This window comes from Streptomyces sp. NPDC050211 (genome assembly GCF_040656035.1).
Taxonomy (GTDB): domain Bacteria; phylum Actinomycetota; class Actinomycetes; order Streptomycetales; family Streptomycetaceae; genus Streptomyces.
This window is the reverse complement of record NZ_JBFALC010000012.1, coordinates 56,606-169,013: the sequence shown is the minus strand read 5'-3', so window position 1 is coordinate 169,013 and position 112,408 is coordinate 56,606. Positions and strand designations below refer to the sequence as shown.

The following is a 112,408-nucleotide window of genomic DNA, read 5'->3' as shown; positions in this document are numbered from 1 at the left end:
GCTCTTGAGCTTGCTCGTGCAGATGTCCGACAGCTGGTAGATGTCGTCGGCGATGACCGTTTCCTTGATGTTCTTCCTCGTCAGGGCGACGACAGGGACGAGCTGAGCGGGGATGTCCTTGGTCGTCGGGCTGTCGACCTTGTCACGGGTGAGGGCGTCGAACTGGATGTCCTTGCCCTGGACCTTGGCGACAGCCATCTCCGCCGCGGCCTCGGCCTCCTGCGGGTACGACTTGTAGACGCTCATGTACTGCTCGCCGCTGATGATCCGCTGCACGGCGGCCAGCTCGGCGTCCTGGCCGGTGATCGGCGGCATGTCGGTGACGCCCGCGGCCTTCAGGGCGTCGATGATGCCGCCGGCCATGCCGTCGTTGGCGGAGTAGACACCGGCGATGTTGTTCACGCCGATCGCCTCGATGGCCTGCGCCATATTGGCCTCGGCGTTCTTCGGGTCCCAGTCCTTGGTGTCGAAGGACTTCTTGATGTCCACCTTGCCGGTCAGCTCGTCGAGCGCGCCCGCCTTGAACTGCTTGGCGTTCGGGTCGGTGGGCGAGCCGTTCATCATGACGATCTTCTTCGAGGCGTCCTCGCCGTTGCCCAGCGCCTCGACGAGGGTGCGGCCCTGGACCTCGCCGACCAGCGAGTTGTCGAAGGAGATGTACGCGTCGATCGGGCCCTCGGCCAGCCGGTCGTAGGCGATGACCGGGATACCGGCATCCTTGGCCTTCTTCACACCGTCCGCGATGGCGTGCGAGTCGACCGCGTCCAGCAGGATCACATCGACCCCGTCGTCGATCATCTGCTGCAGCTGGGTCGCCTGCTTCTCGGCGCTCGCGTCGGCGTTGTCGTAGTCGACCTTGCCCTGCTTCCGGGTGAGGGACTCGACCTTCTTCTTGATGATCGGGTAGTCGAAGTTCTCGTAGCGGGAGTTCGCCCGCTCGGGCAGCAGCAGCCCCACGGTGATGTCGTTGCCCTTGGTCGGGCTCGCGTCACTGGCCTCGCCTGATGCGTTGAGCACGCCACAGGAGGCGAGCGACAGGGTCATCGTGGACGCGGCCACAGCTATGGCGGTACGACGCATGAAGGGGCTCACTTCTGGTGTCTTCCGGACGTGGGCGCAGCATTGCGACCCAGGTGACTGAAAAGCCAACGCGTCCGCGCCCGCCTGCGTCAAGCGGAACTACTTAACGAGATGACAACATCACCCTCCGCTTCACCTGTGAAGAGCTGGAAGATTCGCCTCCAAACCCCCGTTACGGACCCTCCATTTGATGCGCCCCCCAGCAGAGGTTGAGATCCGTACAACCAACTTCATTCCTCGCGAGTCGTGATCACGGCAGCTTTTTTCCGTCGTTCTGATCCCGACTAGAGGACCGAATGAACTCAGCCAGACGCGCGACGACCGCGACCGCCGTCGCGCTCGCCACCGCAGGCGGCCTGCTCTCCACCATCGCCACCACCCCCGCCTCCGCGGCCGTCAGCTGCACCTCCCCCGTCTTCAAACGGCAGTTCTTCGCGAACACCACCTTTTCGGGCACCCCGAAGAAGACGGACTGCGACACCACGATCGACCAGAAGTGGTCCGGCGCTCCCGCCACTAGCCTGCCGAGCAACAACTTCGGCGTCCGCTGGACGGTGACGAGGGACTTCGGCTCCGGCGGGCCGTTCGCGCTCAACGCCTCCGCCCTGGACGGCATCCGCGTCTACGTCGACGGCGTCCGCAAGATCGACCTGTGGAAGAACACCTCCACCACCGTCTCCAAGACCGTCAACCTCACCATCCCGTCCGGCAAGCACAGCATCCGCGTCGACTACGTCAACTGGACCGGCAGCGCGAGCGTCAAGTTCGCCTACACACCCCGCACATCCGCGACCGTCGACAAGGTCAAGCCGCTCACCCCGACGGGGACTTCGGTCTCGTACGACCAGGCCACGGGCAAGGCCAAGCTCACCTGGGCGAAGAACAAGGAGATGGACCTCGCGGGCTACCGCGTCTACCGTCGCCTGAAGGGGAGTTCGTACCCCGGCACGCCGCTCGCGACGACCACTTCGACGTCGTACACGAACACCCCGCCCCCGACCGGTGACACCTACTACTACGAGGTCCGCGCGGTCGACAAGGCGGGCAACGTCTCGACGGGCACCGCCGACAAGCCGGTCACCACCGTCGACAGCACGGCCCCCGGCGCACCGAAGAATCTCGTGGCGAAGTCGACCAAGGCGGCCAACTCCCTTTCCTGGCAGGCTGTTTCGGGCGCCACCTCGTACGAGGTGTACCGCGCGTCGAACGCCGATGGCCCATTCACCCGCATCGCGGTGACCGGTTCGGCGGCGTACGAGGACAAGGACGCGACGGCCGACGTGCCCTTCGCCTACAAGGTGCGGGCGCTGGACGAGGCCGGCAACATCTCGGTGTTCTCCGCTGTCGTGTGGGCGACCCGGGACACGGTGGCGCCGGCGGTGCCGCAGGGGGTCGACGTCGTCGCGGAGGACGAGGACGGAGTGACGCTCACCTGGCAGAGCATCGGCAGCGACGCCGCCGCCTACCGCGTCTACCGTTCCACGTCGTCCCAGTCCTACGGCACCCTCGTCGGCACGACGCAGACGGTCACCTACCGGGACACCACCGGCGTGGCGGGGGAAACTTACATCTACGTTGTGACGGCCGTGGACGCGGCCGGCAACGAGTCCCACGCCGGGGCCCGCGTCCCCGGCACCAGGACGGTCGGTCCGAGCAGCGCGCCCGGGGCTCCGGCCCTCAGCATCCTTGCGGACGCCGGCAGCGACCGGATCAGCCTGGTCTGGAACCAGAGCGGCGCGGTTCCCGTGTCCGGCTACACGGTGTACCGCTCCCGCACGACGCCGGTGGACACGACCAACGCCTCGAACATGTACGCCTCGACCACCGCCAGGTCGTACGAGATGACGGCGACCGCCGACGACCGGACCTACTACTACGCGGTGGTCGCCACCTCCACATACGGCATCCGCTCGGCCCCCTCGAACTCCGTGCTGCCTCCCGCGGGCGGGGGCGAGGTCGAGCACGGGCCGCCCGGAGCCACAGAGGTGTACGAGGTGGTGCCCGGCGACGGGCAGGTCCGGCTGACCTGGGTCATCGTGGTGTCCGCCGATGGCCAGTCCCCGGTCACCGGCTACCGCGTGTACCGCTCGACCAGCCCCGGCGTCACCAAGGAGAACGCCGAGGCGACCTACAACACCGCCGACTACCGCCACACCGACACCGGCCTGACCAACGGCACGACGTACTACTACGCCGTCGCCACGCTCAACCAGGCCGGCCTGGAGTCCGCACTGTCCCCCGAGGTCTCGGCCACTCCCGGAACCTGAACTCCCCGAAGGACCCGATGAACCACGCCAGACGCACGACGGCGGTCACCGCGATCGCCGTCGTGCTCACCACCGCGGGCGGCCTCCTCGCCGCGACCGCGGCCCCGGCCACCGCGGCCGTGAGCTGCACCTCCCCCGTCTTCAAGCGGCAGTTCTTCGCGAACACCACCTTCTCGGGCACCCCGAAGAAGACGGACTGCGACAGCGCCATCGACCAGACGTGGTCCGGCGCCCCGACCACCGGCCTGCCGAGCAACTACTTCGGCGTCCGCTGGACCGTCACGCGTGACTTCGGCTCCGGCGGCCCGTTCGCCCTCAAGGCCTCCGGCCTGGACGGCATCCGTGTCTACGTCGACGGCGTCCGCAAGATCGACCTGTGGAAGAACACCTCCACGACCGTCTCCAAGACCGTCAACGTCACGATCCCGTCCGGCAAGCACTCGATCCGCGTCGACTACGTCAACTGGACCGGCAGCGCGAGTGTCAAGTTCAGCTACCTCCCGAGGACTTCGGCGACCATCGACAAGGTCAAGCCGCTGACCCCGACGGGGACTTCGGTCTCGTACGACAACACCACGCGTAAGGCCAAGCTGACCTGGTCCAGGAACAAGGAGATGGACCTCGCCGGATACCGCGTCTACCGACGTCTCAAGGGGAGCAGCAGCTGGACGAGGCTGACCGCGACCACGGCGACGACGTACACCGATGCGCCGCCCGCGACCGGACAGACCTTCTACTACGAGGTCCGCGCGTACGACAAGACGGGCAACGAGTCGGCCGGTACGGCGGACCAGGGCGTCACGACCGTCGACAAGACGCCGCCCGCCGCGCCGTTCGTCGAGCAGGACGTCTGCTCGACGAACGACAAGCTGGCGGGGCCGCAGCTCATCACGACGGCCGAGAACAAGGCCGACATCGCCTGGTACCAGGCGCAGCGCAAGAACGCGGCCACCGGTGAGTGGATCACCGTGCACGAGGGCACGAAGGGTTTCTTCTGCGACGCCGGTCAGCCCGCCGACGGCAGCGAGGTCACGTACCGCGGTCGGGCCCGGGACGCGGCCGGTAACTGGTCCGCGTACTCCGCCGCCACGACGATCACCCTCTGGGACACGGTCCCGCCGACGGCCCCCGCGGACCTCCGTGTCGCGTACGAGGCGGGCGTACCGCATCTGGTGTGGACGCCCGACGCCGACGCGGCGAAGTACGAGGTGCTCCAGTACAACCCCGCGACCGGCGCCTATCTGAGCGCCATCGACACCGTCACCACCACGGCGACCGACGTGGTGCCGCGGCAGAAGCTGGCCCTGGCGGACGAGTACCGGTACGCGGTCCGCGCGCTGGACGCCAAGGGCAACGCCTCCGGGCCGGCCGAGGTCACCCTGAAGATGGCGGACCGGCCCGAGGCGATCGCCCCGTACCGCCTCTACACCAGGCAGGTCTGGCAGAAGGGCGTGAACACGGCGTGGCGCAGCGCCGACCCCTGGGCCGCCGACGAGCAGCACCTCCCGACGTACGAGATCGTCCGTACGGACCCGGCGACCGGGCAGAGCACGACCGTGACGCAGTGCTCGCCGCAGATCACCGGCGAGGGTCCGCTGGAGGCGCCGTACAGCTACACGTACAGCTCGACGGACGCGTACGACCCCTCCTACGCGACGGCCGCACAGGTCATCCACTCGCACTGCCTGGACGGCACCGGCGCCTCCGAAACCACGTACGAGTACCGGATCGTCGTGGTCGACCGATTCGGGCACCGCTCCCAGCCGAGCGCGCCGCTCACTGCCACCACCGACGACACCCAGCGCCCCGCCGCGGTGACCGATCTGACGGCCGAGATCATCCCGCTCGGCGTCCGGCTCACCTGGAACCCGCCGGCCGACGACGACGTCATCGGCTACCACGTCTGGCAGGGCACCACCGACCCGGAGACCGGGGCGACGGTCTGGAAGGAGAACTGCTGGACCGGCGACTCCCTGGCCGACACCGAGATCCTCTGCCCGACGCTGCCCGACGGCAAGGAACACGTCTACCGCGTGGCCGCCACAGACCGCGTGTACATGGACCCGGAGCCCGAGACCTTCCACTACGCCGAGGTCGCCGTCACGCTGCCGGACACCCTGCCGCCGGGCTGGACGGGAACGACCATCACCGAGGACCAGTACCCGGAGCTGTACGTCCGCTGCGGCGTCACCATCTACGACATGCCGTGCGGCGACTACACGGACTACCGCTGGGAACGCTGGGACCCGGCCACCGGCTCCTGGACCACGCTCGCCACGGGCAAGGTCGACGCCCCGCAGTTCTACCTGGACGAGACGGTGAACGAGGACCGGCTCGGTCTCTACTACTACCGCGCCGTTTACATCGACGCCACGGGCCACGAAGAGGTAGTGGAGCAGGAGGCATACGGCATCTGGGACTCCTGGCTCTGAACCGGCAGCGTTCGCGGCGGCTGGTGGGACGACATCATGCCTACGTCGTCGCCGTGGACAGGGACGGCAACTCCCGCTGCACCAGCGACTCAGCCTCCTCCCCCAGCAGGCGAAGCCCCAGCGGCCGAGTACGACTTACTTGGTACAGCCGCGCCAACTCCAGGAGCACGAGTCAGGACTGAGGTCACGTACAACCAACGTCGTTCCTCGCGGGTCGTGATCAGGACAGTTCCCTCCCCGCTGTCCTGATCACGACCCGAGGACCGAATGAACCCAGTCAGACGCACGACTTCCGCGGCCGCGACCGCCGTCGTGCTCGCCACCGCGGGCGGCCTGCTCACCGCCACCGCAGCCCCCGCCACCGCCGCGACGACCTGCGCCTCCCCCGTCTACAAGCGGCAGTTCTACGCGAACACCACCTTCTCGGGCACCCCGAAGAAAACCGACTGCGACAGCGTGATCGACCAGAACTGGGGCACCGGCGCCCCCGCCACTGGACTACCGAGCAACAACTTCGGCGTCCGCTGGACCGTCACCCGTGACTTCGGCTCCGGAGGGCCCTTCGCCCTCAACGCCTCCGCCCTGGACGGCATCCGCGTGTACGTCGACGGTGTCCGCAAGATCGACCTGTGGAGGAACACCTCCACGACCGTCTCCAAGACCGTCAACGTCACGATCCCGTCCGGCAAGCACAGCGTCCGCGTCGACTACGTCAACTGGACCGGCGCCGCGAGCGTCAAGTTCGCCTACACACCCCGCACATCCGCGACCGTCGACAAGGTCAAGCCCCTCACCCCGACGGGGACTTCCGTCTCGTACGACCAGACCACCGGCCAGGCCAAGCTCACCTGGTCCAAGAACAAGGAGATGGACCTCGCGGGGTACAAGGTCTACCGCCGCCTCAAGGGCGCGTCCTTCGGCAGCACTCCGCTCAAGACGACCACTTCCACCACGTACACCGACGCGACCCTCCCGGTGACCGGCGACACCTACTACTACGAGGTCCGCGCCCACGACAGGGCGGGCAACGAGTCGGTCGGTACGGCGGACATAGCTGTCGTCACCGCCGACCGCACCGTCCCCGCCGTGCCCACCGATGTGGAGGCCACGTCCGTGACGGACGGGCTGCGGCTCACGTGGAGCGCGGTCACCGGAGCGCTGTCGTACCGGGTGTACCGGGCGCCGAGCGGGAGCACCTCGTACGTCAGGGTCGGTGATGCCAACACGGCCTCGTATCTGGACACTTCGGCGGTCGAGGGCAGCTCCTACAGCTATCGGGTGACCGCTCTGGACGCGGCGGGCAACGAGTCCGTCCGCTCCGCCGCCGTCGAGGCGACCCGCTATGACCGGACCCCGCCGCCCGCGGTGACCGGGCTGAAGGCCACGCCGACCGGGTACGGATTCACGCTGAGCTGGGACCCGAACCCGGCGCCCGACCTCGGGCGGTACCTCGTCTACCGGGGTGAACTCGTGGGCGACGAGGAGGAGAAGGTCTGCTCCGTGCACGAGGTGGAGTGGCTGTTCGCCGACACCACGTCCTACGAGTACGCGACCCTGCCGGACGGCGAGGAGGCCTGCTTCTTCGTGGACGCGTACGACGACAACTGGCTCTCCAGCTGGAAGTGGACCGGCGAGGCCAACATCGTGGTGGAGACGGAACTCGACGTCACTCCCAGCGTGGCGACGCCGGAGGGCTCCCCGCTGGAGCTGGAGGCGGTGGCACCGGAGGGCGACGGGGGCAACTCCCTGACCTGGACCGGGCTCGGCGAATCCGCCCCCGAGGCGGCCAGAGGCTACCGCGTGTACCGCTGGAACCCGGCCACGTCGGCGTACGAGAAGCTCGCCGACCTCACCAGTGGCGACAGGTCCTTCATCGACACGGGCGCGAAGCGCGGCACCACGTCCTTCTACTGGGTGACCGCCGTCGCCGCCGACGGCACGGAGTCCGTACCCGCGGGCGACTACGCGATCACCACACCGGGCGCCTGAGCCACACGGTGACAGGACAGCGAAGGGGCCCGGAGGACGAACCTCCGGGCCCCTGATGCGTGAGTCTGCCCAGTCCCAGTCCTACTCCTGGTCCCAGTCCTAGTCCTTGGCCTTCTTCGGGCGCCACACCACCAGCGCGCTCGTCTGCTGTACCTCCTGGTACGGCACCAGATCGCGGCGGTACGACGCGTGCACCGCCGCCTCGCGCTGCTGCATCGCCGCCGCAGCGCCGTCCAGGGCCGCCTGGAGTTCCGCGACGCGGGACTGCAGGGCGGCGACCTGGTTCTCCAGTTCGATGATGCGCTTGATGCCGGCGAGGTTGATGCCCTCGTCCTGCGACAACTGCTGCACGGTGCGGAGCAGTTCGATGTCGCGGGCCGAGTAGCGGCGGCCCCGGCCGGCGGTGCGGTCCGGGGAGACCAGGCCCAGGCGGTCGTACTGACGCAGCGTCTGCGGGTGCAGGCCGGACAGCTGGGCCGCCACCGAGATGACGTAGACCGGGGTCTCCTCGGTCAGTTCATACGGGTTGCGTCGACGGCCGTCCATCTCCATCAAGCTCCCTTCGCGGCCTGGAACAGCTCCGCCCGCGGATCCTCACCCGCGGTCGCCTCGCGGTACGCCTCTAGCGCGTCACGAGCCTTCCCCGTCAGGTCCTTCGGAACACTCACCTCCACGGTGACCAACAGGTCACCGCGGGTGCCGTCCTTGCGGACCGCGCCCTTGCCCCGCGCCCGCATGGTGCGGCCGTTGGGCGTGCCGGGCGGCAGCTTCAGGGTGACGGGAGGGCCGCCCAGCGTCGGGACCCGGACCTCTCCGCCCAGCGCCGCCTCGGTGAACGTCACCGGGACGGTGACGGTGAGGTTGTCGTCCTTGCGGCCGAACACCGGGTGGGCGTCGACATGGACGACCACGTACAAGTCGCCTGCCGGGCCGCCCCGTTCACCGGGGGCGCCCTTGCCGCGCAGGCGGATGCGCTGGCCGTCCGACACCCCGGCGGGGATACGGACCTGCATGGTGCGCGACGACTTGGCGCGGCCGCTGCCCTTGCAGACCTCGCAGGGGTTCTCCGCGATCAGGCCGCGGCCCTTGCAGTCCGGGCAGGGGTCGGTGAGCGAGAAGCCGCCGCCCGAACCCCGGGCCACCTGGCCGGTGCCCACGCAGGTCGGGCAGACCCGCGGGTTGCCGTTCGCGTCGCCGGTGCCCGAGCAGGCCTTGCAGGGTGACTGCGAGGACATCCGCAGCGGGACCGTCGCGCCCTCGATCGCCTCGGTGAAGCTGAGGGTGACCTCGGACTCGATGTCCTGGCCGCGTCGCGGCTGGGTGCGCGTGGTGGCGCCGCCCCGGTTGAACAGGCCCCCGAAGACATCACCGATGCCGCCGCCGAAGCTTCCGGAACCCCCGCCCTGGGGGGCGCCTCCGAAGAGGTCGCCCAGGTCGAAGTTGAAGTTGCCGCCACCCGCGCCCGGCCCCGGGCGGAATCCGCCGTTGCCGAAGAGGGTGCGCGCCTCGTCGTATTCCTTGCGCTTCTTGGGGTCGCCGAGGATGTCGTTCGCCTCGGAGATCTCCTTGAAGCGCTCCTCGGCCTTGGCGTTGCCCTTGTTGGCGTCCGGGTGGTACTCGCGGGCGAGCTTCCGGTACGCCTTCTTGATCTCGGCCTCGGTGGCGTCCTTGGGGACGCCGAGGACCTTGTAGTAGTCCTTCTCGATGAAGTCCTTGGTGCTCATCCTCGACGTCCCTCCTCTCTCGTCGTCAGTTCAACGTCAGCCCTCGTCCGGGCCACCGTTCTCCTTGTCGTCGCCGGCCTCGGCCTCTTCGGCCTTGACTGTCTGGGCGCCCGGCTGCGGTTCGGCGACCGCCACCCGCGCGGGGCGGATGGTGCGCTCGCCGATGCGATACCCCGGCTGGAGGATCGCGACGCAGGTCGTCTCGGTGACGTCCGGCGCGTAGGAGTGCATCAGCGCCTCGTGGATCGTCGGGTCGAAGGGCTCGCCCTCCTTGCCGAACTGCTGCAGTCCCATCTTCGCCGCGACGGTCTCCAGCGACTCCCCGACGGACTTGAATCCGCCGACGAACTCGCCGTGGTCGCGGGCGCGGCCGATGTCGTCGAGCACGGGCAGGAGCTCGGTCAGGAGGTTCGCGATGGCGATCTCCTTGACCGCGATCCGGTCGCGCTCGACCCGGCGGCGGTAGTTCGCGAACTCTGCCTGGAGCCGCTGGAGGTCCGCCGTGCGCTCACCGAGCGCCGTACGCGCCTGGTCCAGCTGGGCCAGCAGGCCCGCTTCTGCGTTCACGTCCCCGGCCGGGGCCGCTCCCTCTTCGGGAGCGGCCTGCGGCTCGGCGTCGTCGGGGGTCGCGCCGGAGGGGACGTCGGGCTTCTCTTCGAAGCCCGGGGTCTCCTCGGTCACGCCGCACCGTCCTTGCGCTCGTCGTCCACGATCTCGGCGTCCACGACGTCGTCGTCCGCCTTGGCGCCGCCGGCGGTGGCACCCTCGGGACCGCCCGCGGCCTGCCCGGCCTGGGCGTCGGCGTACATGGCCTGGCCGAGCTTCTGCGAGACGGCCGCGACCTTCTCGGTGGCCGTGCGGATGACGGCGGTGTCCTCGCCCTTGAGGGCTTCCTTCAGCTCCTCGACGGAGGCCTCGACCTCGGTCTTGATCTCGCCGGGGACCTTGTCCTCGTTGTCCTTGAGGAACTTCTCCGTCTGGTAGACGAGCTGCTCGCCCTGGTTGCGGGACTCGGCGGCCTCGCGGCGGGCGTGGTCCTCCTCCGCGTACTTCTCGGCCTCCTGGCGCATGCGGTCGACCTCGTCCTTCGGCAGCGAGGAGCCGCCGGTGACGGTCATCTTCTGCTCCTTGCCGGTGCCGAGGTCCTTGGCCGTGACGTGCATGATGCCGTTGGCGTCGATGTCGAAGGCGACCTCGATCTGCGGGACACCGCGCGGGGCCGGGGGCAGGCCCGTGAGCTCGAACATCCCGAGCTTCTTGTTGTACGCCGCGATCTCGCGCTCGCCCTGGTAGACCTGGATCTGCACCGACGGCTGGTTGTCCTCGGCCGTGGTGAAGATCTCGGAGCGCTTCGTCGGGATCGTGGTGTTGCGCTCGATCAGCTTGGTCATGATGCCGCCCTTGGTCTCGATACCGAGGGACAGCGGGGTCACGTCGAGGAGCAGGACGTCCTTGACCTCACCCTTGAGGACACCGGCCTGCAGGGCGGCGCCGATGGCGACGACCTCGTCCGGGTTGACGCCCTTGTTGGCGTCCTTGCCGCCGGTCAGCTCGCGCACCAGCTCGGCGACGGCGGGCATACGGGTGGAGCCACCGACGAGGACGACGTGGTCGATCTCGTTGATGGAGACGCCGGCGTCCTTCATCACGTTGAAGAACGGGGTCTTGCAGCGCTCCAGCAGGTCGGCCGTCAGCTGCTGGAACTGAGCCCGGGTGAGCTTCTCGTCCAGGTGCAGCGGGCCCTCGGCGGAGGCGGTGATGTACGGCAGGTTGATCGAGGTCTCGGTGGAGGAGGACAGCTCGATCTTGGCCTTCTCGGCGGCCTCGCGGAGGCGCTGGAGGGCCATCTTGTCCTTGCCCAGGTCCACGCCGTGACCGGCCGAGAACTGCTTGACCAGGTAGTCGACGATGCGCTGGTCCCAGTCGTCACCACCGAGGTGGTTGTCACCGTTGGTGGCCTTCACCTCGACGACGCCGTCGCCGATCTCCAGCAGGGACACGTCGAAGGTGCCGCCGCCGAGGTCGAAGACGAGGATCGTCTGGTCGTCCTTGTCGAGGCCGTACGCGAGAGCGGCGGCCGTCGGCTCGTTGACGATACGAAGGACGTTGAGACCGGCGATCTCACCGGCTTCCTTGGTCGCCTGACGCTCGGAGTCGTTGAAGTACGCGGGGACGGTGATGACGGCGTCCGTCACCTTCTCGCCCAGGTAGGACTCGGCGTCGCGCTTCAGCTTCTGCAGGATGAACGCGGAGATCTGCTGCGGGTTGAAGGGCTTGTTGTCGAGCTCGATCTTCCAGTCCGTGCCCATGTGCCGCTTCACCGAGCGGATGGTCCGGTCTACGTTGGTGACCGCCTGGCGCTTGGCGACCTCGCCGACGAGCACCTCGCCGTTCTTGGCGAAGGCGACGACGGACGGCGTGGTCCTGGCGCCCTCGGCGTTGGTGATGACGGTGGGCTCACCGCCCTCCAGAACGCTGACGACGGAGTTAGTCGTGCCCAGGTCGATGCCGACCGCACGTGCCATGGTTGATTCCTCCAGCTGACTTGAGTGGAACAGGCTCAAGTGTGCACGACGCCTTCCCCGCGGTCAACAGACCTGAGTCTGTGAGGCTCAACTCTTATCCGTTCCTTACACGCAACTGGCCCGTGACCTGCGGAGACGCAGACCGGCGCGGCCCGTACACCGGCACCCCGAGCAGCCCCACCACGACCACCACGGCACCGCCGGCCACCCACACCACCGCGGATTCCCCCACCCACCCCACATGCACCAGCACCCCGACGGCGACCGCCGCGAACGCGCACAGGGCCAGGATGACCACCGCCCCCTGCGGGGTGAGCCCGAGCCGGCGCAGCCGGTGCGCGAGATGGTCGGGCCCGCGCCGCAGCAGGGGGCGCCCGGCGAAGCGGCGGGACAGCATCACGAGCACGACATCGGCGGCGGCGACGGCGGCGAGGGCGAACAGCACGCCCGCGTCGGACAACGGATCGCCGCCGGCCCGCGTGAACACGGCCGTCGAGGCGAGCAGGAACCCGGTGAACAGCGACCCGCACGAACCGAGCGCCACGCGCGCGGGCGGCCAGTTGTGCATGAGGAACCCGGTCAGCGCGGCGGCCAGCACGCTCAGCAACACCGCGAGACCGTCCATGACTTCGGCGGCGGCGATGGCCCCGGCCCCGAAGGCGGTCACCACCCCGACGGTCCCCGCCAGCGCGTCCGCGTGATCGAGCGCCCGGAACCCGACGGCCACGAAGACGATCCAGCCGACGGCGAGCACGCCGACGAGGAGCCCCGTCTCGCGGTACGGCACCACGCAGGCCGCCGCGATCGCCGTACCGCCGACCAGGAACCGCAGCTTCACCCGCCGGAAGTCGGCGATCAGCCCGAGCCCGGCGACGACGGCGGCGGCCACGACCAGCCCGCCGACCCCGTCCCCCAGGGGCGCGTACCGCGTCCAGTTCCCCGCGCCGGCCACGGCACAGGTCGCGGCCACGACGGCCACCCCGCCGACCACGGGCACGGGCCGCTGCCACCGCCGGTCGAGCAGCCCGATCCGCTGGGCGGGCAGCCGGAACAGGGCGGCGAGGACGGCGGCGAGGAGAAAGGCGGCGGAGGCGGCGAGGATCCCGTAGATCACCCTCTTAAATTAGTCATGAATTGCCCTAATTATCATGAATAACACGGTCGACTCCTGAGGCAACCCTCAGCGACACAGATCACCGCACGCCCGGCTACAGTGCGGCGGAAGATAGGGGTAGTCTCGGAAACTGATTAAGTTACCGCTTAGTAATCTCTTGAGACCTCTCGACGAAGCCCCTCTCGCAGGCCCGAGGAGCCCCGAAATGCAACTCGCCGCGATCATCGTGTCGCTGGTTCTGATCGTGGTCGGCGTGGCCCTGTTTGCCCGCGCTGTCCTGCAGATCCTCAACTTCATGCGGCTCGGCCAGAGCGTGCCCGCGGGCACCCGCACCGACGAGCCCGTGCAGCGCGTCGTCACCGTGGTCAAGGAGTTCCTCGGCCATACCCGGATGAACCGCTGGGGCGTCGTCGGCGTCGCGCACTGGTTCGTGGCCATCGGCTTCTACACGCTGCTGCTGACGATCGTGAACGCCGTCGGGCAGCTCTTCCAGGCCGACTGGGTGCTGCCGATCATCGGGAACTGGGCGCCGTACAACGTCTTCGTCGAGTTCATCGGCACCATGACGATCGTCGGCATCCTGGCGCTGATCGTCATCCGGCAGCTCAGCAAGCCGAACAAGCCGGGCCGCAAGTCCCGCTTCGCGGGCTCCAACACCGGCCAGGCGTACTTCGTCGAGACGGTCATCCTGATCGTCGGCATCTGCATCTTCATGCTGCACGCCCTGGAGGGCGCCCAGCACCACGTCGAGGGCTACGAGGCGTCGTTCTTCATCTCGTACCCGGTGGTGTCGTGGCTGGAGGGCATGGACCTCTCCACGCTGCAGAACCTCACGTACTTCTTCGCCGGCCTGAAGGTCTCGACCTCCTTCACCTGGATGATCGTGGTCGCCTTGAAGACCGACATGGGCGTGGCCTGGCACCGCTTCCTGGCCTTCCCGAACATCTACTTCAAGCGCGACGCCAAGGGCGACACCGCGCTGGGCGAGCTGCTGCCGATGACGTCGGGCGGCAAGCCGATCGACTTCACCGACCCCGGCGAGGACGACGTCTTCGGTGTCTCCCAGGTCGAGCAGTTCTCCTGGAAGGGCCTGCTGGACTTCTCCACCTGCACCGAGTGCGGCCGCTGCCAGTCGCAGTGCCCGGCCTGGAACACGGGCAAGCCGCTCTCCCCCAAGCTGCTGATCATGTCGCTGCGGGACCACGCGCACGCCAAGGCGCCGTACCTGCTGGCCGGCGGCGGTAAGACGATGGAGGGCGAGGAGAAGGCGTCCGAGGAGCAGCTGAAGGACGTCCCGGCGGCGGCGCTGGCGGAGGCCGAGCGTCCGCTCATCGGCACGGTCGAGGAGAACGGCGTCATCGACCCGGACGTGCTGTGGTCCTGCACCACCTGCGGCGCCTGTGTCGAGCAGTGCCCCGTTGACATCGAGCACATCGACCACATCGTCGACATGCGCCGCTACCAGGTGATGATCGAGTCCGCGTTCCCGTCCGAGGCGGGCACGATGCTCAAGAACCTGGAGAAGAAGGGCAACCCCTGGGGCCTGGCGAAGAAGCAGCGCCTGGAGTGGCTCAAGGAGGTCGACTTCGAGGTCCCGGTCGTCGGCAAGGACATCGAGGACCTGTCCGAGGTCGAGTACCTGTACTGGGTCGGCTGCGCGGGCGCCCTCGAGGACCGCGCCAAGAAGACCACCAAGGCCTTCGCCGAGCTGCTGCACATCGCGGGCGTCAAGTTCGCGATCATGGGCGGCGACGAGAAGTGCACCGGTGACTCCGCCCGCCGCCTGGGCAACGAGCCGCTCTTCCAGGAGCTCGGCATGGAGAACGTCATGGCGCTGAACATGGCGTTCGGCGAGGAGATGGACGACGACGGCAAGGTGACGGAGGAGTCCCGCAAGCCCAAGTCGGCCAAGAAGATCGTCGCCACCTGCCCGCACTGCCTCAACACGATTGGCAACGAGTACCCGCAGATCGGCGGCGACTACGAGGTCATCCACCACACCCAGCTGCTCCAGCACCTGGTGGACGCGGGCAAGCTGATCCCGGTGACCCCGGTCGAGGGCATCATCACCTACCACGACCCCTGCTACCTGGGCCGCCACAACAAGATCTACACGCCCCCGCGCGAGATCATCGCCAGCGTCCCCGGCATCCGCAACGAGGAAATGCACCGCCACAAGGAGCGCGGCTTCTGCTGCGGCGCCGGCGGTGCGCGGATGTGGATGGAGGAGCGTATCGGCAAGCGCATCAACAACGAGCGCGTCGACGAGGCGCTCTCGGTGAACCCGGACATCGTGTCGACGGCGTGCCCGTTCTGCCTCGTCATGCTCACGGACTCCATGAACGGCAAGAAGAACGACGGCAAGGCGAAGGAGTCCATCCAGGTCGTCGACGTAGCCCAGCTCCTGCTGGACTCCGTGAAGACCCCGGTGGACCCGGAGGACTCGGCCGAGGCGGAGAGTACGCCGGAGCGGGAGCCGGTGAAATAACAGCGGTCGTACGACGCAACTGGCGCCCCCTGCCCGGGATCGGGTGGGGGCGTCGCCGTTGGGCCCGGAAACCAGGTGAGCGGGGGCAGGGCCCTTGCGTAGCTTGCTCCCCATGGGTGGGGAGAAGATCGCGAGCGGACGGCTCGTGGACGCGGTGCGGGCCAAGGACGCCGACGCCGTACGGGAGTTGCTGGCAGCGGGCGCGGACCCCGACACCGTGGGCCCGGACGGGCTGCCCGTCCTGTGCGCCGCGGTGGCCGCGTACGACGCCCCGTCGCCGAGGCGCTGGTCGAGGCCGGAGCCGACCCCGACCGGGCGCTCCCGGACGGGACGACCCCGCTGGAGCGGGCCGTCGCAGGCGGCTCACAGGCCGTCTTCTCGGCCGTCCTCGGCACCGAGCCACGACTGCGCCTCCCCGAGAACGCCCGGGAGCGGCTGCTGGCCCTGGCCCGGCGCGAGTGCGCCGAGAGGTGCCCAGGTGCCTGATCGCTGAGCACTCCGCGCTCACCGCGGAGGCCAGGGAAGCGTTGCGCGCCCTGACCCTCGACCCTGACGCCCAGGTGCGCCTGAGCGCCTGCGAGGCGCTCGGCAGAGTGGGCGAGCACACGGCCGACTCCTGAGGCTCATCCTTCACACTGGGGGAAGCAACCGATCCGAAAGGGCCGCGGGATGATCATCTTTGGCACCAAGGGCTACGTCTACCAACTCGCGATACTCACCCTCCTGTGCGGCCACTGCGGCAACCCCGCCGCGCACACGCTGCGCAAGCGCGTCACGAAGTTCACGCTGTTCTTCGTGCCGCTGTTCCCGTTCTCGACGAAGTACGCGACGCAGTGCACGTTCTGCGGTGCGGAGCAGAAGATCACCAACGAGCAGGCGGAACAGCTGCAGGCGCAGGCGGTGAGCGGCGGTCAGCAGTACGGGCAGCCGCAGCAGCAGCCGTATCAGTCCTGAACACGTCACGCCTCTTAACTCCCGGCCCGAACACGCGCATCATTACTGAGTCGTTGTCAAAGAGGCCGGCGAGGTGAGCGGTGCGCGTGCGAAGACGCACGATGTGTGTGGCGGCAGTGACCGTCGCCTGGATTCTCCCTCTCGCCGCCTGCGGGCCGACCCAGCACACCGGCACCGCGGAGCCCACCCCCGTGAAGGTCGCGAAGGATGATGTCCCCGCCCAACTGCCCGTCCCCCGCGGCAAGGGCAGCGACGTCCCCGACGACTTCAACGGCGACGGCCACGGCGATCTCGTCCTCGACGACCTGGTGAAGAAACAGAGCCACGCGGACGACGCGGGTATCGGCGTCGTCTACGGCTCGGCACGCGGACTCGTCCCGGGCGCCCGGCAGTTGCTGAGCCCGGCGCGCAACGCGGCCCGCGTCAAGGGCCAGCTCCCCGCCCTCTTCGACGCGGAGGCGGCCTGCGATCTCGACGGGGACGGCTTCACCGATCTGGTGATCTCCACCGACCCGCCCTACGACGGCCAGGGCCGCCCCCCGGTCCCGCTCCAGCTCCTCTTCGGCTCCCCCGAGGGCCTCACCGGCAAGGCCGTCATCCTCACCGTCCCCGACCGGGCCCGCGCCGGCAACGACTGGCCGGACCAGCCGGTGTGCGGCGACTTCGACGGCGACGGGGCGAAGGACCTGGTCGTCCACGCCTCCGACCGCCAACTCAGCTTTCTGCCGGGCCCGTTCACCCGCAAGGGTGCCCCGAGCGCCGCCACCACCCCCATCCCCGCGCCCGGCAACCTCCCCACCGGCCCCGCCGCCGACGTCGACCGCGACGGCTACGACGACCTGATCGTCCGTACGGCGGAATCCACCGCCACCTCGGCCCTCGTCCTCGGCGGCCCGACCGGCCCCACCGGCACCGGACCCGCCCTCCCGGACGGCATCGACGTGGCCCTCGGCGACTTCGGCAAGGGCGACCGGCTCGATGCCGCGGTCGGCGCGATGGGCGCGACCGCCCTCCGCTACGACCTCCCCACCCCCACCCGCGCCACCCTCCCCACCCCCGGCTCCACGCTGACGGCCGCCGACTTCGACGGCGACGGCAGGGACGACCTCGTGTCCAGCGGCTCGCGGCTACGGCTGTTCCGGGGTCGTACGGCCGGACTGTCCACGGCACCGACCGTGACCGTCGAGCCCGTCGCCCGCGGCACCACCCGCGTCCTGGCCGCCGCGGACTTCGACGGCGACGGGCGCGCGGACCTGGCCGTACGGACGTATCAGGGCGAGACGAAGGACACGGTCGCGGTCTATCCGGGACGGCGAGACGGGCTGGTCGCGCCCCGCCCGACCGTCACGTTCTCCACGTCGGCCTTTCTGAGCCCCTGAGTCGCCCTTTGTGGGCCCCTGACGTCACAGCAACCCCGAAAGTTCACGCGATTCCCGCGCAACCCACACGCCTCGCCGAGTGTCACACCATCGCGAGCCTCTGCCCGCTCCCGACCGATGGAGAGACCTCTTGCGCAAGCGCACCGCCGGCCTGCTGACCGTCGCGCTCCTCGCCTCCGCCGTACCGCCGCTGCTGCTGGCCCCACCTGCCGCCGCGGCGGCCGCGAAGTACGCGGACGACTTCAACGGCGACGGCTACCGCGACCTGGCCCTCGGTGACCCCACCGCGACCGTGGGCGGCAAGAAGGAGGCCGGCGCGGTGGTGGTCGTATGGGGCTCGGCGACGGGGCTCGACACCGCCAAGCGCACCGTCGTCACGCAGAACACGCCGAACGTCGCGGGTACGGCGGAGACGGGTGACTCCTTCGGCGCCGACATCACCACAGTCGACCTCGACAAGGACGGATACGGCGACGTCATCGCCACCGCGCCCGCCGAGGCGGACGGCTCCTACCACGGCACGTTCACCGTCCTGTGGGGCTCCAGGTCCGGCCTGACGCGCGGCAGTTCGCATCACAACCCCGCCTGCAAGACCTGCGGCTTCGCCAAGGATCTCGCCGTCGGGGACTTCAACGGCGACGGCCGGCAGGACGTCGTCGCGGTCGACGACGAACACATCTGGTATCTGCGCGGCCCATTCACCAAGTCCGGCGGGCGCGGCGCCGCCACGAACCTCGACCCGGTCGACGGCGAGGACATCAACCCCGAACTCGTGGTCTCCGGCAAGGTCACCAAGGACGGCACCGCCGACTTCGCGGTCATCGGCTACGACGCGGACACCTGGACCAACCGTGTCTGGTTCTACCGGGGCGGCGCGGGCGGCCCCGCCAAACCCACCAAGAAGACCGGCCTGCCCTCGTCGTCCGACGTCTACGGCATCAGCGCCCAGATCGCCGACTTCGACAAGAACGGCTACGGCGACCTCGCGGTCGGCATCCCCCGCGGCGGCAGGGGCGGCGTGGTGCACGTCCTGCGCGGCACATCCACCGGGCCGAGCTCCACGGTCAAGACCCTCAGCCAGAACACGGCCGGCGTCCCCGACGTGTCGGAGTCCGGCGACGGCTTCGGCGGCGACGTGTCGGCCTGGGACACGAACGGCGACGGCTACCCGGACCTCGCCGTGGGCAGCTCGATGGAGATGCTCGGCGGAAGCTACTTCCGCGAGGGCGCCGTCACGGTTCTGCGCGGCGGCACCTCGGGCCTCACCGGCAAGAACGCCCGCCAGTACAGCCACGCCACCACCGGAGTCGAGGGCGAACCCACCGAGGACGCCTGGCTCGGCACCTCGGTCCTGCTGCGCGACTACAACCGCGACAACCGCGCCGAACTGGTCGCCACCGCCCCCGAGATGGGCCGCCTGCACCTCCTGCGCGGCACCGCGTCGGGTCCGACGGGCGCGGGCTCGACGCTGCTCACGGCCGCCCAACTCGGCCTGGGCTCCCGCCCTTACTTCGGGGCGAGGCTGGCGGACTGACGCCGCGCACTCGCCGAATCACCGAATCACCGAATCACCGACTCACCGACTCACCGACTCACCGGACACGGAGACACAACCGACGTGAAGCACCCCCTGCGCACCACAACAGCCCTGGCTGCGCTCGCCGTCACCGGCATCGTCCCCCTGGCTCTCACCACCCCCGCCTCCGCCGCCCCCTCCGGCCTCCAGGGCGACTTCAACGGCGACGGCTACCGTGACGTCGCGATCGCCGCCCCGGCCGCCACGGTCAGCGGCAAGTCGTGGGCCGGCCAGGTCGCCGTCGTGTACGGCACGGCGAGCGGGTTGGACCCGGCCAAGCGGACGGTGATCAGCCAGAACACGGCCGGTATTCCGGGCGGCGCGGAGACCGACGACATGTTCGGCGACGCGCTCGCCGCCGCCGACCTCAACCGCGACGGCTACAGCGACCTGATCGTCGGCGCGCAGTACGAGAAGACGGGCGACCGCGACGAGCACGCGGGCACGGTCGTCGTGGTCTGGGGCTCGGCATCCGGCCTCAAGGGCGCCACGACGGTGAAGAACCCGCAGCCGTTGCCCGGCAGTTACTTCGGCCTGAGCATCGCCGCCGCCGACTTCACCGGCGACGGAAAGCCGGACCTCGCGATCTCCGCGCAGAGCGACTCGGGTACCTCCCCGTTCCGGATCCGGCTGGTCCGCGGCCCGTTCACCAAGTCCGGATCGACGGGCGCGGTCTCGTCGTACGCTCCGGGCGTCGACCGGCCCCAGCTGATCGCGGGCCGGGTCAGCGGCGACACGAAGGCCGACCTCGTGGTCACCGGCCTCAAGCCCACCGGGGACCAGCCCCTCGCGACCGCCGTGTACTACCGGGGCACCGCGAGCGGCCTCAGCAAGGCGGCAAGCCTGCGCCCGGGCTGGGCGGCGGCGATCGGCGACCTGAACAAGGACGGCTACGGCGACATCGTCCTCGGCAACCCGGCCGAGCCCGACACCGAGCCGTCCGCCTCCAAGGGCGGCAAGATCCACGTGATCTACGGCACGGGCTCGGGCCCGAGCGCGACGCGCCGTGTCACGTACACCCAGAACACCGCGGGCGTCCCGGACTCCTCCGCGTACGGCGACAGGTTCGGCCAGGCGCTGGCGATCGGCGACTTCGACAAGAACGGCTACGGCGACCTCGCAGTCGGCGCACGTGGCGACTCCGAAGCGGGCTCGATCACGCTGCTCAAGGGCTCGCCGTCCGGCCTGACCACGACGGGGGCGGTCCGGCTGACGCAGGACAGCGCCGGAATCCCCGGCACGAACGAGTGGGGCGACGGCTTCGGCTCCACGCTGCTGGCCTCCGACGTGAACCGCGACGGCCGCGCCGACCTCACCGCCATCGGCGTCGGCGAGAACAGCCCCGCGGGAGCGGCCTGGTTCCTCCCCCAGGCCGCAGCCACGGGCTCCTTCTCCTTCTCCCCGACGAAGCTCGGCCTGTCGACGTCCCAGGGCGGGGCGTTCGGCGAGGACCTGGCGGGTTAGCCGCTCCACGCCGAGCCGCGGGGCGCACGACGTCCGACGCGGTGAGCTCCGGGACGACCCCTCACCGCCGCTTCCCATCAGTTCTCAGGAGACCCCCATGATCAGACACCACCGCAGACTCGCCCTCGCGACGGTCACCGCCGCCGCGCTGACTGGCGGGCTGCTCACCTTCTCGGCCTCCACGGCGAGCGCCGCCACCTCGCCCCGCGCCTACAAGGCGGACTTCAACCGCGACGGCTACGGCGACGTCGCCTTCGCCGCCCCCTACGCGAAGGTCGCCGGCAAGGGCATGGCCGGCTATGTCGCCGTCGTCTACGGCAGCGCCTCCGGCCTCAACACCGCCAAGCGCAGCATCGTCAACCAGAACACCACCGGCGTCCCCGGCACCGCCGAGGCCGAGGACACCTTCGGCCAGGCGCTCGCCGTGGCCGACCTCAACAGTGACGGTTACACGGACCTCGCGGTGGGCGCCCCCGGCGAGAACAACGGCGCCGGTTCGATCACCGTGCTGTGGGGCTCGGCGAGCGGCCTGAAGAACGGTACGTCCGTGAAGGACCCGACGCCCACCAGGGCCGACGGCTGGGGCACCGTACTGGCCGCCGGTGACTTCAACGGCGACAAGAAGGCCGACCTGGCCTCCGGCACCAGCGCCTCGTACGCGTACATCGTCAAGGGCGGCTTCACCAAGTCCGGCACCACCGGCGGCACGCAGAAGGTCACCACGCCTGAGAGGGCGGTGTTCGGCATCGACGCGATCGACGCGGGCGACACCAACGGCGACAAGAAGGCGGACCTGGTGCTCACCTACCGCACCGCGCTCGACTCGCACGAGTCGGGCAGCTGGTCCAAGGGCGCCGCCTACCTCGGCGCCTCCACCGGCGTCGTCGTCACCCAGCCGCGCCCGCTGAACGGCGGGACCTCGCTGGCCCTCGGCGACATCGACGGGGACGGCTACGACGAGATCGCCATCGGCAACGTCTTCGAGCAGGAGAACGACCACACCGGCACCCTCGGCGGCCAGGTCGTCGTCATCCGCGGCAGCCAGGGCGGCCCGATCAACGGCGACGCCCCCATGGCCCAACTCACCCAGTCCTCCACGGGCGTTCCCGGCACTGACAAGGCAGGCGACGCCTTCGGCGGCTCCCTCTCCATCGGCGACGTCAACGGCGACGGCTTCGGCGAACTCGCCATCGGCGTCACCTTCAAGGACATCGGCGCGGCCGAGGACACGGGCCTCGTCGTCCTGATGAACGGCTCGGCCTCCGGCGTCTCCCGCACCGGCGCCCGCACGTTCTCCCAGAACACCCCCGGCGTCCCCGGCACCGCGGAGTCCACGGACTACTTCAGCTCGGACGTCCTGCTGACCGACGTCACCAAGGACGGCCGCGCCGACCTGACGATCACGGCGGGCTTCGAGGACGAGGGCGTCGGCGCGGTGACCGCGCTGCGGGGCTCCGCGAGCGGCATCACCACCACCGGCGCGAAGTCCTTCGGCCCGGGCACGTTCGGGCTCTCGCGCACGTACGGGGCGTTCGGCGCCGCTCTCACCGGCTGACACGGCTGGTCCAGGAGCACGTCCGAGCCCGTCCCTAGGGCGACACCCTGACCGACCACCGAGAACAGCACCATCTTCCCCTTAGGGGATGTCACAGCTCGGCCGCAAAGCCGGGCCCGAAACCCCGGGCCCGGCACGGGACTCTCAGGAACCAGGTACGTTCGAAGACGTGGCTGGATTCAGGATCGGACGCGGCCGAAGCAACGGCGCTCCTCACGCGCGACCGCAACAACCTCCGTACGGACAGGCCCCGCAGGGTCCGCCGTACGGCAATCCCACGGCGCCGCAGCAGCCGTACGCCCCGCAACAGCAGTGGCCGCAGGGCAACGGCGGCCAGGGCGGTGGCTACGGCGGCCAGGGCCATGGCGGTCACGGCGGCGGCCGGGGCGGCGCGGGGGGCTACGACGAGCCGGAGTACTTCGGCGACGGCGGCGGGTACGCACCCCACCCCGGGCCGGACCCGTACGCGGCCAACAACCCCGGTCACACCCAGGCGTTCTCGGTCGGCGAGGAGCCGTACAACCAGGGCGGGACGTACCACGCGGGCTCGACCGCGCCGGCCGCCCCCATCGGCCCGCGGCTGCACTGGAAGGCGCTGCTGAGGGGCATAGTCGTCGCCCCCAACCAGACCTTCCTCCAGATGCGCGACTACACGATGTGGGGCCCCGCCCTCATCGTGACCTTCCTCTACGGCCTGCTGGCGGTCTTCGGCTTCGACGGCGCCCGCGAGGAAGCGATCAACGCGACCCTCTCGAACGCGGTCCCGATCGTCCTGACCACCGCGGTGGCGATGGTCCTGTCCGCCTTCGTCCTGGGCGTGGTCACCCACACCCTGGCCCGCCAGCTCGGCGGCGACGGCGCCTGGCAGCCCACGGTCGGCCTCTCCATGCTGATCATGTCCATCACCGACGCCCCCCGCCTCGTCGTCGCCATGTTCCTCGGCGGAGACGCCCCCTTCGTCCAGCTCCTCGGCTGGGCCACCTGGGTAGCGGCCGGCGCCCTCCTCACCGTCATGGTCAGGCGCTCCCACGACCTCCCGTGGCCCAAGGCCCTCGGCGCGTCCGCGATCCAGCTGATCGCGATCCTGTCGATCGTGAAGCTGGGTACGTTTTAGCTGTCCAAGCGGTACGGAGAAGGGCTCCCGGCGGTGCACGCCGGGAGCCTTTCTCGTGGTCGACACATGCGCGTCAGTGATGCTGGCCCTGCCGGCCGAGGGTCTCCACCGGGGTCGCGCCGGGGCGGGTCCACTGCGGGACGGGGCGGCCGGTCGGACCCCAGGTGGCCTTCCCGTCCGCGTCCGTGCGCCAGTACCAGCAGATCGGGGCGCCATGCCCACCGACCGGTGCGCCGGCCTCAGGGGCCTTGGGCCAGCCCTCGGGGTTGTCCTCCCACCCTTCGCGGCGGCCGTAGGGCGTCATGTCGAGCAGGCCGAGGGAGCCGTTGACCGGCTCGTTGCCGCGGCCCGTCGTGGAGTAGGTGAGGAACACGCGGTCACCGTCGCGCAGGAAGCAGGTGATGTACCCCATGTCTCCGCCGACCGGCTCGTCCAGGCCCCGCACCGAGTACCAGGGCTGGGTGTAGCCCATGAACTCGACGTAGGAGGCCACCTCGTCCCAGCGGCCCGTGGTCACGATGGCGAACGAGACGCCGCGGGCGTTGAGGTAGACGGCGTCCTTCATGTGCCAGGCCGTGGTGGTGCAGCCCTCGCACTGCCCCTGGTGCGGTGCGCCGTCGTACCACATGTGCTTGTAGACCACGAGCTCGTCGCGGCCCTCGAACAGGTCCAGGAACGGAACCGGCCCGTCGGGCCCGACGACCTCGACCCTCCCGTCGAACTCCACCATCGGCAGCCGGCGACGGGCCGCCGCGATCGCGTCCCCCTCGCGCGTGTGGGCCTTCTCCCGGACCAGCAGCTCGTCACGGGCGGCCTGCCAGGTGGCCAGGTCGACGACGGGCGGGCGGCCGGGCAGCGCGGTGGCCGGTTCGTCCGGAGTGCTCGTCATGGTGTCCTCCGAGGTGTCTCGTACGACGGTCACCAGAACAGACTCGCGCCCCGGCCGGAACTCATCGCACCCGGCGACTTCCTCGGTTACTGGACGTCCACGAAGTCACCGGCCGCGCTGACCGCCGGAGTCGTCGCGGTACCCGCGAAGCTGTAACGGAAATAGCCGTCGGTGGAGGCGGTGACGGTCGTCTTGAGGTTGCCCGTCGAGTTGGACTTGATCGTCTTCACCGTGGTGTAGGTGGTGCTGCCCTTCTTCCGGAACTGCAGCTTCACCGGCTGGTTCGTGTAGCCGTGGTACAGGTTGTCCTCCCAGTTGGCCCGGGAGAGCTTGCCGGTGACCGTGATCGTCTTGCCCTTCTTCACCGGCTCCGGCGAGGCGTTGACCGTCAGCTTCGAGTTGCGCTGCACCTTGAACGTGGTGGCCGCGTCCCGGTGGATGTAGTTGTAGTCGTTCGCGGAGACCAGCGTGCTGAGGTCCCAGGTGGCCGCCGCCGCGTTGTTGACGAAGCCGGTCGCCGCCTGCGGGTCGAACGTCAGGATGCCCGAGCAGGTCGACGTGGTGGCGCTCACCTCGACGCACGTGATGTCACCGTCGTCGTACCAGATCTGCGCGTAGTTCGGACGCGGACCGGCGCCGTGGATGTACGTCGTCTCCTTGATGCCCGAGTCGTCCGACGCGGTCACCGAGACCTTGGCGGACACGACGTTGGTGGTGCCGACCACGACCGGCTTGCCGCCGTTGACGACGACCTTGTCGATCGTGATGTTGCCCGAGCCGCCGTCCGCCGCCTGCGCAGCGGTGGCACCGGTAGCACCGGCGACCAGCGCGACGCTGGTGCCGAGCAGGGCAAGGCGCGTGAGTGCGCGCATGAATGTCCCCCCACGGGATTCTTGCTTGATCAGATGGATCGGATCGATCGGATCGGAATGGATCGGATCGATCAGAGGGAGCGTAAGGCGTTGGCCAACGCTTCACCACACTTTTACCGTACGTACGTCCAGTCCACGCAGGTCAGAGCGCTTCCGTGTTCGCCTTGACCGCTTCCCCCGACCGGTGCACGGGCGGCAGCACACTCCACGGGAAGTTGATCCACTCGTCGGTGCGCTTCCACACGTACTCGCACTTCACGAGGGAGTGGGACTTCTCATAGATCACGGCGGACCGCACCTCGGCGACATGGTCGACGCAGAAGTCGCGGACGAGCCGGAGGGTCTTGCCGGTGTCGGCGACGTCGTCGGCGATCAGGACCTTCTTGTCGGTGAAGTCGATCGCGTTGGGAACGGGGGCGAGCATGACGGGCATGTCGAGGGTGGTGCCCACTCCCGTATAGAACTCGACGTTCACCAGGTGGAGGTTCTTGCAGTCGAGGGCGTAGGCGAGGCCGCCGGCCACGAAGACGCCGCCGCGGGCGATGCTGAGGACGAGGTCGGGCTGGTACCCGTCGTCGGCGATGGCCTGCGCGAGTTCGCGTACGGCGGTGCCGAAGGTCTCGTAGGTCAGGTTCTCGCGTATGCCGCTCATGCCGCCATCACACCTGTGTGCGGTGGAAGTTGAGGTAGGACCGCGAGGCGGTGGGCCCGCGCTGCCCCTGGTACCTCGACCCGTACCGCTCGCTGCCGTACGGGAACTCGGCGGGCGAACTGAGCCGGAACAGGCACAGCTGGCCGATCTTCATGCCGGGCCAGAGCTTGATGGGGAGCGTGGCGAGGTTGGACAGCTCCAGCGTCACGTGTCCGGAGAAGCCGGGGTCGATGAAGCCGGCGGTGGAGTGGGTGACCAGGCCGAGCCGCCCGAGGGAACTCTTGCCCTCCAGCCGGGAGGCAAGATCATCGGGGAGGGTGATGACCTCGTACGTCGAGGCGAGGACGAACTCGCCGGGGTGGAGGATGAACGGCTCGTCACCCTCCGGCTCCACCAGCCGCGTCAGATCGGCCTGCTCGACGGACGGGTCGATGTGGGGGTACCGGTGGTTCTCGAACACCCGGAAGTACCGGTCCAGCCGCACATCGACGCTGGACGGCTGCACCATGGTCTGGTCGTAGGGATCGATCCGTACCCGTCCGGCGTCGATCTCGGCCCGGATGTCCTTGTCTGAGAGAAGCACGTCCCGAGGATACGCAAGGCACGCGGAGCCACCACCATCGGACGACTCCGCGCGCGCTGCCGTACTGCTTACCGCGAGTTACCGCTTCTCAAGAGTCACCGGCACGACGCTGCGGAGCCGGGCGCACCGCGGACATCGGACGAGCCGTCCGGGTCCGAGGCGGTCGGCCTGCTGCATCGGGAACGATCCGGTGCTGAACACGTGCCCATCGGCACAACGGACGACGGTGCGCTCCATCAAGTCCTAGAGTCCCTTCCCCAAGAGCCGCGTCCGACTGCTGCCCGCCGGACGACGAGAGGCCACATTACGGGATGAAAGGGACGGCCATCCAGGGGGCACTCCGACCCACCCGGACCCTGTTCCACCCCTCCACCGTACGCCCCAACTCCCGCCCCACGCAGCCCCATCGCCCCCCTCAAAAAACCCTCGGGCCCCACGGCTTCAGCACCGGGGGCCCGACATGAGGTAAAGTGACCACGCGTTCCGACACCGGCCCCGACCGGCGTCTTACGCGGGTGTAGTTTAATGGTAGAACATCAGCTTCCCAAGCTGAGAGCGCGAGTTCGATTCTCGTCACCCGCTCCAGAATTTGCCCCCAGGTCAGCGGCCTGGGGGTCGTTTGTTGTCCAGTCCAATTTGCGGGCGGCGTGCCCTCCGCGTGCCATAAGTCCAGGTGAATGCCCCTCCCGAAGGGCCTTAGAATGCCTGGTCTGGAACGCCGCTGCGGCGTCGGGGACCGAAAGAGCAAAGGGTGTGCGACGCAGCGGAACCGAGCGCGCCTGGGGGTTGAAGATCTGTCCTGACACAGATCTCGGCCCTGGCACTGTCTCTCCCATCCTCGACCGGCTCACCGAACACGGCTGGATCACCGCTCGCGTCGAAAGCAGCACCCCATCCGGGACGCCCCGCGCGCCGCTACTGAGATCCCTCCCGGCTACTCGGCCATGGCCTGATCCGCATCGCGGGTCGGGCTCCTGCCGTGTTGGGAGCCACCTGGGAGCCGAGTTCGGAATCCGGCTCCCGGGCGCCGACCTGGGCCCGCACCACCCTCTTGCACCTTCGCCCTCGATCCCGTCAGGAACCGACCAGAGACGACACTTTCGACCACTCTCGTGGATACCTGGAGAAAGGGCGACCGGCCGGTCCCCTCGCGCCAGTACGCTCGTCATACGGCCCGCCCGTGACCCCGGCCCTCTCCGTGCTGTCCAGTTCCGCGCAACAGAGGCCCTGCGCAAGGCGAAAGCCACCCCAGTGACGGAGGAGATGGGGCGCATGGGCCCGCATCCCGAACTGTTCGACGAGTTGCGTGTGGTCACGGTCGGCGGCGAGTTGGACGTGACGACCGCGCCGGCCTTCGCTCGTGATCTGGAGGACGCCCGGTACGGCAGCGGGCGGCTGTTCCTCATAGTCGACCTGCTCGGCGTGACGTTCATGGACGGCAGCGTCCTGGACCCGCTGTGCGCGGCGTGGGAGGACTGTCATGAGCGGCTCGGATGGGTGCGGGTCGTGCACGACCGGCCAGGCGCAAGTCTCGTGTTCCGGGCCAGCGGTCTGCAGGAGCGTTTCCCGCGGTACGCGAGCCCCCAGGATGCCTGGAACGGCATACCCGCCGACCGCGCGGCGGCAGACCGGGCCACGTAATGTACGGCGCAAGTCGGACGGCGTCTCACCCCGAAGTGCCCCGGCCGCCAGGGAGCGGAGAACGGTGATCAGCGACGGCATGGCCGAGTTCCTGCGGTCGCTGCACCGGGGCGAGGCCGACGACCCGGCGCAGGCGTGTGCGCGGGCGTTGGGCGCCGAGGGGGTCACGCTGTCGCTGCTGGTCGGTGCCAAGCGGTCGGCCGAGCCGCTGTGGTGCCATCCCGAGCTGAGCGCGCGGTTCGAGGAACTCCAGTTCACGCTGGGCGAGGGGCCGGGGCCGGACGCGGTCCGGTTCGGCTCACCCGTCGTCGAGCCGGACCTGGACCGGGTGCGCCCCGAGCGGTGGCCCGCGCTACTGCAGGCCGCGCGCGAGCTGGGCGTGCACGGTGTGTGCTGCTTCCCGCTGGGCATCGGAGCCATCCGGATCGGCGTACTGACCCTGCTGTGCGACGGCGAGCGGCGGCTGAGCCAGCAGCAGTACACGGACGCCACCGCACTGACAGCCGTGCTGACCAGCGCTCTCCTGAACGGCGACCGACGCGACGGAGACGCGGACATTCCCGGGCTCGGCTCGGCCCTGGAACCTCCCTCGGTGCTGCGCCGCGCGGTCGTGCACCAGGCCACGGGAATGATCAGCGTCCAGCTGGACGTGTCCATGGAGGAGGCCCTGCTGCGCCTGCGCGCCCACGCGTACAGCAGCGAGCGCCCCCTCGGCGAGATCGCGGCGGACGTCGTCGCCCGCAGACTGCGCTTCGACGACGACTTCAACAATGATGTAAGCGGGCCGTATTCGCCCGACGATGGGAAGGGATGATCAGCATGGCCCGCGAACGACGTCTGGCCGAGATCTTCGTGGAGGTCGCAGACTCCCTCGTCGAGGACTTCGACGTCATCGACCTGCTCCAGCGGCTGTCCACGCGCTGCGTAGAACTGCTCGACGTTTCGGCGGCCGGGATCCTGCTCGCGGACGCTCAGGGCGAACTGCAGATCATCGCCGCCTCCGACGAGCACACCCGCCTGCTGGAACTCTTCGCGCTCCAGCACGACCAAGGCCCGTGCGTCGAGTGCTACCGCACCGGCACCGTCCGCACCAACATCGACCTGACACGGCCGGAACCGACCGTGGGCTGGCCCCACTTCGCCGCCCGCGCTCGCGAAACGGGGTATGTGAGCACGCACGCCATCCCGCTGCGCCTGCGCAGCCGGGTCGTCGGCGCGCTCAACCTCTTCCAGACCACCGCGCAGCGCCTCGGCGACGACGACATCGCGCTCGCCCAGGCACTCGCCGACGTGGCCACCATCGCGATCCTCCAGCAGCGCACCCTGGAACAGTCGCACGTCGAGAACAGCCAGATGGAGTCCGCGCTGACCAGTCGCGTCCTGATCGAGCAGGTCAAGGGCGTCCTGGCGGAGCGCTGGAACACCTCCGTCGACGACGCCTTCGCCGCGTTCCGGTCGTACGCCCGCGCCCATCACCTGCGCCTGTCGGAGCTCGCCACGCGGATCATCTCGGGCGCCTTCGACACCGCCGCCATCCCGCCACCGGCACCGGACCGGACCGGCGACGACCGCGGCTGACCGCCGTCACACCCCCGGCGCCGCCCGGCCGGTCCCGGTGTCGATGAGGATCTGTTCGGCGTGCGTGACGTTGTCGGAGCGGACGGCCTTGGCCATCGCGGCGCGTGCCGCCTCGGGCGTCGCGTGCGGTGGGACCACGAGGAGGGAGAAGTGGTCCTGATCACCCCGGGTGACGAGAACGGTGTCGTCGCCGACCGGGAAGGAGTCGATATGGACGACGCGGTCGTCGACGAGCAGTCGCGTTGGCAGCGCGTCCCAGGCTCCGCCGTCCAGGCCGACGCGCGTGACCGGCCCGAGGTACTCGGTCAGTGCGGAGATCAGGGCGGGAAGCTCGGCTGCGATTTCACGTGATCGCGGCCACCACGCCCCGTCGAGAACGCCCCGGCGGTCGTGCGTGGTCTCCAGCCGTACGACAGCCGTCCCGGGCTTCACCACCTGGTGGACGGCGTCCGGCAAGAGCCTGGTCACACGCGGGGAGCCGGAGTCGGACATGACACTCGCCTGTCCGCGAGAGATACGGAGTGACTTCCTCGTTTCACGGTACTCTGCGGCCCACAGCAGCCGGAAAGCTCGCTGGTCACATGCGGAGCCCGCGGGTCACGCCGGACTACAGTGAAAGATCGAGTCCGCAGATCCGTGCCCAAGGGGAACAACGAGGTCGTCATGCAGCCCAAGGAAACACCCTCGGACGGACACGCCGACGTACGCATCGTCGCCGCCTCACCCGAGGACGCCCGCCGGGTCGCGGAGGTTCTCCGCCGCTGCTTCGCCGCCACAGAACAGCGCAGCTACCCCGTGGACACCGAGGGAGGGACGCTCCTCCGGCTCACCGTGGACACCACGCGCGCGGCAGAACCGGCGCGGTCCTGGCTGGAGTCCAGCCGCTCCTCGGGCAAGGACGACCGCCGGAAGTGAGGCGATCTCCGGGAGCGGTCCGTTCGGCCTCTTCGGGGAGTAGCGTGAAGTAATCGGGAGCACTTCGCGCACCGGCCCCGATAACCGGTGTCGTTCCTGGTGAGCAACGACACCGGACAACTGCCCACGCGCAGAGGTCCGGGGACGGGTTCGCATGATGTCCGCGATCACCGACCATCCGGCGCTGCGCGCCGTGCCCTTCAGGGCGCCGACCGCACGCCTCGCCCTCAAACCTGTGAGCCCCTCCCCGGAACGGGTTGAGCTGGACGGAGCCTGGTGGCCCCGCTCACGGGACCTGACGGATGAACTCCCCGCGCTGGCCGACGTACTGGACCCGCTGTGGGGACGGATCACCCGGATCGCCGTCAACCCCCGCTACTGGTCGATCATCCCGCCCAGGATCTTCGTCAACGGCCATACGCTGAAGGTCGGTTGGTTCGCGACGGAGCTGGACCCGCACAAGATTCTGCTGCTGTCCCACACGGCGGGCCGCTGGGACCTCCTGGTGATTCCCCCGGAGACCAGTGCCCCCTCGGCCGCCAGGCTGATGGCCGCTGCGAGCGCGAGCACCGGCCCGCAGTTGACCGCGACCGCCCTCATGACGGCGGAGCAGGCCGACGGCACCTCCTGGTCGTGCGACGCGGGCACCGGACGGCCCGGCCGACTGGCGGCGGCGATGTGACCATCCGCGTCACCGCCCCGGCCGTAACGAGGCCGCCCGGATCGCATGGCCGTCGCGTTGACACGGACCGCCGCCGGACATGGGCTGGCCGCACGGCGCAGGGCCATGCCACCCCGGAACACACGGCGAAGCAATCCGCCCACCCGCCTCGCCCAGATCCCGCAGGAACCCACGTACCGGACAACAGCGAGGCCGGCCCTGACCGTTTCACAGACCGTCAGGCACAGACGATGAAGGGCAGGATCACGGAAGCCTTCCGGCGGAACGGAAGCGGCCCCCGATGATGTACGACCAGACGCGCGCCCAGCAGCCCGCGGACCGCACCCCGGGCGCGAAGCCGCTGCTCCCGTCGAACGAACAGGACAAGATCGTCCAGCGCCTACGACGAAGCCACCGCACTGCTCGTGAACGCCCTCGCGGAACGGCGGCGTCCTCTTCGCGCCGGCCGCCAGGACCGGGACCCCGACGCACAGTCCGACGAACTCCGGCAAGCGCTGAGGCAGTACCGAGATCACCCAGCGACTGCTCCAGCTCTAGGCCGCCGCAGGTCCGCGCTGCGACGGAGCACGGAGTAGTGTGGACGGTACCGAGGGCAATTCGCACACCGGCTTCCACGCCGGGTCGTTCTCGGCGAAAGATGAAACCCGGACCGCCGCTGAGGCTGCCCGGAGACGGGTCCGCATCATGTCGGCGACCTTGCACCCCACCCTGCACCCCGAGCCCGTCGCAGCCCCGGCCGCGCGTCTCGCATTGAAGACCGACGGCACCTCGCGCGGACTCCTGGACGGTGCCTGGTGGCCCCGCTCCCGGGATCTGCTGAGCGAACTGCCCGCGCTGACCGACGTGTTGGACCCCTTGGGGGGCCGCATCACCCGCATCGCCGTCAATCCGATGTACTGGCCGGTCATCCCACGCCAGGTTCCCGTGGGCGGCCACATCGTCAAGGTCGGCTGGTTCACCCCGGAAATCGACCCGCACAAGCTGCTGCTGCTCTCCTACCGCACCGGACGCTGGGACCTGCTGATCATCCCGCCCGAGACCGGGGCGGAGTCGGCGGCCCGGCTGATGGCCGCCGCGTCCGACCACGACGGCCCGCCCCTCACTGCGAGCGCGCTCATCGCCGCGGACAAGGCCCGGCACGGCGTCGCCGCGACCGACGGGCCACTGGACCCGGACGAGGCATGGGAGTACGAGGGCGGCGCCTCCGCGGTGTCCACGGTCGTCCCGGAGCAGCCCGGTGCGCCCGGTCGGGCCAGTCACCTGATCGTCGGTAAGTGAGGCGGCCGCCATGAACACCTTCCTTACAGCCGCCGCCTTCATCGTCCTCATCGCAGTGGCGGCATACGTGATCCACCGGCTCAACCTCCAACACGCCGACAGGATCGCCGTGCACCGGTACACCGCCGCCCTGCCCGGCCGCCGCGGACGCGTCACGCCGCAGCCCCCGGTGGAACCGGACCGATCCGAGTCACCGACCGCCGGCGAACGACGTGACCACCGCGACGGAGGCCGCGGCCGCTTCCCGCCGCGCCGCCGCCGCAGCCGTACCACTCACCACAGGTGACCAGCCGCTTTCCGTCACCGGGCCATCGACTGTGCGGGGAGCGGCCGGGGGCCCATGAACCGAGGCGTCATGACTCTTCCGCAGCTGAACATCTACCGGCACGACCGGGGCAGGCGAGCACTGATCACCCTGGCCGGCGAGATCGACCCGGCTACCGCGCCCCAGGTGCGCGCTGTTCTGGAGCGATGCCTGAGTGACGGCATCACCACCATTGACGTCGATCTGACCACCGTCGGCCTCTGCGACAGCAGCGGCCGGCGCGTCTTCCTCGACGCGTCGCGGCACGCCGCCGAGACCCACGCGTGCCTGCGGCTGCACCACCCGTCCCCGCAGACCGCACGGCTCCTCGCGGACACCGGCTCCGATCTTCTGCTCCTGTGACGGCTCCGGGAGAGATGTGGTGCACAACGGGCCGGAGAGCCATCTGTTCCGACCGTGTGTGACATGCCGCGTCTGGCGTAGTGGGCTGTTCGGCGTGGCAGGTCGCGTCACTCTGTGCGGGTTGATCGCGGTCGTGCCAGGAGCCCGTGTGTACAGATCACGTGAGCGGGTCGAGCGCATCCGCCGTGCCCGTAAGACGGACCGCGCATGTCGGTGCGGGCACTGGACTCGCTGTACGAGGTGAGCATGGACACGGCGGCCGAAGCTTCGACGACGCCGGCGCAGGGGTGCGGCTATGGCAGAAGGTGAGCGGCAGCCTGACAAGGGCATGCTGGACCGGTCGGAAGGGTTCGGTGAGCGGCTGCTGGGGATGCTGTTGGACCGGGCACACGAGATGCCGCCGCAGCTGATCGCACCGCTGATCGCGGAAGAGGTGGCCAGGGTCGGTGGCCGCGACGTCTCGATCCTGCTGCAGGACTACGGCCAGCAGGTGCTGGTGCCGCTGCCGGGTCGGCGACTGATGGTCGGCGAGCCTGAGCCGATCGATGACTCTCCCGCCGGCACGGCCTTCCTGCACGCGACCCCTGCCGAGGTGCCGCAGTCCGACGGCGTCCGGATGTACCTACCGTTGCTGGACGGCAGCGACCAGGTGGGCGTGATGGCCCTCACCCTCGACACCCTCGATGACAACGACCGGCGGCTGCTGCGCAGACTCGCCGGCCTGGTCGCCGACATACTGGTCACCAAGCACAGCTACACCGACCAGTTCTTCCTTGCCCGGCGCCGCGAACCGATGAGCGTGGCCGCGGAGATCCAGTGGTCCCTGCTGCCGCCGCTGGCGATGTCCGTCCCGCAGGTCGCGGTGGCCGGAATCCTGGAGCCTGCCTACAGCGTCGCAGGCGACAGCGTCGACTACGCCCTCAACGAGGACATCCTGCACGTGGCCATGGTCGATGCGATGGGCCATGGCCTGGACGCCGCCACGATGGCGACCGTCGCCGTCGGGGCCTACCGGCACGCCAGACGTGCCGACATCGGCCTGTCCGAGATCTACACGTTCATGGACCGGGCCATCGCCGAGCAGTTCGGGCCCGACCACTTCGTCACCGCGCAGATGATGCGTCTGAACATCGCAACGGGCCACCTGCAGTGGGTCAACGCAGGCCACCCCGCACCGCTGCTGATCCGCAACCACCAAGTCGTCCGGCAACTGACAGGCCCGACCACCTTGCCAGTCGGCTTCGGCGGTGAAGAGCCCCAGATCAGCCGGCAGATGCTCCAACCCGGCGACCGAGTGCTGTGCTTCACCGACGGCCTGATCGAGGAGCACGAAGCCGGCGAAGAACAATTCGGCGAAGAACAACTCATCCACTGGGTCAACCGCATCGAACACACAGAGAAGGGGGTACGAGCGGTGGTGCGCTCACTCTCCCACGCCCTGAAGCAGCAACGGGGCGGCCGCACCACCGACGACGCGACCCTCTTCCTGATCGAATGGCGAGGGGGCGCCGCCGACCACCTCGTGCTCCTGGAGTGAGCCGAGAACCGCACCACCGAAGACCGGGCCGACGCCACAGGGTCCCGCTGCCTGGCCGGCCTCGGTGCGCACTCGCCCTGGCTGTCCGCCGGTGCGCCCCTGCCCACGGCCACACACGGAATGCTTTCTGTCCGACTGCCGTTGCGATGCCTCGGACATGCGCGAGCCACCGCGCTCTTTGCACCGTCCAGATCCTGGGATTGGGGAGCTTCGGACCGTCCACCACACAGCGCGAGGACTACGCTGCTGTGCAGACGTCCCAGACCCTGGCGGCATGCTGTTGCTGAACACAGATGGCTGCCGGGTGCGGACTCTTCGTCTGTCACCCGGCGCATCCCTGGAGGGAACCGGGTGGGTCCTCTGTCCTGTTGCGCAGGCTGTCGGACCGGCCGCTGCTCTGCCTCCGCCGAAAGTACGCCCCTGCCGGGAGCGCGCCCAGGGGGCCGGAACTCCGGCTCACCGTGCCGCTGCCGGATGGTCTTCCGAACCGAGGCGTCATGCCCCTGCCCCAGCTCACCGTCTACCGCCATGACCGACGGAAACGGGCGCTGATCACCCTGTCCGGTGAGATCGACTTCGAATCCGCGCCGTTGGTGCGCGTGTCCTTGGAGCGGTGCCTGCGAGACGGTATCCGCACGATCGACGTCGACCTCACCGCTGTCAGCTTCTGCGACTGCAGCGGACTCAACGCATTCCTCCGCGCTGCGCAGCAGACCACCGTGGTCGGCGGGACCCTGCGACTGCACCATCCGCCAACGACGCTGGCTCGGATTCTCGACCTCGCCGACTGCGGGTTCCTGCTCCTCGGACCTCCGTTCGACCACCTGCCACCTCCTCTCGGCGACACCCCGACCACGCCCCGTCCAGCTCCACCGCACCGGTCTGCCCCGCTTGCTCCTGTTCTCTCGGGCGATGCGCGATGACGGCGGAACCCGGGTGGGGACAGCCACAGAAGCCGACGGATGGCAGGTGGACAGACTGATGGGATGCGCCTTCGGATTCCCGATACGCGTCGACGGCTCCTGGTGGCTCGGCTTCGAAGGAGCATTGCCGCGCAGTATCGAGCAACTCACGCTGTCCGGCAGCGTCTTCGCATTCGGTGACATCATGATCCGGCCGCACCCGCAGGAACGTGGCCTGGCCCGTCGTGTGCTGGAGCGGCTGCTGACCGACCACCAGGCATCACTCGGCCCCACGTTGGTGGGAGAGCTTCGCAGGCCAGCCGGCCCCACCACGTTCCGCGCACTGGCATTTCCCGTCGGGGAGCGGACCACGGCGAGGATGGACGGCCTCGTCACGATGCCTGGAGGCGGTGGCCCGGGTGGGGTCTGACAGGCGGTCGACCCGTATTCAGATGCTGGTGGCCGAGCAGGCGGTCCGACGAGGTGCCCGGGTGAGTGTGGTGGACGTGTGCACCGCGGCCGTGGCCGCGCTGCCGGTCGGCGGGGCCGGGCTGTCGGCGATGTCCCGGACCACGGCGAGCCATCCGTTGTGCAGCACCGACGACATCAGCGAGCAACTGGAAGAGCTCCAGCTCACGCTGGGCGAAGGGCCCTGCGTGGACGCCTTCACCCATGGCTCGGCCGTCCTGACGCCCGATCTGCTGACCGGTGCCTTGCAGGACCGCTGGGTCGTGTTCGCGGATGCGGCCCTGGAAGCCGGGGCACGCGCCGTGTTCGCGCTGCCCCTGCAGATGGGGGCGATCAGCCCGGGAGTCCTGGACCTGTACGCCGACGTGCCGACCGTGCTGGACGCCGAGGAGCTGGCCGACGCGCTGGCCTTCGCCGATCTCGCGACGCTGCTCCTACTCGATGCGCGGATCGACGAGACGGGCGCACCGGCAGATCGGGGCTTCGAGGACCTGGGCGGATACCGGGCGGAGATCGACCAGGCCACCGGCATCCTCACCGTCCAGCTCGAAGTCGGCATCGACGAGGCCTTCGTACGGCTGCGCGCCTACGCCTTCATGCGGGGACGCCGGCTCGCCGACGTGGCCGCCGACGTAGTGGCCCATCGGCTCCGCTTCTTATCGGACTCGGAACCCGGACGGACCGACGAGGAGACCTGATGTACCGGTGCCATCCGACGAACGTGCCGCGCTTCCCGCCCCTTCCCGGCGGGCATAGTCTCCATCGAGGGTGACACGATGAATCAGCAGCTCCTGGCCAAGACTTTTGTCGAGCTGGCGGACAACCTGGTTGCCGACTTCGACCTGATCGACTTCCTGCGCCTGCTCACCGACCGCTGCGTAGGGCTGCTCGACGCGAGTGCCGCAGGTGTGCTGCTTGCGGACCGCGACGGCGAGCTACGCGTGATGGCCGCCTCCGACGAACAGGTACGGCTGCTGGAGCTCTTCCAGCTGCAGAACGACGAGGGCCCCTGCCTGGAGTGCTTCCACACCGGCACACCCGTGGCGGTCACCGACCTCACCCGGAAGGTCGACCGCTGGCCGCGCTTCGTCACGGCGGCCCACCGCAGCGGCTTCGGCGCCGTCCAGGCACTGCCCATGCGCCTGCGGGACGAGACCGTGGGCGCCCTGAACCTCTTCCGCACCGCTCCCGGCCCCTTCGACCCACTCGCCCCGCACATCGCCCAGGCCTTGGCCGACGTCGCCACCATCAGCCTGCTGCAACAACGCACCGCCCAGCGCAGTACCGTCCTCAACGAACAGCTGCAGACGGCGCTGAACAGCCGGGTGCTGATCGAACAGGCCAAGGGAAAGCTCGCCGAACGTCAGGGCGTCGACATGGAACAGGCATTCAGCGCGCTGCGCGGATACGCCCGCGCCCACAACCGCCGCCTGTCCGACCTGGCCCGCGCCTTCATCGACGACTCCGAACCCCTCCCCGGCCTGGGGTCCTGACCCACTCCGCGCCACAGTCGACACGCTACCGACCGCGATCCCTGCGCCGGGGTTCGCGTTCCGGACGGCCGCCGCCGCCCCTGCGGCGGCGGCCGTCCGTGGCGCGAGGATGGGAAGCCCCCTCCACCGTGTCCTCGCGCGTTGTCCTCCGCGGCGGCGGGACTGGTGGGAACACCCCGTCTGGAAAATGCCGGGAGGACGGAGGCTGGAGCCGCGCTCTTCGGCGATGCGGCTCCGGCCGGGCCTCGTTCTTCCGACTCGGGGGCTGGGAGCCTGGGTGGGGAAACTCGGGAAACTTGGTACCTGACACGGTCGCAGTCCCGTATTCCAGTCCCGTATTCCCTGCGTGGAGCCTAGAGCAGATACAGGCGAAGCGAAACAGGGCCGTTCGCAGGCGCCGCCCCTGTACCCGGGACGTCGTCAAGCGGTCCTCGTCGGAACGCGGGGATCGGCCATCACCTGGTCGTGCAGGCGTGCACAGGTGCGGGTGATCAGACGGGAGACGTGCATCTGAGAGACACCGAGCTGCAGACCGATGCGGGCCTGCGTCATCTCGCAGAAGAACCTCATGTACAGGATCTGGCGTTCGCGTTCGGGCAGGGCCCGCAGCAGGGGTCGTAGCGTCTCACGGTTGACGACCCGGTCGAATCCGGGCTCCATGCCACCGAGAGTGTCGGCCAGCGGGTAACTGTCCGCGGAGCCGCCGGGCAGGGCGTCCAGTGACAGGGCGGTGAAGCTCTCCAGCGCCCCCTGGCCCAGCAATACGTCCGCCTCGGTCAGTCCGGCGTGTGCGGCGATCTCGTGGACGGCGGGTATCGATCCGCCCAGCGAAGTGCTCAGCTCATGGTCGGCGGAGCGGACCTGACCACGCAGCTCCTGTACGCGCCGTGGCACGTGCACGACCCAGAGTTCGTCACGGAAGTGACGCTTCACCTCGCCGAGGATCGTCGGTATGGCAAAACTCGGGAAGGCGGTGCCGAGACTCGGGTCGAAGCGGGACACCGCCTTGACCAGGCCCAGTTGGGCGACCTGCTTGAGGTCTTCGAAGGTCTCACCGCGATGACGGTAGCGCCGGGCCAGCCGTACGGCCATCGGCATCCAGGCGCACACCACCTCCTGGCGCAGCGCGGACCTCTCCGGACCGTCCGGCAGAGCGGCGATACGGCGGAAGGCTGCGTCGGTGTCCGGTGCGTCGTCGTAGCGGTGCGCGCTTCGTGGGCTCTGCGTGCGTTCGGCAGCCATGGGCATGTGTCTCCCTGATCGGTGGCGTCACTCACCGTGGGAGCCGGCAGACCGCAGCACACAGGGGAGCAGCGAGAGCCGCTCCCACGGGGGTGCCTCCGGTCTGAAGCACCGCGGACGGTTTCCCGGACAGCCCGCTTTCAAACCGTTCAGCTGTCTGCGCACCAGTGGCCCCGTGCCCCCAACGGGCCCCGGCGCGGTGCTGATCCGGGGCTATGCTGCTGTACAGACGTCCCGGACCCCGGCGCCGCACCACCCATCGGCCACGACGGCACTCCCGTACATCTCCTGGTCTTCCATCTCCCGGTCTTCTGAACCGAGGCGCCCCATGAGCAGCCCGCGGCACCCGCACGAACCCGAAGGCTCAGAGCGTCCTGTCCTGGACACGGTGCGGCTGCGCCGACTGAACCGCTGGCAGGCCGAGGGTCTGCGGGAGGACCTGGCGGATCTGTACGTGGAGTCGTCCCTCACCCCGCCCGGCGAGGAGTTCCGCGGCCGGCAGGAGTTCCTGCGCCGGCTGGAGCGCGACGTACAACTGCCGGGATTCGACATGCTGGTCGCCGAGGCAGAGGGCTTGACCGGCTGTGTCTCAGGGATCCCCGTGCCACGCGACGGCTCCTGGTGGGAGGGGTTCGACGGACCGATGCCGCAGAACCTGGAACAACTGACCGCGTCCGGGCACGTCTTCGCGATCCTCGAAACCCTCGTCCATCCGCACCAGCACGCCCACGGGCTCGCCCGCCGGCTCCAGGAGAGTCTGCTCGCCGACCATCACTCCTCACTCGGCGTCACCTTGGTGGATCAGTCCGCCCGTACTACCAGTGCCGCCTTCAAGGACCGGGGCTGGCAGGAAGCAGGGCAGATCCACCGCACGCCCGGTCAGGCGGCCCTGCGGGTACTGGTTCTTCCTCTTGGCGAGCGCACGGAGGACCATCCCGACGGCCTCGCCCACAACGACCGCACCCAACGGCCCGAATAGCCCGCACCGGCCGGACACGGCGCGAACGAGGCGTGGAGGAGCGGGGGGATCTGTCTCCGGAGCAGGAGGCGAGGCGGATCGCGGCGGTACGTCGGTACGACATCCGCGTCCATGTGGGGCCGCGTCCTGCGTCACTCGGTGCCGGACGGTCGAGCAAAGGCCGGGCCGGCCCGCTGCTGCGCAGGTGAGCGAGTCACGGATCCACCGCACTGGCTTCTCCGTCGAGGATGCGAGCCGCACCAGCCGCAGTAGCATGGATTGTGGGTTGGCTCACGCTCACGTGCAGCCGCCCGGAAGGGCGACTCCGGCGTGGTTGCGCCGGAGTCGTTGTCACAGCCGCACAGCCGGTTCCGGGCACGCCGGGTCCGTCCGAGGGACGCGGCCCGCATCGAACGGTGTCCCGCCCAGGAGGGACAGGGCCGCCGACTCTCCGACGCCTGGTCTTCGTGCCCCTCGACGACGCACTCCTGGGGCCCGGGCTACGTAAAGATCTCCTACACCAGGAACCTGGTGAGGAAGGCTCCATCGATCGGCACGGACGACAGCTCGCACGCCGCTGAGCGACGGCACGGTCGGAGGGAGGTGTCCGAGTCGTGGCGTTCTTCCCCCTGTTCGTCCTCGTTGCCGTCGTTCTCGTGGCCGATGTGACAGTGGCCGCCGTGCGGGTATCCCGGCGCGCCCGGCGGCGCCCTGTCCGCTGACGGCGACGGGCGGCAGCAGACGGACACGGCCTTGCCGCGTACCGTTCAACTCGTACGACTGCAAACCTCGCCGACGCGGCGGCCGCGGGCGCCAGGCTCTGCGTCGTCGTGGGTGGGGCCGGCGGTCTCTGGCTCACCCAGTGGGCGGTGAGCGCTCGCTGGGAGCGGGTACACGTGCGGAGGCTGCGGTACAAGCTCCCCCAGCTCGATGGGCCCCACCACGAGGACTTCGAGTTTGCGGTACGGGACTTGACGCGCCGTGACGGGAGGCGCTGGGTGATTCAGTCCAAGCACCGGCAGGACGGGGCCTCGGGATCGCCGGTCGGTACCCCGGATCGGACGCTTCACCTCGGAGTGTGCGCCGCTCGCGAAGTCCCAGAAATTGCATCTGGTCGACCGCGGAACGCGCTTCGAAGCCTCTTCAGAGCCGTGGTGGCGGAGTGGCCTCGTGTCCCGTCGGACTCCTCGCGCAGGGGAGCCGTGGGATCGGGGCGACGGGCGAGTTGCCGTAGCTTGGTGCGGCTGTTGTGCTCGACGAGGATCGGCACGTAGTTCGCGATACGAGCGTTACTGAGCGGCTGGTAGCAGTCCTGCACCACCTCCCGCACGACCGCGGCCGGCAACAGGTCGGCGTAGGAGGCCGTCAGGTGGTCTGTGAGCTTCTGAAGGGTGTCGGGCAACGCAGCCTCGACCGTGTTCGCGCCCATGGCGCGCTCCTCACTGTCACAGACGGCCGACCGCGGCAGCCGATCAGTATCCGGGTGCTCGGCGTCGGGCCGTCCACTTCCCACACTTGCACGGATCGCGTCCCTGGAACGGTCCGGCGGGTCTGTTCATCTACTCGCCATCTCGGAGCGGTCGACCTGCGGGCGGGGCGGCAGAGAGGTGCGCGACTGCTGGGCACGGTCCGTACGGCGGGTTAGGGGAGTAGGCTGGTGTTACCGAGGGTATTTCGCGCACCGGCCTCCATGCTTGTGTCGTTTTCGGCGATTGGATACGCCGGGCCGGTTCCGACCGGTCCGGAGCAGGGTTCGCATCATGACTGCGACCGTTTCGTACGCGCCGGCACTCGAAGACCGGTCCTCCTCTCCATCTCTCCGCATGTCGCCGGCTCTCTCCGGTTCGGCACCGGCGCCGCTGGATGGCGCCTGGTGGGCCCGCGCCTGTGATCTGGGGGCGGAACCTCCCTCATTGACTGCGACTCCCGTCTCAGCCGCCTGGCTGATGTCGGCCGCGGGCGCCCCACTGCGAACGTCGACCACGGGCCGGTTGATGGAGGAGGCTGCGCGTCTGCGCACCGTGGCGGCGACCGACCGGGCCGTGGAGGCCGTCTGGGACGCCGAAAGCGGCCATGAGGCGCGCGGTCCGACCTCACGTCCACGGATCCCGGCAGTCACTGCTCCGGTATTCGGTATTCCGACAGTCGCTCTGCCGACGCCGAATCCGGCAAAGGGGGTGTGAGGGTCATGGACATCTTCGTAACCGCGCTGGTGCTCCTGGCGATCGTCGCTGTGGGTGTGCTCCTGATCCACCTGCTCAACAACCAGCACGACGAGCGCATCGCCGCTTTCCACTACGGCCGCTCCCCATCGGCTGTCCGGGGGTTGGCACCATCGGCCCCGTGGAAGCTCCGCGGTCGCGCCGGAACGAGTGGCGCAGGCGATCGCCGCGACCACCGCGACGGGGGACGCGGACGGCTCCGGCCACGGCGCCGGACCCGGATGGCGGGGAAGTGAGTCGCCATGCTCCCCGCCACGCACCCCGTCAGGCTTCTGGCAGACACCAGCACTGAGCCGGTGCTTCCCGGCACCGCGGTCCTGCGGCTGGAGACGACAGCCAAGCGCACGGGAACGTTCGACGGCGTGTGATGGCCGCGGACACGCGACCTCAAGAGCCAGTGGTCGGGTCTCCTCACCGCCCTGACGGCTCGCCTGCGCCCCATCGCCCGCGTGGGCCTCGACGCGAGCGACGGGGGGGTCCCCCCTGGCCGTCTGTTCGTCGACGGGCAGAGTTGAAACCGCGTCGACTCCATCGTCCGTGGCCTGGCGAGTGGCGGAGCCAGGCCGGTGTTTGAGTTCCACCAGGCGGGCTACTCAGCAGGGGCGTCCGGCGGCCGTCCTGGACAAAGGCACCGGAGAGTTGAGTTCACAGCTCCCGGTGCCGTCCGCTGGACACGTACGCCGTCATCTCCCGTTCGCCAGCTGGAGGCGCCGCAGTGCTCGGCGCAGCTCCCGCTGTATCGGTTGCGGGAGCGTCTGGTCCTTCGTCGTGGCGACCAGGGCCGCAGCCACGTCACGGAGCTTGATGTTGCAGTGCTGCGACACGTCCACCAGCAGGTCCCAGGCCCGGTCGCTGGAACACGGTGCCAGGACCATGACCATGCCGCGCGCCTGGTCGATCACCGCACGGCTCGCCAGCGCCCGCTCCAACTGCTCGTTCGTGGCGCGTAGTTCGACGACCTCGGCCAGCAACGCCGCATCCTTCGCCGGAGGAACGGTCCTCAGCAGTCGCCGTTCTTCACGGGGCGTGGTCACCTGGTGCATGGTGCGTACCTCACAGGGCAGTCATCCTGTCCATTGGTGGTCAGCGGCGTGCCAGTTGCCGTTCGCCGGCCGCACCGGGCTTGTAGGCCAGTCCGTAGTGCTTGAAGATCGCTTCCTCCTGCTCGGCGGGCAGCACGTCGTCGGTGCCGATCGAAGGGGCCTGCTTCACCAGTGCTTTGACATAGCCGACCTTGAGATAACCCGGCCCGGCGATCGCATCCTCGAGGGGGACGAAGACCAGACGGTGCCGGGTGGGCAGTCCGGTCCGTACCGTGGCCATGGCCGGCTCATCGGTGGTGGTGTCCACATAGACCGCCTCAAGAACACCGATCTTGTGCGACTCGGCATCGACGACATCGCGGTTGCGCCATTCTCGGACATCGGCTGCGTGAATCATGCCCCTCCCCTTCCAGGCGGCGCGCCCGCCGGTGGTGCGTCGCACTCCCGGTCTTGCGCGTAAAGCCGCCGCAGCGCGTGCCGCAGCGCCCGCTGCATCAGCCGCGAGAGCGGCTCACCCTCCCAGGCGGCGACCAGGGCCGCAGCCACCTCCGGAAGTCTGGCGTTGCACTGCCGCGAGATATCCACCAGCAGGTTCCTGGCCGGCCCACGGCGGCAGGGGGCCAGGACCATCACCATGCCGCAGGCCTGATCGATGACCGCAAGGCCGGCCAACGCCCGCCGCAGCTGATCGTTCTCGGCACGCAGTGCCACGACATCCTGAACCGCCGGGTCCTCTACCGAGGTCTCGGCCGTCAGATCCCACCAATCCCCCGGGAGCATGGTTGTGCGATGCATGGCACGTACCTCTCTACGATTTCGACGCGTCCGGTGTGGCTGCGGCCGTCCCGGAACCTCTGGATGCCAGGCCAGTTCATCGGTCACCCGCGGCGTTCGCGGTCCCGACGGTCCTCGCGCCTCCAGCGCGCCCGGTGCTGACGGCTGTAGCGCCGGTCCCAGCGGTCCTGACGCTCCCGGCGGTTCTCGTAGTCCCGGTACTCCCTGCGATCGGAGCCGTCACCACGGATCCAGCCTCCACCGCGATCGCGGCCGTGGCGGGTGACGCCGAAGACCAGCACGGCTGCGGCCACCCACCAGAGAGGGCTGAGGAAACCGAGGCCGAACAAGACCAAGATCAGGACGAGAAGGAGAACGAACACGATGGGCCTCCCCGGAGCGGAACAAGGCATCACTGCCGGGGGCCGGGGCCTGTTCCAACAGACTAGCCCTGCGCAGGGATTACGGACAGCGCCGCGTACAACGGTCTTGCACCTGGAGCAGATGGCCACTTGACATCTGTCCAGGGAGTGCGGCCAGGCCTAGCGTGCTAGGTACGCCCGAGCCCCCGGCAGCGTCGATCACCTTTCGCGCTCCTTCGGGGGCGCACCCTGCGCATCAGTACCGGAACCTGCCGCGCCCCCAACGGGCCCATCCGGCACTCGCCGTCGCTACGCGATCCTGCGCAGCCTCGATGCGCCTCATGCGGGCACCGTTCATCTGCTGCCCGCCGCGTCGCACGCATCCCACCGCAGGCGGTACGCATGTACGTGCTGATCGTTCCGGCTTCTGTCCCCTTCGTCCTGCTCGCCACCGTGATGGGTCTGTCCTGGTGGGAGGACCACATCCTGCCGACGCCGCCGGCCGAGCCGGCCGAAGCACCCGCTGAGGCTCCGTTTGTCCCAGCGTCCCCTGCCCAGCTCCCGGAACTCCCCTATGTCGACGCTGCGTTGACACAGGCAGTCGCCAGGCGTTGACTGACAGCACGGCGTAGGGCTATGCGCTCCGGATCACTCGGGCGACGCATTCCACCTTCCCGCTTCGCCCGGACCCCGCGGAACCAGGAGATTCCCGCGATCTGGAGGCCCGGCGATGTTATGGATTCTTCTCCTTCTGCTGATCCTGGTGGTGTTCGGGTTCGGCTTCACCATGCAGACCCTTTGGTGGGTCGCCGCCGTACTGCTGGTCGTATGGATCGTCGGCTTCGCCATGCTCGGGCGCGGCGGTGGCGGACGCCGGTACAGCCGCAGTCACCGGTAGTCCATACCAGGCGCCCCCGCCCGCGGAAATGCGGCCTGTACGGCAAGCGCGCGGGAGCCCATCCAGCGAATGAGCGGAGGACAACGATGAGCGTCAGGCAGACGATCAAGCACAAGACACAGGAACTCAAGGGCCGGATCACCGAACGCATCGGCCGCACCACCCGCAACAGGCGCCTGCAGCGCGAAGGCAGGACCGGCCGGGTCTCCGGAAACCTGAAGCAGGCCGGCGACAAGGCCAAGGACGCCTTCAGGCGCTGACCATGAACACCCCGGGTGATGCCCACCTCCCGTGGACACCACCCGGCAGGCCAACGCGGAATCAGCCCACAGGAGGTGACGGGCACGGCAATGAAGCAGAGCAACCCACGAACCGAGAACCAGAGATGGAAGCCATGCTCACCATCGTGATCAGCGCCGTGATCGTCATCGCGGCGGTCGCGGCCTGAAGCACCGCTTCGGACCCGAGTACGACCGTGCCGTCGCCGACCACGACGGCGACACCAAGGCCGCAGAACGGGAACTCAGTGAAGCGCGTCAAGCAGCACGGCTCCCTCACGGAACAACGACTGTCACCCGAGGCCCGCGCGCAGTACCCAGCTCAATGGGGCCACATTCAGGAGCAGTTCATCGACCACCGCAGAAGGCCGTCACCGAGGCAGACGCGCTCCTCGCCCGCTTGGCGGGGGACCGCGGCTTCCCCGGTGAACAGTTCGAAGAGCGGTTCACCGCCCTCTCCGTCCACCACGCCGCCCAGGTCCCCGGCTATCGCAGCATGCGCACAGCCGCCCGCGGCCAGAGCGGCACCGAGGAAATACGGGAGGCCATGGTCGAAGCCCGAGGCCTGCGCACCGAGTCGGTCTGCCTGCCCGGACCCTTCTCTTAGCCCCGCACTTCCGCTGGGGAAACCGACCGCCCCCGGGCCTGGCGTTCGCCGGGTAACGTCCGTGCGCTTCGCGTTCCGGTGATCTGCCGCTCGTGTGGGGAGGCTGATTGCCGCCCAGCCTGTGGGGGCTTCGTCCAATCCTCCGCAGGCTGGGCCGACGCACGCTCAACAGCTACTGCACAACTCGTGCCCGGGCCAACGCGCATCGGCCGTTTCTCGTCCGGTGCGAACAGCTCCATCCGCGCGGGAGGGTGCTTCCACGGGACCGCAAAACGCTCCCGGATCTCCATCAAGCTCGCGTCCGCCCCACCGTGAGCGGGACACATCCGGCCATCACGCACTGGTCGGCGAGTTGTCGCCCGGCTGGGTCCTTGCTGTCCGCCATCACACCGATGGTCACGGCGCCGACGACTGCCGGGCTCCAGAACTATCAAGGGATATTGGTGGAGAATCGCAGAGAAGAAGAGGAACGGGCGCCCAAGCGCAAGGTCCTCGACCTGACTCTTGTGCAGGTAGTGGCGAGCGCACTCGCGACTGTGGTGGGCGCGGTGCTGGCATCCCTGCTGGGGGTGACCGGGACGATCATCGGGGCCGCCGTGATCAGTGCCAGCGCGACCACCGGCGCAGCGGTCTTCTCTCATGCTTTCCGACGGACGGGCGAGGGGATTCGCAGCCGGGTGCCGTCCGTAGGAGTGCCGAGGACGCCGGGCGAGGAGCGGGCGGAACACCGCGCGGACGCCCGGGCGGCGTTCGGTTTACAGGCGGACGCTGCGGCTGTTCACACGAGGCCGCCCGGCGAGCCCGGTGGCCCGGGTGGTGAATACGGCGGGACGACGTCGGCCTCCGCGCCCTCCGAGGGCGAGTCGGTCACCACCTACCGGGGTGGCTCCCTCCGGAGGTCCATCGGCTGGAAGAAGTACGCCCTGGCGACGGGCCTGGTGTTCGCCCTGGCGATGCTCACGGTGACCGCGGTGGAGCTGATCATGGGCAAGCCGGTAGCGGCCGTGGTCAAGAACGAGCCGGGCAGGGGAACTTCGGTGGGCGGTGGCACGGCCGGTACCCCCGATCCCGCCGACAGGCGGACACCCACCCCGGGTGCGTCCAGTGGTTCGGCGCCGCAGACGGGCAGCTCTGCCTCGCCGGACGCGAGTACGGCGCCGGACACCAGTCCTGCTCCCAGCTCCAGCTCCAGTCCCAGCGCCTCGGCGTCGTCCGAGTCGTCCGCGCCGTCCGCGCCGTCCGCGCCCTCCAGCAACGGTGCCGTGAGCAGTTCCGACGCCACCGCTGACTGAGCAGAGACGAGCGGGTCCTGGCTTCGATGGATGGCCTGGTCGGCGAGCAGAGCGCGGAAGGCCCGGTCGGAGATGGGCCAGCCTGGTCAGCCGTTCCACGAAGAACGACCACGGCCGAGAGGAGAGGCATCCAGCGGCGAACCCGCTCCGCCGTCCGACGTGTACGAGCCGCGTCGGCCGACGAGTTGGTGTGCCGGCGTATCACCGTCGCCGCCCGCAGGTCAGCAGAGGTCTCTGCCGGAGCCGGTCGATCATGACCGCTGTGACCCATCCGGCACCACCCCATCACGATCCTCTGACCGCCACGCCCTTCGACCGGTCGTACAGGCAGCGCGCTTCCTGTGCAGTGAGCCGATCAGGCCATGGCTGACTCGCCCCCTGAGGGCGATCACGGCCCAGGCCAAATGACCAGCTGCCCCGCAGCAGCTCACCTGCGTCGTTTCAGTGCGTGTGCCGCGCGCGGGAGTTCTTCGTGCAGCAGTCGGCCGACCAGCGCCCCACCGAAGACTACGACTCCCACGCCGACCAGCCAGGACTGGATGACCAGAACGGTTCCGACGGGGCCGTAGGTGACGGCATTGGATGCGATCAACGGCGAGAAGACGAGCCTGGAGAAGACCCTCAGGCCAAGCAGCCCGATCACGGTGGCCACGGCGCCGGGCAGCAGGGCTCGCCAGCGGATCCGCCCGCCGAGCAGCAGGCGCTGGGACCACCAGAGCAACAGCACGGCGCTCAGCGACGCGACGGCCACACCTGCCAGGGGTTCACGCCGCAGCGTGGTGGTGGCGGAGACGAAGAGGTACCCGGTGAGGATCCCGAGCCACACCACATGCCGCCACCTCGCCCACCAGCGGGCCGGCGGCAGGTCCCAGACCTTCTCGTAGCCGGTCTGCACCGCCGCCCCGAAGGTCAGACCGAACACGGCGAGCGCTGCGATACCGAACGCGGTCGTGGTCCGCAGTGCCTGGCCAGGCCGGATGAACAACTGCTCGACCTGCCGCCTGGAGGCTCTCGACACGCCGAGCCCTTCCCCCAACCACTGGGCGAACCCCCGCCCGTGCTCGGGATCGGCAGAGGAGACAATGATCAGCAGCGGCACCAGCGTGAGCAACCCCAGCGCCGCGAAGCCCAGCGAACGCGACCACAGCTCGAGATCCCTGCTCCGCCGCCATCCGCGCCCGGCTGGTGAACGGGTGATCGCGCGGCGCAGCCGTCCGAGTCGAGATGGACGGTCCGCGGCACCGGAAGGCTTCATCGGCATGCCTGTCGACTACCACGCTCGGCACCGTCACCGCGCGAGGGCGCGACACAGAGGTTCCTCGATAACCTGGAAGGACAAGGGCCTATCGGCCCCTCAACGGGGCGGCGACTTCCCGCAGGGGCGGCCCGGTGGCCCGCACCGGCCCGGATCAACGGCTCAGGAGGCAGGCCATGATCCATTCAGCCGACATCCGCGAGTGGCGTAACCGCAGCGTCGTCGACCCGAAGGGCCACAAGATCGGCGTACTCGAAGCGATCTACGTGGACACCACCACCGACGAACCGGCCGTGGCCACGATCCGCACCGGACTCCCCACCCGCCACCACCTGGCCTTCGTACCCCTCGACGAGGCGACCCTCGGACCGGACTACGTCAAGGTCTCCTACGCCAAGGCGCTGGTGAAGAAGGCACCCTCGGTCGGCATGGACGACATCCTGCCCGCCGAGGCAGAGGAAGCGATCTTCCAGCACTACGACATGACCTACCAGACGGGCGCAGGCGGCGAGCGGCAACTCGCGCGCCGCTGACCGTCCGGTGCTCAGCTACCCAAGGGAGGTGTTCGCATCATGGCTCTCTTGCTGCTTCTCGTTCTGGTCGCCGTCGTGCTGGGAATCATCGGAGTCGTAGCGGAAGGGCTGAGCTACCTGCTGATTGTCGGCATCGTGGTTCTCGTGGCCGCGCTGGCCCTCACCGCCGCGCGCCGGTCCCAGCACTCCCGTCACCGCCCCATCCGATAACACCGGCAGCTCGCCCATCATCGCGTGAGCGGATGGCGGAGCAGCACCCGTCATGAGCAGGATCAAGAACCATGCCGGACGGGGGAACAACGGGGAATCACGGTGAAAGCAAGCGAAGTCGACGAGACCGCGTTCCGTCCGTTCGCCCAGGTCAGCGGCCAAGTCGGCGGCGATTGATTGCTGCCCATCAGTGATCCTTCCCGGCAGAGGTACTACCTCATGCCAGAGGACAGTCCCGGAGAACCTGGCCAGACACGATCGCTGTCAGAAGGTACGGCTCTCGTCACCCGCTCCAGATTGAAACCCCAGGTCAGCGACCTGGGGTTTGTTCGTTGCCAGGGCCTTGGGGTGCAGAAGTCGCTCAGGGTAGAGGGCGACTTGTGAGAGCCCCGCCGCATGGCCGTGTCGGCCACCAACCGGGTCACCCACCCACTTCCGCGTCCGCGTCGAGTGGGGCTCAGCTGTTCTTCCCCGGCTTCGGTGCGGTGCTGCCTGCCGGGCCGGCGCGGAGCATGGCCTTGTAGAGGGCGTCGTGCTCGGGCGAGGCGGGCAGAGGGCCGCGGGCAGGGGTCTCGAGGGACTGGATCATCAGGGCGACGACGCGTCGCCAGGCGTCGGGAGCGGCATCGCCGCAGGCGTTGACGACGCCTGCGTTGGCCATGTGGATCAGCACCAGGTCCGAGGGGTCGAAGTCCTCGCGCAGGCGGCCTGTGGCCTTGGCGCGGTCGATGAGCCTCACCATGGCCTCGTACGCCTCGTTGCGACGCTGCTCCAGGGCCTTGGCGGTGGGGAAGGTCGTGGTCAGGACGTCGGCGAAGCCGTAGTCGGCGGCCTGCATCGCGCAGGCGGTCTCGATGTATCCGGTGAAACCGTGCCAGGGGTCGGGGTCGTCGAGGGCGACGGCGACCGCGTCGGCGTAGGCGTCCATGCGGTCGAGGAAGACGGCGGCGACCAGGTCCTCCTTCACGGGGAAGTGGCGCAGGACGGTGGCGATCCCCACTCCTGCCTCGCGGGCCACGGAGGCCATGGAGGCGTTCAGGCCGTCACGCCCGAACACCGTGCGCCCGGCGGCGATGATCCTCCCCCGGTTGCGCTCGGCGTCACTGCGCAGAGGCGGGGTGGCGGAGTCGTCGGTGGGCCGGGCGCCAGGGTTCATGCCGGCGAGTCTAGCAATCGGATTGCCCTATCCATTTTCGGTGGTACGATTGCCACGCGAACCGGATAGGGTTATCCGATTCAGAAACGGATAGCCCTATCCAAATTGGGGAACCCCCTGAGGCGCCCGGTGCTCGCACCGGCGGCAAGGAGCTCTCACCATCGCCCGACACACCGATATCCCCCAACGAGGTTTTACGAAAGGATCGCTGTGACCAGCATCGCCATCGTCGGAGTCGGCCCCCAGATGGGCCTGGCCATCGCCCGCACCTTCGGCTCCCAGGGCTTCGACGTCGCCCTGATCTCCCGTAACCGTGAGAAGCTCGACGGCCTCGTCGACACGCTCACCGCCGAGGGCATCACCGCCGCCGCGTTCCCCGCGGACGTGCTCGACCGCGACGCGCTCACCCAGGCGCTCAAGGACGCCGCCGCACGGTTCGGCGGGATCGATGTCCTGGAGTACTCCCCGGTGGGGACGTTCGGCGTCACCACGCTGACCGCTCCGGCCGAGACCGAACCGTCTCATGTGGAGTTCGAGATGAACTTCCAGCTCTACGGAGCCATCGCCGCCACCAGGGCGGTGCTGCCGGCGATGCGGGAGGCCGGCGCGGGCACCCTGCTCTACACCACCGGCGCCGGCTCGATCTGGCCCGACCCGCGGGTCGCCAACGTCAACGCCGCCGCCGCGGCGTTGCGCAACTGGGCGATGAACCTGCACAAGGAGCTGGACGGCACCGGCATCCAGGCCGCCCATGTCGGCATCGACTCGTCGATCGGCGTCTCCGTCATCCCCGGCGTCGAGGCGGCCAGGCCCGAGCAGATCACGCCCCTCTACTGGCAGCTGCACACCACCGAGCGCGACGAGGCCGAGCTCGTCTTCCGCCTCGACGCCGAGGGCTTCCCCCGCCCCTGACACGGCGCCGGCTCTGCTGACTCGGCCCCCTCGTCGAACCCCGGTCGCGTCGCGTCGTCCCAGCGCCGCGACGCGGTCCTGAAGAAAGCCTCCGTGTGCTCCTGCAATGACGTCCTCCGCCCGGCGACCCTGATCGGACGGCGTTCCCATAGCGTGCCCGTAAGACCGGTCAACCACGGTCAACAGCGGTAGGATCCGCACCTTCAACCGCCAGTCCGGGAGACATATGGCCAGGTCAGAAGCGCTCCGGCTACGCAAGCGCCGTCCCTTCCCAAGCTGAGAGCGCGAGTTCGATTCTCGTCACCCGCTCTTCTTCCAGCCCCAGGTCAGCGACCTGGGGCTGCGTAGTGCGCTCACGGCCTTGACGCGCGCGAGGCGCTCCGTCTGTTGTTCCTCGGCAAGTGAACGGCGTTTTCGTGCGCCGTGGAGGTGACGCGCGGTCAGCGGCTGGTGAAGACCACGTCGTGCCAGGACTTGTGCCGGGTACCGGTGATCTCCGTCATGACGTGCTTGACGTTGGTGTACTCGTCGAAGGAGTAGGCCGACATGTCCTTGCCGAAGCCGGACGCCTTGTAGCCGCCGTGCGGCATCTCGCTGATGATCGGGATGTGGTCGTTGATCCAGACGCAGCCCGCCTGGATCTCGCGGCCCGCGCGGCCCGCGCGGAAGACGTTGGTGGTCCAGGCCGAGGCGGCCAGTCCGTACGGGGTGTCGTTGGCGAGGTGGATGGCCTCGTCGTCGGTGTCGAAGGGGAGGCAGACCAGGACCGGGCCGAAGATCTCCTGCTGGACGATGGCGGAGTCCTGCGCGGCGTCGGTGATGAGGGTGGGCTCGTAGTGGGCGGTCCGGCCGAGCGGGCCGTCGGGGATCCTCCCTCCGCGCACGACCGTGGCGCCGCCCTCGCGAGCAGCCTCGACCATGGCCGCGACCCGGTCGCGCTGGCGGAGGGAGATCAGGGAACCCATGTCCGTGTCCGGGTCGTCGACCGGGCCCAGGCGTACGCCGTCCATGAGGGCGGCGACGCGCTCGACGAACGCCTCGTACAGGGGACGTTGGACGTAGGCACGGGTAGCGGCGGTGCAGTCCTGGCCGGAGTTGATGAGGGCTCCGGCGACGGCTCCGCGGGCGGCGGCCTCCAGGTCGGCGTCATCGAAGACGAGGAAGGGGGCCTTGCCGCCGAGTTCGAGGTGGACGCGCTTGACCAACCCCGCTGCCTGGGCGGCGACTTGGCGGCCGACGGCTGTGGAGCCGGTGAAGGAGACCATGGCGACGTCGGGGTGGGTGATCAGGGCTTGGCCCGCGACGGGGCCACTGCCGGTGACGATGTTGAGGACGCCGTCCGGGATTCCGGCCTCCTGGGCTGCCTCGGCGAACAACACCGAGGTGAGCGGCGTGAGTTCGGACGGCTTCAGCACGATCGTGTTGCCGGCCGCCATGGCGGGCAGCGCCTTCCACGCCGCCATCTGGAGCGGGTAGTTCCAGGGGGCGATGGAGCCGATGACGCCGATGGGTTCGCGGCGGATCGTGGAGGTGTGGTCGGCTGAGTACTCCGCCGAGGCGCGGCCCTCCAGGTTGCGGGCCGCTCCGGCGAAGAAGCGGACGTTGTCGATGGTGCCTGGGACGTCGAAGCCTCGGGTGAGTCTGATCGGCTTGCCCGCGTTGCGGCTTTCGGCCTGCGCCAACTCCTCGCTACGGGCCTGGAGTTGGTCCGCCCAGCGCAGCATGGCCTCGGAGCGTTCGGCGGGTGTCTTGCGCGACCACTCGGCGAAGGCGGCGCGCGCGGCGGCCACCGCCTCGTGCACGTCGTCCGGGCCGGCCAGGGTGTCGGTGTCCAGGACCTCGCCGGTGGCGGGGTTGGTCACCTCGTACTGCTCGCCGGACGTGCCGGAGCGGCGCTTGCCCGCGATGAACTGCTGTCCGGTGGTCTCCATCGGTCACGTCTCCAAGTCGGTCTCGGGGTGGGCTGCCTGCTCGCCCCACAGGTCGCCGAGCGTGTAGCCGTACGGGAAGGGGTCGGTTTCGTCGAGGACGTACTGGCTGAACGCGGTGATCCAGCCTCGTCCGCTGATCGTCGGGAGAACGGCGTCGTAGGGGCCGATCCGGGTCTCGGACAGGAGCCTGCCGGTGAAGGTGGTGCCGAGGATCGACTCGTGGATGAACGGGGTGTTCAGGGGCAGTTCGCCGCGCGCGTGCACGGCGGCCATACGGCCGCTGGTGCCGGTGCCGCACGGGGAGCGGTCCAGGGTGCCGGTCCAGGTCGTCGGGTCGGACAGGTCCACCTCGCCGTTCGGGAGGACGACCGTGTTGCGGGCGGAGGCGCCGGGTGTCGGGGAGGGGCCGAGGATCATCGCCAGAGAGATCTTGTTGATGCCGGGGTTGAGCGGGTGGCTGACCGGGATCTGCTGTTGTGCGGCGGTCCGCAGTACGGCCCCTGCACGGGCGAGTTGCTTGGCGGCACCGGCCTCCAGGCTGACACCGAGGTCCGCGGCGCGTGCCTGGACGTAGAACTGGCCGCCGAAGACGATGTCGACCGGTACTCGACCGTATTCGGGAAGGTCCAGGACATGGTCGAGGGCTACGGCGAATGCGGGCACGTTGGCGAAGGTGACCCGGGTGGCCTTGCCCCCGGACACCTCGGCGCGGACGCGGACGAGGCCGACGGCGGTGTCCACGGTGAGTTCGGTGACCGGCTCGGTGACCGGCACCGCGCCCGTCTCCACGAGAGCCGTGACGGCACAGATCAGGTTGGAGCCGGACATGGGACGGAAGCCGCCCTGTTCCAGCACGACCAGTCCGAAGTCGGCGGTCGGGTCGGCCGGCGGGAGTACGAGGGCGCCGCACAGGGCAGGGTAGCCGCGCGGTTCGCGCAGCAGGAGGCGGCGCAGCTCGTCGAGGTGCTTCTCGCAGTACTGCAGACGTTCGGCCATGGTGGCGCCCCGGACGTGCAGATGGCTGCCGATCAGTACGCGTCCCGGCTCGCCCTCGGCGTGGACGTCGATCGCATGGATAAGGCGGTGCTGGGTGGTCATCACGCGGCCACCGGGTCGTCGGCGGTCTCGACGCCGGCCGCCGTGAGCAGGGCGCGGAACTCCTCGCGGTGCTCGGGAGCCAGTGGCAGGACGGGGCGGCGGGTGGAGCCGGCGCTGACGCCGACGAGGTCGAGGCCGGTCTTGATGCCGCAGGCGTAGTTGTGGGACTCCAGGAACTGGCAGATCGGGAAGATCTTCGCCCACAGCTCGCGCCCGGCGTGCAGGTTGCCGCGGACGGCGAGGGCGTCGTACAGGTCGGCGCACAGCCGGGGGATCACGCTCGCCGTGCCCCACACTCCGGCCTTCGCCCCGCTCGCGAGGGCGGCGAAGGTGAGGGTGTCCCAGCCGTTGAGGGTGGTGATGTCCTGCGCGTGCTGCTGCTGGACGGCGGAGAGCCAGGTGAAGTCGCCGCCGGTGTCCTTGTAGGAGGTCACCGCGGTCTCGCGGGCCAGCTGGGCCAGTTGCTCGGGGGTGAGGTGCACTCCGGATGCGGAGGGGATGTTGTAGTACATGATCGGGATGTCGATCGCCTCCGAGACCGCGCCGAAGTAGGCGAGGAGTTCCTCGTAGGACGGGGCGTCGTAGAACGGCGGCACGATCATGACGGCCGTCGCGCCGGCCTTCTGGGCGTGGACGCTCAGCTCCACGGTCTCGGCCGTGCTCAGCGCGCCGGTTCCGGCGATGACCGGGACTCGTCCTGCGGCCGCTTCGACGTACAGCTCGGTGACCTGCTTGCGTTCGCCGAGGGTCAGCGTCGTGAACTCGCCGGTGCTGCCGCCGGGGACGAGGCCGTGGATACCGCCGCCGATGATGTGGTCGGCCTGGCGCTGGACGCCCGCCGCGTCTACAGCGGAGCCGTCCGCGGTCAGGGGGGTGACGACGGCGGCGAGGATGCCGGTGAACTGCGGGGCGCTCATGTGCGGTCTCCTGGAGTGAGAGGGGCAGGGGAGGGTGAGGATCACCGGCGGCTGAAGCGGCGCGGGGAGACCGCCTCGGCGACGGCGGGGAGGCGCTGCCGGGTGATGGCCTCGGTGATGGTCTCGGCAGTGGCGGGGGCCAGGGTGAGGCCGAGCATGCCGTGGCCCGAGGCGACGTAGACGTTGGGCAGCGACCCGAGTCGCCCGATGACCGGCAGGCCGTCCGGAGTCATGGGCCGCAGACCCGCCCACGGGGCGGCCTCTCCCGGCGGGTTGCCCCAGTCGGTGAAGGCGTCGGCCGCGGCCTTCTTGATGGCGGCGATGCGTCGGGGGTTGATGTTCTCCTCCAGGCCGCCGAACTCCATCGTCCCGGCCAGCCGCAGGAAGCCGCCGAGCGGAGTCACCGCGACGCGGGCATCCTCCAGGGTGAGGGACGTGCGCAGTTGCAAGGGCGCTGGGGTGTAGTCGACGCTGTAGCCCTTGCCGGGGCGGATGGGCAGCGGAACGCCCAGTTGGCGGGTCATAGGGCCCGTCCAGACACCGGCCGCCAGGAGCAGGGTGTCGCCGGTGAACTCGCCCTTGTCGGTCAGTACGCCGGTGACGGTGTCGCCCTGGCGCAGGAAGTGGCGTACCGGAGTGTGCTCGTGGATCTCCACGCCCAGTTCCTGGCAGCGCTTGAGCAGGCCGGCGGTGAGGGAGTCGGGCTCGACCTGCCGGTCGTCCGGGAAGTAGAGGCCGTGGCGGGTACGGCTGTTGAGTGCCGGTTCGCGAGCCTGGACGGCGTCGCCGTGCAGGTGCTCGGGGACCATGCCGAAGCGATCGAAGACGTCGAGGGAGGCGCACTGCTCCTCGTACCGCTCACGGGTCTCGAAGGCGAGCAGGACGCCGGCCTTGTGCATCTCGAAGTCGATGCCGTCCCGGGTCCAGTCGTCGAGGAGGTCCATGGTGCCCTCGGCCAGGCGCAGTTGGGTCTGAAGGCCGTGGCGGAAGTCCCGGGCGGTGCAGTGCCGGGCCATGCTCAGCATGAACTTCACGAAGGACGGGGCCAGCGAGGGCTTGACGTACAGGGGGCTGTCCGGCTTCAGCATCCATTTCAGCGACTGCAGGATGACGCCGGGGGCGGGCACCGGGCCGCTCTCGGCCAGCGCGATCTTGGCCGCGTTGCCGTGCGTGGCGGCGGAGCCCGCACGCCGGGCGTCCAGGACCACCACCTCGCAGCCGCTCTTGGCCAGCCGGTAGGCACTGGCCAGGCCGACGGCCCCGGCACCCACAACGATGATCCGCATGGAGTCGTGTACCTCCGACAGAGAAGTGCATGCAGATTGTCAAACAATCTGCGGTGATGGAGGCGACGCTAGGCTCGACGCCCGGCGCAGTCAATAAGTCGCGGTGAAGTTGTTGCCGTGAAGTCGGCGTAGTGACGGCGCGGAAGCACGAAGGGCCCCCGCTTGCGCGAGGACCCCTGAACTGCGTAAACGGTCACTACAAAGCGTAGACCTGCCCTGTCTGGGCGCCCTCGACGCAGCGGGCGTACGCCTGGGCGACGTCGGCGAGATCGACCGAGGGCGTGCCCGGGAAGAAGTCCCCGTAGGCGTCGAGGCTCTCGGTGAACACCGTGGGGCTGACCGCGTTGACGCGCTGCGGCGCGATCTCGATGGCGGCGGCACGCACGAACGCCTCCACCGCCCCGTTGGCCATGGAGGCCGCACTGCCGGTGCGGATCGGCTCGCGGGCCAGCACACCCGTGATCAGGGTGAAGGAACCCCGCTCGGCAATGCGCGGAACCCCTTGCCTCACCAGGTCGATCTGGCTGAGCACCTTGCCCCGGAAGGCGGCCAGGTAGTCCTCGGGCGTCAGCTCGGTGACCGGCTTGTACGGCACGTGACCGGCGGCGCTGACCACCGCGTCCACCCGGCCCGCCCGGTCGTACAGCTCGGCGACCTGCGCCGGGTCGGTGATGTCGTAGCGCAGGTCGCCGCCGCCGCGTCCCACGGTGAGGACCTCGTGCCCACGGACGGCCAGTGCCTTGTGGACGCTCGAGCCGAGCGTGCCGGTGGCGCCGATGAGGAGAATCTTCATGACAACGACGCTAGGTCCGGTCCATGGAGCGAGGGAAATGCCTTCCGCGGAGCACTTATGCTCCAGGGTTATGAATGTGGAGATCCGGCACCTGCGGGCGCTCGCCGCGATCGGCGACGAGGACACCATCACCGGCGCCGCGGCCGTGCTCCGCATCAGCCAACCCGCCCTCTCGCGCACCCTGGAGCAGCTGGAGAGCCGGGTCGGCGTGCGCCTCGTGGAGCGTACGACCCGCGCGCTCTCCCTCACCGATGCGGGACAGCGGCTGCATGAGCGGGCCCACCAGATCCTGCATCAGCTGGACGACGCACTGACAGAAGCCGCGACGGGGATACGACCGCTGCGGATCGGTTTCGCCTGGGCGGCCCTCGGCGACCGTACCGTGCCACTGCTGCGCACCTGGCGGGAGAAGCATCCCGACACTCCCGTACAGGTACACCGCGGCGACGACCCGGAAGCCGCTCTGCGCCGAGGGGACGTCGACGCCGCGCTCCTGCGCACCGAGCCCGCCCCGGAAGCCGGACTGGAGGTCCGGTCGCTGTACCGGGAACGGCGCCTGGTCGCCGTCCCCGAGGACGATCCGCTCGCCGGTCGCTCGGCCGTACGCCTCGCCGACCTCGCCGACCGGCCGGTTGCGCTCTGCGCCACCGCCGCAACCACGGCCGGCCTCTGGCCCGAGGGGGCGCGGCCGCACACGTTCGAGGTGGCCAACGTCGACGAATGGCTCACGGCGATCGCCACGGGTGACGCGGTGGGCGTCACGGCCCAGGCCACCGAGCACAGCCATCCGCACCCCGGCGTCCGCTACCTGCCCCTGTCTGACGCGCCTCCCGTGACGGTCCGGATGGCCTGGCCGCGTACGCCCACGCATCCGGCCACCCTCGCTTTTCTCGACCATGTGCGGGACACGACCGGCGCCGCAGGGCTGGGCGCGTAGCCGTCGCCGGCGCCTCACATCCGCCCAGCTCAAGCCCCTGATGCAGGCAGCACGTAACCCGCGGCGAGCGGCGTGCGCGACGGAGCGGCACCGCTCGAAGTATCACGATTGCGGCCATTGACAGCGCGTGGCCGTCTCTCTAACCTCCCCCTAACTTGCTGGTTGTCAGACAATTTGCATCTGGTGGCTGCGGTCTTCTTTCTGCGGGCCCTGAGCTCCCCCGTACCTCCCCCTCTCCGCCTCCGCCGCGTGTGCCCTCCCGCCCGTTCTCTAGCCCCGGAGTACGCCATGGCCCTCACCAAGCAGAGCCGATACACCTTCTACGTGCTGGGACTGCTCCTGCTGTCCCTCATAGCCGGATACGTCGGCGGACGATCCGGCTCGGACAGCGGCTCGTCGCAGACCGTCGCCTCGTCCGGCTCCTCCAACGAGGCCACCTGGATCGAGAAGATCAAGAAGGCGGGCGTGCTGCGGATCGGCTGTGCCGACGCGCCGCCGACCATCGTCGTGAAGTCGGACGGCACATGCACCGGCCCCGACCTCATTCCGCTGCAGAACCTCGCCGACGGCATCGGCGTGAAGGTCAAGACGGTGGCGACGACCTGGCAGAACATCGTCGCGGGCCTGCAGGCGAACAAGTACGACGTCGCCGCCGACCTCGACCAGACCGTCGAGCGCAGCCTGGCGATCCGCTTCACCAACCCCTCGTGGTCCTACCCCGGCGTGTTCCTGGTCGAGCGGGACAGCAACTTCACGACCAGCAAGCAGATCCTCGACTCCGGCAAGGCGATCGCCACCTCGCAGGGCACCGCCGCGGACACGGCGCTCCAGCGGGCCAAGGCCAAGGAACTGCGCGTGGACACCTTCCAGAACGCGCTGAGCGGCGTGAAGGCGGGACGCGCCGCGGCGGTCTTCACCGACCTCGCCACCGCCGTCGACATGGCGAACAAGGACAAGTCCGTGGGCATCGTCGTCCCCGACCCGGCGCTCCTGGTGAACCACGTGGCCTACGGCGTTCCCGCCGACATCGACTCCCGGTCCATGGAGATCCTCAACGTGGCGATCGACAACTCCGTCGCCAGCGGTGAGATCGACCGTTCCTTCGCCGACGCCGGCTACCGCGACGTGGACAACCTGGGCGACCTCCAGATCAAGCCCTGACCGCCGCCTCCCGTCTCCCGAAGGCAGACCGCGATGAACCTCGCCTACTCCCCGGACCTGGGAGTCATCGGTCCCTCACTGCCCGTCCTGCTGGACGGCCTGTGGCTGACCCTCGAAATCTCGGCCATCGTGATCCTGGCCAGCACCGTCCTCGGCTTCCCGCTCGCCGTGGCACGGATGTCGAAGATCGAGGTCATCCGCTGGCCCGCACAGTTCTACATCGAGGTGTTCCGCTGCACCCCGCTGCTGATCCAGCTGTTGTGGGTGTTCTACGCCCTGCCGGCACTCCTCGACACGACCTTCCCGGCGAAGCTCTCGATCATCCTCGCGCTCACCGCACATCTGACGGCCTTCATGGCCGAGACCTATCGCGCCGGAATGCAGTCCGTGCCCACCGAGCAGATCGAAGCGGCCCAGATGCTTCGGTTGAGCCGGTTCCACATCCTGCGGTACATCGTCGTGCCGCAGGCGTTCCGCCAGCAGATCCCCTCGATCCTGTCGCTCAACGTGAGCCTGTTCAAGGACACGTCCCTGGTGTCCGCGCTGGGCATGGCAGACCTGACGTTCCAGGGCAACATCCTGTCCACCCAGACCTACCGCCCCATGGAGATCTTCACCATGGTCGCGATCCACTACTTCGTCGTCGCCTTCCCCGCGACGCTGTTCACCAGCTACGTAGAACAGCGCCTGCTCGTCGCCGGCTCGCGCGGCGCCCCGCCGCCCTCGTCCGGGCTGCGCAGCACGCTCGGCCGGATGCGGCCCGGTTACCGGCCGCCCGCCGTGACGAACACCCCCTCCACTCCGACCGCCAAGATGTCCCAGCCGGAAGGTGCCTGATGACGACGCAGGAAACCAACCCCGCAGACCCGAGCACGGGCACCACCTCCATGAGCGGGACCACCACCGACGCACGGCCGGAAGAGACGGCGTTCCTGCACACGCACGGCGTCAGCAAGTCCTTCCACGGACGCCCCGTCCTCAAAGAGGCCGACTTCCGGATCGACAGCGGCGAGATCGCCGTGCTCATCGGCAAGAGCGGCTCCGGCAAGAGCACCCTGCTGCGGGTCATTGCCGGGCTGGAGGAGCCGGACGCCGGAGACATCCACCTCGCCGGCCAGACCGTAGTGCGGGACGGCGAGTACCAGGAAGCCTGGAAGGACCTGCGGGGTCAGGTCGGAATGATCTTCCAGAGCTACACCCTCTGGCCCCACATGAACGTCCTGGACAACCTCACCGTCGCGCCCCGGCTCGTCCTGGGCGAGAGCAAGGCACAGCTGCTGGACCGCGCCGAGCGGGCTCTCACCGACGTCGGCATGGCCCACCACCTGCGCAGCCGCTGCGTCCAGCTGTCCGGAGGCGAGCGTCAACGTGTGGCCATCGCACGCGCCCTGATGATGCGCCCGCGCCTGCTGCTGTGCGACGAGATCACCTCCGCACTCGATCCGCCGGTCGCCGCCGAGGTTCTGGGCGTACTGACCAAGCTGAAGCAGGAGGAGGGCATCGCCTGCGCCATCGTCACCCACGACATGGCGTTCGCCTCCAAGGCCGCCGACCGCCTCTGCTACTTCGAGGACGGCCTGATCAAGGAGGACGCCCCGCCCAGCGAAGCCTTCACCAATCCCCGTACCCCGGGCCTCAGGGCCTTCATCGACGCCATCCGCTTCTGATCCCGTCCTGCGATGCCGTCACGGGACGACGGCATCGCCGGTACGCGTACCCGCCCCCATAGAATGTGGTCTGACAATCTGCGGAGGGAATTCATGAGCGAGTACGCCGCCCAGGCTGCCGGCCCGAGGCAGGTCACCACCCAGACGCGCCGGGACGCTGTCGTGGACGAACTGCGTCGGGCCATCATGGCCGGCGAGCTGAAGGCCGGCCAGCCTCTACGCGAGGTTCACATCGCCCAGCAGATGGGCGTCAGCCGCCCGACCCTGCGCGAAGCCGTCTACCAGCTGATCCACGAAGGGCTCCTCGATCAGCAGCCGTACCGCGGCGTCGTCGTCACAGCGATCGACGAGAAGTTCATCACCGACACCGCGGCGGTCCGCGTCGCCCTGGAGACCCTCGCGGCGAAGGCCGTGGCCGACGACCCCGACGGCTCCCGGCGCACCATGCTCGAAACCGCCTGGCAGGAGTACCGCGCCGCACACCGCGGCCAGGACACCACCCGCCTCCACCAGGCCCACGTCGCGCTGCACCGCACCATCTGGGACGCCTCCGACAACGCCATGCTGAAGCGGATCTGGCCCACCGTCGAAGCACAGATCAACCTCGCCATCACACTCGACGAGAGCACCCGCTCCGATCCCGACCGGGCCCTGCACGTCCACGAACGGCTGATCGACGCCATTCTCGGCGGCGACCCCGCCACCGTCGAGGCCGAGGTGGAACGCCACACCCGGGCGAGCGCCGACGAGCTGATCGAGATGCTCGCCGAACGGCAGCGCGGCGGAGACGGCACCGAATCCTGAGGGACCTGTCCGCCCACAGTCGCGACCAGCCACGCGGGAGAACAACACCACCGATCAACGACCGGATCCGACTCCACGGACTGGTGTCACAGGATCGCGTACGCAACGCCGTCCGCACACCCTGCACCGGCCCGCGCCCGGTTCCTCTCCACGCGGGCCTGACAGTCCGACCGCGCGACTACACCGAAGCCCTGCCCCATCCTTGCCCGTGGGGACGGACAACCACGGTCAACAGCGGTGCGATCCGACCTACACGACCGCCCCAAGGACCAGGTATCTGCGCTGGTCAGAGCCATGCAGCCCGCCCAAGCGGCGTTGCTTCCCAAGCTGAGAGCGCGAGTTCGATTCTCGTCACCCGCTCCATGAGGAAGGCCCAGGTCATAGACCCGGGCCTTTTGCTGTCTTCGGTGGTCAGCTGTCGCGTGCCAGATTCGTGCCAGAACGTTGATCGTCTGGATCAGCGCCGACTTCGTCTACCAAGGCCGGCACTTCCCGGCGAGCCTTGCATACGGTCGAGTCGAGACCGGCAGCATCGTCCTGCTGTCGCTCGTTGACGGCGACGCGGAACCCCGCGTCGGATTTGGCTCCAGGCCGGGAGCCCGCCGACCGGGTCCGCTCCGCCGCCGGCGGCCCGCGTCGACGAGTGCCGTGTCTGGACGCGGGCATCCGCCCGCCGGGTCGCTGCCGGGGTCCGCGAGGACGGAGTCACGACGGCAAGCCCGCCCGTCACGGTCCGCTGCCGTGAGGCCGAACATCCTTGACCGCGGCAATCTCTGACGCCCCATCCGAAGCCGACGCTGAATATGATCACGTTAACGCGGCTCCGCAACCCTTTCCCCACAGGCCACGCACAGAGTAGGTCCCCTTCGCTGCCCCCTGCGCTTCTTCACTCTCACACCAAGGAGAGCCATGGGAAGAGCGAGAACCCGCGTACGTGTCGTGGGTTGTCTCGCCGCGGTGGGCCTCGTCGCCGGCGCCTTCGCCGGTGTCGCCCACGCACATGACGGTGTCTCCGCCGACGACGGCGGTATCGACAACGCCGGGGCCACACACGATCACCACAGCCACCAGCACGGTGGTGACGAGGGCCATCTCCCCGCCGGAAGTGACAACGTCCGGCTCGTCAGCAAACTCGGCCTGAAGAACGTCGAGCCCGAGAAGATCGCCGACGTCGGTGTCTTCGAGGGGTACGCCTACCTTGCCGCCTGGGGCGGCGCGACCTGCAAGTACAACGGCGTGCACGTGGTGGACATCCGCAAGCCCGCAGCGCCTGAGGAGGTTGCCTTCATCCAGGCGAAGGAGGGCAGCGCACCGGGCGAGGGCATCCAGACCCTGCACATCGACACCCCGTACGTCAACGGGGACGTGCTGGTCAGCAACAACGAGAAGTGCAAGGAGGCCGCCGGCTTCGGCGGCATGAACATCTACGACGTCAGCGACCCTGCCCACCCGACCCCGCTCGCCGAGGGCGTCGGCGACCACACGGTCATGGGCCAGGGCAAGAAGGACGCCAACGACATCCACAGCGTCTACGCATGGGACGCGGGCAGCAAGGCGTACGCCGTCATCGTCGACAACGAAGAGGGCCCGGACGTCGACATCGTCGACATCACCAACCCCAAGAAGGCCAAGGTCATCGCGGAATACGACCTCGACGAGGCGTTCCCGCAGATCGTCCAGGACGCCCCGGCCAACCTCACCGAGATCTTCCTGCACGACATGGTCGTCAAGGAGATCGGCGGCCGGCAGATCATGCTCGCCTCCTACTGGGACGCCGGCTACGTCACCCTCGACGTGACCGACCCGACGAAGGTCGACTACCTCGGCGACACCGACTTCGCCGCGCACGACCCCGAGGCGCTGGAGAGCGGCTTCCAGGTGGCGCCCGAAGGCAACGCCCACCAGGCCGAGTTCATCCTCGACAACGAGTACGTCATCGGCGCCGACGAGGACTTCGGGCCGTACGCGCTCGCCGCCCGCAACGTCACCGACGGCACCGACATCACAGCCAGCCAGGGCAGCAACACCACGCGCCTGGAAGAGGGCCAGACCATCACCGGCGACTCCGTCTTCGCGGGCCGGGCCTGCGTCGGCGACCCCGTGGTCCCCGCCGGTGACCCGAACACCGTGGACGTCGCCGTCGTCGAGCGCGGAGTGTGCACGTTCAGCGAGAAGGTCGCGAACGTCATCGCGGCCGGCGGCTACGACGCCGTACTCGTCTTCAACCGCACCGGCACGGACGCCTGCGACCAGACCCTCGGCATGAGCGTCGAAGGCGACATCCCGGCCTTCGGCGTCGCACCGCGCGGCCAGGGTTTCGCCATCTTCGGCCAGTCCTACGACGATGCGGCCTGCCTGGCCGGAACGGGCCCCGCGCAGCTGCCGGTGGCGGTCGGCACCAAGGGCGACCGGCTGACCTTCTCGTCGTACTTCGACGGCTGGGGCTACGCGCACCTCTACCGCAACGAGAGTGGCAAGCTCACCGAGCTGGACACCTACGCCGTTCCCGAGGCGCACGACCCGGCCTACGCGACGGACTCCGGCGACCTGTCCATCCACGAGGTGGCCGTCTCCGAGAAGCGGGCAGACCTGCTCTACTTCTCGTACTACGCGGCCGGGCTGCGCGTCGCGAAGATCGTCGATGCCGAGATCGTCGAGGTGGGCCACTACATCGACGAAGGCGGCAACAACTTCTGGGGCGCCCAGGTCTTCGAGTCCGGCGGCAAGGAGTACGTCGCCGCCTCCGACCGCGACCACGGGCTCTACATCTTCGAGTACACCGGAGGGCTGTGAGCAGCGGGCGCGGCCAGGAACGAGGCCGCTGACAACGCGGGGCCGCGCTGATGCCGGCGCGGCCCCGTGCGTCGCGTTGTGAAGTTGGCAGCGGGGAGCTGCGGCCGGGGCTCGCCGCGGCGAAGACAAGCGGACGATCGTGGCCCATGCCCCCGCCTGACTGGACGAGCCGACAGACGGGCGCACCGAACGGCCACTATCCGGAGAGGACGTCCCCCGTCTCCTGGGCCCGTGCCAGGAAGCGGTAGTGATCGCTGCTGCGCAGCAGTTCGCTGTGGGTGCCGGTGGCGACGACCCGGCCGCCGTCCAGGACCACGACGAGGTCGGCGGCGCGGATCGTCGAGTACCGGTGGGCGATGACCAGCAGGGCGCACTCGTGGGTGATGCGTCGGATCGAGCGGCGCAGGGCGGCCTCGTTGAGCGCGTCGAGGTGGGCCGTCGGCTCGTCGAGGAGCAGCAGGGCCGGCCGGGTGAGCAGTGCGCGGGCGAGCGCGACACGCTGGCGCTCGCCGCCGGACAGGGCCATGCCGTGTTCCCCGGCAGGCGTGTCCAGTCCGTACGGCGACCGGGCGACCACTTCGGAGAGCTGGGCCAGCTCTATCACTCGGTCCAGTTCCGCAGGGTCCGCGCCGGGGGCGGCGTACAGCAGGTTCTCGCGCAGTGTGCCGTACAGCACCGGCGCGTGCTGCTCCACGAGGCCGATCCGTGCGCGGTGTTCGGCCGGGCCCAGGGTGCGGATGTCCCGGCCCTCGAACAGGACGCGGCCCGCGTCGGGGTCGTAGAAGCGCTCCGCCAGCGCGAAGACGGTGGACTTGCCGGCGCCGGAGCTACCGATCAGGGCGACGTGGCCACGTCGCGGAACCGTGAAGGAGACTCCTCGGAGCACCAGGCGGCCCGGCTCGTAGTGGAACCGGACGTCCTGGAATTCCAGTACGGGGACTGCGGGGACCACGGAGGCAGCTTGTGCCGGCGTCGCGGGCCGGCGCTCGGGTTCGGGTCCCGTTTCACCCGGCAGGTCGAGAACCTCGCTGATGCGTCGCAGCGCGCCCAGGCCCTGCCGCATGGTGCTCAGCGCCTGGAAGACCGCGGCGACCGGGGACATCAGATAGAGCATGTAGAGGAGGAACGCGGCGAGGTCGGCGACCGAGCCGTCCTGGCCGGCGACCCGAATGCCGCCGATCAGCAACACCAGCAGGAACGACCCGTTGATGGTGAGGGTGATCGCCGGGGCGACCACCGCGTCCAGGGCGCCGACCCGCACGCTCTGGCCGTACGCCGACCGGGCCTGGGCCCCTATCCGCAGGGTCTCGCGTTCCTCGGCGCGGCTGGCGCGCACGGTGCGGATCGCGCTCAGCGCGCGCTCCAGTTCGGCGGTCATCGCCCCGGTTGCCTGCTGTGCGTGGAGCGAAGCCCGCTCGATCCCGCGCAGCACCGACGTCACCGCCACCGAGCCGAGTGCGATCACGGCCAGCACGATCAGGAACAGCACCCAGTCGAGCCACACCATCAGGACCACGACGCCGACGAGCCCGACGATGCCGGTGACCGCGTCCGTGAACCCCTCGGAGACCAGCAGCCGCAGCGCGGTGCTGTCGGCGGCCGTCCTGGCGATGAGGTCGCCGGTGCGCCGGCGGTCGTACGTGCGCATGGGCAGCCGGAGCAGGTGGGCGATGAGGTCGAGGCGAAGGCCCAGTACGACGCCTTCTCCGGTGCGGGTGAGCACGTATCGGGCCACCGCCTGTACGACGGCTTGCGCGAGGAAGAGCACGACCAGCAGGCCGATGGCACCGCCCGTCGCGGTGCCCGCACTCGCCGCCTCGATGACCCGCTTGACCACCAGTGGCTGGGCCAGGGCGAACGCGGATCCGGCCACGGCCAGCGCTGCGGCCAGGGAGATGCTGCGGCCCTGGCCGCGCAGGACACGCCGGACCTCCTGCGGGCCCGTGCGCCTCATGGGGTGCCCCCCGGGGCAACCGGACTCCCCGCCTCCACTCTCCGTACCTCCTCGGAACCGACGCGCAGCAGCACGGCGAAGCCGGCCTTGAGTCCCGGGATGTCGCCCAGCACCTCGTCGTACAGCTCCGCCCAGGCGTGGAAGGCGAAGCGTCCGCCGATCGACGAGCGCTGCCGGCCCACGACGACCTCGGCGGGCAGTCCGAGCGTGGTGAGGTAGGTGGCGAGCGCGTACGAGCGGGGCAGGCACAGCGCGTCGGGGTCGGCCAGCCGCAGCCAGGTGAGACAGGGCAGCACCTCGGAGCGGGCGAGCCGGACCGCCTCCGTCGGCTCCCACGGGGCCTGGCTCGCGGGCCGCAGGGTGCGCAGATACCACTGGGCGTCCGGCCAACCGCGCCGCCGGAGCAGGCGCGCGGCGCGGACGGTGCGGGCGGCGGCGAGCAGCCGTGCCCGCCGGGGCGGGCGGGGTGGCGGGGGCCCGGGGTCGTGGAGCAGGAACTCCCAGTCGGCGGTGGGGTCTTTCATGGCGCCGTGGTGGAATCGGTGCCGGGCTCGGCGAGGTGGTTCTCGGTGAGTCGGCCGGTGAGCGTGGCGAGGCCGTCGCGGAGCATGGCGTCGGTGGCGTCGATGCGCTCACCGAGGTGTCGTACGGCCTCCTCGGTGGTGTCGTACCGGAGCGCGGCCTGCAGCATGAGGGTGGCTACGGGGTTCAGCTCGTAGTAGGCGCCCTCCGCGCCGTCGAGCAGCACGCCGGTGCCGTCGGCGGGGTCGAAGGCGGTCTGTTCGGTGAGCCGGAGCAGCGGCATGGCGGTCACCTCCGGTCGTCCGCCGCCGTCGTCGTACGGGGGCGGCGGCCCAGTCGTGCTTCGAGGTCGCGCAGGAAGAGCTCGACCATGGCGGAACAGAGCAGGTTCTCGGCGTTGCGGCGCAGTGCCCCCGGGTTCGCCAGCACCTCGTCGAGGCGCCGCGGGTCGACGACGCCCAGCTCGGTCAGCCGGGCGTCGGGGGCGCCGAGGATCCGGGCGAGCGCCTCCGGGTGGCGCAGGCACCAGGTCTCGTCGGGCGAGCCCAGCCAGCTCCGCCCGTAGTGGCGCCAGATGTCGGGTGGCAGCCGGTGCGCGGCGGCCAGCCGCAGGACGGGTTTGTCGATGGTGCGCCCCGCGTGGGGGATCAGGCGGTAGACGTCGGGCAGCCTGGCCGCGAGGCGGCGCAGCGGTCGGCCGCCGAGGGGTTTGGCGAGGTGGATGCCGCGCGGGCGCCACAGGGCGAGGTTCAGGGTGTGTTCCTGGGGTGCGAAGTCCAGGTCGTACGGTTCGGGGGCCGCGTCGGGCACCGGGACGAGGAAGTCGCTGCCGAGTTCGACCTCGGCGAGCGCCTCGGGGTCGGCGTACAGGGAGTACGAGGGCCGGGCACTGCGCAGAATGCGGCTCAGCTCCCAGCGGGTGCCGAGCAGTCCACGCAGCATCCGCCACTTCTCGTACAGCGGTATGTCACCCGCGAGGATGTCGTGCAGCCCGTACCGCAGGGGACCGAAGAGCGTGTCCCCCTCCAGGCCCGACAGCACCACCCGCACGCCGTCCGCCGCGATCCGGTCGGCGACGCGCTCCAGGGAGCGCGGCCAGACGTGGTTGAAGGGGTGCGGGAAGTCGCACGTGGTGGAGAAGTAGTCGTCGTCGGTGGCGCGCGGGACGGTCACCAGGGGGACGGCCAGGTGCCGGCACACCTGGCGCGCGTACGAGGACTCGTCGGCGGACGGGTCGTCCGTGCCCATGTGGTACGCGGTGACGTCGGCGTCGTGCTCGGCGAGCGCCGCCAGGACGGTGGCCGAGTCGACGCCGCCGGAGAGCAGGATGCCGATCCGGCCGCCGGCGCAGGGGCGGGTCTCCTCCAGCAGCAGGTCGTAGGTGAGGCGGGCGTACTCGCGCAGGGTGGTGCGGCGCGGCAGTTCCAGGGGCGTGGCACGCTCGTAGGTCTCGGTCTGGGTGGCGCGGGGGCCAAGGGCGGTGAACTGCCCGGGTCGCAGCAGCCCGAGCCCCGGATACAGGAAGACGTCCTCGCCTCGGCAGCTCCGCCAGAGGCTCTCCCGGTCGAAGTCCGGCAGGCGTCCGCCGAGCAGGTCTCTCGGGTCGGAGGACCAGGAGACGCACGTTCCGGTCCTGCGGTGGAAGATCTGGTCGGGGCTGGAGAGCCCGCGGAAGACAACGACCCGCTCCGGTGTGACAACGCACCCGGAGAGTTCCGCCGGGAGCGTCCTGAGTATGGCGGCGAGGGCACGGTATTGTGCACCGGCCGTCACGTCAGCAATTCGCTGGACGAATTCCAGGGATGGACGGAATATCAGGGGTCCGGAGAAAAGAACCCGGGTTCCGTTATCGGGTTGTGGCGGGATCCCGGGAGATCCAGCACTCAACCATTGAAGCGAAAAATACTCCCCGGGCGGAATGCGCTCAGGGGTTCCAGGGGTGCCGAGTACGACACGTCCCGAGCACCCCACGAAGTCCCCTGCTAGGTGCTGGTCAGATGTGACGGCCCCTCCCCGACCGACAGTTGCACCAGCAGGTGAGGGGCCGGGGCGTTGCTGGTCACACAATGTTGCCGTGACCGAGGAGGTCAGGAACGCCACGACGGAGCTGCCCGGTCAGTTCCTCGATCCGCCCTAGGCAGATGACGGTCGGAGCCGTGTACTTCAGCATGGTCTCTCACCTTCTTCCCTCCATGAATAATCTAATACGGCCCACTCCGGATATCGCGACAGAACGGGCCATGGGATGACAAAATGAGGTTGACCATGCAATCACGACAACCCGGGAAAAGGCGCGTAGAATACGCGGTTATTGAGCGCGCAGGGCAAGAACGAGAGACACCCCGTACCCACAGCGTGTCTTCGGCTGGGCGCAAGTGAGCCAGGCGGGCGAACGCTCCGCCGGAGGGCTGTGCACTGGTGAAGCGCTCCCCGAGTTGGACATGCGAACCGGCCGAGCCAAGCACAGAGCCCGTTCACTCAGGCGCTCCGCCCGCCGCACGTAGAAACCGTGCCCACAGCGTGCCCATAAGAGCGGACAACTACGGTCAACAGCGGTGCGACCGGGCCCGCGCGGCGACGCCGACACGATGAATCCCCGCAGGTCACCAGTCATGTGGTCGCCCAAGCGCCATCGCTTCCCAAGCTGAGAGCGCGAGTTCGATTCTCGTCACCCGCTCTTCTGAAGCCCCAGGTCAGTGGCCTGGGGCTTTTGCGCGACCGGGTCTCTCCCGCGTTTTCTGCCGTGTGTCGCACCCGAAGATTGGGCACGCGGAGGGCACAAGTGCCGGACAGGCGCCGCACGCTCAACGCTCCCGCCTTCGGAAACGTGCAGCTCACCTGGGGCTTCGTAGTGCGCATCGCAACCCTTCGGAACGGGAGGCCCTCAGCTTGCCGGTCCCCCGACAAGGTTGATGAAGTCTTCACGTACCCGCGGAGGCGACAGTTGCCGAAGTCCCTCCCAACAGTCAGGACTTCGGCATCACGATCCCCCTCTCAGAGCGGGAGGTCGTCGGGCAGGACCCGGAATGCCTTGTGGCGGCCCAACGGTCGAACGGCCCGGAAGTCTCGTCGGTCGAGGGTGAGGATTGCGTCGGTGTCGTAGTCGGCGGCAAGCGCCACATTCACTGCGTCGGCGAGATCGAGGTCCAGGGTGCCGTAGCGGACGCGGACCGACTGGGCGGCACCCAGGTGGTCCTCCGTGATCTCCGGCATGACGACGCGCCCCCGGCTCATCCAGCGCCGGAGGTCGTCGACCGCGCTGAGGGCGGCCTCCCGCCCGAGTTCGCGTGTGGCAACGTGATCGAGTTCGGCCAGCAAAAGCGGCGACATGATCAGGAGTCCGGCCGCCATGATCGCCTCATTCGCCCCCCGGTGCTCCGGGTGAGCCGAGTCGAGGGCGGCCAGGAGGCCGGAGGTATCCGCAATGACGATGATCACGCGGCGGTTCCGGAGTCTGAGCCGGCCTCACGTCGCACGGCGTCTGCGACCGCGTCGCGGACCTCGGCCCTGGATGGCGTACGGCCCGGCCCCTCGAAGGTGCGTGAGAACAGCGGCTCATCCCAGACACGGTTCGCCATCGCCGCGAGGTGGATCCCCTGGCGGATGATCTCGGCCTCGCTTATCCCGCGTCGTTTGGCGGCCTCCTTGATGATCGCCAGGTCTTCGGGGTCGGCGTAGACATTGGTGCGCTTCATGGACATGTACCAAGCTTAGTCCATGTACTGGATTGATGTATCCATCGCTGTCGTTGGTTCACAGTGACCGGGACTGCCGAGCTGCCCTCACCGATCCTGTCCCGGTGCCAGACTGTTCGTGGGGAGAGGGGTATGTCCGGGGGTTCGGCTTCCGTGTCGGTGTGCCTGGGATGAGTGTGCGTGTCTCCACGCGCGGGGTACGGAACTCGGTCGGGCCACGCGCGGCGAGGCTCAGCGTGGGCAGTGGCGGTGCCAGGATGTCGACTGGACTCGGCCCCTTCTACGCCTCCAGTTCCCTCGGCGGCGGCCGACGGCGGACCAGCACACGCCGCACCACACGGCCTCGGACGGTCGCCCCGTCGGACGCACAACTGGACCGGGTGCGCCGCCAGGCGGAGCGGGCTCAGCAGGAGGCGGAGGGCGATGCCGCCATCGCTCAGTTGCGAGAGCTGAAGCAGCAGACGACCAGCGTTCATCTGGAGTCCTTCCCCACGGCCCATACACCCGTGATATCGAACGTTCCTCAACTGGGGTTGCCCCGGGCGCTGGCCGAGGCTCAGACGTTCCACCTTCAGGGGGTGGACGGCTGGCCCGCGCAGAGAGGGCCGCGGCCAGGCGTAGGGCAGAACAGGACGCGCCCAGCTATCTGGCCGCGGAGACCTCGCAGCTGCACGAGGTCCGACAGAGATTGGCGGACGGGGCAGAGCACTGGTGGCAGTCCCTGCTCGCGAACGACGAGGACACCGTCTGCGAGGCGGTGAACCCAGCCTTCTCCGACAACCCTGCCGCCGGCTGTGCCGTCGGCGTGGACGGCTCGGTCACGTCCGTCGTCATGTGGCACCAGGACCTCGACTCGATGCCCACCCAGACTCCCGGACGGACGGTCGGCGGAAGCCCGACGCTGAAGAACCTCGCCAAGCGCGACCGCATCCTTTGGTGGTTGACGTCCATTGGCTCCAACATCGTCGCCACGCTCAAGGAAGGCTTCGCAACCGCCCCGGGCATCACGGCCATCGACCTCGCTGTGCGGACCCGCGTGCCCGACACCAGCGCCTCGGCTTCGTGGCCTACGGCCGCTGGACGCGCCAAGCCATCGAGTCCACGCCCTGGCGAGAGCCTGAGGACGCCCTGCGCTTCCTGGACATCGGCCAGGACGACACCTGCTCCGTCACCACGACTGCATCGGGCGACTTTGCCAGCATGCTCAAGCCACTGGACACCGCGCGTGTGCCCGGTCTCCAGGACCTGCTGGAGACGCCCATCGCTTCAGCGGTGGAGACGGTCAGAAGAACCGCGTCGAGCTCAACGCCCGCCCGACCCACTGGGGCCCCGTCCCACCCCGCTGAACGACGGCCCGACCGGCCGACGCCCGTCAGGGGCATTCGTACGTCAGGTGGGTGGTGACCGTGCGGTGGGTGGGGGAGAGGATCCGTAGTTCGGCCTGTGCCGTGTAGTGGCCCTTGCCCTGGAAGGTCCACAGCAGGTGCAGACGTGCCTGTCTCTGGCCCCGGACCACCACTTCTCGCAGGACGCCCGAGGCGGTGTCGTCACTGCGGGTCCAGCGATAGGAGAGCGTGCCCGGCCGGCCGTTCGTGGCGACGAGGGCGACTATGTCCGCTGTGTCGTCGCATCCCAGAACCGTCGGCCGGGCCGTGACCGCCGCCGTACGCACCGCGACGGAAGGCCCGAGGCGCTGCCAGGCTAGGAAGGCGATGACGGCGATCAGCACGAGCGCGGGCAGAGCGTGTCTTCGCAGACGTCGGCGCGGGGGCACGCGAGGCGGCGGCACCGCGGGCAGCGTCCTGTGGGTACGGTGCGCGACGGCGGCTGTCACCCCCGGGCCGAAACGCAGCACGGTGCCTTCGGAACGGTCGGGCGGCGTCGGCAGGATCTCCGTGGAGGGCTGCCCGACGAGGGTGGTGTCCGGCTCGGGCCTCTGGATCCAGTGGCTGGCCAGCACCGTGGCGCTGTACTCGGCCTCGGCGGAGCCGGGTTCGTCGCTCGGGGCGCGTTCGTCGGTGGGGCCGAGGTGGAGGGTGGAGGTGTGGTCGTCGGCCGGGTCGAGAATCCGGGGTTCGTCGGCGGGGCCGAGCACCTGGGTGGGTTCCCAGTCCTCGGCAGACGCGGGAGTGCGGTCGTTGTGAGCGCTCATCGGATGACACACCGCCTGGTCTGAAGCTGCTGCGAGGCGCCGCCGTCGGCGGAGGCCGGAGTGGTCGTGGCCTGCACCGCCCAGTAGCAGCCGGCGCCCTGGAAGGTGTGGTCGACGGTGAGCGTGTACTGGGTGGCACCGCTGCGCTCGAACGTCTGGGACGCACCGTCCGGGGTGCCGAGCTGTCCCCCGGTGTCGCTCGTGAACCACGAGACGGTGATGGAGAGCGGCCCGGTGCCGTCCGTGGTGATTTCGATCGTTGCCGTGCCGGTTGTCGGACCCGTCTGCTGGAAGCCCGACACCGCGACGTCCTTGACGGCGGGAGCAGTCGGCGAGGTGGGGGAAGCGGTCGTCGGCGTCGCCTCGGTGGTCGCCCCGCCGGGCGTACTCGTCTCCGGGGCCGGAGCCGTGGTGGCGGACGCGGAGGGCTCGTCGGTGCCGGCAGTCGCCGGGTCCGAGGGCGACAGGCTGGGTGACACGGTGGACGTCGGGGCCGACGGGGACGAGTTCGCCGACGCGGTCGGACCGGTGGGCCCTCCCGGCTCCACGCCGGGCTGGGCACTGGTGGTGGCCAGGGCCTGCGCCGCCTGTTGCGGATCCGCTCCCAGGGTGTGCTGGATGCCGTAGGACAGGACGACGGCCAGAAGCACGGCCGCACCGGCCACCAGCGTCCCCGGCCGGCCGGGACGCCACGACTGCGCCCAGCCGCGGCCCGGGCTCAGGACCGTACGTGCCGTGTCCGTCGTGGTACGCGGAGCGCTGCGGGCCGAGGGCAGCAGCAGCGGCAGCAGGGCCACCAGCGCGGCGAGCCGGCCGCGCCCGCGTTCCTCCCAGTCGGGCCCGTAGGCGGCGCCGGCCACCGCCTCGAGTTCAGTGACGAACTCCTCGGCGTGTGTGGGCCGTTCCCGCGGGTCCTTGGCCAGACCGCGCCGGACCAGCTCCCGCACCGCCTCGGGGGCCTCCTCTGCGGGGACGGGCGCGTCGACATGCTGCAGCGCGAGTTCGGCGAGATTGTCACCCGCGTACGGCTTGTGGCCCGTCAGGCACTCGAAGAAGGTGGCCGTGGCCGCGTACACGTCGGCGGCGGGAGAGGCGGGCGCGCCGGTCCACTGCTCCGGGGCCATGTAGGAGGGGGTTCCCGCCACGCCGACGCTGGTGCCGGCGTCCACCGCGATCCCGAAGTCGACGAGCTTGGACGATCCGTCCGGCACGACCAGGACGTTCGCCGGCTTGTAGTCGCGGTGGACGACGCCGACGCGGTGTGCATCGGCCAGGCCGAGCAACGACCCCTTGAGGACCACGAGTGCGGCCTCGGGATCGAGCGGGCCCTCCCTGGTCAGCAGGGTCCGCAGCGAGACACCGTCCACCAGCTCCATCACGATTGCGGCGCCGTCCGGACTCTCGACGTACTCGTACAACCCGGTGACGTACGGGCTCTCCAGGCCGCCGAGCAGCCGCGCCTCCGCCCTGAACTCGCGTACGAAGCCCGGCCGGGTGCGCAGTGATTCGCTGAGGTACTTCACCGCGACCGGAACGCCGGTCTCCTCGTGCACGGCCAGGACGACTCGCCCGCTTGCCCCCGATCCGAGCTCCAGTGACTCGGTGTATCCGGGCACTGCCCATGTGTTCATTCCAGCCCCCCAAGGCCGCGCGTGCTGCCGGAAACTCACCCGCCCCGGAGCTTCGGCCACGCGCCCAAAGACACATTTCCAGCCACTGCGGTTGCGGTGCGGCATCCGGTATCCCCGATCCGGATACCGGCAGCCGGGATATCGGAGGGAGCACCACTGGATAGTGCCTCAGAACCTGTACAGATCGGCCCGGAACGCGGGTACCAGTCCGACGCACGGTCCGCGTCCCACGCGGGTGCGCGACCGACTCAGCCCGTTTCTCCCCCTTTCGCCGCCGCTGCGGTGTGGACCAGAGGTGGCTGAAAAAGATCGGATGAATCAAGCGGGAGGATCTACCGGTGACCGGAATTCCGACCCCTCCGGAAGGGGACGGCACCAGGGTTGTCGACCTCGTGGTGGCGGCCACAGCCGGGTTGCAGGAACGGACTGCTGCACCGCGACCGGGACTTCGGGCGCATCGCCGCGACCGGCAGGCCTGGCGCTCCAGTGGTGGCTGCCCGGAGGCCGACGAGTGAGCCCGAGCCCGAACGCCGACTGCTCTGAGGCCGCTGCACCATTCGGTCTGTAAGCAGGAGACAGGCTTTTCCGAGAGCCCTGTGCACATACGAAGGCGCTCCCCAGCCAACGTCCGAACGAGCCCGGCCAAGCGCGGTGGCGTTCGTCCACGCGCTCTGCCCGCCGGTCCTCGCAGCTCGTGCCCACAGCGTGCCCGTAAGAGCGGACAACCGCGGTCAACAGCGGTACGACCAGACCCGCGCAACCGCTTCGGCACGCCGCATCGACGCAGGTCAGCAGCCCTGAGCCGCCCAAGCGCCATCGCTTCCCAAGCTGAGAGCGCGAGTTCGATTCTCGTCACCCGCTCCACGATGAAACCCCAGGTCAGTGGCCTGGGGTTTGTTTGTTGTCTAGTCCAATTTGAGGGTTGCGTGCACGGCACAGCCCAACCTTCATTTCGGCGGACGGGAGCTCGCGGGCCGACCGGTCGCCATCATCTCGGCGACCCGGGCCGTCGTCTCCCGTAGCCACATGTGCGCCGCGTCGTGCATGTGGACCGGATGCCACCACAAGGCCTGCTCGCCGTCGGCGGACTCGGGCTGTCCGGCGTACCCGCCACCCTCATCGACGCCCTGCACGCGCAGGGCACCACCAGCCTGAAAGTCGTCTCCAACAACTGCGGAGCGAGATTGACCGCCTCCTTCTTGGTCCTGACCCTGGACAGCGCCATGGCGCGTTCCAGGGCGTCGTCGTCGATGTCGATCTGAGTCACAGACATACCCGTTTGTGCAGTGGCAACGGACACTCCAGATCAGCCTGCGAGTACTGCGGTTCGGGCGGCGCAAGTGTCGCGCGCGCGTGTGGCCCGGCTGCTGGTGGCGCCCACCCCCACAGCGTGCCCGCAAGAGCGGACGGCCAGGTCTTTCGTTGGCCCGTCTCCACATGGTCGAGGTACGCGGCAGGCCATCGCCGGTCATGCGCGGAGGTAGGTGAGGACAGCGAGGACGCGGCGGTGTGCCTGGCCGTCGAGGTGGAGCTCGAGTTTCTGAAGGATGTTGCTGACGTGCTTGTTGACCGCCGCTTCGGTGACGTACAGCTCGCGGGCGATGGCGGCGTTGGTGCGTCCCTCGGCCATCAGGGCGAGGACCTCGCGCTCTCGGGGGGTAAGGCGTTGCAGGGGATCGCGGCGACGGTTGAGGAGTTGGCGGACCACCTCGGGATCGACGACCGTCGCGCCCGCGGCGACCTGGGCGACCGCGTCGACGAACTCGCTGACGGCGCTGACGCGGTCCTTGAGGAGGTAGCCGACCCCGGTGTCGCTGCCGAGATCGAGCAGATGGGCGGCGTAGGACTGCTCGATGTACTGGCTGAGTACCAGGACTGGCAAGGTGGGGCGCTCGTGGCGCAGGGCGACGGCGGCGCGCAGGCCGTCGTCGGTGTTGTCCGGTGGCATGCGGACGTCGGTGACGACGATGTCTGGAGCGTGTTCCCGGACCGCCGCGATCAGGGCGTCCGCATCGCCGACGGCGGCGAGCACCTGGTGGCCGAAGCGGGTGAGCACTCCGACGAGGCCGTCCCGCATCAGCGGGGAGTCCTCGGCGAGTACGACGGTCAGTGGCATGGCAGCTCCACGTGCATCAGGGTAGGCCCGCCCTGAGGGCTGGAGATGCGGAGTCTGCCGTCCGCCACGGCGACGCGGTCGGCCAGGCCGATGAGGCCGGTACCCGCCTCCGGTGCGGCGCCTCCGATGCCGTCGTCGCTGATCGAGAGAGCCAGAAGGTCGGTGTGCAAGCGGGCGTACACCTCGACTCGGGTTGCCTGGCTGTGCTTGACGGCGTTGGTCAAAGCCTCGGCGATCACGAAGTACGCCGCGGTCTCCACGGCGAGTGGCAGACGACGTGGCAGGCGGATGTCGACCGTGACGGGCAAAGCGGACCGCCCCGCCAGGTTCTCGACCGCGGCGGCCAGACCGTGGTCGGTGAGAGCCTTCGGGTGGACGCCGCGGCTGAGCTCACGCAGTTCGTCGACAGCGAGCCCGACCTGTTCCTGTGCCTTGGCGAGTTGCCCGGCCAGCGGTGAGTCCGGCTCGGTGTCGAGGGCGGCCAGCCCGAGCATCACATTGAGGGAGACCAGCCGCTGCTGCGCCCCGTCGTGAAGGTCCCGCTCGATCCGGCGCCGCTCCGCGTCGAAGGCATCGACCAGCCGCACCCTGGAGGCCCGTACGTCGGTGAGCTCACGGCCCAGTTCGCTGTCGCGCGGCGCCAGCATGAGACGTGTGACGGCCGCCCTGGCGCCGGCCCAGGCAGTGATGGTGTACGGCGCGGCGGCGAGCAGGCAGAGACCGACGATCACCAACGGCCAGGCCCCGGGGTCATCGAGGGGCGACATGATCACCAGCACGGGGACGACGAGGGCGAAGCCGAGGACGAGGAAGTCCATCCACCACAGCGCGGTCGCCGACACCGCAGTGAAGCCCAGCTCACGCCAGGTCGCAGGCTCTCGCAGCCGGGTTCGCACCCATCCGGCGAATCCCGGGCGTTCGGGGGCCCGGTGCGGGTCCGGCACCGGGTCGAGGTCCACCAGGCGCAGGCGCCACCGCTCGAAGCGGGTGACGGCGACACCGGACAGTGCCACACCGAGCAGGATCGGCACCCCCACCAACACCACCAGCGAGACGACTCCCGCGACGAGCGCGACCACAAGGACCGCGCCGGCGACGGCGCCGTAGACGACACCGGACAGCAGATAGGCGAAGGACCGCCAGGGCCAGCTGGAGCCGAGCACCTTCAGCGGGTTCTGACCGAGCGCCTGCCAGGCGGTCCGATGTCGCATCCCTCGAACCTACCGAGCCGGGGATCTTGGGACAGTAGTGCGTGCACTACCTCTGAACTCGTGTGTGTGCCAGTGCGCCGGCGGGGGAGGGACCGGTGCACTGGGTTCCATGAAGCTGATCACCGTCCCTCCCGGCACGCGTCGCAGACTCGGAACCGTGCTGGCCGCGCTCGGTATAGCGGTCGCGGCCACCGCCGTACCGGCCTCCTCGGCCCCGCGGTCCACCGCCGCCCTGGATCCGGCCTCGATCGACCGATTCGTACGCGACTACCTGGAGCAGACCCGTCTGCCGGGCGCGGTGGTCGCCGTGACCAAGGGCGACCGGGTCGTCCACACCGCGGGGTACGGGCACAGCGCGTCCGGGCAGGACATGACGGAGCGGACGCGCCTGCCCGTGGCGTCACTGTCGAAGTCCATGACCGCACTCGCCGTCATGCAACTGGTCGAGGCGGGCAAAGTCGACCTGGACCAGCCCGTGCACCGCTACCTGCCCGAGTTCACCCTGGCCGACCGGCGCTCTCAGGAGATCACCGTCCGGCAGGTCCTGACCCAGACCTCCGGTATGGCCGACTCCGCCTACCCGGATCTGACCCGCGCCCAACCCCACACCCTCAAAGAGGCCGTCGCCGCGATGCGCGAGGCGCCCCTCGCCACCGCGCCGGGCACCCGGCACCGCTACCACAACCCCAACTACTTCGTCGCGGCACGCCTGGTCGAGGTGGTCAGCGGACAGCCCTTCGCCGACTACCTCTCCGCCAAGCTCTTCGATCCGCTGCGCATGACGCATACCGCATCCGTCGACACGACCACCGAGATGCCCGACCGGGCCCGCGGCTACGTCCGCGCCTACGGCACGGTGTTCTCCCGTCCGCACCCCCGCTGGTTCACCGCGGGCGGCCACGGTGTCGTCACCACGGCCGACGACCTCTCCCAGTGGCTCATCGCCCAGAACAACCAGGGCGTGTCCGCCGACGGCCGCCGTATCGCCACCGCACGCACCATCGAGCTCACGCACACCCCACCGAAGGCTCCGAAGGACACGGACTACGCGATGGGTTGGTGGCGGAACCAGCAAGGCAGCGGGCCCGAGCAGATCCAGCACAGCGGCCAACTCCTGACCCACAACTCCATGGCCACACTGCTGCCCGGCAGCAGGATCGGCATCGCGGTCGTCACCAATACCGGCCTGATCGCCGGAGACGACGCCGCCCAGATATCGCAGAGCCTGGTCGACCTAGCGCAGGGCAAGAACCCCGAGGTGGCGAAGCCCTTCTCGATGACGGCCGACTGGGTCCTGGCGGTACTGACCCTGCTGGCGGCGGGCCTCGGCATCCGCGGTGTCCTGCGGGCGCCCCGATGGGCTCGGCACACCGCACGGCGACCATGGTGGCGAACGGCCATGCGGTTGCTGCCCCAGACTCTCCCGATCCTCCTCCTCACCCAACTCGCCTCGCTGCTCGGCCTGTTGATGAACCGCTCCGGAACCCTGGCGCAGACCACCTACGCCTGGCCGGCCCTTGTCGTATGCGCAGCGGCCGGGAGCCTCGCCTCCACCGCGGTCATCACCGCCCGGGCCCTCGCTCTGGTCCGTCACCGCCAATGCCGGGCCCGTCGAGTGGCCCGCCCGGAACGTGGGCATCGTACGGATCCAGGTCAACGCGGCCACCGGCGGCTACGCCAACATCGGCGGCCGGACGGCCAAGCCCGCGCTGGTGTCCACCACGCTGCCCGGTGAAGGCACGGTCTACCGGCTGGTCGCCCGGCACAGCGGCGAGGTCGCCGACGCGGCGGGCGCGGGCACCGCCAACGGCACCAACGTCCTGCAGTGGCCGTGACTCAACCGGGCGAACCAGAAGTGGACCTTCACCAGCACCGGCGACGGCTACTACAAGATCAAGGGCGTGGGCAGCGGCACGCTCCTGGAGGTCGCGGATCTCTCCCGCGCGGACGGCGGCAACGTCGGCATCTGGACAGACGCCGGCGCCCCCAGCAGCACTGGGCCGTCACGCCCACCGTGACGGAAACTACTTCCTCATCAACCGCTACAGCGGGCTCTCTCTCGGCGTCGACGAGGGCAGCACCACCGACGGAGCCAACATCGAGCAGCAGCCGTACGCGTCACAGACGCTTCAGCAGTGGCAGATCATCCCGTCCTGACCTGCGCTACGAGTTACGCCAGACCGTGCCGCGGCGCTCGTACTCCAATACGGTCTCGACCTGGTTGGCGAACTTCGCGCCGAGGAACCGCTCGACCAGCCAGACCGCGCCGTCCAGGCCGGAGGTGATGCCACCGGTCGTGACGAGGTCGCCGTCATCGACCACGCGCGCGTTGACCACCTTCGCGCCCTGTGCGGCGAGTGCGGCCCTGGTGTCCGAGTGGGTGGTGGCCGGCCTGCCGCGCGTGAATCCGGCCGCCGACAAGGCCATCACGCCCGTGCAGACCCCGACCATGATCGCTTCGACGCCGGCGAGGCGCCGGATGAACGCCTTGTCCGCGAGCAGCCGGTGCATGCCCGATCCTGGCTGGTCGTGCCGCATGCCGCCGGGCACGATCAGCACATCGGCGTCCTGCGGTGACCAGCCGCGCGGTACCTCGATCCGCAGACCCCTCGACGCGGTGACCATGGTCGGCTTGTTGGTCGACACCAATGTCGTCCGGATGGCGCCGCCCATCATGGCGGCGAGGGACAGCACGTCGAAAGGCGCGATGGAATCCAGTTCCTCCACACCCTCGTAGAGCAGAATCTGGACACGCAACGGTGACGCCGCCGAGGGCGACGCCGCCGAGGCGAGGGGCGCGCCCGCCGCCGTCAGCCCGGTCGACAACGCGGACGCCTGCAGGAAAGTACGACGTTCCATGGATTACCTCCCAGTGAGAACTCTCTGCTGACTGGTCGGCTCGGCCCCACCGGTAGTTCCCGGCGCTGTCGTGGAGGATTTACCGGCTCGGCCGAGCTCAGTCGAGTGCTGCCTGCTGGGGCCCTACACTCACCACCGGTAACCAGTCGCCTCCACGTAACCGATGAGGGGATGTCACGCATGCCACAACTGCCGGCCTTCGACGTCATGACGGCGACCTGCCCGTCCCGCACCTCACTCGCTCGCGTCGCAAACAAGTGGACGGCCATGGTGGTCATCGCCCTCAGTGCCGACCGCATGCGCTTCCGCGACCTGCGCGCCACCGTCGACGGCATCAGCGCCAAGGTCCTCACCGAGACCCTCCGGGACCTGGAACGGGACGGAATCGTCACCCGGCACGTGTACGCCGAGGTGCCACCCAGGGTCGAATACGAGCTGACCGCACTGGGTCGCACCCTGCACGCCCCGATTCACGCATTGGGCAGTTGGGCCGAGGACCACATCACCGAAGTACTCGCGGCACGTGAGAGCTACGACGCCCGCCAGTGACCGTGAGGGATCTCGCCGCCGGTCGCCCGGTGACCCACGCAACAAGCCGTCCGGCACGGTAGCGCAGTGCCGGACGGCTTCCGTCTGGGAAGGATGCGGGCGGTCTACTGTCCCCAGAAGGCGTCCTCGGCAACCTGGTCGCCGGAGAACAGCCACATCTCGACGATCTTGCCGTCCTTGAGGCGCAGGACATCCACGCCGTCCATGCTCATGGAGGCGTCCTCGCGCCGGCCGGCGAAGTGGATGGAGGCGGCCACCATGTCGCCGTTGCCCATGAGGTTATGGACCGTGTCGATGGCGAAGGAGCCCTGGCTGGCCTCCATCATCCCGCCGAGCATCGCGAAGACGGCGTCGCGCCCCTTGTGCTCACCGGAGAACCGGTTGGCGCCCGGCTGGTGCCACACGATCTCCTCGGCCAGGAGCTCGCCCACCTTGGCCAGGTCGCCCTTCTGCACGGCCTGGAAGTACTCACTCGCGATGTCGACGTGCTTGCTGGTCATGACAACACTCCTTACGCCCCTGACGTAGAGGCGATACGACTTACCGTTACGGGTTCACCCTGCGCTGCACCTCCATACTCACCATCAGTAACCAGTCACCTCAACGTAACCAATGAGGTGGCGTGACACACGTCACACACCGGAGCGGCGGCACTGCCGCGACTCAGGAAGCGGCCCCGGCGGCCGGTACAGAGACCGCCGGGGCCTTGTCGGTTGACGGCGGCGCGTGTGTCAGCCCCTCTCGAAGTGGCTCGGTCTGCCGTTCCGGTGGACCAGACGGCCGAGCCGCTCCGCCCTCGCCCGCGGCATGAGCGTCCAGCTGCCGTCGGAATCGCGTAGGGCTGCTGAGTGCCAAGGGGTGGTCCAGGCGTCGGGCGCGTCGAGGAGGCGGATGCCGAACTTGGCGGCGCCGATGGGCTGGGGGTGGATGGACAGGCGTATGGCGCGGGGGTGGTGCTCGGCGATGAGGTCGCCCCAGGCGCGGCTGCGCTGGATGACGCCGTAGGCGCGTCTACGGCATTCGCGCTGAAGGGCGGAGCGGCTGCCGGTGAAGTCGGTGGTGTCGTCGACGAGAAAGCGGGTGATGCCCCGGTACAGGGCGAGGGTGTGGGCGTCGGCGCGGACCTCGGCGCGCAGGGCCTCCAGGGTGGGGGCGTACTGGTCGTGGACGCGGGCGCGTTGTGTGTCGTGGGGGAGGTCGCCGAGGACGTCGCGCAGGTCGAAGACGGACAGGTGGTGCAGATCCAACGCCCGTATGACCGCGCGGAGTTCGTCCGAGTAGGCGTCTATGTGGTCGTCCGGGACACCTATGAGGTCGCCGAAGACGTGGCCGTCGGAGCAGATGACGACCCGGGCGCCCGGTGCGTAGATCTGCTCGATGTCCATGCACAGGCTCTGGAGAAAGGTGAGGGAGAGTCGCTCACCCTGGTCGGGGAGGTGGCCGAGCACCTTGGCGGGGTTCGGGGACTTGCAGGGGAAGCCGGGCAGGGTGAACACGACGGGTTCTCCTTCGCCTACGAAGCCGTCGATACGGCGCCGCTGGTGCCGGAACGCCTCCGCGGTGGCGGGCGCGTGGTCGGTGGTGCGGTGATACGGCAGGAGCAGGCGCAGGATCGCGGCGCTGATGCTGGTGGAGTGGGCGTCCGGCGCGGTCGTCTGCGGCATGTGGGTCCTCCGTGAGGGCATGCGGGCATGGCCGTATGGCGCCGTGGCGGGGCGCCGGGCGCCGACGGTGGTCAGGTGGGTGGTCAGCCTGGGCGGCCGGGACCGGTACGGGTTGTGGGACCGGGCCCTGTCGGCCGGATGCCAGGTGTCAGGCGTCAGCGGCGTCGGTCGTAGCCGACGGTCAGGTGGGTGGTCAGCCTGGGCGGCCGGGGCCGGGCCGGTACGGGTTGTGGGACCGGGCCCTGTCAGCCGGATGTCAGGCGTCAGCGGCGTCGGTCGTAGCCGACGGGCAGGTGGTTGGTGCCGCGGCCGAGGACGGCCGGGATCCACTCGATGTCCTCGTCTGCGATCGCCAGGTGCAGGCCGGGCAGGCGCGTGAGCAGGGTGCCGAGGGCGATCTGGAGTTCGGCGCGGGCGAGGGCGGCGCCCGGGCAGAAGTGGATGCCGTGGCCGAAGGCCAGGTGCGGGTTCGGCGATCGCTCGAAGTCCAGGGTGTCGGGGTCGGGGAAGCGGCGGGGGTCGCGGTTGGCCGCGCACAGGGAGACGATCACGGAGTCTCCGGCCGGGACTTCGGTGCCGTACAGGTCGCTGTCCTGGTCGAAGAAGCGCCAGGTGGTCAGCTCGAAGGCGCTGTCATGGCGGAGCAACTCCTCGACCGCGCGCGGCAGCAGGTCCGGGTTGTCGCGGAGCCGGGCCAGTTGGTCGGGGTGGCGGAAGAGCGCGATCAGGGCGGTGGTGATCTGGTTGGTGACCGGCTCCTGGCCTGCGACGAGGAGCTGGAAGATCATCGAGTCCAGCTCCGCCTGGGAGAGCTCACGGCGGTCACGGGCCTCGACGAGGCGGCTGAGCAGGTCGTCGTCCCCGTGCTCGCGCTTGTGGGCGACGATGTCGGCGATGTAGCTCTGCAGGCCGTGCAGCCGGGCCTCGTACGCAGGGCGTCCGGGGTCGGTGGGGCCGACCGGCTGGACCACCTTGCCCCAGTCGCGGTCGAAACGGGACGCCAGTTCGGCGGGGAGGCCGATGACCGCGGCGAGGACCTGGAAGGGGAAGTGGGCGGCGAAGCCGGTGACGAGGTCGGCGGGGCCGGTCTCGGGGAGGGCGTCGACGAGCGTGTCGGCCAGTTCCTGGAAGTGGGGGCGGAGTTGCTCGGTGCGGCGCGGGGTGAAGGCGTCGGTGACGAAGCGCCGCATGTGGGTGTGCTGGGGCGGGTCCTGGTGGAGGAGGTGGACCTGGAGCTGCGAGTGCTGCGGCTCGGGCATGATCGAGGCGCGGGCGCGCCAGCGGTCGTTGCCGCGGTCGTGGTTCTTGCCGAGGCGGTCGTCGTTGAGGGCCGCGTGGGCGGCTTCGTAGCCGGTGACGAGCCACGCCTGTACGCCGCTGGGGAACAGCACGCGGTGGACCGGGCCGGCCTGACGCATTCGCTCGTACAGCGGGTAGGGGTCGGCCTTGTACGGGCAACCCGTCAGCGGGACCGGGTCGGGCAGGAGCGTCTGCGGCTCCGCGGTCGGCAGGGGTTCCTGGACGGTCATGGGATGGCTCCTCTACAGGGCTACAGGTCGCAGGTCTACAGGGCTAGTTCGGGCTGGTAGTGGTCCAGCCACAGGGCGAGGTCGACGACGCGTTCCAGACGCAGGCGGTGGCCCCACTCCAGCCGGTCGGGCGGGGTGTCGAGGCAGGGCTTGAGGCGGGACTCGTCCGCGAGGGAACGGACCCGGTCGTCGGCCAGCGCGTCACGGGCCATGTTCTGCAGGCCGCGGTTGTAGTCGGGGTGGTGGGTGGCCGGGTAGTGGTTCTTGGGCCGGTGCAGCACCGAGTCCGGGGCGAGCCCGGCTCCCGTGGCGCGCAGCAGGCTCTTCTCGCGGCCGTCGAAGCTCTGCAGCGCCCAGGGCGCGTTGAAGGCGTATTCGACGAGGCGGTGGTCGCAATACGGCACGCGGACCTCCAGGCCCTGGGCCATGCTCAACCGGTCCTTGCGGTGCAGGAGTTGGCGCAGCCAGCGGGTCAGGGACAGGTGCTGCATCTCGCGCCGCCGGTGCTCGGTGGAGGTTTCGCCGTCGAGGTGGGGTACGGCGGCCAGGGCGCTGCGGTAGGTGTCGTCGCGGAACTCGGCGATGCGCAGGCCGAGTTCGGGGTTGAGCGGCATGGCGGCCTCGTCGCCGGTGACCAGCAGCCAGGGAAAGGTGGCCGCGGCCAGCGCCTTGGGGTTGTGGAACCAGGGGTAGCCGCCGAACACCTCGTCGGCCGCCTCGCCGGACAGGGCGACGACGGAGTGCCGGCGTATCTCCCCGAACAGGAGGTAGAGGGAGGTGTCCATGTCGCCGACGCCGATCGGCGAGTCCCGCGCCGCGACCACCGCCTTGCGGTGCTCGGGGTCGAGCAGGGCAAGCGGGTCGAGGACGACCGTGCTGTGGTCCGTGCCGATGAAGGCACCGGCCTCGGCGGCGTACGGGGTGTCGTGGCTGGTGCGCAGCACATCGCCGGCGAACTGCTCGGCCTGGTCGCTGTAGTCCACGGCGTACGAGCGGATGCGGGCGTCCGGGCCCTGGCGCAGGCGGAGTTCGTCGGCGAGCAGGGCGGTCAGGACGGTGGAGTCGATGCCGCCGGACAGCAGGCTGCACAGCGGGACGTCGGCCTCCAGCTGGCTGCGGGCGGCCGTACCGACCAGGCTGCGGACGCGCTCCACGGTCGCGTCCTGGTCATCGGCGTGGGCACCGGCCTCCAGCTGCCAGTAGCGGCGCTCGCGGATGCCGGACCGGTCGAGGACGAGCAGGCCGCCGGGCTCGACCTCCCGCACCCCGGACCACACGGTCGGTCCGGTGTTGAACAGCAGGCTGTACGCCTCCCGCAGTCCGTCCGCGTCCACCCTGGGCCGTATCTCCGGGTGGGCGAACAGGGCCTTGGGTTCGGAGGCGAAGGCCAGGCCGCCGTCGACGGCCGCCCAGAACAGCGGTTTGACGCCGAGCCGGTCGCGGACCAGCAGCAGCCGCCGGGCTCGGTCGTCCCAGACGGCGAAGGCGAACATGCCCTCCAGGTGGTCGGCGACGTCCTCACCCCACTCGGCGTAGGCGCGCAGCACCACCTCGGTGTCGCTGCGCGTATGGAAGGCATGTCCGCGGGCGCGCAGTTCGGCCCGTAGTTCGTGGTGGTTGTAGACCTCGCCGCTGTAGCTGAGTACGAGGGCCGGCCGGTCGGGACGGTCGGGCCGGTCGGTCATCGGCTGGACGCCGCCCTCGATGTCGATGACAGCCAGGCGGCGGTGGCCGATCGCGGCGTACTCGCCCAGCCAGACGCCTTCGGCGTCGGGGCCGCGCGGGGCGAGGGTGGCGGTCATGGCTTCGATGACCGGGGCCTGGGTGCGGACGTCGCTGTGGAAGGACGCCCAGCCGGTGATTCCGCACATTCCGATGGCTCCTGGGTCAGTGAGGGGCGGCAGTCGCCGCGTCGGTGGTCTTCTCGGGGATGGAGGTGGGGGTCGGCCGTCGGCCGGGCAGGGCCAGCAGGGGTACGGCGAGACAGGCGGCCACCGCGGCGAGCATCAGGGAGGCCCGTACGCCGCCGTCCGCCCCGGCCAGTGCCCAGGTGGCGGTGGCCAGTGCCGGGCCGAGTGTGAAGCCGAGGCTGCGGGCGAGTTGTACGGCCGAGCCGACGGTGGCGGCCCGGTCCGGTGGGGCGGCGCCCATGACCAGGGTCTGGGTCGGGCCGCCGGTGAGGCCCATGCCGATCCCGGCCAGTGCGAGGCGCCAGGCCACGTCGGGCGGCGACCAGGTGTCGCCGAGGGGGATCAGCAGGAGCAGTCCGACGGAGGTGAGCATGGCGCCTGCCACCGCAACGGGCTGAGGGCCGTACCGATCGGCCAGTCGTCCGCCGAGTGGTCCGGCCAGCGCCATGCCGAGCGGGAAGGCGAGCACGGTCAGCCCGGTCGTGGTGGCGCTGACGCCGTCGCCCTGCTGAAGGTGCAGGGCGACGACGTAGTGCATGGCGGCGAACCCGGCCGCCAGCGCCAGCACGGCGCCGTGCGCCCGCAGCAGCCGCGCCTCCCGCAGCACGCCGGCCACCGGCCGGCCGCCCGGTCCGCGCAGCCACCACCACAGCGGCGGTACGGCGGCGAGCGCGAGCAACAGCCACGCGAAGGCATCGGAGGCCAAGGTCAGAGACAGCAGCAGAACCGTCACGCCGGTGGCGACCAGCGCCATGTCGGCCAAGGACCGCCGGTCGGGCGGGCGCAGGCGGCCGTCACGGGGCATCGCCTTCCAGGCCACGGCCAGCGCCAGCAGACAGAACGGGATCTTCACCAGGAAGACCGAGCGCCAGCCCAGGTGGTCCAGCAGCAACCCGCCCACCGCCGGACCGGTCACCGCGCCCAACGGGCCGAGCGTCGCGGGCACGCTCATCGCCCGGCTGCGCACCTGAGGCCGTACGGCGCGCATCGCCAGCACCGGCATCAGCACGAACAGCACCGCACCACACGCGCCCTGCCCCATCCGGGCGCCGACCAGCCAGGCCGCCCACGGGGAGGCGGCAGCCAGGGCACTGCACAGCGTGAAGCCGCCGGTCGCGGCCAGCAGCGCGGGACGCAGACCCACCCCGTCCAGCCACCGGCCGACGGGCAACAGCAGGGCGACGACCGGGAGTTGATAGCCCAGCACGGCCCACTGGGCCGTCGCGGCCGTCGTGTGCAGGCCCTCGGAGATGTCCGCGAGCGCCACGTTGACGATGTTCATGTCGAGCATCGCCACGAACGACAGCAGGCCCGCCACGGCCACCAGGAGCCAGCGGTCCTCGACCGCGGGTATGCGACCGGGCCGCCCCGAACCGGAAGCGTGGTCCGTCACTCTCCGCCCCTTCCCTCGCGGGTGGGCTGCCGGACAGCAGCCTCGTCCCAGGGGTCGGGGGAGCGTTCGGGGGAGTTCCCGGGGCTGGCCGAATTTGTGCGGAGAGAAAGGAAGTTCAGGGGTGCGGCGCCTCAGGCGTGCCGCGCCACGGCCCCGGCGGCGGCCGAGGGCCCCGCCGGGGCCCGGTGGTCGAAGGCGATCAGGGGATCGCCGGTCAGCGGATGTTCCACCACGGCCGCGTGTACGCCGAACACCTCGGCCAGCAGGGCGGGGACGAGCACCTCGCGGGGCGGGCCGGACGCGACCACGCTTCCCTCGTGCAGGACGTGCAGCCGGTCGCACACGGACGCGGCGGCGTTGAGGTCGTGCAGCGACACCAGCGTCGTACGGCGCTGGGCGCGCAGCAGGGCGAGCAGTTCCACCTGGTGGCGGATGTCCAGGTGGTTGGTGGGCTCGTCCAGGACCAGGACATCCGTCTGCTGGGCGAAGGCACGGGCCAGCAGGACGCGTTGGCGTTCGCCGCCGGACAGCTCCGTGAAGCGGCGCCCGGTGTGGTCCGCCATACCGGTGTCGGCGAGCGCCTTCGCGATGACGTCCCGGTCGGTGGCGTCGTCCCCGGCGAAGGCCCGCTTGTACGGGGTGCGTCCCATGGCGACGACCTCACGCACGGTCAGCTCGAAGTCGCCGCCCCGCTCCTGTGGGAGCGCGGCCACCCGCCGGGCCGCCTGGACAGGGCTCAGCTCTCGCAGGTCGGTGCCGTCGAGCAGGACGCGTCCGGCGGCGGGTTTCAGGTGGCGGTAGACGGTCCGCAAGAGCGAGGACTTGCCGCTGCCGTTCGGTCCGACCAGGCCGGTGATCTCGCCTTCGGCGGCGATGAGGTGGGCGCCGGCCACGACCGTACGGCCGTCGTAGGCGATGTGCAGGTCCTCGACGTCGATCCTCAACTGCCACTCCCCCAGATCCTCAACTTCCTTCCCCCCAGGTCCTCGACTGCCACTCCTCCGGTTCCTCGATCGCCACTCCTCCGTAGCCTCAACTGCCGCTTCCCAGGCGCCGGTCCAGCAGGTACAGCAGCGCCGGCGCGCCGATCAGCGAGGTGACGACCCCGACCGGCAGCTCCTGCGTGTCCATGGCGGTACGGCACACGATGTCGACCACCACCAGCAGCAGCGCCCCGAACAGCGCCGAGACCGGCAGCAGTCGCCGGTGGTCGCCGCCGACGACCAGGCGGCAGGCGTGCGGCACCATCAGCGCGACGAAGGCGATGGCGCCGGACACCGCGACCAGGACGCCGGTGAGCAGGCTGGTCGCGGTGAACAGCTCACGGCGCAGCCGGGTGGCGTCGACGCCGAGCCCGGCCGCCGTCTCGTCGCCCATGAGCAGGGCGTTGAGTGCCCGGGCGCGCGCCTGGAGCCACACCAGGGTGACGGGTACGGCGACGGCGGGTACGGCGAGCAGCTGCCAACTCGCCCCGCTCAGACTGCCCATGAGCCAGAACAGCACGCTGTGCGTCTGCTGCTCGTCCCCGGCCTGGAGTACGAGATAACTGGTGAAGCCGGACAGGAACTGGCCGATCGCCACCCCGGCCAGCACCAGCCGCAGTGGGGCGAATCCCCCGCGGCGCCGGGCCACCGTCCACACCAGCGCGAACGTCGCCAGCGCCCCGGCGAACGCCGCGCCCGACAGGCCAAGGCCCAGCGCGCCGCCCGTCCCGACGCCGAGCACGATCGCGGCGACCGCCCCGAGGGAGGCGCCGTTGGAGATGCCCAGGAAGTAGGGGTCGGCCAGCGGGTTGCGCACGAGAGCCTGCATCGCCGTACCGACGAGACCGAGCCCGGCACCGACGAGCGCGGCGAGCAGGGCTCGGGGGACGCGCAGTTGCCACACGATGAGGTCGTCCGTGCCCGGCCGGGGCGCCTCTCCGGAGAGCCGCCGCCCCACCACGCCCCACACCTCACCCGGCGCGATGGACGTCGAGCCCCAGGAGACCGCCGCCGTGAGAGCGGCAAACAGCGCCACGGCGAGGAGCGCGGCCAAGGGGCCAGCAGGCACCGAACGCACCTGCCTGCGGGCGTCCGCGCGTTCTCGATCCGTGCCCTTTCGGCCTGTGCTCTTTCGGTCCGTACCCTTCCGGCTCAGCAGGGCGTCGATCACGGTCAGTCGACCTTGCCGGGGTACAGCGCCTTGGCGATCTCCTCGACTGTGTCGGCGTTCTGGACCCCGGCGATGGTGGTCTGCTCGGAGCCGATCCGCAGGAAGTGCCCCTCCTTGACCGCCTTCAGCCCCTTGGTGGCGGAGTTCGTCTCCAGCCACTTCTGGGCCTCGTCGAACGCCTTCTTGTTCGCGGCCCCGCTGCCCCGGTTGCGTACGCCCAACTGGATCCAGTCCGGGTTCTCGGCGATCACTTCCTCCCAGCCGACCGGTTTGAAGTCGCCGTCGCAGTCGGCGAAGACGTTGCGGGCCCCGGCCTGGGTGATCACCGCGTTGGCGATCTGCCGGTTGCAGACGGCCATGGGCTGCTTGGTGCCGGCGTCGTAGTCGAAGAAGAAGTACGTCGGCCGCTCGGCCTCGGCCGTGCCGCCGACGACCTTCCGCACGGCGTCCGCCTTCTCTTTCATGCTCGTGACGAGTTCTTTCGCCTTCGCCGAAGTGCCGGTCACGGCACCGAGGGAGGTGATGTCTTCCTCGACGGCCGTCAGGTCGGTGACGGGGCTCTTGCTCTGCGCCGCGCAGGCGGTGGACTTCAGGTAGATGTGCTTGATCCCGGCGGCCTTGAACTCCTCCTCGGTCGGCGCGTCGCCCATTCCGCCGCCCATGTTCATGTTGGCGAAGGTGTCGATGTACAGGTCGGCGCCGGAGCCGAGAAGCTTCTCCTTGGGGATCACGGTCTGGCCGAGCACCTTGACCTTCTGCGCCGGAGCGTCCAACTCGCCGGGCAGCGTGCCCTTGCCGGGCGGGAAGCCGGTGCCGATCACCTTGTCCCCGGCTCCCAGCCGGAGCAGCAACTCCAGGCTGGAGGCATTGCTGGTGACGATCTTCCGCGGAGCCTCGGAGAACGTGGTCCTGGCTCCCATGCAGTCGGTGACGGTCACCGGGTAGCCGTCGGAGGCGGCCTTCCCGGCAGCGGGGCTCGCCTCGCCGCCGTCCCCGCCGCCGTCCCCACTGCCGCAGCCCGCCGCCAGCAGGCCGCCGAGCACCACGGCCGTCGTACCCCACCACACGCGAGAACGCATCGAAACTCTCCAGGATCCACTCGGGCACGGGCGGACCTCTGCCACCCGTTCCAGAAGTCGGGGCGAACTCCGCGTGGGTTCCCGCCACCTGGGGTGCCGGTTCATCCGCTGCCGGAACCCCGGGAGGGAGCGCCGCGACTACTGGGGTGTGAAGCGGAGGAGCCTGAAGACCCTGATGCGCCCGATGAGGCCGGCACGTGGGGCCCGTTCGACGCCTTTGATGCCTTCGACGCCTTTGACGCCTTTGACGCCTTTGACGCCGAGAAGTCTGTTCACGAGCGCGCTGCGGTCCGCCGCGGTTCCCCTCGGCGCGTGCTGCGCGGCTCTGATCCTGCTGACCGCTTACGCCATGACCGGCCTGGCCGGCGATCCTCCGCCCCGGATCACGGTCGTGGACGCCCGGATCATCGCTCCCCCCAGGGGCGCGAGCTCCACCACCGCCTACTTCGAGATCCGCAACACCGGCGTCTCGCGGGACACGCTCCTGTACGCGGACTCGCCGGAGCTGGGAGTCAGCGCCATCCGCCGAACCGGAGGCGACCGGGAGCGGGCGGGGCTCACGGAACAAGTGTGGTCCGTCGACGTTCCGGCGGGCGGCACCGTGCGCATGGCCCCGGACGGTCTGGGCGTCCTGATCATGGATCCGCCCGCGCTGAAGCCGGGCCGGGAAGTGCTCTACAACCTGTGGTTCCGGTACAGCGGGAGGGTCGGTGTCCGGGTACCCGTGACCACCGGTGCGAGATGACCTGCGCGGCGCCCGCATGCCGGGATTGGCTGAACGCCCCTGTCAGGAGAAGCGTTCCCGGTAGTCGAGGGGCGAGATCCGCACCAGGTGGGGCTGCTGCCCGCTCGTACGGTCCGGACTGTTCATTGCGACCTCGCTCATACGCGCCTCATCCCGCGCGCGACTGTCATCCATGGGAGTGCTCGGAGCTGTTCGGCGAGAGGAAGGGCGCCGGCCCGCGCTTCGGACGGACGGCGCCGGCGCCCTTCGATCACGCGGCCAGCGGGGTCGGCTCGGCCGTCGCCTCGGCCTCGGCCAGCAGCTCGATGAGCGTGGCCCGGGCACGGGACACGCGCGAGCGGACCGTTCCGATCGGGCAGCCACTGGCCTCGGCCGCCTCCGCGTAGGGCAGCCCCATCAACTGGGTGAGGACGAACGCCTCACGGCGCTCGCCGGGCAGCGCGTCCAGCAGGTCGAGCAGCGCGACACCGTCCTCGAAGCCGGGCAGGCCGATCGGCTGGGCGCGTTCGACCGTCACTCTCCAGTCGTCCGTGACGCACAGGCGTGGCCGGGCGGCGGCGTACCGGTAGCTGTCGATCACCGCGCGGCGCGCTATGGACAGCAGCCACGCCCGCGCCGAGGAGCGCCCCTCGAACCGGTGCAGGCTGCCGAGTGCCCGCAGGAACGTGTCCTGGGCCAGGTCGTCGGCGGCCTGGGGATCGGAGGAAAGGTGCGCGACATAGCGGACGACGTCGGGGTGCAGGGCCCGTACGAAACGGTCGACGGCGGCCGGGTCGCCGGCGCGGGCGGCGAGAGCCCAGGCGGTCGTCGACTCGTCGAACGACGCCACCGCACCGTCTTTGTCCACCTCTCTGCGTTTGTCGCGGGAGGCGGGCAGAACAGGAGTGATCACCTGATGTCCTTCTCGGGTCATCCGGCCTCCGGCACGGCGGCACGCAGGACCGTCACGACCGTGCTGAGGCACGACGGCCGCGTGACACCGCTTGCGGATGGGTCCGGGAGTGAAGGGGAGACGGCCGTACGACGCGTACGGCCGAGCCCGAGGCGCGGGCGTCGATGACACGACACCCGGCTGTGGCCCCGGGGAACCGGCTGTCTCAGACGACAGCGGTCCCGGCCGGAGGCCCCCGAGGAGTGATCGAGTGAACGGGAAGAAGGCGCCGTGGCACCCGTTCCGAGCGGGCGCGGCGCAGCCGGACACGCGGTCGGCGTGGCGGCGCGACAACAGCGAACAGCAGCTGCAGGGGTGCGGCCAGCCGGCCGGCGACGGCCCGCAGGACACGGAACGCGGCACGCTCCCCATGGGCCAGCCACAGACCGCACAGCAGCGCGGCGAGCGTGTGGGCGGCCAGCATGCCGAACGACGACATGCCGCCCATGTCGTGGCCCATGGAGCCCATGTGCGCCGCGTGATCCGTCGCCATGCGCCCCATGTGCGCCGCGTGGTCCGTGGCCATGCGTCCCATGTCCATGGAGCCCGTGGGCATGGCGCTCATGTCATGGCCCATGGACGCCGTGGCGTGTCCCGGGCCCTCCGAGCCGGGCGGAGCGGTGGCCGGTCCGGCTGCGCTCGTGGCGGTCGACTGCGCGAGTTCGAAGACCGAGTGGAGCACCCCTTGGGTGACCATGACCAGGGAGACGACCAGCGGGAGTCCGCGCTCACGGCCCGCGAGGCTCCAGCCCACACCGCTCGTGCCGGCAAGTCCGGCCACCAGTGCCCACCACGGGACGGTGCCGCCGGACATCAGGACGTGGCCGAGGGCGGCGAGCAGCACGCAGACGGCCGCGAACATCGCGGCCCGTAGCGTGCGCGCATACCGCCCAGCAGTCATGACGGCCCTCATCCTCGCATCCGGGATTCCGTCGCCATGAAGGGGTACGGACAACGCCCCCGCCCTCCACTCAATCCCCGACCGGTGACACAGAACACGCCAACGGGCCGGAACTCGGCGCACGTTTCGGCCGACAACTGAAGGTGCGGGGTCTCTCCCGAACCCGCTCTCCACTCGGTCGCGTCCGTCGCACGGCGTCCCTCCGGACCCACCGCGTGGGCAGGCCGCCGGTCACGCCGGTCACGCCCCGACCGTGCCCGGGCGGACCACCACCGCGACGGTCTTGATCCGGCCGCTGCGCGCGAAGTGCAGCGTGAACGGCAGGACGTCGCCCTCGCGCCACGTCTCCTTCGCCCGCACCGTCACATCCGTGCCGAACGGAGACATGGCGAGCCTGCCGCCGGCCGGAACGGCGACGGAGTCCACCGTCTGCCCGTACGCCGCCCGCCCCCCGGCCATGCGGTGGCGGCTGAGCGTGGCGTCGCCGCCGGTGGCGGAGGAGGTGACCTTCAGCAGCCGGTCGTCCGCGCCGCCGGAGTTGGTGACGCGAAAGAACGCGGCGGTCTCCCGGGTGTCGCCGAACGGGAGGAAGACGAGCCCGTGGGTGACCGCGATCCGCGCGGGGCTGCCCGCGTTGCCCTGGACGGCCCAGGTGGTCAGGCCGCCGAGGGCGACGCTGCACGCGGCGACGGGCGCGAGCGCGGCGATCAGGGTGTCCGTGAGCCGGCGGCGGGTCGGCCGCCACAGTCGCTGTCCGGTCAGCCGTTGTCCGGTCATCGCGTACGGCCCCGGCCCCGCGCCGGCTGCCAGGCCCGCAGCCGCAGGCTGTTGCCGACCACCAGCAGCGAACTCACCGACATGGCCGCCGCGGCGAGCATCGGGTTCAGCAGCCCGACCATGGCGAGCGGCACGGTCACCACGTTGTAGCCGAACGCCCACAGGAGGTTGACGCGGATCGTGCCCAGGGTGCGCCTGGCGAGCCGGACCGCGTCCCCGAGGGCTTCGATGTCACCACGTACGAGTGTCACGTCGGCGGCCCCGATCGCCGCGTCCGTGCCACCTCCCATGGCGATGCCGAGATCGGCTCCGGCCAGCGCGGCGGCGTCGTTGACGCCGTCGCCGACGACCGCGACCCGGCAGTCCCGCTCCCTCAACTCCCGTACGAGGCCGGCCTTGTCCTCGGGTGTGCAGCGGGAGTGCACCTCCTCGATACCGAGCGCGGCGGCGACCGCCTGCGCCGGTGCCTCCCGGTCGCCGGTGGCGAGCACCGGGCGCACACCGAGGCGCCGCAGCCGGTCCACGGCCAGGTAACTGCCGGGGCGTACGACGTCCCCGACCTCGATCAGCGCCTCGGCGACCCCGTCGACACGGACCAGGACGGGGGTGTTGACGTCGGCCTCCGCCGCCCGCAGCGCGTCGGTGAGGACGGCGGGCAACTCGTCGTCCGGCGCGAGGACTTCGACCAGCCGCCCCTCGACCCGGCCGCGCACGCCACGCCCCGCGGTCGCGGCGAAGCCGCTCACCTCCGGCAGCGTGCCCTGCCCGGTCAGGACATCACCCGACGCTCCAACACGGTCGCGCGGGGACACCCCCGTGGCGTACGCGACGATCGCCCGGCCCAGCGGGTGCTCCGAGCCCTGCTCCACCGCAGCGGCCAGCCGCAGCACCGCCTCGCGCCCGAGCCCGTCCGGCACGGCCGTGACCCGGGCGACGGTCATGTGGCCGGAGGTGAGGGTGCCGGTCTTGTCGAGTACGACCGTGTCGATGTGCTGCAGCCCCTCCAGGGCCTGCGGGCCCCGGACCAGGACACCGAGCTGCGCGCCGCGCCCGGTGGCGGCCATCAGCGCGGTCGGCGTGGCCAGCCCCAGCGCACACGGGCAGGCCACCACCAGGACGGCCACGCACACGGTGACGGCGGCCTGTGCGTCGGCCCCGGCGCCCAGCCAGAACCCGAGCACGGTCACGGCGATCGCCAGCACCACCGGTACGAACACCCCCGCCACCGCGTCCGCCAGCCGCTGCGCCCGTGCCTTGCCCGCCTGCGCCTCGGTCACCAGCCGGGTGATGCGGGCAAGCTGCGTGTCCGCACCGACCGCGGTAGCCCGTACGAGCAGCAGTCCACCGACGTTGACCGCCCCGCCGACCACGGCCGAACCCGGTCCGACCTCGACCGGCTCGCTCTCCCCCGTGACCAGGGACAGGTCCACGGCGGAACTGCCCTCCGCCACCACGCCATCGGTGGCGACGCGCTCGCCGGGACGGACGACGAAGACCTGCCCGACCCTCAACTCCTCGACAGGTACCAGCCGCTCGGCCCCGTCCTCGCGTACCGCCACTTCCTTCGCGGCGAGTTGGGCCAGCGACCGCAGGGCGGCCCCGGTGCCGTTCCGGGCCCGCGCTTCCAGGAACCGCCCGGTGAGCACGAACAGCGGTACGACGACGGCCACTTCGAGGTAGACGTGCGCGATGCCGTCGGAGGCTTCGGGCAGCAGGCTGAACGGCATCGTCATGTCCGGATCGCCCGCACCCCCGAGGAAGAGCGCGTACACCGACCAGGCGAAGGACGCCGCCACGCCCAGCGAGACCAGGGTGTCCATGGTCGCCGTCGAGTGCCGCAGCCCGCGCAGCGCCCGTACGTGGAACGGCCACGCGCTCCACACCGCGACCGGCGCGGCCAGCACGAAGCACAGCCACTGCCAGGCGCGGAACTGCAGGTCGGGCACCATGGACAGCACGACCACCGGCACCGCGAGCAGCCCCGTGATCACCAGCCGTTCGAGCTCCTGCCGGGTGCCATCGGACTCCCCGCCCTGGCCCTCCTCGCGCTGCGGCTTCGGAGGCTCGGGCAGCGCGGCCGTGTATCCGGCCTGCTCGACCGTCGCCATGAGTTCGTCGGGGCTGACGTGCGGCGGATGGCTCACCCTGGCGCCCCCGGTGGCCAGATTGACCGTCGCGGTCACGCCCTCCAGCTTCGCGAGCTTCTTCTCCACCCGCCGCACGCAGGCCGCACAGGTCATCCCGCCGACGGTCAGGTCGGTGGTCACCACAGAGGTGGCCGGTTCCGTGGTCATCAGCCGCCGCTCCCGTGCTTGTTCATGTCGCCCATGTCCATGCCGCCACCGCCGTCGCCGCTCGTTCCGGAGCGCTGCATGTCGGGCGCGACGGGGCCGACAGCGGCTCCGGCGGCGTACGACACGGTGAAGACCAGGGCGAGCAGGAGAAGGAAACCGCAGAGAGCGGGCGGCGGCACCAGTCTCCGCAGCGCGAAACCCGCTTCGGTGGAGGACTGCTGGGGTTCTTCCATCACCGGCCTCCTGACCTTGGTCGGACGGCTCGGACACGGGGATCACGGCTGGATCCCCTACGGCCGCACCGATAGAGGAGTCGGCTCACACAAGGAGCGAGTTCCGTACGCCCCTGTGCGGTACGCCACAACCGCCGGGGATTTCAGGCCGACCCTCCACCACGACGGCCCTGAGCCGCCATTCCGATACCGAGCAGGAGGACGGCAACACCGGCACCCACAGGGACGGCAAGCTGGGGCGCTGGAGACCGTGACCGTGCCATCCCAGCCGCGCCATCGCGCTCACGCGATATTCCGCCGAGCCACGGCGTCGTGCCCATAGCGTGCCCGTAAGGGGGGACAACCACGGTCAACAGCGGTGCTACCAGACCCTCACGACTACAGCGGCACAATGAATCTTTGCAGGTCCGCAGCCATGCACCCCCTCAAGCGCCGTAGCTTCCCAAGCTGAGAGCGCGAGTTCGATTCTCGTCACCCGCTCCATGATGAAACCCCAGGTCAGTGGCCTGGGGTTTTACTTGTTGTCTAGTCCAATTGGGGGTCGCGTGCTCTAAGTGGCGTGAATGCAAAGCGGCAGTTCGCTCGACGACATAGGTGTCGTCGTGCGCGGTCCAGCCGTCCCGCTCGCCCCGCGCGAGCTTTGACGTCGACAGGTGCCAGGACCGGGCCATGGAGCACCCTCCCAGGGCATACGAGCCGGTGGACACGGCTCTCGCCTGACGCGCGGGCGGTTATCGCCCTCAGGATCGGGTGAGCCGTTCGACCTGGTGGTGGATGTGCTCCACGTGGTGCTCGGATTCCGGTTTCATCAACACGCTGCGGAGGATGCGGGCGCCGGCGGCGTCCGCGGTGATTTTGGGGTGGCGTGCGGTGAACGCCTCGCGGTCGGCTCTCAGGGTGCTCAGGAACACCGGGTCGGGGCTCGTCATGCCGTCCGCCAGGATGCGGGCGGAGACCGTGTCGATGCCGCTCAGGGTGACGGGGTCGACAACGGGGAAGTAGCTGACGATGTCCAGTTCCGGCTGTTGGTAGAGCTCCAGGTGGTCGGAGGTGGTGATCAGCTGTGCCCACTTCAAAGCGGCCCGGCGGCCCGCCGCCAGCACCCGGCCCAGGCCGTCGGCGGTGGGCGGGAGGAGCTGGAAGGTGAGCCACAGGGCGGCGGCCGAGGCTCCGGCGCGTGAGCATTCCAGGCTGATCTCGCCGAGGTGGAGCTCGCTGGAGGTGAAGTAGGTGTAGGGCGAGTCGTGGAGGTAGAAGCGCCCCACCTCGGGGTCGCGGAAGAGCACGGCTCCGCAGCCGTAGGGCTGGAGCCCGTGTTTGTGCGGGTCGACCACGATCGAGTCGCACCGGGCAATCGCCTGCCAGGGCTCAGGCGCGAGTCCCTCGGGCCCTTCCGCGCCGGCCAGCAGGGTGAAGAAGCCGCCGTAGGCGGCGTCGATGTGGATACGGACGCCGTAGCGCTCTTTGAGGAGCAGGGCCTCGTGGATCGGGTCGACGGCCCCCAGCCCGGTGGTTCCGGCGGTCAGCACGACCGTGCCCACCCGGCCGCCGCGCAGCAGGTCCTCCAGCGCGTCGAGATCCATACGTCCCCGGTTGTCCGTGGGGACCGCGTGTCCCTCCATCCCCAGCACACGGCACATGCGGCCGTGGGTGTAATGGGCCTCCGCGCTGTACGCGACACCTCGACCTGGGTGGAGTTCGCGGGCGACGAAGAGGGCCTCGAGGTTGGCGATCGTGCCGCTGGTGGTGAGGTGGCCGAGGTGGGTGTCGTAGCCGAACATGGCGGCCAGCTGAGCGACGGCCTCGCGTTCCATCCGGGCCGTGGCGGGGCCGCCGTCCAGGGCGTGGTTGTTGGGGTTGATCAGCATGGCGGTGAGGTAGCCGACCACCGCGGCGGGGTGCGGGGGCTTGAGCATCTGCCCTGCGTAGTGCGGGTGGAAGAACGGGTAGTTGTCCCGCAGTCTCCCGGTGAACTCCTCGAAGGCTGTGGCGAAGCGGTCGTCGTCGACCTGGAGTGACGGGTGCGGCTGGTAAGGGCCGAAGGTGTCGGCCCAGTCCTGTATCGCGTGGGTGGCTCGGCCGAGCCAGTGCTGCAGGTCCATGGATGCGCCTCTCTCCGATGGGATCGGTGGGATGGCGTCCACCATAGGATTTTGCTGAACAGTCAGCAATTGACTGCTCAGCAATTGAGACGTCAGTAGGTGATGTGGCAGTAAACTGCGCGCCAGAACCGTCAAGGATGGGAGGACCTGGGCAGGTGAATGCCGCGACCCGGCGGGGCGACCAGGCCGCCCGTGCCGCCAACAGCGGGCTCGTTCACGACTTCGGGCTGCTGATCAAAGCCGCGACCCGCCTGGAGCAGCGGATCGACACCGCCCTGCGACGCGAGTGCGGGATCAGTCACACGATGCTGGAAGTCCTGATCAGGCTGTGCCGCAAGCCGGGCGAGCAGGTCTCCCAGCGCCGGCTCGCCGAGGACCTCACCCTCACCAGCGGTGGCATCACCCGGCTGATCGACCGCATGGAAGAAGCCGGCCTGGTCCGCCGTGTGCCGTCACCGGACGACCGCAGAAGCATCCTGGTGGAACCGACTGATCACGGACGCACTGTGTTCCCTCAGGCCGCGGCCGTTCACTCTCATGTCGTCGAGCGGTACTTCGTCACGCCCGTGGCCCGCGACGACTACCCACGGCTGACCGGCGCGCTGAGTGACATCAACGAGGCACTGCGCGACTCCACCGACTAGACATCACCGGCTGTCGCGGTTTTGCCGCGGGTGGTGCGCCGACAGCGCTGCGCCGGCGGGGAGCCGGGTGCGACAGGCGGTGCGGCCGGTACGGTGGCCGCGCCCTGCCGGACAGCGAGCAGTGCCGGCGCGCCGAGGACCGTGGCTACGGCGGTCGGCAGCCGACCGCGCAGGCCACGGTCCCGTGCCCCAGCAGTGCCTTCAACTTCGCGGTGTCCTCGGAGCCGTACGCGAACCGCACGGCAGCCGCGTCCGCATGCCCACGCATGACTCCATGACGACCAGCGCCGACAGCCGGGCGCTCTGACTACTACTGCCAGGCGTACCAACGCCAGTGGTACGTACCCGAGTCGTCCCAAAAACCTGTGCTCGTTGTATCGCGCCGCGTGCCACACAGTGGATCTCGTACCGCACCGCACTCCTCCTGGCCCGAGGACTCGCCGCGTCCACCGCGGCGTGCGAACCGGGTCGCGCGACGCCGACCCGAACGGCACCGCCGGCATGCGGCAGACCGCGACGCCACCTCGCGTGGGTGCTCACACGCGTCAGTCGTCCGCCATCCGTCTCCCATCTCCCGTCGACCGAGAGAGTGGTCATGTCCACCGAGCCTCCCGAGTCAACTCTTTCTCCCCCCGAGGGATCTGCGTCCGCCCCGTCCCGGCGCACGTTCATCGCGACCACCGCCGTCGGCGGTGCGGTCGTGGCGGGTGGCCTGATAACGGGGCCGTCCGTGTTCGGCGCCGAGCCCGCGGACGCCGCCCAGGCGTCGTCCAGCAGCCGCGTCTCCCTGACCGTCAACGGCGAGCGCCGCACCGTCACGGTCGACAACCGGACCTCGCTGCTGGACCTGCTGCGCGAGCACCTGGGGCTGACCGGATCGAAGAAGGGCTGCAACGCCGGTGCCTGCGGCGCCTGCACCGTCCTGGTCGACGGACAGCGGGTCAACTCCTGCCTGACGCTGGCGGTCCGGCTGGACGGCGCCGAGGTCACCACCATCGAGGGCCTGGCCAAGGGGGAGCGGCTGCACCCGCTGCAGCAGGCGTTCATCGACCAGGACGCCTTCCAGTGCGGCTTCTGCACCTCCGGCCAGATCATGTCCGGCGTCGGCTGCATCGACGAGGGTCACACCGACTCACCGGAGGAGATCCGGGAGTTCATGAGCGGGAACATCTGCCGCTGCGGCTGCTACGTGAAGATCGTGCGGGCGGTCGAGCAGACCGCGCACGGGAAATGAGGCACAGCCCCCATGCATCCCTTCTCCTACACCAGGGCCACCGACACCCGGCAAGCCCTCCACGCCGGTCGCGACGGCGGCCGTTACATCGCCGGCGGCACCACCCTGGTCGACCTGATGCGCGAGACCGTCGAACGCCCCGAAACCCTGGTTGACATCGGCGCCCTGCCGCTGCGCGAGATCACGGTCACCCGGCGCGGGGGCCTGCGCATCGGCGCGCTGGTCCGGATGTCCGAGGCCGCCGCACACCGGGGGGTGCGCGCTCTGTATCCGGTGATCTCGCAGGCGCTGGAGCTGAGCGCGTCGGCGCAGCTGCGGAACATGGCGACCATCGGCGGCAACATCATGCAGCGCACCCGCTGCACGTACTTCCGTGATGTGACGGCCGCCTGCAACAAGCGTGAGCCGGGCACGGGTTGCGCGGCGCTCGAAGGCTTCAACCGCACCCACGCGATCCTCGGCACGTCCGACGCCTGCGTGGCCACGCATCCCTCCGACGTGGCCGTGGCCTTCGCCGCCCTGGAAGCGACCGTGCACCTGCTGGGGCCGGACGGCGGGCGCACCGTGCCCTTCGCCGACTTCCACCTCAAGCCGGGAAGCACACCGAACCGCGAACAGGCCCTGCGCCGGGGCAAGTTGATCACCGCTGTCGAGCTTCCGGCCCTTCCGCGTCCGCTCAAGTCCGGCTATCTGAAGGTGCGCGACCGGCAGTCCTACGAGTTCGCGCTGACCTCCGCGGCCGTCGCGCTGCACATCCGCGGCGGAGTGATCCGGGACGCGTACGTCGCCGCCGGAGGCGTGGGCACCGTGCCCTGGAAGCTCACCGCCGTCGAGCGGCAGCTGATCGGGCGGCGGCCGTCCGACGCCCTGTGGACCACGGCCGCCCAACACGCCGCCGACGGGGCCCGGCCGCTCCAACACAACGGTTTCAAGGTCGAGTTGCTCAAACGGACCGTCGAGCGCCAACTGCGCGTCGTAGGAGGTGGCAAGTGAGCCCGCAGCCGCAGGCAGCCGTCGGAGCGCCGCTGTCCCGGGTGGACGGACGGCTGAAGGTGACCGGCCGGGCCAAGTACGCCGCCGACCACGACATCGACGGAGTCGTGCACGCCGTCATCGTCGACAGCAGTGTCGGCCGCGGACGGATCACCGGCATCGACACCCGCGCCGCCGAAGCCCAGCCCGGCGTCCTGGGCGTGATCAGCCACCTCGACAAACCGGCACTGGCCTACCGCGACAACCCGGGCGCCTGGTTGGACCCCTTCGTCGGCGAACGGCTGCACGTCTTCCAGGACGACAAGGACCGCTTCCTGGGGCAGCCCGTCGCCGTGGTCGTCGCCCGCACACTGGAGGCCGCCCAGCACGCCGCGGACCTGGTGAAGGTCTCCTACGACGCCGAGAAGCCGTCGACCGACATGACGGCACCCGGGGTCCGGGAGAACGACCCCCTGCCGCCGCAGAACTACGTGCGCGGCAACCCCGAAGACGCACTGGCGTCGGCGGAGGTCACCCTGGAGGCCACAACGCGCTGGAGCCGCACGCCACCATCGCCCGCTGGGACGGCGACAGGCTCACCGTGTGGGACAAGAGCCAGTGGGTGGTGGGCGCGCGGGACGAACTCGCCGCCGTGTTCGGCATGTCGGCGGAGAACGTGCGCGTCATCTCGCCGTTCGTCGGCGGCGCGTTCGGCAACGCGCTGCGTACCTGGCCGCACACCACCATCGCGGCCCTCGCCGCCCGCCAGATCCGCCGCCCGGTCAAACTGGTCCTGACCCGCGAGCAGCTGTACTACGGGGTGGGCTACCGGCCCGCCTACGAGTACGGGCTGCGCCTGGGCAGCACCCGAGGCGGACGCCTGACCGCGGCGGTCCACCGGATACGGGCCGAGACGTCCTCGTACGAGCACTTCGCCGAGGGCGTGATGAACCCGGGGCAGCTGCTCTACGCCACGCCCCACGTCCGCCAGGCGTTTCGGACCGTGCCGCTGGACGTGAACACACCGACGTTCATGCGGGGCCCCGGCTGGTCCAGCGCCGCCTTCGCCATCGAGTCGGCCATGGACGAACTCGCCCACGAGACCGGCATCGACCCGGTCGAGCTGCGGCTGCGCAACGAACCGCAGGAGGACCCTGTCAACGGTCTGCCCTGGTCCACCCGGCGCCTGAGCGAGTGCCTGCGGACCGGAGCCCGCGAGTTCGGCTGGCACCGGCGCAACCCCAGGCCCCGCTCCCGGCGGGACGGCGACTGGCTGATCGGCATGGGCATGGCCAGCGGTATCTACGACACCCTGCGCATGCGGTCCGAGGCACGGGTCAGGCTGGAGGCCGACGGCACGGCCCTGGTCCAGGCGTCGACCAGCGACATGGGCCCCGGCACCTACACCTCCATGACCCAGCTCGCCGCCGACGCCCTCGGCCTGACCATGCACACGGTCCGCTTCGAACTCGGCGACTCCGCCTTCCCGGCGGCCCCGCCGCACGGCGGATCGCAGACCATGGCCGGCGTCGGCTCCGCCGTCCAGGACGGCTGCGACAAGCTGCGCCAGGAGGCGATCAAACTCGCCGTCGAGGACGAGCGGTCACCGCTGCACGGCGTCGACGCCGACGACATCGTGGTCCGCGGCGGCCGACTGCACGTCAAGGGCACCCCCGCGCGCGGGGAGACCTACCGGCAACTGCTGGCCCGTAACAGCCGTACGCACCTGGAGATGCGCGGGACCTTCACCCCGAGCGGCGACGACCGGTACTCCATGAACGCCTACAGCGCGGTGTTCGCCGAGGTGGCTGTCGACCGGCGGCTGGGCCTGGTGCGGATGCGGCGCATGCTGGGCGTCTACGACGTCGGGCGGATCATCAGCCCCAAGCTCGCCGACAGCCAGGCCCTCGGCGCCATGGTGGGCGGCGTCGGGCAGGCCCTGCTGGAGCACACGGTCACCGACCACCGCGACGGCCGGATCGTCAACGCCAACCTCGCCGACTACCTCGTCCCCGTCAACGCCGACATCCCCGACCTCAAGGCGATCTATCTGGACGGGGAGGACCTCCACTCCGACCCCATCGGCGTCAAGGGCCTCGGCGAGATCGTGAAGGTCGGGGTCGCGCCGGCCATCGCGAACGCGGTCTTCAACGCCACCGGCCATCGTGTCCGCGACCTGCCCATCACCGCCGAAGCCCTGCTCTGAACCCCGGGCGGCACGGGCCCCTCCCGCCACCCGGGCGGGGCCGCGAGAGCCGTCCCACTGATCGGCCCGCCGCCGTGCCTCCGATCCCCCCAATGCCGGCGCGGCGGCGGGCTTCCCCACCACCCACCGAAGGACACCTCTCATGCTGAACATCGCGGACACGCTGTACCGCTGGTGCCGCGAGGACCGCCCCTTCGCCCTCGCCACCGTGATCCGGGTCAGCGGCAGCGCACCCCTGCCACCCGGCACCGCGCTGGCCGTGGGCACGGACGGCGAGGCGGTCGGCAGCATCTCCGGAGGATGCGTGGAAGGCGCCGTCTACGAGCTGTGCCAACAGGTCCTGGAGACGGGCGAGCCCCCGATACGGGCCTCGTTCGGCTACTCCGACGACGACGCCTTCGCCGCGGGCCTGACCTGCGGCGGCGAGCTGGAGGTCCTGGTCCAGCGGGTCGACCCCACCGACCAGCCCCACCTCACCACCGCCCTGGAACAGGTGTCGGCCGGTGTGCCCGTCGCCGTGGCACAGGTCGTGGACGGGCCGCGGCGCCTCCTCGGCCGCACCCTGTCCGTCTTCGGGGGCGGCAGCGCGTACGACGGGACCCTGGGCGGCCGACAGGAGGACCGGGCGGTGGTCACCCAGGTCCACGCGCTGCTGCGAGCGGGCCGGACCGCCCGCGTCGAGGTCGGCGGGGATGCCGACACCTGCCCGGAGAAGCTGACACTCCTGGTCCACACCGAGGCAGCTCCGCCCCGCATGCTGATCTTCGGCGCCGTCGACTTCGCCGCCGCCCTCAGCCAGGCCGGACGGTTCCTCGGCTACCACGTCACCGTCTGCGACGCCCGCCCTGTGTTCGCCACTCCCGCCCGCTTCCCGCACGCCGACGAGGTCGTCGTCGACTGGCCCCACCGCTACCTGGAGGCCACGGAAGTCGACGCCCGTACCGCGATCTGCGTCCTCACCCACGACGCCAAGTTCGACATCCCCCTGCTGCGCCTCGCCCTCGGCCTCCCGGTCGGCTACATCGGCGCGATGGGCTCCCGGCGCACCCACGAACACCGCCTGGAACGTCTGCGTGAGACCGGCGTTCCCGAAGAGCACCTCGCGCTCCTGCACTCGCCGATCGGACTGGACCTCGGCGCCCACACCCCCGAAGAAACGGCGATCTCCATCACCGCCGAGATCATCGCCCACATCAACAACGGCACCGGCCTGCCCCTGTCCCGCGTCCCTGGCCCCATCCACGGTTCCGTCCCGGTGGCCGCGATGTCACCGGCCTCGGTCCTGGCCGCATGACGGCGCGACATGCATGGAGGAGAGGCCCCGTGCTCATCGACACCTACGGCCGGGTGGCCACCGACCTGAGGGTCTCGCTGACCGACCGGTGCAATCTGCGCTGCACGTACTGCATGCCGGAGGAGGGCCTGCAGTGGCTGGCCAAGCCCGACCTGCTCACCGATGACGAGATCGTCCGCCTCGTCGGCATCGCGGTCCGTGTCCTCGGCGTCACAGAGGTCCGTTTCACTGGCGGCGAGCCGTTGCTGCGCCCCGGCCTGGTCGGCATCGTCGAGCGAGTCGCCGCCCTCGACCCCCGCCCCCAGATGTCCCTGACTACGAACGGCATCGGCCTGGGGCGCACCGCGACGGCTCTGAAGGCGGCGGGCCTGGACCGCGTGAACGTCTCGCTGGACACCCTGCGCCCGGACGTCTTCAAGACCCTCACCCGCCGCGACCGCCACCAGGACGTCATCGAGGGCCTGCATGCCGCCCGCGCGGCGGGCCTGACCCCGGTCAAGGTCAACTCGGTCCTGATGCCGGGCCTGAACGATGACGAGGCCCCCGACCTTTTGGCCTGGGCCGTGAAGCACGACTACGAGCTGCGGTTCATCGAACAGATGCCGCTGGACGCCCAGCACGGCTGGAAACGCGACGGCATGATCACCGCGGGCGACATCCTGACCTCGCTGCGCACCCGCTTCGCACTGACCGAGGAGGGCTCGGAGAAGCGCGGCTCGGCGCCGGCGGAGCGCTGGCTGGTCGACGGCGGCCCGCACCGTGTCGGCGTCATCGCCTCGGTCACCCGCCCGTTCTGCGCGGCCTGCGACCGCACCCGCCTGACCGCCGACGGCCAGGTCCGCACCTGCTTGTTCGCCCGCGAGGAAACCGACCTGCGCGCCGCCCTGCGCTCCGACGCCCCCGACGAGGAAATCGCCCGCATCTGGCGCCTGGCCATGTGGGGCAAGAAGGCGGGCGCGGGCCTGGACGACCCGACGTTCGTGCAGCCGGACAGGCCGATGTCGGCGATCGGCGGTTGACCCGGTGGCAGCCCACGAACACCCCGGTGAGCAGGCGCACCCGCAGCCGATCAGGCTGATCGCGATACGACGGACACCACTCTGCCTGGACGAGGTGTTCCAGGCCGTCGGCGACGAGGCGGCGGGCGGGATCGCACGGTTCGTCGGCACGGTGCGGAATCATGACTCAGGCGCGGACGTGGACGGACTGGGGTATTCGTGCCACCCGACAGCCGAGGCCGAGATGCGGCGGATCGCGGAGAAGGTCGTGGCGAACCACCCGGTGCGTGCCCTCGCCGCAGTGCACCGGGTCGGTGAACCCGGCGAGCTCGCAGGCGCCTCTGCATCGCCCAGCTGTGAAGACCCGCGCCCCGGGGCACTTGCCGCCCTGAAACCGATCGGTGTACCGTGTGGGAAACCGATCGGTTTCCGAAGTGCTCATGGCCCACAGAGTGCGCCATATCCAGCGCGTGCTGATCGCGCGCGTACTCAACCTCGGAGTCAAAGACCATGTCTTCTCATGCCACCTCCACCATCTTCGTCATCGGCGGTACAGGGGCCCAAGGAATACCAATCGTCCGCGCTCTTGTCGCTGACAAGAAGTACTCCGTCCGGGCCCTCACCCGGGATGCCACCTCCCCGCGGGCGCAGGCTCTCCTCGCGCTCGGCAACGTCTCCATCCTCGAAGGGTCATTCGCCGACGAGGACGTGTTGCGTGAAGGATTTCGCGGATGCGACGGGGCGTTCATCAACATCGACGGGTTCAACACCGGCGAGAAGACCGAGACCTACTGGGCCATCCGTAGTTATGAGATAGCGATCGAAGAAGGAATCAAGTTCTTCGTCTACGGAAACCTCGACTATGCCCTCAAGAAGTCGGGCTACGACTCCAGGTTCCGCACCGGCCACTATGACGGCAAGGGCCGCATGGCCGAATGGGTGCTGTTCCAGAACGAAAAGAACAGGGACCGCATGGGAGCGGCGGTCTTCACCTCGGGTCCCTACATCGAGATGGTGATCTCACCGCTCACGCCCATGACACCCAGCATCGAGGACGGCGTCGTCACGTGGCGAGTACCGCTCGGCGAGGGAGCCGTTCCGCATGTGGCTCTCGAAGACTGCGGATTCTATGTCCGCTGGCTCTTCGACCATCCGGAGCGGGCCAATGGCATGGACCTCGAAGTCGCCATCGAGCACATGACCTATGCCGATATGGCGGCGGCATTCGAGAAGGTCACCGGCCATCCGGCGCAGTACATCGACACCGACCTGGAAACGTATTGGAACGGCCCCGACCTGAAGGGGATCGCCGATCACCCTGCCGGATACAACGCCGATCCCGACGACAAGAGCACCATGAGTTTCCGCGACAATTTCACGGGCTTCTGGAATGTCTGGAAACACGGAATCATCACCAGGGACTACGCCCTGCTCGACGAAATTCATCCCAACAGGATCAGAAGCGCGGAGGAGTGGTTCCGCCGAGAAGACCAGTTGGGAAGGGAACTCGGCAAGGGAAGCCTCTGGGAGAGGGTCCAGCCGGAGAACTGGAGCATGGACTCCGCGGTCCTCAAGAGCAGCGCGGATTTCAGGACGGGCAAGTTGTAGACGGGCGGAACTTCAGCTGGATCAGCCCGCACGGCCACGAGCACGGCCTTGCGGGTCGCCGCTCGCGAGCTGGAGCTCTACGACACTGGCAACGTCACCGGGGCGGACGAGGTGTTCGCCCCACATGTGATCGACCACAACCCCGTGCCGATGCCGCCTCGGGCATCGACAGCATGCGGGCGTCGATCGCCACGGTCCGCGACGGGTTCACCGACACGCAGCACCGGATCCTTTTCCAGCAGGAGCTTCCCGGCGGCTGGGTTGTCCTCCACTGGCAGATGACCGGTATCCACACCGGAGACGCCTTCGGCTTCGCTGCCAGCGGCAACCCGTGCAGCCTTCGGTGAGTTCCCGCAGTGGTGCGGTGCCCTTGTCGCGTGGGTTCTGGAGCGTCGGTCGCCGGGTGGACTCCTTCACGCGGGCACACCGTCTGACGGTTCCAGGCCGACATCGTGGCGGATCGTGGACTCGCTGCCCGCGTTCACGGGTGGTGCAGCAGTAGCAGCCGCACCCTCACTGCGGGTAGCGCCGCTTGCACGACCCCTGCGGGAGAAGCTTCGACAGCGCCGCCATCCACTGGGTGTTACCGAAGTAGCTGCCCCCGATCATGCTGACCGAACCGTTGGAGCCGGCGAGTGCGACGGCCCACCGTAAGGTGTCGTGGCCGTCGCTCTCCTCGTACGTGAACGGCTCCTACTGCCCCCGGAGGCGAACCGGCCACGGCCCCGTGCCGCCGGGCCGGTCGACATCTGTGCGCAGTAGGTCAGTGGTCCCGGGGGGTCAGGCCACCGCGTTCAGCAGGTCGGCCAGCACGTCGGGCCGTTCCAGGGCGATGAAGTGGCCTGCGTTGGGGACCTGGGTGAAGTCGGCGGCCGGAAGCAGTTGCTTGTTGGCTTGCCGGTCCGAGGGCCGGGACCAGTCCTTCTCCCCGTAGACGAGGTGGACGGGCGCCTTGACCTCGCGGTAGCGCGAGCGGGCGGCGATGAGGCTGGGCAGGCTCTGGTACACGGCCCGGGCGACCGTCGAGTAGCCGGGGCGGCTGCCCACTTGGAGGAGCTCGTCGACGTAGTCATCCCGCAGTGCGCTCTTGTCGCCGAGCCCGCCCTGCAGGATCTTGCTGAGGACGGGCTTGGGCTCCACCCCGGCGATCACGGGGCCCACGCCGGGCGCGAGGACACCGCTGACCACCACACGAGCGAGAAGGCTCGAACGGGCGATGCCGCCGCGGAAGTCGTACGTGTTCACCGCGACGACACGCCGTACCCGCTCCGGCAACTCAGCCGCGGTGGTCAGGGCGAGCACCGCACCCATGGACTCCCCGGCCAACGTCACGTCGTGGAGGTCGAGTTCGGTGAGGAGCCGCTTGACGCCCGCGCGCATGGCCGGCTCGTCGTACGACGCACCGGGCACGATCTCGGAGTAGCCCATCCCCGGCAGGTCGAGGGCGTACACGGTGTACCGGTCCGCGATCAGCGGGATGAGGTGGCGGAAGTGCTCGGCCTGGGTGCGCACGGTGTGCAGCAGAACCAAGGGAGCGCCGGTCCCCGCCTTGAGGTAACGCAGCGTTCCCTCGCGGCCGCCAGATCCCGCACGCGGAGCGATGGTGTGGCTGGTGGTCCCCGGAATGTGAATCGTGGGACGTGACTCTTGGCTGGGCATCTCGCCGACTCCTTGGGTGTGAAGGGGTTACTTCGCCGACTGGGCGTACAGCGCTGCCAGGTCGTCGGCGAGGCCCGCCTTGACCTGCCGTGAGATGTCGTCGGCGAGCGCCAACGGTCCTGACTCTCTTCGGAGCGAGAAACCGATCGGTTTCCATCCACAGTAAACCGATCGGTTTCAAGCCGCAAGCCCGGCAGGCCCCCGGATCCACCGGGGCGTTCCGCAGCTCCGTCGACAGAACAGCCGTGCCGCGACGCCGAGCAAGCGACCCGCTCACTTGCGCATAGGAAACCGATCTGTTTCCCTAGGTGGAAACAGATCGGTTTCCGGCCGATGGTCGGCCCATGACCAGCGACTAAGGGGAAAAGTGAGTACCACCTTCGACCGCGGAGCGCCCGCCTCCGGAAAAACAGACTCGGGCCGCCGCGGCTCACATGCCGTGCGCTGGTGGGTGCTCGTCGTGCTGGGCGTGGCGCAGCTCATGGTCACGCTCGATGCGACCGTCGTGAACATCGCGCTGCCCGAAGCGCAACATGACCTCGGTTTCAGCGACGGCAGCCGACAGTGGGTCATCACGGGGTACGCCTTGGCGTTCGGCAGCCTGCTGCTGCTCGGGGGCCGACTCGGTGACCTGTTCGGCCGACGTACGACGTTCGTGACCGGCCTGATCGGTTTCGCGGTCGCATCCGTCGTCGGCGGCGCGGCCGGCAGCTTCGAGATACTCGTCGCGGCACGCGTGGCCCAGGGCCTCTTCGCCGCGCTGCTCGCGCCCGCGGCGCTCTCACTGCTCAGCGTGACCTTCACCGACCCCGCCGAAAGGCCGAAAGCCTTCGGCATCTTCAGTGCGTTGTCCGGTGCGGGCGCCGCGGTCGGACTCCTGCTCGGCGGCATGCTCACCGAATGGGCGTCGTGGCGCTGGGTGATGTACGTGAACGTCATTTTCGCGGGCGTCGCGCTGGTCGGTGCGCTGCTGTTGCTGGCCAAGCCCGTGGTCACCGAGCGACCCAAGATCGACATTCCTGGCGCCGTCGTGGTGAGCGCCGCGCTGTTCGGCATCGTCTACGGGTTCGCGCACGTTGAATCCACCAGTTGGACCGACCCGGTCGCCCTCGGCTCCATGATCAGCGGCGTGGTGCTGCTCGCGGTATTCGCCTGGCTGGAGCTCAGGGTCGCGCATCCGCTGCTGCCGCTGCGCGTCGTGCTGGACCGGACCCGAGGTGGTTCGTTCCTGGCCGTGTTCGTCCTGGGCATGGGGATGTTCTCGATCTTCCTGTTCCTGACCTACTACCTGGAGGCCAGCATCGGCTACTCGCCGATCGAGGCCGGCTTGTCCTTCCTGCCGATGGTCGGGGGCATCGTCGCCGCGTCGACCACAGTTCCTTCACTGCTGCTGCCCAAGGTCGGCCCGAAGATCGTGGTCAGCGCCGGCTTCCTGGTCTCCGCATCCGGTATGGCCCTGCTGACCCAGCTCACGCTGGACAGCGGCTACGTCACCGACATCATGCCGGGCATGATCCTCTTGGGTCTCGGTATCGGTGCGGTGATGACCACCGCGTTCCAGGGTGCGACCGCAGGCGTGCACCACGAGGACGCGGGCGTCGCCTCGGCTCTGATCAACACCAGCCAGCAGGTGGGCGGCTCGATCAGTACGGCACTGCTGACCACCGTTGCCTCATCGGCCGCGACCGACTACCTGTCCTCGCACAAGCCCGGCGCGCTGACCGTGGCCCAGGCCGGGGTCGAGAGCTACACGGCCACCCTGGCGTGGGGCGCCGGCATCTTCGTGGTCGGTGCGGTGCTCACGGCGTTCCTGATGCCGAATTCAGCTCTGGCGCCGTCGGAGGGTGAGCCTGTGATCGCCCACTGAGCCTGAATCCACGTGGCGAGACATGCCCTGCGCTCCGGTCATCGCCGATAGTGGGCAGGGCATGCGCGATGTGGGCTGAATTTCCCGAGGCCGGTGGACACGCCGGCCATCGGAGGTGCCACCGGGGGAAGGCACAGCAGCTCACAGCAGCGCCGCCCGGCTTCTACCGCTTCCTGTCAGCACTCATCGTAAACCGATCGGTTTCCAATGGGCCGAAATCGAGTTAACCTCGCAATATGACCACCGAAGCAATGCCAAGCTCCCGAGAGCGGCTGCTGGAGGCAGCGGCCACGCTCACCTACCGCGACGGCGTCAACATCGGCGTCGACGCGCTGTGCAGGGCGGCGGGGGTGTCCAAGCGCTCCATGTACAAGCTGTTCGAGAGCAAAGGCGAACTGCTGGCGGCGAGCCTGGAGGAACGCGCCTCCGCCTATGTGGCGGCACTCCTTCCCGCGGCGGACGACAACCGTCCACCCCGCGAGCGGATCCTGCACGTCTTCGAACAGGCGGAGGCGCAGGCGGGTGAACCCGACTTCCAGGGCTGCCGATACCTCGTCGTGCAGATCGAGCTCAAGGAC

Annotated in this window: 106 protein-coding genes, 1 tRNA gene and 11 pseudogenes (2 of these 118 cut by a window edge); 63 read left to right on the top strand and 55 right to left on the bottom strand. The window is 69.7% G+C overall.

Going from position 1 to position 112,408, the window contains the following annotated elements:
- Positions 1-1,080, bottom strand: partial view of a substrate-binding domain-containing protein gene (locus AB0I98_RS15910; RefSeq protein WP_362941167.1) — the 5' portion only. Its footprint begins 27 nt before the window's first position; only the first 1,080 of its 1,107 coding nucleotides appear in the window; the start codon lies at positions 1,078-1,080; its stop codon lies off the left edge, out of view.
- Positions 1,081-1,376: 296 nt separating this feature from the next.
- On the opposite strand from AB0I98_RS15910, the gene AB0I98_RS15905 reads away from it, so the two are divergent.
- From AB0I98_RS15905 to AB0I98_RS15895, 3 genes are all read left to right on the top strand, one after another.
- Entirely contained in the window at positions 1,377-3,347 is a 1,971-nt protein-coding gene (locus AB0I98_RS15905; RefSeq protein WP_362941164.1) for a fibronectin type III domain-containing protein, read from the top strand.
- A 17-nt stretch (positions 3,348-3,364) separates the two neighbouring features.
- Complete coding sequence (locus tag AB0I98_RS15900) at positions 3,365-5,779, top strand: PA14 domain-containing protein (RefSeq protein ID WP_362941161.1); 2,415 nt, start codon at positions 3,365-3,367, stop codon at positions 5,777-5,779.
- 267 nt (positions 5,780-6,046) lie between these two features.
- The gene (locus AB0I98_RS15895) at positions 6,047-7,768 is read left to right on the top strand and encodes a PA14 domain-containing protein (protein WP_362941158.1); all 1,722 of its coding nucleotides are present in this window, start codon (positions 6,047-6,049) and stop codon (positions 7,766-7,768) included.
- A gap of 99 nt (positions 7,769-7,867) precedes the next feature.
- Here AB0I98_RS15895 and AB0I98_RS15890 read toward each other — a convergent pair whose 3' ends face one another.
- The 5 genes from AB0I98_RS15890 to AB0I98_RS15870 form a co-directional block, all read right to left on the bottom strand.
- The gene (locus tag AB0I98_RS15890) at positions 7,868-8,314 is read right to left on the bottom strand and encodes a helix-turn-helix domain-containing protein (RefSeq protein WP_003999354.1); all 447 of its coding nucleotides are present in this window, start codon (positions 8,312-8,314) and stop codon (positions 7,868-7,870) included.
- A 5-nt stretch (positions 8,315-8,319) separates the two neighbouring features.
- Positions 8,320-9,492 (bottom strand): molecular chaperone DnaJ, encoded by a 1,173-nt coding sequence (gene dnaJ / locus AB0I98_RS15885; RefSeq protein WP_210579846.1) that lies wholly within the window; start codon positions 9,490-9,492, stop codon positions 8,320-8,322.
- A 36-nt stretch (positions 9,493-9,528) separates the two neighbouring features.
- The gene (gene grpE / locus AB0I98_RS15880) at positions 9,529-10,173 is read right to left on the bottom strand and encodes a nucleotide exchange factor GrpE (RefSeq protein ID WP_210579844.1); all 645 of its coding nucleotides are present in this window, start codon (positions 10,171-10,173) and stop codon (positions 9,529-9,531) included.
- Positions 10,170-12,017, bottom strand: coding sequence for a molecular chaperone DnaK (dnaK, locus tag AB0I98_RS15875; protein ID WP_362941155.1), 1,848 nt, complete (start codon positions 12,015-12,017; stop codon positions 10,170-10,172). The genes grpE and dnaK overlap by 4 nt, the downstream gene beginning before the upstream one ends.
- Before the next feature lie 94 nt (positions 12,018-12,111).
- Complete coding sequence (locus AB0I98_RS15870; protein WP_362941151.1) at positions 12,112-13,131, bottom strand: undecaprenyl/decaprenyl-phosphate alpha-N-acetylglucosaminyl 1-phosphate transferase; 1,020 nt, start codon at positions 13,129-13,131, stop codon at positions 12,112-12,114.
- A gap of 205 nt (positions 13,132-13,336) precedes the next feature.
- On the opposite strand from AB0I98_RS15870, the gene AB0I98_RS15865 reads away from it, so the two are divergent.
- The 9 genes from AB0I98_RS15865 to AB0I98_RS15825 all read left to right on the top strand — a co-directional run bounded on the left by AB0I98_RS15865 (position 13,337) and on the right by AB0I98_RS15825 (position 23,661).
- Positions 13,337-15,619, top strand: a complete 2,283-nt coding sequence (locus AB0I98_RS15865; protein ID WP_362941148.1) for a (Fe-S)-binding protein — start codon at positions 13,337-13,339, stop codon at positions 15,617-15,619.
- Positions 15,620-15,862: 243 nt separating this feature from the next.
- Positions 15,863-16,105 (top strand): hypothetical protein, encoded by a 243-nt coding sequence (locus AB0I98_RS15860; protein WP_362941145.1) that lies wholly within the window; start codon positions 15,863-15,865, stop codon positions 16,103-16,105.
- Positions 16,090-16,239, top strand: coding sequence for a hypothetical protein (locus AB0I98_RS15855; RefSeq protein ID WP_362941143.1), 150 nt, complete (start codon positions 16,090-16,092; stop codon positions 16,237-16,239). Before AB0I98_RS15860 ends, AB0I98_RS15855 begins: the two co-directional genes overlap by 16 nt.
- 49 nt (positions 16,240-16,288) lie before the next feature.
- Positions 16,289-16,573, top strand: coding sequence for a zinc-ribbon domain-containing protein (locus AB0I98_RS15850; protein ID WP_362941140.1), 285 nt, complete (start codon positions 16,289-16,291; stop codon positions 16,571-16,573).
- Positions 16,574-16,653: 80 nt separating this feature from the next.
- On the top strand, positions 16,654-17,952 hold the full coding sequence (locus tag AB0I98_RS15845) for a VCBS repeat-containing protein (protein ID WP_362941137.1): 1,299 nt from the start codon (positions 16,654-16,656) through the stop codon (positions 17,950-17,952).
- Positions 17,953-18,082: 130 nt separating this feature from the next.
- A complete protein-coding gene (locus AB0I98_RS15840; RefSeq protein WP_362941133.1) occupies positions 18,083-19,486 on the top strand; it encodes a VCBS repeat-containing protein in 1,404 nt (467 codons plus the stop codon).
- Positions 19,487-19,570: 84 nt separating this feature from the next.
- The gene (locus AB0I98_RS15835) at positions 19,571-20,992 is read left to right on the top strand and encodes an FG-GAP-like repeat-containing protein (protein ID WP_362941130.1); all 1,422 of its coding nucleotides are present in this window, start codon (positions 19,571-19,573) and stop codon (positions 20,990-20,992) included.
- Between the two features lie 97 nt (positions 20,993-21,089).
- Positions 21,090-22,547: an FG-GAP-like repeat-containing protein gene (locus AB0I98_RS15830; protein ID WP_362941127.1), complete on the top strand. Its 1,458-nt coding sequence runs from the start codon at positions 21,090-21,092 to the stop codon at positions 22,545-22,547.
- An 88-nt stretch (positions 22,548-22,635) separates the two neighbouring features.
- A complete protein-coding gene (locus AB0I98_RS15825; protein ID WP_362941124.1) occupies positions 22,636-23,661 on the top strand; it encodes a Yip1 family protein in 1,026 nt (341 codons plus the stop codon).
- 73 nt (positions 23,662-23,734) lie between these two features.
- On the opposite strand, the gene AB0I98_RS15820 is transcribed toward AB0I98_RS15825, so the two are convergent.
- The 4 genes from AB0I98_RS15820 to dcd form a co-directional block, all read right to left on the bottom strand.
- Positions 23,735-24,550, bottom strand: coding sequence for a DUF899 domain-containing protein (locus tag AB0I98_RS15820; RefSeq protein WP_362941306.1), 816 nt, complete (start codon positions 24,548-24,550; stop codon positions 23,735-23,737).
- 86 nt (positions 24,551-24,636) lie between these two features.
- Positions 24,637-25,422 carry a calcium-binding protein gene (locus tag AB0I98_RS15815; RefSeq protein ID WP_362941121.1) on the bottom strand — a complete coding sequence of 262 codons (786 nt, stop codon included), beginning with the start codon at positions 25,420-25,422 and terminating at the stop codon, positions 24,637-24,639.
- Between the two features lie 142 nt (positions 25,423-25,564).
- On the bottom strand, positions 25,565-26,074 hold the full coding sequence (locus tag AB0I98_RS15810) for a phosphoribosyltransferase (RefSeq protein WP_362941118.1): 510 nt from the start codon (positions 26,072-26,074) through the stop codon (positions 25,565-25,567).
- Positions 26,075-26,081: 7 nt separating this feature from the next.
- Positions 26,082-26,657: a dCTP deaminase gene (gene dcd, locus AB0I98_RS15805; protein ID WP_328360182.1), complete on the bottom strand. Its 576-nt coding sequence runs from the start codon at positions 26,655-26,657 to the stop codon at positions 26,082-26,084.
- A 511-nt stretch (positions 26,658-27,168) separates the two neighbouring features.
- Between dcd and AB0I98_RS15800 the strand changes: the two genes are divergently transcribed.
- The 4 genes from AB0I98_RS15800 (at position 27,169) to AB0I98_RS15785 (ending at position 29,876) form a co-directional block, all read left to right on the top strand.
- Positions 27,169-27,242, top strand: a tRNA-Gly gene (locus AB0I98_RS15800).
- A 687-nt stretch (positions 27,243-27,929) separates the two neighbouring features.
- A complete protein-coding gene (locus AB0I98_RS15795; protein ID WP_362941115.1) occupies positions 27,930-28,298 on the top strand; it encodes an STAS domain-containing protein in 369 nt (122 codons plus the stop codon).
- A 64-nt stretch (positions 28,299-28,362) separates the two neighbouring features.
- Complete coding sequence (locus AB0I98_RS15790; RefSeq protein ID WP_362941112.1) at positions 28,363-29,112, top strand: ANTAR domain-containing protein; 750 nt, start codon at positions 28,363-28,365, stop codon at positions 29,110-29,112.
- A complete protein-coding gene (locus AB0I98_RS15785) occupies positions 29,109-29,876 on the top strand; it encodes a GAF and ANTAR domain-containing protein (protein WP_362941109.1) in 768 nt (255 codons plus the stop codon). Before AB0I98_RS15790 ends, AB0I98_RS15785 begins: the two co-directional genes overlap by 4 nt.
- A 6-nt stretch (positions 29,877-29,882) precedes the next feature.
- Here the strand turns inward: AB0I98_RS15785 and AB0I98_RS15780 are convergent, their stop codons facing one another.
- Positions 29,883-30,368: a DUF5994 family protein gene (locus AB0I98_RS15780; RefSeq protein ID WP_362941106.1), complete on the bottom strand. Its 486-nt coding sequence runs from the start codon at positions 30,366-30,368 to the stop codon at positions 29,883-29,885.
- A gap of 171 nt (positions 30,369-30,539) precedes the next feature.
- Here AB0I98_RS15780 and AB0I98_RS15775 point away from each other — a divergent pair, with 171 nt between their 5' ends.
- The 11 genes and pseudogenes from AB0I98_RS15775 (at position 30,540) to AB0I98_RS15725 (ending at position 37,818) form a co-directional block, all read left to right on the top strand.
- Positions 30,540-30,791 carry a hypothetical protein gene (locus tag AB0I98_RS15775; protein ID WP_362941103.1) on the top strand — a complete coding sequence of 84 codons (252 nt, stop codon included), beginning with the start codon at positions 30,540-30,542 and terminating at the stop codon, positions 30,789-30,791.
- 154 nt (positions 30,792-30,945) lie between these two features.
- Complete coding sequence (locus AB0I98_RS15770; protein ID WP_362941100.1) at positions 30,946-31,473, top strand: DUF5994 family protein; 528 nt, start codon at positions 30,946-30,948, stop codon at positions 31,471-31,473.
- 280 nt (positions 31,474-31,753) lie between these two features.
- Positions 31,754-32,010 (top strand): annotated as a pseudogene (locus AB0I98_RS15765) (hypothetical protein).
- 39 nt (positions 32,011-32,049) lie between these two features.
- On the top strand, positions 32,050-32,751 hold the full coding sequence (locus tag AB0I98_RS15760) for a DUF5994 family protein (RefSeq protein ID WP_362941097.1): 702 nt from the start codon (positions 32,050-32,052) through the stop codon (positions 32,749-32,751).
- A 10-nt stretch (positions 32,752-32,761) separates the two neighbouring features.
- Positions 32,762-33,037: a hypothetical protein gene (locus AB0I98_RS15755; protein WP_362941094.1), complete on the top strand. Its 276-nt coding sequence runs from the start codon at positions 32,762-32,764 to the stop codon at positions 33,035-33,037.
- A gap of 69 nt (positions 33,038-33,106) precedes the next feature.
- Entirely contained in the window at positions 33,107-33,418 is a 312-nt protein-coding gene (locus AB0I98_RS15750) for an STAS domain-containing protein (protein WP_210579774.1), read from the top strand.
- A gap of 295 nt (positions 33,419-33,713) precedes the next feature.
- The gene (locus AB0I98_RS15745; protein WP_362941091.1) at positions 33,714-34,955 is read left to right on the top strand and encodes a PP2C family protein-serine/threonine phosphatase; all 1,242 of its coding nucleotides are present in this window, start codon (positions 33,714-33,716) and stop codon (positions 34,953-34,955) included.
- Positions 34,956-35,452: 497 nt separating this feature from the next.
- On the top strand, positions 35,453-35,878 hold the full coding sequence (locus AB0I98_RS15740; protein ID WP_362941088.1) for an STAS domain-containing protein: 426 nt from the start codon (positions 35,453-35,455) through the stop codon (positions 35,876-35,878).
- A 46-nt stretch (positions 35,879-35,924) separates the two neighbouring features.
- Positions 35,925-36,287, top strand: coding sequence for a hypothetical protein (locus AB0I98_RS15735; protein WP_362941085.1), 363 nt, complete (start codon positions 35,925-35,927; stop codon positions 36,285-36,287).
- A 61-nt stretch (positions 36,288-36,348) separates the two neighbouring features.
- Positions 36,349-37,023: an ANTAR domain-containing protein gene (locus AB0I98_RS15730; RefSeq protein ID WP_362941082.1), complete on the top strand. Its 675-nt coding sequence runs from the start codon at positions 36,349-36,351 to the stop codon at positions 37,021-37,023.
- Between the two features lie 78 nt (positions 37,024-37,101).
- Entirely contained in the window at positions 37,102-37,818 is a 717-nt protein-coding gene (locus AB0I98_RS15725; RefSeq protein ID WP_362941079.1) for a GAF and ANTAR domain-containing protein, read from the top strand.
- A gap of 420 nt (positions 37,819-38,238) precedes the next feature.
- On the opposite strand, the gene AB0I98_RS15720 is transcribed toward AB0I98_RS15725, so the two are convergent.
- Positions 38,239-39,060 carry a SigB/SigF/SigG family RNA polymerase sigma factor gene (locus tag AB0I98_RS15720; RefSeq protein ID WP_362941076.1) on the bottom strand — a complete coding sequence of 274 codons (822 nt, stop codon included), beginning with the start codon at positions 39,058-39,060 and terminating at the stop codon, positions 38,239-38,241.
- Positions 39,061-39,388: 328 nt separating this feature from the next.
- Between AB0I98_RS15720 and AB0I98_RS15715 the strand changes: the two genes are divergently transcribed.
- Together AB0I98_RS15715 and AB0I98_RS15710 are read left to right on the top strand one after the other, a co-directional pair.
- Complete coding sequence (locus AB0I98_RS15715; protein WP_362941073.1) at positions 39,389-40,039, top strand: hypothetical protein; 651 nt, start codon at positions 39,389-39,391, stop codon at positions 40,037-40,039.
- Between the two features lie 413 nt (positions 40,040-40,452).
- Positions 40,453-40,582: pseudogene (locus tag AB0I98_RS15710) on the top strand (PRC-barrel domain containing protein); the annotation flags it as partial.
- A 502-nt stretch (positions 40,583-41,084) separates the two neighbouring features.
- Here the strand turns inward: AB0I98_RS15710 and AB0I98_RS15705 are convergent.
- On the bottom strand, positions 41,085-41,447 hold the full coding sequence (locus tag AB0I98_RS15705) for a three-helix bundle dimerization domain-containing protein (RefSeq protein ID WP_362941070.1): 363 nt from the start codon (positions 41,445-41,447) through the stop codon (positions 41,085-41,087).
- A 759-nt stretch (positions 41,448-42,206) separates the two neighbouring features.
- On the opposite strand from AB0I98_RS15705, the gene AB0I98_RS15700 reads away from it, so the two are divergent.
- The 3 genes and pseudogenes from AB0I98_RS15700 to AB0I98_RS15690 form a co-directional block, all read left to right on the top strand.
- Positions 42,207-42,476, top strand: coding sequence for a hypothetical protein (locus tag AB0I98_RS15700; protein WP_362941067.1), 270 nt, complete (start codon positions 42,207-42,209; stop codon positions 42,474-42,476).
- A gap of 6 nt (positions 42,477-42,482) precedes the next feature.
- Positions 42,483-42,608, top strand: a complete 126-nt coding sequence (locus AB0I98_RS15695) for a hypothetical protein (protein WP_362941064.1) — start codon at positions 42,483-42,485, stop codon at positions 42,606-42,608.
- Positions 42,609-42,620: 12 nt separating this feature from the next.
- Positions 42,621-42,755, top strand: a pseudogene (locus AB0I98_RS15690) (hypothetical protein); the annotation flags it as partial.
- 168 nt (positions 42,756-42,923) lie between these two features.
- On the opposite strand, the gene AB0I98_RS15685 reads toward AB0I98_RS15690, so the two are convergent.
- The 4 genes from AB0I98_RS15685 to AB0I98_RS15670 form a co-directional block, all read right to left on the bottom strand.
- Positions 42,924-43,283 carry an ANTAR domain-containing protein gene (locus AB0I98_RS15685; RefSeq protein WP_362941062.1) on the bottom strand — a complete coding sequence of 120 codons (360 nt, stop codon included), beginning with the start codon at positions 43,281-43,283 and terminating at the stop codon, positions 42,924-42,926.
- Positions 43,284-43,323: 40 nt separating this feature from the next.
- On the bottom strand, positions 43,324-43,680 hold the full coding sequence (locus tag AB0I98_RS15680; RefSeq protein WP_362941059.1) for a PRC-barrel domain-containing protein: 357 nt from the start codon (positions 43,678-43,680) through the stop codon (positions 43,324-43,326).
- Complete coding sequence (locus AB0I98_RS15675; RefSeq protein ID WP_362941057.1) at positions 43,677-44,078, bottom strand: ANTAR domain-containing protein; 402 nt, start codon at positions 44,076-44,078, stop codon at positions 43,677-43,679. The genes AB0I98_RS15680 and AB0I98_RS15675 overlap by 4 nt, the downstream gene beginning before the upstream one ends.
- Before the next feature lie 83 nt (positions 44,079-44,161).
- On the bottom strand, positions 44,162-44,440 hold the full coding sequence (locus tag AB0I98_RS15670) for a hypothetical protein (protein ID WP_099505908.1): 279 nt from the start codon (positions 44,438-44,440) through the stop codon (positions 44,162-44,164).
- Between the two features lie 709 nt (positions 44,441-45,149).
- Here AB0I98_RS15670 and AB0I98_RS15665 point away from each other — a divergent pair.
- The 4 genes and pseudogenes from AB0I98_RS15665 (at position 45,150) to AB0I98_RS15650 (ending at position 47,494) form a co-directional block, all read left to right on the top strand.
- Positions 45,150-45,317 carry a hydrophobic protein gene (locus tag AB0I98_RS15665; protein ID WP_362941054.1) on the top strand — a complete coding sequence of 56 codons (168 nt, stop codon included), beginning with the start codon at positions 45,150-45,152 and terminating at the stop codon, positions 45,315-45,317.
- An 86-nt stretch (positions 45,318-45,403) separates the two neighbouring features.
- Positions 45,404-45,577, top strand: coding sequence for a CsbD family protein (locus AB0I98_RS15660; protein WP_362941051.1), 174 nt, complete (start codon positions 45,404-45,406; stop codon positions 45,575-45,577).
- 125 nt (positions 45,578-45,702) lie between these two features.
- A pseudogene (locus tag AB0I98_RS15655) lies at positions 45,703-46,163 on the top strand (hypothetical protein); the annotation flags it as partial.
- Between the two features lie 482 nt (positions 46,164-46,645).
- Positions 46,646-47,494 (top strand): hypothetical protein, encoded by an 849-nt coding sequence (locus AB0I98_RS15650; RefSeq protein ID WP_362941048.1) that lies wholly within the window; start codon positions 46,646-46,648, stop codon positions 47,492-47,494.
- 427 nt (positions 47,495-47,921) lie between these two features.
- Here the strand turns inward: AB0I98_RS15650 and AB0I98_RS15645 are convergent, their stop codons facing one another.
- On the bottom strand, positions 47,922-48,755 hold the full coding sequence (locus AB0I98_RS15645; protein WP_362941045.1) for a YhjD/YihY/BrkB family envelope integrity protein: 834 nt from the start codon (positions 48,753-48,755) through the stop codon (positions 47,922-47,924).
- A 170-nt stretch (positions 48,756-48,925) separates the two neighbouring features.
- On the opposite strand from AB0I98_RS15645, the gene AB0I98_RS15640 reads away from it, so the two are divergent.
- Both AB0I98_RS15640 and AB0I98_RS15635 read left to right on the top strand, forming a co-directional pair.
- Entirely contained in the window at positions 48,926-49,282 is a 357-nt protein-coding gene (locus AB0I98_RS15640; protein ID WP_362941042.1) for a PRC-barrel domain-containing protein, read from the top strand.
- Between the two features lie 39 nt (positions 49,283-49,321).
- Positions 49,322-49,492: a hypothetical protein gene (locus AB0I98_RS15635; protein WP_362941039.1), complete on the top strand. Its 171-nt coding sequence runs from the start codon at positions 49,322-49,324 to the stop codon at positions 49,490-49,492.
- Between the two features lie 457 nt (positions 49,493-49,949).
- On the opposite strand, the gene AB0I98_RS15630 is transcribed toward AB0I98_RS15635, so the two are convergent.
- Positions 49,950-50,648 (bottom strand): helix-turn-helix domain-containing protein, encoded by a 699-nt coding sequence (locus AB0I98_RS15630; protein WP_362941036.1) that lies wholly within the window; start codon positions 50,646-50,648, stop codon positions 49,950-49,952.
- Positions 50,649-50,858: 210 nt separating this feature from the next.
- Here AB0I98_RS15630 and AB0I98_RS15625 point away from each other — a divergent pair, with 210 nt between their 5' ends.
- Positions 50,859-51,560, top strand: a complete 702-nt coding sequence (locus AB0I98_RS15625; RefSeq protein WP_362941033.1) for an SDR family NAD(P)-dependent oxidoreductase — start codon at positions 50,859-50,861, stop codon at positions 51,558-51,560.
- A 440-nt stretch (positions 51,561-52,000) separates the two neighbouring features.
- Here AB0I98_RS15625 and AB0I98_RS15620 read toward each other — a convergent pair whose 3' ends face one another.
- From AB0I98_RS15620 to AB0I98_RS15600, 5 genes are all read right to left on the bottom strand, one after another.
- Positions 52,001-53,491 carry a gamma-aminobutyraldehyde dehydrogenase gene (locus AB0I98_RS15620; protein ID WP_362941031.1) on the bottom strand — a complete coding sequence of 497 codons (1,491 nt, stop codon included), beginning with the start codon at positions 53,489-53,491 and terminating at the stop codon, positions 52,001-52,003.
- A 3-nt stretch (positions 53,492-53,494) separates the two neighbouring features.
- On the bottom strand, positions 53,495-54,589 hold the full coding sequence (locus AB0I98_RS15615; protein ID WP_362941028.1) for a proline racemase family protein: 1,095 nt from the start codon (positions 54,587-54,589) through the stop codon (positions 53,495-53,497).
- The gene (locus AB0I98_RS15610) at positions 54,589-55,506 is read right to left on the bottom strand and encodes a dihydrodipicolinate synthase family protein (RefSeq protein WP_362941025.1); all 918 of its coding nucleotides are present in this window, start codon (positions 55,504-55,506) and stop codon (positions 54,589-54,591) included. The genes AB0I98_RS15615 and AB0I98_RS15610 overlap by 1 nt, the downstream gene beginning before the upstream one ends.
- Before the next feature lie 41 nt (positions 55,507-55,547).
- Positions 55,548-56,792 carry an FAD-dependent oxidoreductase gene (locus tag AB0I98_RS15605; protein WP_362941022.1) on the bottom strand — a complete coding sequence of 415 codons (1,245 nt, stop codon included), beginning with the start codon at positions 56,790-56,792 and terminating at the stop codon, positions 55,548-55,550.
- 196 nt (positions 56,793-56,988) lie between these two features.
- On the bottom strand, positions 56,989-57,585 hold the full coding sequence (locus tag AB0I98_RS15600; protein WP_362941019.1) for a short chain dehydrogenase: 597 nt from the start codon (positions 57,583-57,585) through the stop codon (positions 56,989-56,991).
- A 70-nt stretch (positions 57,586-57,655) separates the two neighbouring features.
- Here AB0I98_RS15600 and AB0I98_RS15595 point away from each other — a divergent pair, with 70 nt between their 5' ends.
- The 6 genes from AB0I98_RS15595 (at position 57,656) to AB0I98_RS15570 (ending at position 64,947) form a co-directional block, all read left to right on the top strand.
- Positions 57,656-58,522, top strand: coding sequence for a LysR family transcriptional regulator (locus tag AB0I98_RS15595; RefSeq protein WP_362941016.1), 867 nt, complete (start codon positions 57,656-57,658; stop codon positions 58,520-58,522).
- Positions 58,523-58,810: 288 nt separating this feature from the next.
- Entirely contained in the window at positions 58,811-59,683 is an 873-nt protein-coding gene (locus tag AB0I98_RS15590) for a transporter substrate-binding domain-containing protein (RefSeq protein ID WP_362941013.1), read from the top strand.
- 33 nt (positions 59,684-59,716) lie between these two features.
- Entirely contained in the window at positions 59,717-60,520 is an 804-nt protein-coding gene (locus AB0I98_RS15585) for an amino acid ABC transporter permease (RefSeq protein WP_362941011.1), read from the top strand.
- Positions 60,520-61,350, top strand: a complete 831-nt coding sequence (locus tag AB0I98_RS15580) for an amino acid ABC transporter ATP-binding protein (RefSeq protein ID WP_362941008.1) — start codon at positions 60,520-60,522, stop codon at positions 61,348-61,350. Before AB0I98_RS15585 ends, AB0I98_RS15580 begins: the two co-directional genes overlap by 1 nt.
- Before the next feature lie 93 nt (positions 61,351-61,443).
- Positions 61,444-62,154 (top strand): GntR family transcriptional regulator, encoded by a 711-nt coding sequence (locus AB0I98_RS15575; protein WP_362941006.1) that lies wholly within the window; start codon positions 61,444-61,446, stop codon positions 62,152-62,154.
- 909 nt (positions 62,155-63,063) lie between these two features.
- Positions 63,064-64,947 (top strand): PA domain-containing protein, encoded by a 1,884-nt coding sequence (locus AB0I98_RS15570; RefSeq protein WP_362941004.1) that lies wholly within the window; start codon positions 63,064-63,066, stop codon positions 64,945-64,947.
- Positions 64,948-65,143: 196 nt separating this feature from the next.
- On the opposite strand, the gene AB0I98_RS15565 is transcribed toward AB0I98_RS15570, so the two are convergent.
- From AB0I98_RS15565 to AB0I98_RS15525, 9 genes and pseudogenes are all read right to left on the bottom strand, one after another.
- Positions 65,144-66,901, bottom strand: a complete 1,758-nt coding sequence (locus AB0I98_RS15565; RefSeq protein ID WP_362941002.1) for an ABC transporter ATP-binding protein — start codon at positions 66,899-66,901, stop codon at positions 65,144-65,146.
- Complete coding sequence (locus AB0I98_RS15560; RefSeq protein WP_362941000.1) at positions 66,898-67,425, bottom strand: lasso peptide biosynthesis B2 protein; 528 nt, start codon at positions 67,423-67,425, stop codon at positions 66,898-66,900. Before AB0I98_RS15560 ends, AB0I98_RS15565 begins: the two co-directional genes overlap by 4 nt.
- Positions 67,422-67,706 (bottom strand): PqqD family protein, encoded by a 285-nt coding sequence (locus AB0I98_RS15555; RefSeq protein WP_362940998.1) that lies wholly within the window; start codon positions 67,704-67,706, stop codon positions 67,422-67,424. The genes AB0I98_RS15560 and AB0I98_RS15555 overlap by 4 nt, the downstream gene beginning before the upstream one ends.
- Before the next feature lie 5 nt (positions 67,707-67,711).
- A complete protein-coding gene (locus tag AB0I98_RS15550; RefSeq protein ID WP_362940995.1) occupies positions 67,712-69,196 on the bottom strand; it encodes an asparagine synthase-related protein in 1,485 nt (494 codons plus the stop codon).
- 1,221 nt (positions 69,197-70,417) lie between these two features.
- Positions 70,418-70,861, bottom strand: coding sequence for a PIN domain-containing protein (locus AB0I98_RS15545; RefSeq protein WP_362940993.1), 444 nt, complete (start codon positions 70,859-70,861; stop codon positions 70,418-70,420).
- On the bottom strand, positions 70,858-71,124 hold the full coding sequence (locus AB0I98_RS15540; protein ID WP_315886727.1) for a CopG family transcriptional regulator: 267 nt from the start codon (positions 71,122-71,124) through the stop codon (positions 70,858-70,860). The genes AB0I98_RS15545 and AB0I98_RS15540 overlap by 4 nt, the downstream gene beginning before the upstream one ends.
- A gap of 1,366 nt (positions 71,125-72,490) precedes the next feature.
- A complete protein-coding gene (locus AB0I98_RS15535; RefSeq protein ID WP_362940990.1) occupies positions 72,491-73,270 on the bottom strand; it encodes a hypothetical protein in 780 nt (259 codons plus the stop codon).
- Positions 73,267-74,901, bottom strand: coding sequence for a protein kinase (locus AB0I98_RS15530; RefSeq protein ID WP_362940988.1), 1,635 nt, complete (start codon positions 74,899-74,901; stop codon positions 73,267-73,269). Before AB0I98_RS15530 ends, AB0I98_RS15535 begins: the two co-directional genes overlap by 4 nt.
- Positions 74,902-75,848: 947 nt before the next feature.
- Positions 75,849-75,974 (bottom strand): annotated as a pseudogene (locus AB0I98_RS15525) (LysR family transcriptional regulator); the annotation flags it as partial.
- On the opposite strand from AB0I98_RS15525, the pseudogene AB0I98_RS15520 reads away from it, so the two are divergent.
- A pseudogene (locus AB0I98_RS15520) lies at positions 75,957-76,082 on the top strand (CoA-transferase); the annotation flags it as partial. The pseudogenes AB0I98_RS15525 and AB0I98_RS15520 overlap by 18 nt on opposite strands.
- Here the strand turns inward: AB0I98_RS15520 and AB0I98_RS15515 are convergent.
- The 3 genes and pseudogenes from AB0I98_RS15515 to AB0I98_RS15505 form a co-directional block, all read right to left on the bottom strand.
- Positions 76,079-76,174: pseudogene (locus AB0I98_RS15515) on the bottom strand (type II toxin-antitoxin system VapB family antitoxin); the annotation flags it as partial. The pseudogenes AB0I98_RS15520 and AB0I98_RS15515 sit on opposite strands and share 4 nt — an antisense overlap.
- 195 nt (positions 76,175-76,369) lie before the next feature.
- Positions 76,370-77,017 (bottom strand): response regulator transcription factor, encoded by a 648-nt coding sequence (locus tag AB0I98_RS15510; protein WP_362940985.1) that lies wholly within the window; start codon positions 77,015-77,017, stop codon positions 76,370-76,372.
- A complete protein-coding gene (locus tag AB0I98_RS15505; protein WP_362940983.1) occupies positions 77,008-78,228 on the bottom strand; it encodes a sensor domain-containing protein in 1,221 nt (406 codons plus the stop codon). Before AB0I98_RS15505 ends, AB0I98_RS15510 begins: the two co-directional genes overlap by 10 nt.
- Positions 78,229-78,337: 109 nt before the next feature.
- Here AB0I98_RS15505 and AB0I98_RS15500 point away from each other — a divergent pair, with 109 nt between their 5' ends.
- The 4 genes from AB0I98_RS15500 to AB0I98_RS15485 all read left to right on the top strand — a co-directional run bounded on the left by AB0I98_RS15500 (position 78,338) and on the right by AB0I98_RS15485 (position 80,385).
- On the top strand, positions 78,338-79,963 hold the full coding sequence (locus tag AB0I98_RS15500) for a serine hydrolase domain-containing protein (protein ID WP_362940981.1): 1,626 nt from the start codon (positions 78,338-78,340) through the stop codon (positions 79,961-79,963).
- Entirely contained in the window at positions 79,941-80,063 is a 123-nt protein-coding gene (locus tag AB0I98_RS15495; protein ID WP_362940978.1) for an RICIN domain-containing protein, read from the top strand. Before AB0I98_RS15500 ends, AB0I98_RS15495 begins: the two co-directional genes overlap by 23 nt.
- A 66-nt stretch (positions 80,064-80,129) precedes the next feature.
- Positions 80,130-80,246, top strand: a complete 117-nt coding sequence (locus tag AB0I98_RS15490; protein WP_362940976.1) for a hypothetical protein — start codon at positions 80,130-80,132, stop codon at positions 80,244-80,246.
- Complete coding sequence (locus tag AB0I98_RS15485; protein ID WP_362941303.1) at positions 80,224-80,385, top strand: RICIN domain-containing protein; 162 nt, start codon at positions 80,224-80,226, stop codon at positions 80,383-80,385. Before AB0I98_RS15490 ends, AB0I98_RS15485 begins: the two co-directional genes overlap by 23 nt.
- Before the next feature lie 6 nt (positions 80,386-80,391).
- Here the strand turns inward: AB0I98_RS15485 and AB0I98_RS15480 are convergent, their stop codons facing one another.
- On the bottom strand, positions 80,392-81,087 hold the full coding sequence (locus tag AB0I98_RS15480; protein WP_362940973.1) for a DJ-1/PfpI family protein: 696 nt from the start codon (positions 81,085-81,087) through the stop codon (positions 80,392-80,394).
- A 180-nt stretch (positions 81,088-81,267) separates the two neighbouring features.
- On the opposite strand from AB0I98_RS15480, the gene AB0I98_RS15475 reads away from it, so the two are divergent.
- On the top strand, positions 81,268-81,636 hold the full coding sequence (locus AB0I98_RS15475) for a helix-turn-helix domain-containing protein (protein WP_362940971.1): 369 nt from the start codon (positions 81,268-81,270) through the stop codon (positions 81,634-81,636).
- Positions 81,637-81,740: 104 nt separating this feature from the next.
- On the opposite strand, the gene AB0I98_RS15470 is transcribed toward AB0I98_RS15475, so the two are convergent.
- The 8 genes from AB0I98_RS15470 to AB0I98_RS15435 all read right to left on the bottom strand — a co-directional run bounded on the left by AB0I98_RS15470 (position 81,741) and on the right by AB0I98_RS15435 (position 91,365).
- The gene (locus AB0I98_RS15470; protein ID WP_362940969.1) at positions 81,741-82,136 is read right to left on the bottom strand and encodes a nuclear transport factor 2 family protein; all 396 of its coding nucleotides are present in this window, start codon (positions 82,134-82,136) and stop codon (positions 81,741-81,743) included.
- Between the two features lie 231 nt (positions 82,137-82,367).
- On the bottom strand, positions 82,368-83,300 hold the full coding sequence (locus tag AB0I98_RS15465; protein ID WP_362940966.1) for an isocyanide synthase family protein: 933 nt from the start codon (positions 83,298-83,300) through the stop codon (positions 82,368-82,370).
- A gap of 263 nt (positions 83,301-83,563) precedes the next feature.
- Positions 83,564-84,829 carry a cytochrome P450 gene (locus tag AB0I98_RS15460; RefSeq protein ID WP_362940964.1) on the bottom strand — a complete coding sequence of 422 codons (1,266 nt, stop codon included), beginning with the start codon at positions 84,827-84,829 and terminating at the stop codon, positions 83,564-83,566.
- A 35-nt stretch (positions 84,830-84,864) separates the two neighbouring features.
- Positions 84,865-86,700 (bottom strand): asparagine synthase (glutamine-hydrolyzing), encoded by a 1,836-nt coding sequence (gene asnB, locus AB0I98_RS15455; RefSeq protein WP_362940962.1) that lies wholly within the window; start codon positions 86,698-86,700, stop codon positions 84,865-84,867.
- Positions 86,701-86,716: 16 nt separating this feature from the next.
- Positions 86,717-88,132, bottom strand: coding sequence for an MFS transporter (locus tag AB0I98_RS15450; RefSeq protein WP_362940959.1), 1,416 nt, complete (start codon positions 88,130-88,132; stop codon positions 86,717-86,719).
- A 131-nt stretch (positions 88,133-88,263) separates the two neighbouring features.
- Positions 88,264-89,076 carry an ABC transporter ATP-binding protein gene (locus AB0I98_RS15445; protein WP_362940956.1) on the bottom strand — a complete coding sequence of 271 codons (813 nt, stop codon included), beginning with the start codon at positions 89,074-89,076 and terminating at the stop codon, positions 88,264-88,266.
- An 88-nt stretch (positions 89,077-89,164) separates the two neighbouring features.
- The gene (locus AB0I98_RS15440; protein ID WP_362941300.1) at positions 89,165-90,193 is read right to left on the bottom strand and encodes an iron ABC transporter permease; all 1,029 of its coding nucleotides are present in this window, start codon (positions 90,191-90,193) and stop codon (positions 89,165-89,167) included.
- 95 nt (positions 90,194-90,288) lie between these two features.
- On the bottom strand, positions 90,289-91,365 hold the full coding sequence (locus tag AB0I98_RS15435) for an ABC transporter substrate-binding protein (RefSeq protein ID WP_362940953.1): 1,077 nt from the start codon (positions 91,363-91,365) through the stop codon (positions 90,289-90,291).
- Between the two features lie 253 nt (positions 91,366-91,618).
- Here AB0I98_RS15435 and AB0I98_RS15430 point away from each other — a divergent pair, with 253 nt between their 5' ends.
- Entirely contained in the window at positions 91,619-92,110 is a 492-nt protein-coding gene (locus tag AB0I98_RS15430) for a copper chaperone PCu(A)C (protein WP_362940950.1), read from the top strand.
- Positions 92,111-92,360: 250 nt separating this feature from the next.
- Here the strand turns inward: AB0I98_RS15430 and AB0I98_RS15425 are convergent, their stop codons facing one another.
- From AB0I98_RS15425 to AB0I98_RS15400, 6 genes are all read right to left on the bottom strand, one after another.
- A complete protein-coding gene (locus AB0I98_RS15425) occupies positions 92,361-93,002 on the bottom strand; it encodes a sigma-70 family RNA polymerase sigma factor (RefSeq protein WP_362940947.1) in 642 nt (213 codons plus the stop codon).
- Between the two features lie 205 nt (positions 93,003-93,207).
- Complete coding sequence (locus AB0I98_RS15420) at positions 93,208-93,942, bottom strand: hypothetical protein (RefSeq protein WP_362940944.1); 735 nt, start codon at positions 93,940-93,942, stop codon at positions 93,208-93,210.
- 240 nt (positions 93,943-94,182) lie between these two features.
- Positions 94,183-94,719 (bottom strand): copper chaperone PCu(A)C, encoded by a 537-nt coding sequence (locus AB0I98_RS15415; protein WP_362940941.1) that lies wholly within the window; start codon positions 94,717-94,719, stop codon positions 94,183-94,185.
- Entirely contained in the window at positions 94,716-97,013 is a 2,298-nt protein-coding gene (locus AB0I98_RS15410; protein ID WP_362940938.1) for a heavy metal translocating P-type ATPase, read from the bottom strand. Before AB0I98_RS15410 ends, AB0I98_RS15415 begins: the two co-directional genes overlap by 4 nt.
- A complete protein-coding gene (locus tag AB0I98_RS15405) occupies positions 97,013-97,246 on the bottom strand; it encodes a hypothetical protein (RefSeq protein WP_362940935.1) in 234 nt (77 codons plus the stop codon). Before AB0I98_RS15405 ends, AB0I98_RS15410 begins: the two co-directional genes overlap by 1 nt.
- A gap of 740 nt (positions 97,247-97,986) precedes the next feature.
- Positions 97,987-99,348: an aminotransferase class I/II-fold pyridoxal phosphate-dependent enzyme gene (locus AB0I98_RS15400; protein ID WP_362940932.1), complete on the bottom strand. Its 1,362-nt coding sequence runs from the start codon at positions 99,346-99,348 to the stop codon at positions 97,987-97,989.
- Positions 99,349-99,503: 155 nt separating this feature from the next.
- On the opposite strand from AB0I98_RS15400, the gene AB0I98_RS15395 reads away from it, so the two are divergent.
- Positions 99,504-99,992 carry a MarR family transcriptional regulator gene (locus AB0I98_RS15395; protein WP_362940929.1) on the top strand — a complete coding sequence of 163 codons (489 nt, stop codon included), beginning with the start codon at positions 99,504-99,506 and terminating at the stop codon, positions 99,990-99,992.
- A gap of 145 nt (positions 99,993-100,137) precedes the next feature.
- Here AB0I98_RS15395 and AB0I98_RS15390 read toward each other — a convergent pair whose 3' ends face one another.
- Complete coding sequence (locus AB0I98_RS15390; RefSeq protein ID WP_362940926.1) at positions 100,138-100,260, bottom strand: hypothetical protein; 123 nt, start codon at positions 100,258-100,260, stop codon at positions 100,138-100,140.
- A gap of 327 nt (positions 100,261-100,587) precedes the next feature.
- Here AB0I98_RS15390 and AB0I98_RS15385 point away from each other — a divergent pair, with 327 nt between their 5' ends.
- The 8 genes and pseudogenes from AB0I98_RS15385 (at position 100,588) to AB0I98_RS15350 (ending at position 108,651) form a co-directional block, all read left to right on the top strand.
- Positions 100,588-101,226: a (2Fe-2S)-binding protein gene (locus AB0I98_RS15385; RefSeq protein ID WP_362940923.1), complete on the top strand. Its 639-nt coding sequence runs from the start codon at positions 100,588-100,590 to the stop codon at positions 101,224-101,226.
- A 12-nt stretch (positions 101,227-101,238) separates the two neighbouring features.
- Positions 101,239-102,219, top strand: a complete 981-nt coding sequence (locus AB0I98_RS15380) for a xanthine dehydrogenase family protein subunit M (protein WP_362940920.1) — start codon at positions 101,239-101,241, stop codon at positions 102,217-102,219.
- Positions 102,216-104,404: pseudogene (locus AB0I98_RS15375) on the top strand (xanthine dehydrogenase family protein molybdopterin-binding subunit). Before AB0I98_RS15380 ends, AB0I98_RS15375 begins: the two are co-directional and overlap by 4 nt.
- Before the next feature lie 142 nt (positions 104,405-104,546).
- Positions 104,547-105,698, top strand: coding sequence for an XdhC/CoxI family protein (locus AB0I98_RS15370; RefSeq protein WP_362940917.1), 1,152 nt, complete (start codon positions 104,547-104,549; stop codon positions 105,696-105,698).
- A 29-nt stretch (positions 105,699-105,727) separates the two neighbouring features.
- The gene (moaA, locus tag AB0I98_RS15365; RefSeq protein ID WP_362940914.1) at positions 105,728-106,717 is read left to right on the top strand and encodes a GTP 3',8-cyclase MoaA; all 990 of its coding nucleotides are present in this window, start codon (positions 105,728-105,730) and stop codon (positions 106,715-106,717) included.
- Positions 106,718-106,721: 4 nt separating this feature from the next.
- A pseudogene (locus tag AB0I98_RS15360) lies at positions 106,722-107,030 on the top strand (molybdenum cofactor biosynthesis protein MoaE); the annotation flags it as partial.
- A 176-nt stretch (positions 107,031-107,206) separates the two neighbouring features.
- Positions 107,207-108,304, top strand: coding sequence for an NmrA family NAD(P)-binding protein (locus tag AB0I98_RS15355; protein ID WP_362940910.1), 1,098 nt, complete (start codon positions 107,207-107,209; stop codon positions 108,302-108,304).
- Entirely contained in the window at positions 108,220-108,651 is a 432-nt protein-coding gene (locus tag AB0I98_RS15350; RefSeq protein WP_362941297.1) for an ester cyclase, read from the top strand. Before AB0I98_RS15355 ends, AB0I98_RS15350 begins: the two co-directional genes overlap by 85 nt.
- Before the next feature lie 166 nt (positions 108,652-108,817).
- Here the strand turns inward: AB0I98_RS15350 and AB0I98_RS15345 are convergent.
- The 3 genes and pseudogenes from AB0I98_RS15345 to AB0I98_RS15335 all read right to left on the bottom strand — a co-directional run.
- Positions 108,818-108,928 (bottom strand): annotated as a pseudogene (locus AB0I98_RS15345) (hypothetical protein); the annotation flags it as partial.
- A gap of 156 nt (positions 108,929-109,084) precedes the next feature.
- A complete protein-coding gene (locus AB0I98_RS15340) occupies positions 109,085-109,963 on the bottom strand; it encodes an alpha/beta hydrolase (protein ID WP_362940908.1) in 879 nt (292 codons plus the stop codon).
- 27 nt (positions 109,964-109,990) lie between these two features.
- Positions 109,991-110,071, bottom strand: a pseudogene (locus AB0I98_RS15335) (short-chain dehydrogenase); the annotation flags it as partial.
- Positions 110,072-110,330: 259 nt separating this feature from the next.
- Between AB0I98_RS15335 and AB0I98_RS15330 the strand changes: the two are divergent.
- The gene (locus AB0I98_RS15330; protein WP_362940905.1) at positions 110,331-111,830 is read left to right on the top strand and encodes an MFS transporter; all 1,500 of its coding nucleotides are present in this window, start codon (positions 110,331-110,333) and stop codon (positions 111,828-111,830) included.
- 236 nt (positions 111,831-112,066) lie between these two features.
- A protein-coding gene (locus AB0I98_RS15325; RefSeq protein WP_362940902.1) for a TetR/AcrR family transcriptional regulator crosses the window boundary here: on the top strand, positions 112,067-112,408 show its 5' portion. 228 nt of this gene lie beyond the right edge of the window; the window shows 342 of its 570 coding nt (coding positions 1-342); the start codon lies at positions 112,067-112,069; the stop codon falls past the right edge of the window.

What these genes read in the sequence shown, in the direction of transcription:
- AB0I98_RS15770 (WP_362941100.1), top strand. Translation starts at nt 30,946, where the DNA reads ATGATGTCCGCGATCACCGACCATCCGGCGCTGCGCGCCGTGCCCTTC.
- AB0I98_RS15705 (WP_362941070.1), bottom strand. Translation starts at nt 41,447, where the DNA reads ATGGGCGCGAACACGGTCGAGGCTGCGTTGCCCGACACCCTTCAGAAG.
- AB0I98_RS15905 (WP_362941164.1), top strand. Translation starts at nt 1,377, where the DNA reads ATGAACTCAGCCAGACGCGCGACGACCGCGACCGCCGTCGCGCTCGCC.
- AB0I98_RS15660 (WP_362941051.1), top strand. Translation starts at nt 45,404, where the DNA reads ATGAGCGTCAGGCAGACGATCAAGCACAAGACACAGGAACTCAAGGGC.
- AB0I98_RS15600 (WP_362941019.1), bottom strand. Translation starts at nt 57,585, where the DNA reads ATGAAGATTCTCCTCATCGGCGCCACCGGCACGCTCGGCTCGAGCGTC.
- AB0I98_RS15745 (WP_362941091.1), top strand. Translation starts at nt 33,714, where the DNA reads ATGGCAGAAGGTGAGCGGCAGCCTGACAAGGGCATGCTGGACCGGTCG.
- asnB (WP_362940962.1), bottom strand. Translation starts at nt 86,700, where the DNA reads ATGTGCGGAATCACCGGCTGGGCGTCCTTCCACAGCGACGTCCGCACC.
- AB0I98_RS15610 (WP_362941025.1), bottom strand. Translation starts at nt 55,506, where the DNA reads ATGAGCGCCCCGCAGTTCACCGGCATCCTCGCCGCCGTCGTCACCCCC.
- AB0I98_RS15595 (WP_362941016.1), top strand. Translation starts at nt 57,656, where the DNA reads ATGAATGTGGAGATCCGGCACCTGCGGGCGCTCGCCGCGATCGGCGAC.
- AB0I98_RS15460 (WP_362940964.1), bottom strand. Translation starts at nt 84,829, where the DNA reads ATGACCGTCCAGGAACCCCTGCCGACCGCGGAGCCGCAGACGCTCCTG.
- AB0I98_RS15370 (WP_362940917.1), top strand. Translation starts at nt 104,547, where the DNA reads ATGCTGAACATCGCGGACACGCTGTACCGCTGGTGCCGCGAGGACCGC.
- AB0I98_RS15505 (WP_362940983.1), bottom strand. Translation starts at nt 78,228, where the DNA reads ATGCGACATCGGACCGCCTGGCAGGCGCTCGGTCAGAACCCGCTGAAG.
- AB0I98_RS15740 (WP_362941088.1), top strand. Translation starts at nt 35,453, where the DNA reads ATGCCCCTGCCCCAGCTCACCGTCTACCGCCATGACCGACGGAAACGG.
- AB0I98_RS15480 (WP_362940973.1), bottom strand. Translation starts at nt 81,087, where the DNA reads ATGGAACGTCGTACTTTCCTGCAGGCGTCCGCGTTGTCGACCGGGCTG.
- AB0I98_RS15755 (WP_362941094.1), top strand. Translation starts at nt 32,762, where the DNA reads ATGAACACCTTCCTTACAGCCGCCGCCTTCATCGTCCTCATCGCAGTG.
- AB0I98_RS15715 (WP_362941073.1), top strand. Translation starts at nt 39,389, where the DNA reads ATGAGCAGCCCGCGGCACCCGCACGAACCCGAAGGCTCAGAGCGTCCT.
- AB0I98_RS15620 (WP_362941031.1), bottom strand. Translation starts at nt 53,491, where the DNA reads ATGGAGACCACCGGACAGCAGTTCATCGCGGGCAAGCGCCGCTCCGGC.
- AB0I98_RS15830 (WP_362941127.1), top strand. Translation starts at nt 21,090, where the DNA reads ATGATCAGACACCACCGCAGACTCGCCCTCGCGACGGTCACCGCCGCC.
- AB0I98_RS15475 (WP_362940971.1), top strand. Translation starts at nt 81,268, where the DNA reads ATGCCACAACTGCCGGCCTTCGACGTCATGACGGCGACCTGCCCGTCC.
- AB0I98_RS15380 (WP_362940920.1), top strand. Translation starts at nt 101,239, where the DNA reads ATGCATCCCTTCTCCTACACCAGGGCCACCGACACCCGGCAAGCCCTC.
- AB0I98_RS15435 (WP_362940953.1), bottom strand. Translation starts at nt 91,365, where the DNA reads ATGCGTTCTCGCGTGTGGTGGGGTACGACGGCCGTGGTGCTCGGCGGC.
- AB0I98_RS15500 (WP_362940981.1), top strand. Translation starts at nt 78,338, where the DNA reads ATGAAGCTGATCACCGTCCCTCCCGGCACGCGTCGCAGACTCGGAACC.
- dnaJ (WP_210579846.1), bottom strand. Translation starts at nt 9,492, where the DNA reads ATGAGCACCAAGGACTTCATCGAGAAGGACTACTACAAGGTCCTCGGC.
- AB0I98_RS15415 (WP_362940941.1), bottom strand. Translation starts at nt 94,719, where the DNA reads ATGACCGGACAACGGCTGACCGGACAGCGACTGTGGCGGCCGACCCGC.
- AB0I98_RS15400 (WP_362940932.1), bottom strand. Translation starts at nt 99,348, where the DNA reads ATGGACCTGCAGCACTGGCTCGGCCGAGCCACCCACGCGATACAGGAC.
- AB0I98_RS15465 (WP_362940966.1), bottom strand. Translation starts at nt 83,300, where the DNA reads ATGCCGCAGACGACCGCGCCGGACGCCCACTCCACCAGCATCAGCGCC.
- AB0I98_RS15865 (WP_362941148.1), top strand. Translation starts at nt 13,337, where the DNA reads ATGCAACTCGCCGCGATCATCGTGTCGCTGGTTCTGATCGTGGTCGGC.
- AB0I98_RS15510 (WP_362940985.1), bottom strand. Translation starts at nt 77,017, where the DNA reads ATGCCACTGACCGTCGTACTCGCCGAGGACTCCCCGCTGATGCGGGAC.
- AB0I98_RS15810 (WP_362941118.1), bottom strand. Translation starts at nt 26,074, where the DNA reads ATGAGCGGCATACGCGAGAACCTGACCTACGAGACCTTCGGCACCGCC.
- AB0I98_RS15785 (WP_362941109.1), top strand. Translation starts at nt 29,109, where the DNA reads ATGATCAGCATGGCCCGCGAACGACGTCTGGCCGAGATCTTCGTGGAG.
- AB0I98_RS15695 (WP_362941064.1), top strand. Translation starts at nt 42,483, where the DNA reads ATGCTCCCCGCCACGCACCCCGTCAGGCTTCTGGCAGACACCAGCACT.
- AB0I98_RS15640 (WP_362941042.1), top strand. Translation starts at nt 48,926, where the DNA reads ATGATCCATTCAGCCGACATCCGCGAGTGGCGTAACCGCAGCGTCGTC.
- AB0I98_RS15820 (WP_362941306.1), bottom strand. Translation starts at nt 24,550, where the DNA reads ATGACGAGCACTCCGGACGAACCGGCCACCGCGCTGCCCGGCCGCCCG.
- AB0I98_RS15585 (WP_362941011.1), top strand. Translation starts at nt 59,717, where the DNA reads ATGAACCTCGCCTACTCCCCGGACCTGGGAGTCATCGGTCCCTCACTG.
- AB0I98_RS15535 (WP_362940990.1), bottom strand. Translation starts at nt 73,270, where the DNA reads ATGAGCGCTCACAACGACCGCACTCCCGCGTCTGCCGAGGACTGGGAA.
- AB0I98_RS15815 (WP_362941121.1), bottom strand. Translation starts at nt 25,422, where the DNA reads ATGCGCGCACTCACGCGCCTTGCCCTGCTCGGCACCAGCGTCGCGCTG.
- AB0I98_RS15470 (WP_362940969.1), bottom strand. Translation starts at nt 82,136, where the DNA reads ATGACCAGCAAGCACGTCGACATCGCGAGTGAGTACTTCCAGGCCGTG.
- AB0I98_RS15780 (WP_362941106.1), bottom strand. Translation starts at nt 30,368, where the DNA reads ATGTCCGACTCCGGCTCCCCGCGTGTGACCAGGCTCTTGCCGGACGCC.
- AB0I98_RS15825 (WP_362941124.1), top strand. Translation starts at nt 22,636, where the DNA reads ATGTCACAGCTCGGCCGCAAAGCCGGGCCCGAAACCCCGGGCCCGGCA.
- AB0I98_RS15775 (WP_362941103.1), top strand. Translation starts at nt 30,540, where the DNA reads ATGCAGCCCAAGGAAACACCCTCGGACGGACACGCCGACGTACGCATC.
- AB0I98_RS15700 (WP_362941067.1), top strand. Translation starts at nt 42,207, where the DNA reads ATGGACATCTTCGTAACCGCGCTGGTGCTCCTGGCGATCGTCGCTGTG.
- AB0I98_RS15575 (WP_362941006.1), top strand. Translation starts at nt 61,444, where the DNA reads ATGAGCGAGTACGCCGCCCAGGCTGCCGGCCCGAGGCAGGTCACCACC.
- AB0I98_RS15530 (WP_362940988.1), bottom strand. Translation starts at nt 74,901, where the DNA reads ATGAACACATGGGCAGTGCCCGGATACACCGAGTCACTGGAGCTCGGA.
- AB0I98_RS15580 (WP_362941008.1), top strand. Translation starts at nt 60,520, where the DNA reads ATGACGACGCAGGAAACCAACCCCGCAGACCCGAGCACGGGCACCACC.
- AB0I98_RS15900 (WP_362941161.1), top strand. Translation starts at nt 3,365, where the DNA reads ATGAACCACGCCAGACGCACGACGGCGGTCACCGCGATCGCCGTCGTG.
- AB0I98_RS15630 (WP_362941036.1), bottom strand. Translation starts at nt 50,648, where the DNA reads ATGAACCCTGGCGCCCGGCCCACCGACGACTCCGCCACCCCGCCTCTG.
- AB0I98_RS15390 (WP_362940926.1), bottom strand. Translation starts at nt 100,260, where the DNA reads ATGCGTGGGCATGCGGACGCGGCTGCCGTGCGGTTCGCGTACGGCTCC.
- AB0I98_RS15410 (WP_362940938.1), bottom strand. Translation starts at nt 97,013, where the DNA reads ATGACCACGGAACCGGCCACCTCTGTGGTGACCACCGACCTGACCGTC.
- AB0I98_RS15605 (WP_362941022.1), bottom strand. Translation starts at nt 56,792, where the DNA reads ATGCGGATCATCGTTGTGGGTGCCGGGGCCGTCGGCCTGGCCAGTGCC.
- AB0I98_RS15795 (WP_362941115.1), top strand. Translation starts at nt 27,930, where the DNA reads ATGGGCCCGCATCCCGAACTGTTCGACGAGTTGCGTGTGGTCACGGTC.
- AB0I98_RS15340 (WP_362940908.1), bottom strand. Translation starts at nt 109,963, where the DNA reads ATGCCCAGCCAAGAGTCACGTCCCACGATTCACATTCCGGGGACCACC.
- AB0I98_RS15355 (WP_362940910.1), top strand. Translation starts at nt 107,207, where the DNA reads ATGTCTTCTCATGCCACCTCCACCATCTTCGTCATCGGCGGTACAGGG.
- AB0I98_RS15685 (WP_362941062.1), bottom strand. Translation starts at nt 43,283, where the DNA reads ATGCACCAGGTGACCACGCCCCGTGAAGAACGGCGACTGCTGAGGACC.
- AB0I98_RS15405 (WP_362940935.1), bottom strand. Translation starts at nt 97,246, where the DNA reads ATGGAAGAACCCCAGCAGTCCTCCACCGAAGCGGGTTTCGCGCTGCGG.
- AB0I98_RS15850 (WP_362941140.1), top strand. Translation starts at nt 16,289, where the DNA reads ATGATCATCTTTGGCACCAAGGGCTACGTCTACCAACTCGCGATACTC.
- AB0I98_RS15420 (WP_362940944.1), bottom strand. Translation starts at nt 93,942, where the DNA reads ATGACTGCTGGGCGGTATGCGCGCACGCTACGGGCCGCGATGTTCGCG.
- AB0I98_RS15555 (WP_362940998.1), bottom strand. Translation starts at nt 67,706, where the DNA reads ATGCCGCTGCTCCGGCTCACCGAACAGACCGCCTTCGACCCCGCCGAC.
- AB0I98_RS15635 (WP_362941039.1), top strand. Translation starts at nt 49,322, where the DNA reads ATGGCTCTCTTGCTGCTTCTCGTTCTGGTCGCCGTCGTGCTGGGAATC.
- AB0I98_RS15615 (WP_362941028.1), bottom strand. Translation starts at nt 54,589, where the DNA reads ATGACCACCCAGCACCGCCTTATCCATGCGATCGACGTCCACGCCGAG.
- AB0I98_RS15570 (WP_362941004.1), top strand. Translation starts at nt 63,064, where the DNA reads ATGGGAAGAGCGAGAACCCGCGTACGTGTCGTGGGTTGTCTCGCCGCG.
- AB0I98_RS15680 (WP_362941059.1), bottom strand. Translation starts at nt 43,680, where the DNA reads ATGATTCACGCAGCCGATGTCCGAGAATGGCGCAACCGCGATGTCGTC.
- AB0I98_RS15565 (WP_362941002.1), bottom strand. Translation starts at nt 66,901, where the DNA reads ATGAGGCGCACGGGCCCGCAGGAGGTCCGGCGTGTCCTGCGCGGCCAG.
- AB0I98_RS15540 (WP_315886727.1), bottom strand. Translation starts at nt 71,124, where the DNA reads ATGTCCATGAAGCGCACCAATGTCTACGCCGACCCCGAAGACCTGGCG.
- AB0I98_RS15665 (WP_362941054.1), top strand. Translation starts at nt 45,150, where the DNA reads ATGTTATGGATTCTTCTCCTTCTGCTGATCCTGGTGGTGTTCGGGTTC.
- AB0I98_RS15890 (WP_003999354.1), bottom strand. Translation starts at nt 8,314, where the DNA reads ATGGACGGCCGTCGACGCAACCCGTATGAACTGACCGAGGAGACCCCG.
- AB0I98_RS15750 (WP_210579774.1), top strand. Translation starts at nt 33,107, where the DNA reads ATGACTCTTCCGCAGCTGAACATCTACCGGCACGACCGGGGCAGGCGA.
- AB0I98_RS15560 (WP_362941000.1), bottom strand. Translation starts at nt 67,425, where the DNA reads ATGAAAGACCCCACCGCCGACTGGGAGTTCCTGCTCCACGACCCCGGG.
- dnaK (WP_362941155.1), bottom strand. Translation starts at nt 12,017, where the DNA reads ATGGCACGTGCGGTCGGCATCGACCTGGGCACGACTAACTCCGTCGTC.
- AB0I98_RS15645 (WP_362941045.1), bottom strand. Translation starts at nt 48,755, where the DNA reads ATGCCGATGAAGCCTTCCGGTGCCGCGGACCGTCCATCTCGACTCGGA.
- AB0I98_RS15675 (WP_362941057.1), bottom strand. Translation starts at nt 44,078, where the DNA reads ATGCATCGCACAACCATGCTCCCGGGGGATTGGTGGGATCTGACGGCC.
- AB0I98_RS15720 (WP_362941076.1), bottom strand. Translation starts at nt 39,060, where the DNA reads ATGGCTGCCGAACGCACGCAGAGCCCACGAAGCGCGCACCGCTACGAC.
- AB0I98_RS15590 (WP_362941013.1), top strand. Translation starts at nt 58,811, where the DNA reads ATGGCCCTCACCAAGCAGAGCCGATACACCTTCTACGTGCTGGGACTG.
- AB0I98_RS15725 (WP_362941079.1), top strand. Translation starts at nt 37,102, where the DNA reads ATGAATCAGCAGCTCCTGGCCAAGACTTTTGTCGAGCTGGCGGACAAC.
- AB0I98_RS15895 (WP_362941158.1), top strand. Translation starts at nt 6,047, where the DNA reads ATGAACCCAGTCAGACGCACGACTTCCGCGGCCGCGACCGCCGTCGTG.
- AB0I98_RS15385 (WP_362940923.1), top strand. Translation starts at nt 100,588, where the DNA reads ATGTCCACCGAGCCTCCCGAGTCAACTCTTTCTCCCCCCGAGGGATCT.